This window comes from Propionibacterium sp. oral taxon 192 str. F0372 (genome assembly GCF_000413315.1).
In the GTDB taxonomy this organism is placed as follows: domain Bacteria; phylum Actinomycetota; class Actinomycetes; order Propionibacteriales; family Propionibacteriaceae; genus Brooklawnia.
The window spans coordinates 400267-507183 of record NZ_KE340297.1 but is presented as its reverse complement, the minus strand read 5'-3'; the positions used below and the strand labels follow the sequence as shown (position 1 = coordinate 507183).

At 62.2% G+C, this 106917-nt stretch carries 87 protein-coding genes and 1 riboswitch (1 of these 88 only partly in view); of the genes, 49 read left to right on the top strand and 38 right to left on the bottom strand.

What is annotated here, in order from left to right:
• Positions 1 to 1459, bottom strand: a 1459-nt coding sequence (locus tag HMPREF1531_RS02325) for a tetratricopeptide repeat protein (RefSeq protein ID WP_198010968.1), incomplete at its 3' end; no start/stop codon positions are given.
• Between the two features lie 127 nt (positions 1460 to 1586).
• Between HMPREF1531_RS02325 and HMPREF1531_RS13500 the strand changes: the two genes are divergently transcribed.
• A complete protein-coding gene (locus tag HMPREF1531_RS13500; RefSeq protein ID WP_156860142.1) occupies positions 1587 to 1730 on the top strand; it encodes a hypothetical protein in 144 nt (47 codons plus the stop codon).
• Between the two features lie 218 nt (positions 1731 to 1948).
• Here HMPREF1531_RS13500 and HMPREF1531_RS02320 read toward each other — a convergent pair whose 3' ends face one another.
• The 5 genes from HMPREF1531_RS02320 to HMPREF1531_RS12700 form a co-directional block, all read right to left on the bottom strand.
• Positions 1949 to 2284, bottom strand: a complete 336-nt coding sequence (locus HMPREF1531_RS02320) for a DsrE family protein (protein WP_016668281.1) — start codon at positions 2282 to 2284, stop codon at positions 1949 to 1951.
• Between the two features lie 148 nt (positions 2285 to 2432).
• Entirely contained in the window at positions 2433 to 3239 is an 807-nt protein-coding gene (locus HMPREF1531_RS02315) for an ECF transporter S component (protein WP_036898076.1), read from the bottom strand.
• Between the two features lie 35 nt (positions 3240 to 3274).
• Positions 3275 to 4867 carry an ABC transporter ATP-binding protein gene (locus tag HMPREF1531_RS02310; protein WP_016668279.1) on the bottom strand — a complete coding sequence of 531 codons (1593 nt, stop codon included), beginning with the start codon at positions 4865 to 4867 and terminating at the stop codon, positions 3275 to 3277.
• Entirely contained in the window at positions 4867 to 6057 is a 1191-nt protein-coding gene (locus HMPREF1531_RS02305; RefSeq protein WP_051123312.1) for a CbiQ family ECF transporter T component, read from the bottom strand. Before HMPREF1531_RS02305 ends, HMPREF1531_RS02310 begins: the two co-directional genes overlap by 1 nt.
• Positions 6058 to 6082: 25 nt before the next feature.
• The gene (locus HMPREF1531_RS12700) at positions 6083 to 6748 is read right to left on the bottom strand and encodes a hypothetical protein (protein ID WP_016668277.1); all 666 of its coding nucleotides are present in this window, start codon (positions 6746 to 6748) and stop codon (positions 6083 to 6085) included.
• A 62-nt stretch (positions 6749 to 6810) separates the two neighbouring features.
• A riboswitch (cobalamin riboswitch) is annotated at positions 6811 to 6940 on the bottom strand.
• 15 nt (positions 6941 to 6955) lie between these two features.
• Between HMPREF1531_RS12700 and HMPREF1531_RS14250 the strand changes: the two genes are divergently transcribed.
• The 4 genes from HMPREF1531_RS14250 (at position 6956) to HMPREF1531_RS02285 (ending at position 16850) form a co-directional block, all read left to right on the top strand.
• Complete coding sequence (locus HMPREF1531_RS14250) at positions 6956 to 7084, top strand: hypothetical protein (RefSeq protein WP_269593231.1); 129 nt, start codon at positions 6956 to 6958, stop codon at positions 7082 to 7084.
• 160 nt (positions 7085 to 7244) lie between these two features.
• Complete coding sequence (gene ppdK / locus HMPREF1531_RS02295) at positions 7245 to 9887, top strand: pyruvate, phosphate dikinase (RefSeq protein ID WP_016668276.1); 2643 nt, start codon at positions 7245 to 7247, stop codon at positions 9885 to 9887.
• 263 nt (positions 9888 to 10150) lie between these two features.
• Complete coding sequence (locus HMPREF1531_RS02290) at positions 10151 to 13408, top strand: S8 family serine peptidase (protein ID WP_016668275.1); 3258 nt, start codon at positions 10151 to 10153, stop codon at positions 13406 to 13408.
• Between the two features lie 313 nt (positions 13409 to 13721).
• Entirely contained in the window at positions 13722 to 16850 is a 3129-nt protein-coding gene (locus tag HMPREF1531_RS02285) for a S8 family serine peptidase (RefSeq protein ID WP_232210257.1), read from the top strand.
• Between the two features lie 68 nt (positions 16851 to 16918).
• Here HMPREF1531_RS02285 and HMPREF1531_RS13495 read toward each other — a convergent pair whose 3' ends face one another.
• Positions 16919 to 17434 carry a hypothetical protein gene (locus tag HMPREF1531_RS13495; RefSeq protein ID WP_156860141.1) on the bottom strand — a complete coding sequence of 172 codons (516 nt, stop codon included), beginning with the start codon at positions 17432 to 17434 and terminating at the stop codon, positions 16919 to 16921.
• 250 nt (positions 17435 to 17684) lie between these two features.
• On the opposite strand from HMPREF1531_RS13495, the gene HMPREF1531_RS02275 reads away from it, so the two are divergent.
• Complete coding sequence (locus HMPREF1531_RS02275; protein ID WP_016668272.1) at positions 17685 to 20966, top strand: S8 family peptidase; 3282 nt, start codon at positions 17685 to 17687, stop codon at positions 20964 to 20966.
• Between the two features lie 51 nt (positions 20967 to 21017).
• Here the strand turns inward: HMPREF1531_RS02275 and HMPREF1531_RS14245 are convergent, their stop codons facing one another.
• From HMPREF1531_RS14245 to HMPREF1531_RS02250, 6 genes are all read right to left on the bottom strand, one after another.
• Positions 21018 to 21140: a hypothetical protein gene (locus HMPREF1531_RS14245; protein ID WP_269593230.1), complete on the bottom strand. Its 123-nt coding sequence runs from the start codon at positions 21138 to 21140 to the stop codon at positions 21018 to 21020.
• Positions 21141 to 21175: 35 nt separating this feature from the next.
• Complete coding sequence (locus HMPREF1531_RS02270; RefSeq protein WP_016668270.1) at positions 21176 to 21943, bottom strand: ABC transporter ATP-binding protein; 768 nt, start codon at positions 21941 to 21943, stop codon at positions 21176 to 21178.
• Between the two features lie 11 nt (positions 21944 to 21954).
• Positions 21955 to 22992, bottom strand: coding sequence for a FecCD family ABC transporter permease (locus HMPREF1531_RS02265; RefSeq protein WP_442852410.1), 1038 nt, complete (start codon positions 22990 to 22992; stop codon positions 21955 to 21957).
• 205 nt (positions 22993 to 23197) lie between these two features.
• Positions 23198 to 23971: a class I SAM-dependent methyltransferase gene (locus HMPREF1531_RS02260; RefSeq protein ID WP_016668268.1), complete on the bottom strand. Its 774-nt coding sequence runs from the start codon at positions 23969 to 23971 to the stop codon at positions 23198 to 23200.
• On the bottom strand, positions 23964 to 24152 hold the full coding sequence (locus HMPREF1531_RS02255) for a hypothetical protein (protein ID WP_016668267.1): 189 nt from the start codon (positions 24150 to 24152) through the stop codon (positions 23964 to 23966). The genes HMPREF1531_RS02260 and HMPREF1531_RS02255 overlap by 8 nt, the downstream gene beginning before the upstream one ends.
• Complete coding sequence (locus HMPREF1531_RS02250) at positions 24149 to 25135, bottom strand: ABC transporter substrate-binding protein (protein ID WP_016668266.1); 987 nt, start codon at positions 25133 to 25135, stop codon at positions 24149 to 24151. Before HMPREF1531_RS02250 ends, HMPREF1531_RS02255 begins: the two co-directional genes overlap by 4 nt.
• A gap of 482 nt (positions 25136 to 25617) precedes the next feature.
• Here HMPREF1531_RS02250 and HMPREF1531_RS02245 point away from each other — a divergent pair, with 482 nt between their 5' ends.
• Genes HMPREF1531_RS02245 through HMPREF1531_RS02205 form a run of 9 tightly spaced genes read left to right on the top strand, consistent with a single transcriptional unit; the run spans position 25618 to position 36557 of the window.
• Entirely contained in the window at positions 25618 to 26805 is a 1188-nt protein-coding gene (locus HMPREF1531_RS02245) for a glycosyltransferase family protein (RefSeq protein WP_016668265.1), read from the top strand.
• Positions 26802 to 28013, top strand: coding sequence for a glycosyltransferase (locus HMPREF1531_RS02240; RefSeq protein WP_016668264.1), 1212 nt, complete (start codon positions 26802 to 26804; stop codon positions 28011 to 28013). The genes HMPREF1531_RS02245 and HMPREF1531_RS02240 overlap by 4 nt, the downstream gene beginning before the upstream one ends.
• Positions 28010 to 29143, top strand: coding sequence for a glycosyltransferase family 4 protein (locus tag HMPREF1531_RS02235; RefSeq protein WP_016668263.1), 1134 nt, complete (start codon positions 28010 to 28012; stop codon positions 29141 to 29143). Before HMPREF1531_RS02240 ends, HMPREF1531_RS02235 begins: the two co-directional genes overlap by 4 nt.
• Positions 29127 to 30932, top strand: coding sequence for an ABC transporter ATP-binding protein (locus HMPREF1531_RS02230; protein ID WP_016668262.1), 1806 nt, complete (start codon positions 29127 to 29129; stop codon positions 30930 to 30932). Before HMPREF1531_RS02235 ends, HMPREF1531_RS02230 begins: the two co-directional genes overlap by 17 nt.
• The gene (locus HMPREF1531_RS02225; RefSeq protein ID WP_016668261.1) at positions 30929 to 32059 is read left to right on the top strand and encodes an aminoglycoside phosphotransferase family protein; all 1131 of its coding nucleotides are present in this window, start codon (positions 30929 to 30931) and stop codon (positions 32057 to 32059) included. Before HMPREF1531_RS02230 ends, HMPREF1531_RS02225 begins: the two co-directional genes overlap by 4 nt.
• On the top strand, positions 32047 to 33069 hold the full coding sequence (locus HMPREF1531_RS02220) for a phosphotransferase family protein (protein ID WP_016668260.1): 1023 nt from the start codon (positions 32047 to 32049) through the stop codon (positions 33067 to 33069). The genes HMPREF1531_RS02225 and HMPREF1531_RS02220 overlap by 13 nt, the downstream gene beginning before the upstream one ends.
• A complete protein-coding gene (locus HMPREF1531_RS02215) occupies positions 33066 to 34445 on the top strand; it encodes a UDP-glucose dehydrogenase family protein (RefSeq protein WP_016668259.1) in 1380 nt (459 codons plus the stop codon). The genes HMPREF1531_RS02220 and HMPREF1531_RS02215 overlap by 4 nt, the downstream gene beginning before the upstream one ends.
• Before the next feature lie 34 nt (positions 34446 to 34479).
• The gene (locus tag HMPREF1531_RS02210; protein ID WP_198010967.1) at positions 34480 to 35901 is read left to right on the top strand and encodes a sensor histidine kinase; all 1422 of its coding nucleotides are present in this window, start codon (positions 34480 to 34482) and stop codon (positions 35899 to 35901) included.
• Positions 35898 to 36557, top strand: coding sequence for a response regulator transcription factor (locus tag HMPREF1531_RS02205; protein ID WP_016668257.1), 660 nt, complete (start codon positions 35898 to 35900; stop codon positions 36555 to 36557). The genes HMPREF1531_RS02210 and HMPREF1531_RS02205 overlap by 4 nt, the downstream gene beginning before the upstream one ends.
• A 78-nt stretch (positions 36558 to 36635) precedes the next feature.
• Here HMPREF1531_RS02205 and HMPREF1531_RS02200 read toward each other — a convergent pair whose 3' ends face one another.
• Positions 36636 to 36971, bottom strand: a complete 336-nt coding sequence (locus tag HMPREF1531_RS02200; RefSeq protein WP_016668256.1) for a hypothetical protein — start codon at positions 36969 to 36971, stop codon at positions 36636 to 36638.
• A gap of 139 nt (positions 36972 to 37110) precedes the next feature.
• Between HMPREF1531_RS02200 and HMPREF1531_RS02195 the strand changes: the two genes are divergently transcribed.
• Complete coding sequence (locus HMPREF1531_RS02195) at positions 37111 to 38076, top strand: 2-hydroxyacid dehydrogenase (protein WP_016668255.1); 966 nt, start codon at positions 37111 to 37113, stop codon at positions 38074 to 38076.
• Positions 38077 to 38180: 104 nt separating this feature from the next.
• On the opposite strand, the gene HMPREF1531_RS02190 is transcribed toward HMPREF1531_RS02195, so the two are convergent.
• From HMPREF1531_RS02190 to HMPREF1531_RS02160, 7 genes are read right to left on the bottom strand one after another with little or no spacing between them, the layout of a single operon-like run.
• Complete coding sequence (locus HMPREF1531_RS02190; RefSeq protein ID WP_016668254.1) at positions 38181 to 39161, bottom strand: ATP-binding protein; 981 nt, start codon at positions 39159 to 39161, stop codon at positions 38181 to 38183.
• Complete coding sequence (locus HMPREF1531_RS02185; protein ID WP_016668253.1) at positions 39158 to 41029, bottom strand: VWA domain-containing protein; 1872 nt, start codon at positions 41027 to 41029, stop codon at positions 39158 to 39160. Before HMPREF1531_RS02185 ends, HMPREF1531_RS02190 begins: the two co-directional genes overlap by 4 nt.
• Position 41030: 1 nt before the next feature.
• Complete coding sequence (locus HMPREF1531_RS02180; RefSeq protein WP_016668252.1) at positions 41031 to 41600, bottom strand: hypothetical protein; 570 nt, start codon at positions 41598 to 41600, stop codon at positions 41031 to 41033.
• 40 nt (positions 41601 to 41640) lie between these two features.
• Entirely contained in the window at positions 41641 to 45435 is a 3795-nt protein-coding gene (locus HMPREF1531_RS02175; RefSeq protein WP_016668251.1) for a cobaltochelatase subunit CobN, read from the bottom strand.
• Positions 45432 to 46238, bottom strand: coding sequence for an ABC transporter ATP-binding protein (locus tag HMPREF1531_RS02170; protein ID WP_016668250.1), 807 nt, complete (start codon positions 46236 to 46238; stop codon positions 45432 to 45434). Before HMPREF1531_RS02170 ends, HMPREF1531_RS02175 begins: the two co-directional genes overlap by 4 nt.
• Positions 46235 to 47317 (bottom strand): FecCD family ABC transporter permease, encoded by a 1083-nt coding sequence (locus HMPREF1531_RS02165; protein ID WP_442852409.1) that lies wholly within the window; start codon positions 47315 to 47317, stop codon positions 46235 to 46237. Before HMPREF1531_RS02165 ends, HMPREF1531_RS02170 begins: the two co-directional genes overlap by 4 nt.
• On the bottom strand, positions 47263 to 48264 hold the full coding sequence (locus HMPREF1531_RS02160; protein ID WP_198010966.1) for an ABC transporter substrate-binding protein: 1002 nt from the start codon (positions 48262 to 48264) through the stop codon (positions 47263 to 47265). The genes HMPREF1531_RS02165 and HMPREF1531_RS02160 overlap by 55 nt, the downstream gene beginning before the upstream one ends.
• Positions 48265 to 48661: 397 nt before the next feature.
• Between HMPREF1531_RS02160 and HMPREF1531_RS02155 the strand changes: the two genes are divergently transcribed.
• The 4 genes from HMPREF1531_RS02155 (at position 48662) to HMPREF1531_RS02135 (ending at position 52891) form a co-directional block, all read left to right on the top strand.
• Positions 48662 to 49486, top strand: a complete 825-nt coding sequence (locus HMPREF1531_RS02155; RefSeq protein ID WP_016668247.1) for a MetQ/NlpA family ABC transporter substrate-binding protein — start codon at positions 48662 to 48664, stop codon at positions 49484 to 49486.
• Positions 49487 to 49488: 2 nt separating this feature from the next.
• A complete protein-coding gene (locus tag HMPREF1531_RS02150) occupies positions 49489 to 50472 on the top strand; it encodes a methionine ABC transporter ATP-binding protein (protein ID WP_016668246.1) in 984 nt (327 codons plus the stop codon).
• A complete protein-coding gene (locus tag HMPREF1531_RS02145) occupies positions 50469 to 51143 on the top strand; it encodes a methionine ABC transporter permease (RefSeq protein ID WP_016668245.1) in 675 nt (224 codons plus the stop codon). Before HMPREF1531_RS02150 ends, HMPREF1531_RS02145 begins: the two co-directional genes overlap by 4 nt.
• Positions 51144 to 51934: 791 nt before the next feature.
• The gene (locus HMPREF1531_RS02135; RefSeq protein WP_016668243.1) at positions 51935 to 52891 is read left to right on the top strand and encodes an AAA family ATPase; all 957 of its coding nucleotides are present in this window, start codon (positions 51935 to 51937) and stop codon (positions 52889 to 52891) included.
• 86 nt (positions 52892 to 52977) lie between these two features.
• Here HMPREF1531_RS02135 and HMPREF1531_RS14045 read toward each other — a convergent pair whose 3' ends face one another.
• On the bottom strand, positions 52978 to 53202 hold the full coding sequence (locus HMPREF1531_RS14045; RefSeq protein WP_232210211.1) for a hypothetical protein: 225 nt from the start codon (positions 53200 to 53202) through the stop codon (positions 52978 to 52980).
• A gap of 24 nt (positions 53203 to 53226) precedes the next feature.
• Here HMPREF1531_RS14045 and HMPREF1531_RS02130 point away from each other — a divergent pair, with 24 nt between their 5' ends.
• The 10 genes from HMPREF1531_RS02130 to HMPREF1531_RS02080 all read left to right on the top strand — a co-directional run bounded on the left by HMPREF1531_RS02130 (position 53227) and on the right by HMPREF1531_RS02080 (position 71141).
• Entirely contained in the window at positions 53227 to 55521 is a 2295-nt protein-coding gene (locus HMPREF1531_RS02130) for a S8 family peptidase (protein WP_232210210.1), read from the top strand.
• 47 nt (positions 55522 to 55568) lie between these two features.
• Positions 55569 to 55961: a hypothetical protein gene (locus HMPREF1531_RS02125; protein WP_016668241.1), complete on the top strand. Its 393-nt coding sequence runs from the start codon at positions 55569 to 55571 to the stop codon at positions 55959 to 55961.
• Positions 55942 to 56184, top strand: coding sequence for a hypothetical protein (locus HMPREF1531_RS13490; protein ID WP_156860138.1), 243 nt, complete (start codon positions 55942 to 55944; stop codon positions 56182 to 56184). The genes HMPREF1531_RS02125 and HMPREF1531_RS13490 overlap by 20 nt, the downstream gene beginning before the upstream one ends.
• A gap of 286 nt (positions 56185 to 56470) precedes the next feature.
• On the top strand, positions 56471 to 58678 hold the full coding sequence (locus tag HMPREF1531_RS02120) for an FHA domain-containing protein (protein ID WP_016668240.1): 2208 nt from the start codon (positions 56471 to 56473) through the stop codon (positions 58676 to 58678).
• A 94-nt stretch (positions 58679 to 58772) separates the two neighbouring features.
• Positions 58773 to 60770, top strand: a complete 1998-nt coding sequence (locus HMPREF1531_RS02115; protein ID WP_156860137.1) for an Ig-like domain-containing protein — start codon at positions 58773 to 58775, stop codon at positions 60768 to 60770.
• A gap of 111 nt (positions 60771 to 60881) precedes the next feature.
• Positions 60882 to 64967 (top strand): Ig-like domain-containing protein, encoded by a 4086-nt coding sequence (locus HMPREF1531_RS02100; protein WP_016668238.1) that lies wholly within the window; start codon positions 60882 to 60884, stop codon positions 64965 to 64967.
• Between the two features lie 28 nt (positions 64968 to 64995).
• The gene (locus tag HMPREF1531_RS02095) at positions 64996 to 65967 is read left to right on the top strand and encodes an AAA family ATPase (RefSeq protein ID WP_016668237.1); all 972 of its coding nucleotides are present in this window, start codon (positions 64996 to 64998) and stop codon (positions 65965 to 65967) included.
• 2 nt (positions 65968 to 65969) lie between these two features.
• Positions 65970 to 67241 (top strand): DUF58 domain-containing protein, encoded by a 1272-nt coding sequence (locus tag HMPREF1531_RS02090; RefSeq protein WP_016668236.1) that lies wholly within the window; start codon positions 65970 to 65972, stop codon positions 67239 to 67241.
• Complete coding sequence (locus HMPREF1531_RS02085; protein ID WP_016668235.1) at positions 67238 to 69559, top strand: transglutaminase-like domain-containing protein; 2322 nt, start codon at positions 67238 to 67240, stop codon at positions 69557 to 69559. The genes HMPREF1531_RS02090 and HMPREF1531_RS02085 overlap by 4 nt, the downstream gene beginning before the upstream one ends.
• Positions 69560 to 69611: 52 nt before the next feature.
• Positions 69612 to 71141 carry an RDD family protein gene (locus tag HMPREF1531_RS02080; protein WP_016668234.1) on the top strand — a complete coding sequence of 510 codons (1530 nt, stop codon included), beginning with the start codon at positions 69612 to 69614 and terminating at the stop codon, positions 71139 to 71141.
• A gap of 100 nt (positions 71142 to 71241) precedes the next feature.
• On the opposite strand, the gene dcd is transcribed toward HMPREF1531_RS02080, so the two are convergent.
• The 9 genes from dcd to ahpC all read right to left on the bottom strand — a co-directional run bounded on the left by dcd (position 71242) and on the right by ahpC (position 80873).
• Positions 71242 to 71826 carry a dCTP deaminase gene (dcd, locus tag HMPREF1531_RS02075; protein WP_016668233.1) on the bottom strand — a complete coding sequence of 195 codons (585 nt, stop codon included), beginning with the start codon at positions 71824 to 71826 and terminating at the stop codon, positions 71242 to 71244.
• Positions 71827 to 72241: 415 nt separating this feature from the next.
• Positions 72242 to 73243 (bottom strand): LacI family DNA-binding transcriptional regulator, encoded by a 1002-nt coding sequence (locus HMPREF1531_RS02070; protein ID WP_036896996.1) that lies wholly within the window; start codon positions 73241 to 73243, stop codon positions 72242 to 72244.
• Positions 73244 to 73370: 127 nt separating this feature from the next.
• A complete protein-coding gene (locus HMPREF1531_RS02065) occupies positions 73371 to 73688 on the bottom strand; it encodes a hypothetical protein (protein ID WP_016668231.1) in 318 nt (105 codons plus the stop codon).
• A gap of 224 nt (positions 73689 to 73912) precedes the next feature.
• The gene (locus HMPREF1531_RS02060; protein WP_084669240.1) at positions 73913 to 75409 is read right to left on the bottom strand and encodes a sensor histidine kinase; all 1497 of its coding nucleotides are present in this window, start codon (positions 75407 to 75409) and stop codon (positions 73913 to 73915) included.
• Positions 75384 to 76109, bottom strand: a complete 726-nt coding sequence (locus tag HMPREF1531_RS02055) for a response regulator transcription factor (RefSeq protein ID WP_016668229.1) — start codon at positions 76107 to 76109, stop codon at positions 75384 to 75386. The genes HMPREF1531_RS02060 and HMPREF1531_RS02055 overlap by 26 nt, the downstream gene beginning before the upstream one ends.
• 68 nt (positions 76110 to 76177) lie before the next feature.
• Entirely contained in the window at positions 76178 to 76633 is a 456-nt protein-coding gene (locus HMPREF1531_RS12690) for a DoxX family protein (protein WP_016668228.1), read from the bottom strand.
• 92 nt (positions 76634 to 76725) lie between these two features.
• A complete protein-coding gene (locus HMPREF1531_RS12685; RefSeq protein ID WP_016668227.1) occupies positions 76726 to 78408 on the bottom strand; it encodes an alpha/beta hydrolase in 1683 nt (560 codons plus the stop codon).
• Positions 78409 to 78627: 219 nt separating this feature from the next.
• Complete coding sequence (gene ahpF, locus HMPREF1531_RS02030) at positions 78628 to 80196, bottom strand: alkyl hydroperoxide reductase subunit F (RefSeq protein WP_198011056.1); 1569 nt, start codon at positions 80194 to 80196, stop codon at positions 78628 to 78630.
• Between the two features lie 113 nt (positions 80197 to 80309).
• Positions 80310 to 80873, bottom strand: coding sequence for an alkyl hydroperoxide reductase subunit C (gene ahpC / locus HMPREF1531_RS02025; protein ID WP_016668225.1), 564 nt, complete (start codon positions 80871 to 80873; stop codon positions 80310 to 80312).
• 174 nt (positions 80874 to 81047) lie between these two features.
• On the opposite strand from ahpC, the gene HMPREF1531_RS02020 reads away from it, so the two are divergent.
• Positions 81048 to 81524 (top strand): methylated-DNA--[protein]-cysteine S-methyltransferase, encoded by a 477-nt coding sequence (locus HMPREF1531_RS02020; protein ID WP_016668224.1) that lies wholly within the window; start codon positions 81048 to 81050, stop codon positions 81522 to 81524.
• Between the two features lie 199 nt (positions 81525 to 81723).
• Here HMPREF1531_RS02020 and HMPREF1531_RS02015 read toward each other — a convergent pair whose 3' ends face one another.
• The 4 genes from HMPREF1531_RS02015 to HMPREF1531_RS02000 form a co-directional block, all read right to left on the bottom strand.
• Positions 81724 to 82755 carry a CPBP family intramembrane glutamic endopeptidase gene (locus tag HMPREF1531_RS02015; protein WP_016668223.1) on the bottom strand — a complete coding sequence of 344 codons (1032 nt, stop codon included), beginning with the start codon at positions 82753 to 82755 and terminating at the stop codon, positions 81724 to 81726.
• A gap of 90 nt (positions 82756 to 82845) precedes the next feature.
• The gene (locus tag HMPREF1531_RS02010; RefSeq protein WP_016668222.1) at positions 82846 to 84129 is read right to left on the bottom strand and encodes a hypothetical protein; all 1284 of its coding nucleotides are present in this window, start codon (positions 84127 to 84129) and stop codon (positions 82846 to 82848) included.
• Positions 84130 to 84135: 6 nt separating this feature from the next.
• The gene (locus tag HMPREF1531_RS02005) at positions 84136 to 84696 is read right to left on the bottom strand and encodes a hypothetical protein (protein ID WP_016668221.1); all 561 of its coding nucleotides are present in this window, start codon (positions 84694 to 84696) and stop codon (positions 84136 to 84138) included.
• Positions 84697 to 84781: 85 nt separating this feature from the next.
• A complete protein-coding gene (locus HMPREF1531_RS02000; RefSeq protein WP_156860135.1) occupies positions 84782 to 85651 on the bottom strand; it encodes a hypothetical protein in 870 nt (289 codons plus the stop codon).
• Positions 85652 to 85864: 213 nt separating this feature from the next.
• On the opposite strand from HMPREF1531_RS02000, the gene dnaK reads away from it, so the two are divergent.
• From dnaK to HMPREF1531_RS01960, 8 genes are all read left to right on the top strand, one after another.
• Positions 85865 to 87700 (top strand): molecular chaperone DnaK, encoded by a 1836-nt coding sequence (gene dnaK / locus HMPREF1531_RS01995; RefSeq protein ID WP_016668219.1) that lies wholly within the window; start codon positions 85865 to 85867, stop codon positions 87698 to 87700.
• A 14-nt stretch (positions 87701 to 87714) separates the two neighbouring features.
• Positions 87715 to 88302, top strand: coding sequence for a nucleotide exchange factor GrpE (locus HMPREF1531_RS01990; protein ID WP_016668218.1), 588 nt, complete (start codon positions 87715 to 87717; stop codon positions 88300 to 88302).
• Positions 88303 to 88341: 39 nt separating this feature from the next.
• The gene (dnaJ, locus tag HMPREF1531_RS01985; protein WP_016668217.1) at positions 88342 to 89472 is read left to right on the top strand and encodes a molecular chaperone DnaJ; all 1131 of its coding nucleotides are present in this window, start codon (positions 88342 to 88344) and stop codon (positions 89470 to 89472) included.
• Positions 89469 to 89888 (top strand): heat shock protein transcriptional repressor HspR, encoded by a 420-nt coding sequence (locus HMPREF1531_RS01980; protein ID WP_016668216.1) that lies wholly within the window; start codon positions 89469 to 89471, stop codon positions 89886 to 89888. The genes dnaJ and HMPREF1531_RS01980 overlap by 4 nt, the downstream gene beginning before the upstream one ends.
• 168 nt (positions 89889 to 90056) lie before the next feature.
• Positions 90057 to 91136 (top strand): inositol-3-phosphate synthase, encoded by a 1080-nt coding sequence (locus HMPREF1531_RS01975; RefSeq protein ID WP_016668215.1) that lies wholly within the window; start codon positions 90057 to 90059, stop codon positions 91134 to 91136.
• A 347-nt stretch (positions 91137 to 91483) separates the two neighbouring features.
• On the top strand, positions 91484 to 92872 hold the full coding sequence (locus HMPREF1531_RS01970) for an aldehyde dehydrogenase family protein (protein ID WP_016668214.1): 1389 nt from the start codon (positions 91484 to 91486) through the stop codon (positions 92870 to 92872).
• A 212-nt stretch (positions 92873 to 93084) separates the two neighbouring features.
• Entirely contained in the window at positions 93085 to 93723 is a 639-nt protein-coding gene (locus HMPREF1531_RS01965) for a DUF3995 domain-containing protein (RefSeq protein ID WP_016668213.1), read from the top strand.
• A complete protein-coding gene (locus tag HMPREF1531_RS01960) occupies positions 93713 to 94672 on the top strand; it encodes an NADP-dependent oxidoreductase (RefSeq protein ID WP_016668212.1) in 960 nt (319 codons plus the stop codon). The genes HMPREF1531_RS01965 and HMPREF1531_RS01960 overlap by 11 nt, the downstream gene beginning before the upstream one ends.
• A 366-nt stretch (positions 94673 to 95038) precedes the next feature.
• On the opposite strand, the gene HMPREF1531_RS01955 is transcribed toward HMPREF1531_RS01960, so the two are convergent.
• On the bottom strand, positions 95039 to 95644 hold the full coding sequence (locus tag HMPREF1531_RS01955; RefSeq protein ID WP_016668211.1) for a TetR/AcrR family transcriptional regulator: 606 nt from the start codon (positions 95642 to 95644) through the stop codon (positions 95039 to 95041).
• A 309-nt stretch (positions 95645 to 95953) separates the two neighbouring features.
• On the opposite strand from HMPREF1531_RS01955, the gene HMPREF1531_RS01950 reads away from it, so the two are divergent.
• The 7 genes from HMPREF1531_RS01950 (at position 95954) to HMPREF1531_RS01920 (ending at position 103556) form a co-directional block, all read left to right on the top strand.
• Complete coding sequence (locus HMPREF1531_RS01950) at positions 95954 to 96448, top strand: hypothetical protein (protein ID WP_016668210.1); 495 nt, start codon at positions 95954 to 95956, stop codon at positions 96446 to 96448.
• A gap of 114 nt (positions 96449 to 96562) precedes the next feature.
• A complete protein-coding gene (gene clpB / locus HMPREF1531_RS01945) occupies positions 96563 to 99142 on the top strand; it encodes an ATP-dependent chaperone ClpB (RefSeq protein ID WP_016668209.1) in 2580 nt (859 codons plus the stop codon).
• 169 nt (positions 99143 to 99311) lie between these two features.
• Complete coding sequence (locus HMPREF1531_RS01940; RefSeq protein WP_016668208.1) at positions 99312 to 100115, top strand: spermidine synthase; 804 nt, start codon at positions 99312 to 99314, stop codon at positions 100113 to 100115.
• A gap of 138 nt (positions 100116 to 100253) precedes the next feature.
• The gene (locus HMPREF1531_RS01935; protein WP_016668207.1) at positions 100254 to 100856 is read left to right on the top strand and encodes a sortase domain-containing protein; all 603 of its coding nucleotides are present in this window, start codon (positions 100254 to 100256) and stop codon (positions 100854 to 100856) included.
• A 49-nt stretch (positions 100857 to 100905) separates the two neighbouring features.
• Positions 100906 to 101445 carry an orotate phosphoribosyltransferase gene (gene pyrE / locus HMPREF1531_RS01930; RefSeq protein ID WP_016668206.1) on the top strand — a complete coding sequence of 180 codons (540 nt, stop codon included), beginning with the start codon at positions 100906 to 100908 and terminating at the stop codon, positions 101443 to 101445.
• Between the two features lie 52 nt (positions 101446 to 101497).
• Complete coding sequence (locus HMPREF1531_RS01925; protein WP_016668205.1) at positions 101498 to 102142, top strand: TrmH family RNA methyltransferase; 645 nt, start codon at positions 101498 to 101500, stop codon at positions 102140 to 102142.
• Between the two features lie 259 nt (positions 102143 to 102401).
• A complete protein-coding gene (locus HMPREF1531_RS01920; protein ID WP_198010965.1) occupies positions 102402 to 103556 on the top strand; it encodes a MalY/PatB family protein in 1155 nt (384 codons plus the stop codon).
• 119 nt (positions 103557 to 103675) lie between these two features.
• Here the strand turns inward: HMPREF1531_RS01920 and HMPREF1531_RS01915 are convergent, their stop codons facing one another.
• The gene (locus HMPREF1531_RS01915) at positions 103676 to 104410 is read right to left on the bottom strand and encodes an HAD family hydrolase (protein WP_016668203.1); all 735 of its coding nucleotides are present in this window, start codon (positions 104408 to 104410) and stop codon (positions 103676 to 103678) included.
• 153 nt (positions 104411 to 104563) lie between these two features.
• Here HMPREF1531_RS01915 and HMPREF1531_RS13485 point away from each other — a divergent pair, with 153 nt between their 5' ends.
• The 3 genes from HMPREF1531_RS13485 to fbaA all read left to right on the top strand — a co-directional run bounded on the left by HMPREF1531_RS13485 (position 104564) and on the right by fbaA (position 106535).
• A complete protein-coding gene (locus HMPREF1531_RS13485; RefSeq protein ID WP_156860134.1) occupies positions 104564 to 104701 on the top strand; it encodes a hypothetical protein in 138 nt (45 codons plus the stop codon).
• Between the two features lie 16 nt (positions 104702 to 104717).
• Positions 104718 to 105302 carry a hypothetical protein gene (locus HMPREF1531_RS01910; RefSeq protein WP_016668201.1) on the top strand — a complete coding sequence of 195 codons (585 nt, stop codon included), beginning with the start codon at positions 104718 to 104720 and terminating at the stop codon, positions 105300 to 105302.
• 210 nt (positions 105303 to 105512) lie between these two features.
• On the top strand, positions 105513 to 106535 hold the full coding sequence (gene fbaA / locus HMPREF1531_RS01905; protein ID WP_016668200.1) for a class II fructose-bisphosphate aldolase: 1023 nt from the start codon (positions 105513 to 105515) through the stop codon (positions 106533 to 106535).
• A gap of 74 nt (positions 106536 to 106609) precedes the next feature.
• Here fbaA and HMPREF1531_RS01900 read toward each other — a convergent pair whose 3' ends face one another.
• Positions 106610 to 106917: the end of a carbohydrate kinase family protein gene (locus tag HMPREF1531_RS01900; RefSeq protein WP_016668199.1), read on the bottom strand. It continues 649 nt past the right edge of the window; 308 of the gene's 957 nt are visible here — the last part of the coding sequence; its start codon lies off the right edge, out of view; its stop codon occupies positions 106610 to 106612.

Below are 106917 nucleotides of genomic sequence, written 5' to 3'. Positions count from 1 at the left end.
GTGTGAGGAAGGTGGCGTAGTTGCCGAGGTTTTTGGCATCTGTGGGGTCTGCTTTGATGGCTCGTTCGTACATTTCTTGGGCGCGGTCGTGGTTGCCTTGGGTATCGGCGAGGAAGACGGCGTAGTTGCCGAGATTTTCGGCGTTGGTGGGGTCTGCTTCGATAGCCCGTTCAAACATATCTTCGGCCCGATCATGATCAGGAAATATATGTGCGAGAAAGAAAGCGTAAAAACCGAATAAATTCGAGTCTGGAGTTGCTTTGTTTGTGAATTTTTGAAGGAATATATCTGCTTCTTGGAGGGTTCGCTTTGCGACGGGGTTGTCGTGGTCGAGAGCCCCATGCGTATACATTGCGAAGGATATGGCGAGGGCCTGGTGAGGAGTGTGTTCGGCGCTCGCCATTGCTTCTAGAGTTTTCTGGTTGAGGGGCCAGTCTGCCTCGTCGGCGACAAGATCTAACACCTCCCATTTGTCAGAGCCTGTTTGACGTATAAGGGAGACGGTGTCATTTACCTCCTTTGAAGCCCATTTCCAAGCCTTTTTCCAGTTCGGCTCATCCCAGGCGATGTCATCCTTGAAGGCCAATGCAACTTTCTGCAGCTGTGCCTTTGTCGCAGGCCCCAGGCCAACTCGTCTCCAGTCCGCCGCTGCTCTTACCAGGGCATACCCCCATAGATGCCGTTCCAGACCCTCTGCTAACCTTTGGCGGACTGCTGGGGCACCTCCGAGCAGCGGAGCGAGGCCAACATTCCTCACAGTGGCGGCTAGATCCGCATAACTGCTGTTTCGCAGGGCGATTTGTTCGTTCTCGGTCAGAAGAGAAGCCACTCGAATTATGGTGAAACGGTTGACGACATCCCATCCGGGCAGTTTGTCTTTAGCCCCGTCACGCCATGGCCTGTAACTCGACTGCATCATCGTGGCAATGACGATGCAGGAGTCTTGGATCCACGCCTCGAGTTGCCCTAGTGACAGTGTTTGATTGGACAGGAATCTATCGACATCATCGAGTATGACAATCCACCCGCGCTTCGGGCCCCGATCGGCATCGATGAGACGTTGTATGTCATTAATTTCTTTGGGGAACCATACTGGCGTGGAGGGATAATTTTTGCGTACGGTCTCCACCATGAGGCGTGTTTTACCAGACATGGAGGGGCCGACTAAAAGAGTGGGCGTGTGATTCTCGATCGCCTGGATAAGTTCCTTTTGTGCATCCCGGGGCAGGAATTCCGAAACGTCGTGATCGGAAGTGTGGACTCGCAGCGCTTCGAGGTCTTTACCGACGAGCGAGTCATGAATTCCGGAGGGTTCTGCTACACGTTGATCTTGTGATTTCTTGGATGTCCAGTCTCGCAATTCCTTTATGAGGGTAGGGCATAATATGCTTCCGGCAAGACTGCCAAGAACTGGCCATGGCATTCCCAGCTTGGCGACAAAGGGTGCTAAAGCCCCCAAGACCGCACCTATGAACAGAAGAACGAGCCACCACACGGACCGGCCCGGATCTGTCGAGCGGTTCGCCCGCTGAGATCGCCATCGCACCCCGAGCCCCTTTCATCAATCCACTGCCAAAAAGTTTACCGTGTCCTCGCTCCTCGCGCAGCCCTTCTATCGCGCGGGCGACGCCACCACCATCGTCGACCTGGCCCGTGCCACCGGACACTCACGCTTCTTCGTCATCGGAGTTGGCGTTGATATATCCTCGGCGTTTTCCCGGTCATACTGACCGGGCTCCATTGATGAGAGAACACTCGGTACAGGGCACGAGTGCTGATCGCGAGGTTATCCAAGAAGACGTGAGCGTGCCGCAGCACCGTCACGCTGGAAGGGTTCGCTTAGCTGTCAGCTGAGAAGCTACGTTGCGGTATCCACGAGGGGAGTTGTTTGTCGCTGCAGGTTTTGGTCCGGCTGGATGATGCGGCTGCAGCCGTCCTGGTTGCCGATTCACGGCTTGATGTACACGTATCCTTGCGCCATGTGCTCGGCGATGACAGGCACAGCCGCCCAGATCGGGGTGATCCACCCTGGGAGGGTGTCAGGGTGAATGCCGTGGTTACTCATCGAACGCTCACAGATCTCGAACCGCGCACCAGCTTGCGCGGCACGTTCCATGGCCGTCGTCCAGTCATTCGAGCCCTGGACCGCGTAGATCGCGGTTCCGTTGATCATGACGGTCACGTGTCCGGCGAGGCCCAACTCGGTGAGATTGCCAAGATTGCTGAGCACCGCGGGCCAGCGGTCCGCCTGCGTGATGTGAAGAAGGTACCGGGGTGCATCCATGAGGCCACGTTACGCGTCGACCCCACCGGTTGGTGAGTGATTCATCTCGTGAATGGATCGTTGCGGCCGAAGAAGACTCAATGCAATTCATGGGTGGCGTCACCCTGTGCATTTGTTTGCTGCGACAGCCCCAGGGTGGTGCACACCTCTACTGGCTCACGAAGAAAGCACGCCTGTTCGCCCGCCGCAGCACCCGCAGGATTCCGGGGCCCAGAAAGGCGATCGTGACGACATTGGTTACCGCCCGGCCAGTGTTCCACCCGGTGCCCGTGGCGAGTTCGTAGATCAAAAAGACATGCAGATTGTGCAGCTGCGATGCGCCGGGATTCCATGACAGCTCCCCGTAAGCTCCGGTGGTATAAGGCCAGAAGGCGAAATCCATGATCGTCCCGTAAGCGAAGGCGATCACCGCGCCGAAGACACACAGCATGACGATCTCCGCCCTCCCGCGCACGAGGCGATGTCGCCCATTGGGCAACAGCCCGGCCAGCAAACCGACATAACCTGTGGCAATCATCTGATAAGGCAACCACGGCCCCACCGCGGCCACCAGCAGAGCCGAGGTGAACATGGTCAGCACGCCCTGGATGAAACCGAAGGCCGGGCCGAATACCCGTCCACCCAACACCACAAGGAAGAACACCAACTCCACCCCCGCGGTTCCGGTACCCAACGGTCGCAGCACCGTGCCGACCGCGGTCAGTACCCCCAGCAGGGCGAGAGCCTTCACATCAATGTGGTCGCTGGACAGGTCGACCATCACCAGCACCGCGATGACAGGCAGAATCGCCCCGAAGATGAACGGCGCCTGGGCGGAGAACTGGGCGATCCCCGACGGCGGCACCAGCAGCGGCCAACCGAAGGCCAACAATCCTGCCCCGGCCGCGACGACCAGCATCACCACCGACCGGGCCCGCAACCGGATCGCCCGCGACGAACTGCCCCCGGTGATCATGATCCCAGGGCTGGTGCGGTCGGAGGTGTCGGTGGTCATGGCATGATCCCGTCGATGTCGGCGACGGTCAGCGCCTGCCTGGGAGCCAAGCAGCGCGCCACCTGGGGAGCGTAGGCGGCAGACGAAACGACGACCTGCCTGGTGGGGCCATCAGCGACAAACTCGGCATCGGCCATGATGAGGGTCCGATCGGTGGCGACTGCCGTGAACTCGACATCATGGGTGCTCACTAAAACGGCCCTTCCCTGCTCCGCGAAACGGCGCAGTATCGCCGCCAGTTGTCGTTTCACCTCATAGTCCAGCCCGCGAGTCGGTTCGTCGAGCAGCAATACTCGCGCATCAGCCACCAACTGGATCGCCAGCACCAATGCCAGCCGCTGCCCCTCAGACAAGTCGTGCGGATTCGCCGACCGGTCAATGTGGATCCCCAGCGAATCCAGCAGCCGATCTGCACTGCCCGGCGCGACCTTGGCATCGGCATCGGCCTGGGCCAATTCGGCGGAGACCGTCGGCAGATACAGCAGATCCGAGGCGGTCTGCGGCACCAGGGTGATCACGCTCCTGGCCTGCGACGGCGACAACCGGCGCGGATCGGTGCCACCCACCGTCAACTCGCCGGTGGAACCCAGCCCGCCTTGCAGCGCCCACAACAGTGACGACTTCCCGGCCCCGTTGCGTCCCATCAGGGCGGTCACCTCACCGGCATGCAGCTGCAGGCCGACCTCGTGCACGGCCACCACGGGCCCGTGATGCACCGACAGGTGATCGGCCGATAGCAGCACCTCGCCCGGGCAAGATGCCTGCACTGGCTTGAGAATTACCTTGTCTCGCTCAGATTCAATGCGCCTGCGTGTGTCCCGTACTGACAACGGAACCCGCTGCCAGCCCAGGACTGCGGCTAGATCCGCCAATGGCGGGCGCACGTCACAGCGTCCCAGCACATCACGGGGGTCGCCGGCGATCACCGAACCGTCGCCAGGAACCCACAGCACCCGGTCGGCATTCTTCATCACCCGCTCGATCCGGTGCTCGGCAAGCACGACGGTCAACCCGGCATCCAAAACCAGCCCGGTGATGGCCGCCAACACATCGGCGGCTGCCGTCGGGTCCAGCGCCGAGGTGGGCTCATCGAGCACCAGCAGCTGCGGTCCAGCCGCCAGCACCGAGGCGATGGCCACCCGCTGCTGCTGACCTCCGGAAAGGGCTCTTACCGAGCGTCGCCGCAAATCTCCTATGCCCATCAGGTCGAGGGTCTCCTCCACCCGTTTGCGCATCGTCGTGGAATCCACCCCGAGCTGTTCCATTCCGTAGGCGATCTCCTCCTCCACGACGTCGGTGACGAACCCGGCCAGTGGATCCTGGCCGACGTGACCCACCAGTTCTGCCAGATCACGCGGATCGTGGCTGGCGGTGTCACGTCCGGCGATCCTCACTCGCCCCGACAAAGTGCCCCCACAAAACCGTGGCACCAAGCCGTTCAGGGTGCCCAGCAAGGTGGATTTGCCCGATCCAGTGCGCCCCACCACCAAGGCGAGCTCTCCCTCCGGAATCTCCAGGTTCACATGGGACAACACCGGTGAAGAGGCTTCCGGATGGGTGATGATCAAGTCGTCGATGTCGATGAGCATTACATGTCCTGTCCACGCAGACACAGGGCCGGTCTCAGCGAGGTGACCAGTGGATCGGCGGGTGTTGCAGTACCAAGGAGCGGGGCAGCTGCCGGGGTGAACAACGCCGGTGATGCGGCCAGGCAGGCAACGGCAATCATCAATGGATCGAAGCCCGGCACCGGATGGTTGCTCGGATCGGTCGTCCACGCATCCAGTAGACGAGACAACACAGTGATAGAGGCCGCCACCCCCAGACCGACCGCGGTCAGACCCCACTCGACCCCCCGCCACGGATCGGGACGATAACGGCTCACAATGATTCCGCGCCCCGCCAGATGGATGCCGGTGAGTGCGAACACCAGACCTGCGGCGCCCAATCCAGCCCCGGTGCGCACAGAAGTATTGGTCAGCACCAGATACACCCCGACCGGGATACAGGCGCAGGCGCAGATCAGCAACACCGGGGTGAGTGGGGAACTCCTTCGCCCGCCGGTGCGCCCGAACCCCCGGGATTCCATCCCGGCGGCCAACGACAACGAACGATTCACCGCATCCTCCAGGGCAGGAACGCCGATGCGCACCAATTGCCGCATGCCGGTGGGCAGTTCCCCGCGAAGCCGTTGGGCACGGCGGATCCGGGCGATCGACTCGGCCAGCTGTGGCGCGACGGTCAGGGCGATCACCACCGCGACCGACAGTTCATGCAGGGCAGGGGGAACCGAGCGCAGGCTCCGGCGTGGACTGGCCAGCGAAACGGCCACCCCCAAACAGATGATCATCGATGCCAGCTGCAAGGCATCGAACAGGGCCAGAGCCAAGGTCTCGGCCGCCACCGGGCCCCCGATTCTGATGCCCGCCATCCAATTAGGCAGATGCACCTGCGGCAAGGTGAACAGGATATGACCCGTGCTTGTGGCCGAAAAGCACACCGCGAAAACCATCCGGATCGCGACGACGATTCCGCCGATCGCCACGTACAGGCCCAAGGCGCGGTTCCAGGGTTCCTCGCCACGCCGGGCCAAGGCGACGGCAATGGCCGCAGCATCAATGGCCAGCAACTGCCACGGGTTATCGGTCAGGTTCACGGCGACGGTCAAGCCGATCGCCCACAACCACCACCCCCAGGGGTGCACCGCCCGGCCGACCATCCGTTGATCGACCGGGTGAGGTGCTGAATCCCTGGTCAGCTCCGTGTCCTGGGTGGGCATCGGAGCTCTCATTGCCGGTTGGTCCTCAGCTCGCCTGCTGGGTGCCGCTGCGGGAACGCCGGAACCCGGCGAAGCCCAGAACAGCAACCACGACGACAGCTGCTGCGATGATCCAACCGATCATCCCGGAACTCTTGGCAGGCTCCTCGGTCTTGTCCGGCGCCTGGCTGGCCTCGTTGCTTGGTGCGGTGGCGGAGAACTCGGTGGGCAGGGCAGCCACCATGGTGTCGGTGCCCGGGTTGTTGTAGTACCAGCCCTCGACCGAACCCGCAGCTGGCTTGGAATCGTCGGCGCCAGTCACTGAGAAGGTCCATGGATTCACCTGGGTGGTTGAGCCCTCCACAGGGGTGGTGGTCCAGTAATTCCAGTAGTTGCCATCGAAGGTGGCGGGCACCTCGGTCGGCACTCCGTCGATCTGGCTGATCAACGAATTGGCTGTGGACAAATCGGCTCCGATTTGTTTCAGGGCATCGGTTCCCGAGGTGGGCGCGGTGGCGCAGCCCTGTTTGTCGAGGGCGGTGCCGTTGTTGAACTCGGCTGGTGCCTGGACGACGACCCATACATTGCCTGCGGAGGTGCATTCCGCCATGGTGGTGGGGTCGGCGTGGGCGGGGGTGACGGGGACAAGGGCGAGGGCGCCAAGGACTGCTGCGGCGCCGAGGGATGCGAGGTGGATGCGGGTGTTGGTCATCTGTTGTCCTTACACTCTGTGCGACGCGAGGCAGGACTGATGTCCGCACCCGCAGTCCGCGACGGGTTGTGCGTGACATGACGGGTTCTCCGACTCGACGACCAGGGTCGTCTCACGGTTGCGGGTCAGTTCTGGAATCGCACCAGATTCCCCCGAGATGTGAGCCCTTCAACCCTAACCTGTGACCGACTGGCTCGGCATCTGAACGTGAGTTTTGATGAGTACTCGACGCAATCGGTTCTGCATAAGGAGCGCCAGGCCGGGGAGAGCGACATCATTGACCGCCTTGATCAGACCTTTACGAGGCGGATGGCCTGCACCGGCATCGCCACGTGAAAGGGCATGGAAGGTACCGCAAAGTGATGGTTTCCGTGGAAAATCACCATGCCACCCTCCCGAATCGGGGCCATGACAGGCACAATGGGGAGGTGGCCAGAACCACGGACGGCTGTCGATGATGCAGACGGCCGCGAGGACGTGAATCAAAGGAGAGCGCGTGAGCGAGAAGTACATCTACGACATTTCCGAGGGCGATGCCTCGATGAAGGCAATCCTGGGAGGCAAGGGCGCTGGCGTGGCAGAGATGATGCGCCTAGGCGTCCCGGTTCCTGACGGTTTCACTGTCACCACCGCAGCCTGCGTCGAGACGATGAACAACGACGGGCAGTGGCCCGCAGACCTTAAATCGCAGATCGCTGATGGGCTCAAGAGGTTTGAGAAACGTACCGGCCGGGTGCTCGGTGGCAAGGACAAGCCGCTGCTGGTGTCGGTTCGCTCCGGTGCAGTCGTGTCGATGCCCGGCATGATGGACACCATCCTCAACCTCGGCATTTCCGATGACACCGTCGATGCGATCGCGGCCGAGGCAGGCAACGAGCGTTTCGCTTGGGACTGTTACCGCCGCTTCATTCAGATGTACGGCGAGGTCGTCGAGGGGGTGTCCTCACACCTCTACGAGGATGCGTTGACCGCGATGAAGGCGGCCAAGGGCGTGGAGCAGGACACCGATCTGAGCGCCGAGGATCTCAGGCAACTGGTGGCCGAGTTCAAGAAGATCTCCGACGAGGCCTTGGGTGGATCATGGACCACCGATCCGGTCGAGCAGTTGAATCGTGCCGTTGATGCGGTCTTCCGTTCCTGGGGCAATCCGCGCGCCGAGGTCTACCGAAAGGCGAATAACATCTCCCGTGACCTGGGTACTGCGGTGAACGTCATGCAGATGGTCTTCGGTAACCGGGGTGAGACGTCGGCCACCGGGGTCTGCTTTACCCGCAACCCATCCACTGGTGACAAGGGTCTTTACGGTGAGTTCTTGGTCAATGCCCAGGGTGAGGATGTCGTTGCCGGTATCCGCACCCCGCGCCACCTCTCAGAGATGGAGCAGGTGCTGCCGGAGGCCTACCATGAGTTGCTGGCCACCATGAAGCGCCTTGAGGATCACTACAAGGACATGCAGGATCTCGAGTTCACCATCGAGAATGGCAAGCTCTACATGCTGCAGACTCGCAACGGCAAGCGAACCGCTGCGGCGGCCCTAAAGATCGCCTCTGACCTGGTCGATGAGGGGGTCATCGACAAGACCGAGGCGCTGCGTCGTATTGAGCCTTCCCAGCTCGACCAACTGCTGCACCCGGCTATTGATCCGAACCACTCGGCATCACCGGTGGTTAAGGGGCTTCCGGCTTCCCCGGGCGCTGCCGTGGGCAGCATCGTTTTCGACGCCGACACCGCGGCCTCGCTGGGTGAGCGTGGCGAGGCCGTCGTGCTGGTCCGTTACGAGACCACCCCCGATGACATCCACGGTGTGCTGCAAGCCCAGGGCATCCTGACCGCTCACGGTGGCATGACCTCTCACGCAGCGGTCGTCGCCCGTGGCTTCGGCAAGCCCTGCGTCGCAGGTGCCACCACCATCAAGATTGATCCGGTGGCCAAGAACCTGGTCATTGGTGATCGCACCTACACCGAGGGTGAGGTCATCACCCTCAACGGTTCCACCGGTGAGGTCTTCGGTGAGGCCCTCGAATTGATCCCTCCGCGGATCAACGAGGACTTCCAGCGGGTCGTCACATGGGCCGACGAGGTGCGCACCATGGGAGTGCGGGCGAATGCCGACAACTTCGACGACGCGTCCAAGGCCCGCGAGTTGGGTGCCGAGGGTATCGGTTTGTGCCGCACCGAGCATATGTTCATGGCCGCCGACCGGCTGCCTGCGGTGCGTGAGATGATTCTCGCCGAGACCCCGGAGCAGCGGGCCGCGGCTCTGGAGAAGATCCTGCCGATGCAGCAGAACGACTTCGAGGGCATTTTCACTGCGATGAAGGGCCTGCCGGTCACCGTGCGTCTGCTTGATCCGCCGCTTCACGAGTTCCTGCCCAACCAACTCGATCAGGCGCTCAAGGTGCAGCAGATGGAACTCACCGGCGCTGATCCGCAGTCCTTGGCCGCCGAACGTCAGACCCTTGCCCAGGTGAAGAAACTGCATGAACTCAACCCGATGCTCGGTACCCGCGGTTGTCGTTTGGCGATGCTCTACCCGGAGATCCCGGATATGCAGGCACGGGCCATCATTCGTGCCGCCTTGGCCGTCCTGGAGCGCGAAGGCGAGACCGTTGGCGTGGAGATCATGATTCCTTTGGTGGGTCTGGAGACCGAGATCACCACCCAGCGTGGAATCGTCGAGCGGGCCGTCGAGGATGAACTCGCCAAGGCCGGAAAGCATCTCGACTACACCGTCGGCACGATGATCGAACTGCCACGCGCAGCCCTGGTAGCCAACGAGATTGCCAAGCATGCCGATTTCTTCTCCTTCGGCACCAACGACTTGACCCAGACCACCTTGGGTATCAGCCGTGATGACGCGGAGAACGGCTTCCTATCCCACTACGTGATGGACGGCGTGATGGAGCGCAATCCATTTGAATCGATCGATATCGATGGTGTTGGTCAGGTGGTTCGGATCGGCGTCGAGAAGGGCCGCTCTACCAATGAGGCGCTGAAGTGTGGCGTGTGCGGTGAGCACGGTGGCGATCCGGATTCGATCGAGTTCTTCCAGGCCGTCGGGCTGAACTACGTGTCCTGCTCACCATTCCGGGTGCCGATCGCTCGCTTCGCGGCTGCAAAGGCAGCCATGGGCGAGTGAACGGGGTATTTGCACATCGGTGATCCCCTTTGATGGGTGATCCGGGCACCAGGGTGATGGGCCGTCCCAGGGATCCGGGGCGGCCCACCGCCGTGGTTGCGCAGGGGTGAGCTGCTCGCGATCCGTTGCGTTGCGCAAATCCATGTTCTGGAAGACCCGTGGCCTATTCGGTGCACCTAGGTTAGGCTCCCCTTCATCCGAAGCGCGCCGACGCCCTGCGACGCTCTTCCTGCGCCTTCGGATGAACCAAGAAAGGTGCACAAGTGCGAAGAAGCAGATCACTGTTGATCGCCGGGATACTTACGGTGATGATGCCGGTGTCCATGGCGGTCGCGGACGACTCATCTATATCGGATCTGGTGCAGCCGGCTCCATCGGGCCCGGCGCCCACGTCCGTGGACGAACTGGTTGGCGCCGGAGGACCGGTGACCGTGATGGTCGAACTCTCCGGAGAGCCTGTCGCTTTGGTCAACGCCAATTCGGGCGGGACCCTGGACCAAGCCGGGCGTGAAAAGGTTCGTCAGGGGTTGGAGGCCGCCCAGAACGAATTGAGCGGATCCATTGAGGCTCTCGGGGGTGTTATCCAAACCCAGATGCAGTCTGCCTACAACGGAATGCGGGTGACCATCGATTCCGGACAGATCGGGCAATTGAGTCATCTTCCCGGTGTCCAGGCGGTTCACGCGATACCGCAGCATGAACGGTCAAATACCGTCGCGGTTCCCTATGTTGGTGCACCGGCAGTCTGGCAGGGCGGCCAAGCCGGTGGTTACACGGGCAAAGGAGTGAAGGTAGCCGTCATCGATTCGGGTGTGGACTACACCCATGCGACCTTCGGTGGTCCGGGTACAGAGGAGGCCTTCGACGAGGCCACTGCGGTGAATGATCAGTCGAAGATGGCGGGTACCCGGGTCAAGGGTGGATACGATTTCGCCGGTGATGCCTACGATGGGAGCAAAACCCCGGTTCCCGACAACAACCCGATCGACTGCGCAGTGGCAGGCCACGGCACCCACGTGGCGGCAACGGCTGCCGGGTCCGGGGTATTGCGTAACGGCTCCACCTACACCGGCCCCTATGACGAGAACACCCACGCGAACGAGTTCCGCGTCGGTCCGGGGGTGGCTCCCGAGGCAGACATCTACGCGTTGCGGGTGTTCGGGTGTGAAGGCAGCAGCGATCTCATCACTGAGGCCTTGGACTGGGCAGTGGCACACGATATGGATGTTGTGAACATGTCTTTGGGTTCGTCCTTCGGACGAACCACCGATCCCGACGCCGTCGCTGCGTCCAATGCTGTTGCTGACGGGGTGCTCGTGGTCGCATCGGCCGGTAACTCGGGTTCGGCTCCCTATCTTGTCGGCGCCCCAAGCGTCGGCGCAGGGGTTGTCTCGGTGGCGGCTAACGACCCGGCTGCCACCTATCCGGCTGCCACGCTCGACATCTCTGGGACACAGGTCACCGTAATCAACGCGAATGGTGCTTCGTTGCCGGCCAACGCTCAGGTGCTGGTGATGAAGGATGCTAACGGCAATCTCAGCGCTGGATGCGAACGTGATGAATGGCAGCAAATTCCATGGGGTCGCCTGGTGGTCACCAAGCGAGGTGACTGCGCCCGGGTGCAGAAGGCGATCTGGGGCCAGAAATACGGTGCCGCAGGTGTGGTGATGGTCAACAGCGACGAGTCCCTACCGCCCTATGAGGGTGAGATCACCCGCAACCCGGAGACCGGCGAGTCGTGGCGGGTACGGATTCCGTTCCTTGGTGCGTCCTCCAAGGACGGCGATGCCCTCATCGGCGCCGATGGACAGACCATCACTCTCGCCCCCACAACCGTGGAAAATCCCGGATATAGCGAATTCGGTGATTTCTCGTCCTCGGGCCCACGGTCGGGCGACTCTGCCCTACGACCCAGTGTCACCGCACCCGGAGTCTCGATCTCTTCGGCGATGGTGGGTTCGGGCACCGGTTCGACAATGATGTCCGGTACGTCGATGTCTTCCCCGATGGCTGCCGGCGTCGCGGCTCTGGCCGTCCAGGCCCATCCCCAGTGGACCAACCAGGAAATCGCATCGATCCTGGTAACCAGCGCGGACTCGGAGAAGGTCGATGACTACCGGACCAGTCGCGGTGGTGGGCTGGTGGACCCAGTGGATGCGGTGCACTCCGGCATCGTGGCCTATGGGGATTCCGCGAAAGTGGGCAATGTGGTCGTGCGGGAACCGGTAGTCAGCTTCGGGTACGCCGAGTTGACCGATTCCCACTCGGATACCCACACCATCACTTTGATTAACAAACAAGACACCGAAGTGACCCTGAGCGGGAATGTTCTGCCGTCGGCCAAATCCTTGCCTGCCGATGTCGGCCTGGGAACGAACCAAGTGACCATCCCGGCGGGTGGATCCGTCGAAATCCCGCTCAGCGTGACGGTGAAGGCGGCTGATATCCCATCCAGCATTGCCAAGAACAATGACCCCGGCTTCTATGAGGTCTCGGGCAATGTCCGGTTCACCGACCCCAACGGTCAGGCGCTGTCCATACCCTACCTGCTGGTGCCCAGGTCCATCTCCAAGCTCAGCACGACCCAGGTCTTCAACGACCAGTTGAACTCCGAGGTCACCTTCACCAACGATGGCGGTGCCTTGGGCGCCTACTCGGCGGTGTACACGTGGGGGTTGAGTGACCCCGATGACATTCCCGAGTCCGAAGATGTCGGGCAGGATCTGTCTTCGGTGAGCGTGGCTTCCTTCGGGGACGACACCTTCCGCATGCTGAACTTCGCGTTCAACTCGAGTTCGCGGTTCTCGAACCCTGCGAACATCATGTACAACGTCTGGATCGACAATGATCTCGATGGGAAGGATGACTACCGGGTTGTGAGTATCGACTCCGGCTTGGTGCGTGAGAGGCTGATCAATGGAATTCCCGAGGTCTTCGTCGCGGATCCCGCGGGGCGCAATGTCACTCCGAGCGGGTCGATGACCTTGGCTCCGAGTGATTCCAGCACCGTCATGCTGGAGGTCAACGCAGCGATGGTCGGGGTCAAGGGCAAGTTCTCTTACCACGTCTCGGCGGTGGACATCACCGACGGAACGGCTGTCGACGAGATTGCGGACAAGGCCTATTACGACCCGACGAACAAGCCCTTCAACGATGGTCAGTTCTTCAAGACCGATCCTGGGCAGAAGAGGAATTTCACCTTCACGGTGAACCGGGAGGCCTATGCCGACCAAGCCCCATTGGGATACATGGCCGTGGTATTCGACAATGCCCAGGGAACCTCGGAGGCAATCACCGGCCCGGTCATGGGCCCGGACTCGACTCCGTCTCCGAGCCCGACTCCGACCCCGACTCCGGTGCCGAGCCCGACTCCGGTGCCGAGTGCATCGTCGAGCGTGACACCCGGCCCGACAGAGCCTCCGGCTCCTTCGAGTGGTCCGGTAACGCCGTCGGCCCCCGAGCCATCGGCTTCGTCCCCAGACAAGCCCAGGCGACTGCCACGCACGGGAGTGGCTGCCTGAGATGAGTGCGGGAATCCCCGGGGCGGGCCGAAGTGGCCTGTCCCGGGGATTTTCTCTGATTGGGCGACATCGCTTGCGGTTGTCTGGTTGATTCCTTCGACGCGGGCTCCCGGTTGGTTCTGATTGCGGGTTGGCTGTCTCAATGGATGCTTTTGCGCAGGCCCGTGACCCCAGGCTCGCGTACAGTCACGGATGCGGGCTCGGGTATCCCGATACCGCATGGTTCTGTTCCATTCACCCCCGGGATTTCAAGACATGTCCCCCAACATGTTTCCCCGAGGTGCTCCAACCCCCCAGGAGGCAACCCGTGCGTATGCGCAGATGGTTGGTGATCGCCGGTCTCGTGTCGATCACTGCTCCCACGTCAATGGCCGTAGCCGACGATCCAGTCGGCAATGCGTCCGACCTATCCATCGCTTCGGCCAGTTCTGGTCCGTTGGACAGCGGGCAGGATGCAGGCATTGATCAACTTAAGCAGCTTGATGAGCGAGTGACCGTTATGGTTGAACTGCCGAAGGCCCCGGTCGCCGCGGCCGAGGCGAAGAATGGCGGTGACCTCGACCAATCGGGCGAGAAGAGCGTGCGCGACGATATCGCCTCTGAGCAGGACCGCATCGTTCCTGCCATTGAGGCCCTCGGGGGTTCCATCGAATTCCGGATGCAGTCTGCCTACAACGGGATGCGGGTCAGCATCGACTCGAACCGGCTGAGCGACCTCGAAAAACTTGAGGGAATCAAGCAAGTCCACGCCATCACCCAACACGATCGGTCTAGCGTCGTCAGCGTGCCCTACATCGGTGCCCCTGTGGCCTGGCAAGGCAATGGGTTTGCTGGTGGTTATACGGGCGAGAACGTGAAGGTGGCCATCGTCGATTCGGGCATCGACTACACCCACGCGACCTTCGGAGGACCAGGTACCGTAGCGGCCTTCGACGAGGCCACTGCGGTGAATGATCAGTCGAAGATGGCGGGTACTCGGGTCAAGGGTGGATACGATTTCGCCGGTGACGCTTACAATGGCGACAACACCCCAGTGCCAGATGAGAACCCGATCGACTGTGCGGCAGACCAGGGAGGTCCTGCGGGACACGGCACCCATGTTGCCAACATTGCGGCTGGTTCTGGGGTACGTGCCGACGGTTCTACCTACACCGGCCCCTATGACGAAAACACCCACACCGACAACGAATTCGCGGTCGGCCCAGGGGTGGCTCCCGAAGCAGACATCTATGCGGTGCGAGTCTTCGGCTGCAGCGGTACCACGAATTTGGTGACCGAGGCCATGGATTGGGCCGTCGCTCATGACATGGATGTGGTGAACCTGTCGCTGGGATCCTCCTTCGGGCGGGTCGATTCCCCCGATGCCGTCGCGGTCTCCAATGCCGTTGCGGCTGGGGTAGTCGTTGTGGCAGCGTCCGGCAATTCCGGCGCTGAACCTTACCTCACCGGTTCTCCCGGTACCGGCGCCGGAGTGGTCTCGGTGGCGGCCAATGACTCGGCGGCTACCTACCCCAGCGCTGATCTGAAGGTGGGCGCCTCGACGATCGAGGCGATCAACATCAATGGCGCAGAACTTCCTGCCAAAGGGAAAGTCAAGGTATTGCGCGAGGGTGACCAGATCGCCAATGGGTGCTATGCCCCCCAGTGGGACAGCGCCAAGGTCCGGGGCCAGATCGTCGTCGTCCGCCGTGATGCCAAATGCGCTTCTATACAGCGAGTGGTGCACGGCCAGAAATACGGTGCAGCGGCCGTCATCATGGTGAACTCCGCCGATGAACTGCCCCCATTCATCGGTGAGATCAGCCGGGACACAGGGACAGGAGACCCGTTCAAGGTGACGATTCCCTTCCTGGGCGTCAAATCCTCGGCCGCAGAGGCCCTGCTGGGTGCCGATGATAAGAAGATCAGCCTCACAAAGAACCAGGTGGCCAATCCCGGGTACACGGATCTGGCAGCCTTCACCTCCGCGGGCCCGCGTTCCGGTGATTCGGCGGTTCGTCCTACGGTAACCGCACCCGGGGTGCGCATTTCCTCGGCGGTGGCCGGGTCGGGCAACAAGGCGCAGGCCTTTTCCGGTACGTCTATGGCAACCCCGCACGCTTCCGGGGCCGCAGCGCTGGCGCGGCAGGCCCATCCCGACTGGACGAGCCAGGAGATCGCTGCCGCGATGGTTTCAACCTCGGACACAGATCGGGTTGCCAACCACAGTCCTAGCCTTGGCGGAGGATTGATCAATCCGATTGATGTGGTATACACCTCCGTGTTCGCCTATTCGGACAGCACCACCGTCGACGGGACCCAGATCACCGATGCGGGAATCAGCTTCGGCTATGCCGAATTCGTCGGATCGTGGACGGGGGACCGGGTGATCACTTTGGTGAACAAGGGCGACCAGCCGGTTACCCTGCACGGGGTCATTGAACCTTCCAGAAAATCGCTGCCAGCCTCGGTCACTCTTGGTTCGCCGGAGGTCACCGTGCCCGCTGGGGGAACCGCGAAGGTCCCGGTGACCATGACCGTGCAGGCATCGGATGTGCCGTCAAGCATGGTCGATCCGAAGGAGCAGAATTTCCACGAGGTGTCCGGCATCGTGCGGCTCACCACCGACGCGGGCCAGGAACTCACCTTGCCCTATCTGCTGGCCCCGCGGGTGATCTCCAAGGTGAGCGCCGATCAGACCTTCAAGACCGCGACTCAGTCCGAGGTGACTCTCGCCAACAAGGGAGGTGGCATTGAGGCAACGTCGGTGCTGTTCACCTTGGGGTTGCAGGACCCGGCCGATATTCCCGACGACGGCTCCGATGTGGGGCAGGACATCTCATCGGTGGGTGTGACCTCCTTCAAGAAGGGCGAGCAAACCTACCTGGATTTCGCGGTGAACTCCAGTTCCCGGTTCTCCAATCCTGCGAGCATCATCTTCTCCATCACTATCGACAAGGATCTCGACGGCGTCAATGACTACCTGGTGTACAGCGAGGACGCAGGTGTGGCCCGCGGTGTGCGCCCTGTCGGTTATCCGGAGATATTCATCCAGGATCTCAAGACGAACAAAGCGATTGCCGCCGGCTTCCTGCCCTTGGCACCCAGCGATTCAAGCTCGATCATTCTGGAGATCAAGGCCTCCGATGTCGGAGTAAACGGGAAATTTGCCTATGGTGCGAAGGCAGCGAGTACGGGGGATAGGGTCGCTACCGACGTAGTCAATGGGACGGCTTACTACGATCCGACGAACAAAGCCTTTGCCGATGGTCAGCTCTTCAGGCTTGCCCCCGACGCCCGACAGACCGTTGAGTTGGCGGTCAACGAGACCGTCGCCAAGGATCTCGGAGTGCTCGGGTACATGGTGCTGGCCCTGGACAATGCCCAAGGCGCCACGGAAGCGGTCACCGGTCCGTTGACCGACCCCAAGCAGGCAGCCGCCGTCACCTCTGCTGCGCCCTGACCGCATGGCATGAGGGGGAATGAACCGCTGTGGTGGTCAGATCCGTCCTGTCCTCGGCGCGGTCACACTTACCGTGCCGAGGCTGGGACACCCGATCCGTCGGTCACCTGGGGAAGCGGGCTCTCACACAGCAGCGGTGCTCCTGCGCTGGCGAAACGGTAATCGTAGGTCTGGTCGCCGACAGTGACGATCATCTGCCACCCCTGCACTAAGGCTTGGGTGTACTGCTGACCGGGTTGTGGGCAGCCCAGCGAACCGTCGTTCCATGTCATGGCCGTGGAACTGACCACGACCACTTCTCCGGTCACACCTCGCTCGGCAAGGTCGGCCTGCACGGCTTCCAGTCGTTGCGATGAATCTGATGTGGGGAAGTCCTGGCTGGTGGTGGGCATGGGCGTGTCTCCGGGAGTCGTTGTGGGCGAGGACTGATCGGTCGGTTGAGGCGCGGATGTGGTTGCGGGGGATTCGTCTGTGGGGCTCGTTGTGGTTGCGGGCGTTGTTGGGTTCGTGTTCTCGGATGCGGGACCGCAGGCGGCCAGCACCAGGGCCGCTGTTGCGAGGAGAACAATGGGGCGCAGGGACATGACTGGATCGTAGATCCGTCAAGAGGCTCACCGGAAGCCCCGACCCGGTGGCGTCGGGGAAGAATCAGCCTTTTGGTAACGCCTATCTAAAGACACGCCGAGAAAGTCCCCAAAATCTTTCAGATCTTTTACAGTTCAGGGGACGGGGCTCAGATGGTGAGCCCCGAATGTTGCGTTGTCACTGCTCCCGGGAGCGATGCCTTCTCCCTTGTCCGGGCGCCGGTGAGCGTGCAGAACGAGGAGGTATTCCGTGCGTTTGCGAAGGTTGCTGGTGATTGCCGGCCTGGTGTCCCTCACCGTGCCGACGTCGCTGGCCATGGCCGACGACCCGGTGGGTAGCTTGGCCGATCTGGCCGTACCCTCGTCGAATTCCGGGCCCGTCGATTCGGATCTTGCAGATCTCATCGGTACCGACCAGCGGGTGACTGTCATGGTCCAGCTGGCCGATGATCCGGTGGCCGTTGTCGAGGCGAAGAACGGGGGAGAGCTTGACCCGGGTACTGAGGAACGCCTCAAGTCCGAGTTGCGTTCTAACCAGGAGCGGTTGTCGAAGGCGATCCAAGGTCTCGGCGGAAGCACCGAATCCCAGATGCAATCGGCCTACAACGGTATGCGGGTCACCATCGATGCAAACCAACTGGAAGCGCTGGGCAAGCTTGACGGGGTAGAGGGTGTTCATTCCATTCCCCGTCATGAGAGGTCCAATGTCGTTGCCGTGCCCTACACCGGCACCCCGGCTGCTTGGGCATCCGGCACTCCGAATGGCTACACGGGCAAGGGCGTGAAGCTGGCCGTCGTCGACACGGGCATCGACTACACCCACGCGACCTTCGGAGGACCAGGAACCGCAGCGGCTTTCGCGGAGGCCACTGCGGTGAATGACCAGTCGAAGATGGCGGGTACCCGGGTCAAGGGTGGGCACGATTTCGCCGGCGATGCCTACACGGGCCATAACGCCCCGGTTCCCGACGACAATCCGATCGACTGCGCGACTGCGGGGCACGGCACCCACGTCGCTGGTACCGCTGCTGGTTCCGGGGTCTCGGCCAACGGGACTCAATACACCGGCCCTTACAACGCCGATACCTTCACCAACAACGACTTCAGCGTGGGCCCGGGTACCGCCCCGGAGGCAGACATCTATGCGTTGCGGGTGTTTGGCTGTGACGGCAGCACGGATCTGGTGACCGAGGCCATGGACTGGGCGGTTGACAACCACATGGACGTGGTGAATCTCTCCCTGGGATCCTCCTTCGGGCGGTCCGGCGAGCCAGATTCGGAGGCCGTGGCCAATGCCGTTGCCGCGGGTGTGGTGGTTGTCGCATCGGCCGGCAACTCCGGTCCCGCGCCCTACCTGACCGGTTCTCCGGGCGTCGCGCCCGGTGTCGTCTCCGTCGCTGCCAATGATCCCGCTGAGGTACATCCGGGTGCCACGCTGGACGTGTCGGGTGCCCAGCTCCAGGCCATTAATGCCAACAACGCCCAGCTGCCCGCCGACGGGCAGCTCGTCGTGCTGCGCTCAGGCAACAGCATCGCCACTGGGTGTGATGCAGCGATGTGGGGCCCGCAGGTTCAAGGCAAGATCGTCGTTACCAGGCGCGCCAGCTGCGCCCGGACCCGCCGGGCCGTGCTTGGGCAACAGTACGGCGCGAAGGGTGTGATCATGGTGAACTCCACCGATTCACTGCCTCCTTTTGAAGGTGAAATCAACCAGGATCCGGAAAGCGGCGACCCGGTGCAGGTCACTATTCCCTTCCTGGGCGTGAAGTCATCCGATGGGGCAGCACTGCTGGCCGCCGACGGGCAACAGATCTCCCTGACAGCTGGTCCGATGGCCAATCCGGGCTTCGCCGGGTTCGCATCCTTCACTTCGGCCGGTCCACGTTCTGGTGATTCTGCGGTTCGTCCGACGGTGACCGCACCCGGTGTATCCATCTCTTCGGCTCTGGTCGGTTCAGGCACCCAGGCCAAGGTTGAGTCCGGCACCTCGATGGCTTCCCCCTATGTCGCGGGCATCGCGGCCCTGGTACGCCAGGCGCACCCGGACTGGAACAATCAGGAAATCGCATCGGCGCTGGTGTCCACTGCGGATTCGCAAAAGGTTCCGGATTACGGCACCAGCCGCGGTGGCGGGCTCATTGATCCGCTCGAAGCCGTCAACACTTCTGTGCTGGCTTGGTCCGATTCGACCGCGGTTAACGGCACGGATGTGCGTGATCCGGCGATCAGTTTCGGCTATGCAGAGTTCTCTGACTCCTGGACTGGTAATCGTACGGTCACCCTGGTCAACAAGGGAACCAGCCCCGTCACCCTGCACGGTGTTGTGGAGGCCTCCAGCCGCTCGCTGCCTGCGTCGGTGAGCTTGGGAGTCACCGACGTCACGATCCCGGCCGGGGGAACCGCCACGGTGCCAGTCACCATGTCGGTCAAGGCCTCCGATGTTCCTTCGAGCATCGCCGACGCCACCAAGCCGAACTTTTACGAGGTATCCGGCAACGTCAGGTTCACTGATCAGGCAGGGAAGGTACTCAGCCTGCCTTATTTGCTGGCACCGAGGTCGACCTCGAATGTGGTGGGCAACCAGGTGTTCGACACCAGGACCGATTCGAAGGTGACCTTCGCCAACAATGGCGGCGGGGTCGATGCAAGGTCCATGCTGTTCACCTGGGGTCTGAAGGATTCGGAGGATGTCGACGAGAAGTTCGATGTCGGACAGGACTTGGCTGCCGCAGGTGTGGCATCCTACGACAAGGGTGGAAACCAGACCTTGGCATTCGCTCTGAACTCCAGTTCACGGTTCTCCAACCCGGCGAGCATCATGCACAGCGTGTACATCGACAGGGATCTCGATGGAATCGATGATTACCAGGTATTCAGCACTGATTCCGGTCTGGTCAACACCCAGACCGCCAATGGCGTGGCCGCGATCTTCATCCGTGACCTGCGCACCAGAAGGGTCACTGCCACCGGAACTGGCACCTTGGCACCCACCGACTCCAGCACGGTGATCATGGAGGTCAAGGCATCTGATATTGGGGTCACCGGTAAGTTCTCTTACCATGTCGCGGCCAGCAACGTGGCAAGCGTGTTGGGGCTTGACTCGATCGACGATAAGGCCTACTACGATCCAGCGAACAAGGCCTTCACCGACGGCCAGGTGTTCAGCGTCGACAAGAACGCATCCCACGAGATCACGATCAACACCAACGAGGCCGTGCACGATGATCTCGGCGTGCTCGGGTACATGCTGGTGGTCTTCGACAATGTTCAGGGAACCACTGAGGCGATCACCGGTCCGGTCATCGGTACTCCGACGCCATCCAGTAGCCCTGCGCCCAGCAGCTCAGCTTCGGGCCAGCCGAGTGCGAGTGCTTCTGCGACACCCGGACCCGGAACCCCTGAGCCCAGCAGCTCAGCTTCGGTTCAACCGAGTGCATCGGCTCAGGAACCGAGTGCGAGTGCTTCTGCGACACCCGGAGCTCCTGAGCCCAGCAAGAAGCGCAAGATGCCCAAGACAGGGACCATCGGCTGAGCCAGGTACCATCTGCTGAGGGCGGGGACCAGTTTGATCTGGTCCCCGCCCTCAGGTGTTTAGGGAGCCATCGCTGAGCGCCGTATCCCAGACCATCGCCCAGCTGCCGTCGGGGTTGACATCGGCTGCGGACGACCAACGCCCCAGGTGTTGCGGTCGCTTGGTGATTTTCATGGACCGTGTTCCCCATCCCCCGCGCAGGCAGGGGCTCATTGGGTGTTATCAGGCTTGTCAAAGATGAGGTAGGGGCGTCCGTTGTGGGTGATCGTCTCTACCTCTAGCTGGTAGATCGACGATAGGTTCTCGCTGGTCAGTACTTCCTCAGGAGTGCCTGCGCGGACCACCAGCCCCTGGTTCATTAACACGACCCGGTCGCAGCACCGGGAAGCCAGGTTCAGATCGTGTAATACCACCACAGTGGTGCATTTCAACTCGGCAATCAGGTCGAGCAAAGCGAATTGATGGTGCAGATCGAGATGGTTGGTCGGCTCGTCGAGCAGCAAGTGAGTGGCCTGCTGGGCGATAGCCCGGGCGATCATCACCCGTTGCCGCTCGCCACCCGACAGCTCGGTGACCAGCCGATCGGCCAACTCCACCAGGTCCACCCGCACCAAGGCCTCGTCGACTAGGTGCTGATCGGTCTCGTCTCCATAGGAGGTCATTGACCGGGAGGCCAGTCGGCCCAGAGCCACTGAATCCCGTACCGACAGGGCAAGGGCTGCCTCCCGCTCCTGGGCGACGACAGCGATCCGGGTGGCGATTTCGCGTCGTTTCAGCTGCTTGACATCGTCCCCGTCGACGATGACCTTGCCGCTTGCCAACTCCAGGCTGCGGTGCAGGGCCAGCATGAGGGTGGACTTGCCGCATCCGTTGGGGCCGACGATGCCGACCACTTCCCGCTCTTGGGCGGATATCTCTACCCCGTGCAGAATGGTGCGGCCACCTCGTTCTACAACGATGTCAGTTGCTTCGATCACGATGTGCTCCTTCAGCCGATCTGATGTCGCCGGGCGACCATGAAGGTGAGGAAAGGAGCCCCGATCAGCCCGGTCATTACGCCGATCGGCAATTCGGCCGGGGCGAAGATGATCCGGGCCACCGCATCGGTCCATACCAGGAACAACGCCGAGGCCAGGGCGGAACCGATCACCAGATAGCGGTGCGAATGGCCGACCAAATTGCGGATGATGTGTGGAATGATCAACCCGACGAAGCCGATACCGCCCGCCGCGGCAACGGCTAGGGCGATGGCTGCCGACACTGGGACCAGGAAGATGATGCGGGCCTTGGCCGGGTTGAGCCCGACAGACTGAGCCGTGCGGTCGCCGGATGCCAAGGCATCAAGGATGGGACCGCAGATAGCCATGGCGATAGTCAGCAGCACGGCGACGACGGTGACCAGCGGAACCTGGGCCCACAGTGCCCGGCCCAGGGAGCCGAGCATCCAGAACATGACGGATTGGGAGGTTTCTGGGGAGCCGGAGGAGAAGATCAGCAGATTGGTCAGGGCCTGGAAGCCGAAGCCGACAGCTAGACCAGCGAGGATGAGATGCAGTGGGGAGTTCCCGCGTCCGGCAATGGCCATCACCGCGGAGGTGGCCACTAAGGCACCGACGAAGGCGAAGGCTCCTGTGGTGGCCGAGGAAGCAGCACCGACGAGGATGATCGCCGTCGCTGCGCCGGTAGAGGCCCCCGAGGAGACGCCCAGTACATAAGGCTCGGCAAGCGGGTTGCGTACCAGTGCCTGGAGAACGACACCGGCCACTCCGAGGATCGCCCCGACTGCTAAGCCAGTGATGATGCGGGGAAGCCGGGTTTGCCACACGATTGCGTCTACGGCACGGCTCCAGGTGATATTCACGTCGAGGCCGGGGATATGACTCATGATCACCCCGATGACGTCGCAGACCGGCACCGCAGCTGGGCCGATGGTGACGGTGAGCAGCGGGGTCAGCACCATGGCGATGGCCAGGATGATCACTCGGACGCGCTTGCGACGCATGGTGCGGCGCCGGGTCCGTGCCAGGTAGATCACCGCATCGGTGGGTGTGCTGGCCGACTGGTGGCTGGCTTCGATGGGATTGGTCGTCATGGCTTCCTGACGCAGTCGTGATTTTGTCTGGGATGTGTTTGTGAGGGGAGTCTCCCCGGCTGGTTGATTCTGGTTTCAATTGAGAATCATCAGTGATGAGCGGTGGCCGGGTGCCGCGATTCCCGGCCACCGCGCTTGGTCAGGCAAGCCGACCGAAGATGATCCGGTCGTCGAACCACTGGTAGATCTGGTCGGTCTCGATGAACCCGGCCGCTTGCAGGGCTGCCAGGTGGAAACCGGTGCTGACCTTGACCGTCGGGTGGTCGTTGGCCCAGACCTGCTGGCGCCGCTGCGCATCCTTTTCCCAGCCGGGCATCGTGGTGGCGGCTTGCCACCAGTCATCCCAGCTCATCGCTCCCTGCTCCATGTGGTTCACCTGGAAACTGTCGCGCAGTGAGACCGCCAGGGCGTCCAGCCCAGCCTGGGTTCGCTGGTCGTAGTACAGGTGGTCGGCATTCAGGAATACGCCACCATCGACGAGCATCCGGGGCAGGTGTTGGTAGAGGCTGACCAATTCGCCGGGGTCCAGCCAGTGCAGTGCTGTGGCGCTGATCGCCGCGTCGAAGATCCGCCCGCCGAGCTGCTCGGGCAGGGTCGGGTCGGTAATGTCGGCGTCGACGATCTGCAGGCGCTCGCCGAACTGGTTGGTCTCCTTAGCCAGGCGCAACAGGATTGGGTCACGGTCTACCCCGACGGCGCTCGCTCCTGGGATGGCCGCCAGCACCTCCGTCGCCAGGGATGCGGGCCCGCAGGCCAGGTCGAGCACCCGGATGGGGTGGTCGAGCCCGGACTGCAGGTGGGCCAGCACCCGCACCATCGTGCGGGTGCGCATCTCACGGAACTCAATGAAAGCCGTCTGCTGGTCGTGCCAGGCCTCCAGCAGTTGATCGGGAGTCATGTGCGGATCACCCATGCGAGGTCAACTCATTTCCGAGAAGTGAGGCCCCGTCCACCCTGAATGTCGATGCGGGATTGGTCATGGGGTAGGGAAGGCACACGATCCGGCCGGATCGCAGGGGGTATAAGGCATTGCGCAGAGCTGGGACCTCATCGGCGACGACTCTGATGGTCTTGATCATTTCGCTGGCGTTCATTTGGTGATGAGTTCCCCCAGCCGGTTGGCGCCGTTCAATGACAGGGTCGTCGGCGGATCGGTGAGGGCAAAGGGGATGTAAACGACGTGGTTCTCGTGCACGGCCTTCAGATCACCGGAGCCCGGGAGGGATGCCAGGGTACGTTGGGCTTCCTCATTGGTCATCTCGGAAACCAGCACCACGATCCAGTCCGGGTTGCGGTCCAGCAGGGCCTCCATTGAGGCGTCAAAAACCCGTTCGGTGGTGTCGTCGTAGATATTCTTCAGACCATTCACCTCAAAGATGGGCTGGACCATCGACGAGGTCCCGTAGGCATAGAAATCCTGCTGGCCGTTCATCAGGTACAGGGCAACTGCGGTCTGGTTGCCGGTGAGCGCATTCTTCTTGATCTCGGCAACCTTGGCGTCCACCTCGGTCTTTAACGTCGTAGCTTTGTCCTCGACACCGAAGATGGTTGCCACCTTGTCGATCTCGGTGTTCACCAGGCTCCAGTCGGCGTGGGTCGTCGGGTTGGAGTCGCAAAAGGCATCGGGGGAGTAAAGAGGAATTCCGGCCTCGCGCAGGCCGTTGCGGTCGACTCCGCTGTCGTAGCCGAAGACAACATCGGGATTGACCGACAGGGCAGCCTCGGTAGTGATCTTCGCGCCACCGGTGCCGGTATTGCCGGCCTCAATCGTCGGGATCTTGTCGAGGGCCGCTCGAAGCTCGGGGTCATCATCCATGGAGACCTTGTCCACCCCGGCCCGGGCGATGATCTTGTCGTCCAGTCCAAGGTCGTGAAGGATTGGGAAGTCAGTTTCCGAGAGCATCAGGATGCGTTCCGGTGGCTTGGTGAAGGTGAGCTCTTCGGTGCAACTCATGACCTTCTTGGCGTCGCCCCCGTCGGAGGCTGGTCCGCTATTGGACGAGGCGGATGTTCCCCCGCAGCCGACGAGGCCGGCGAACAGGAGGGCGGCGGCAAGCGCCGTGTAGGTTCTTCTCATGGTTAGCTTTCATGGTCGTCAGGGGCAGGTAGCAGCCACAAAACGAGAATGATAATCAATCATTCGAAATCTGTGAAACTTTACCCGCTGTGAAGCTTTGCCTGGCGGAACCGTGATGCTGGACGGTTTGGACGACCGACGCGTGGGCAGAGCGAGTGGCCGATGCCACGATGACTCGGAGAACATGCACGCTTCTCTCGTTCCGGGCCGTTCAGCGCGGCCGCCTGCAAGGACATCGAGACGGTTTTCGGACTTGGCGTGATGCCTCACCGTTGCGCGACAGTCCCGGATTTCGACCGGATTCCCCGTGCTCGATGGGGCCACCCTAGTACCCGGTACCGGGCGCCAGGCACCGGGGGTGGGTTTGTATGAATCCATGCTGGTCAGCGTTTCATTGGAGATTTCTCATCCGCGGCTCATCCTCCTCTGACCGAGCCTGGCGAGGGTAGTTATCGAGGACAAACAACAGGGGAGGAGTGCTCATGTCAGGCCAGATTCACAAGATGGTTCTCTACAGCCACGATTCGCTCGGGTTGGGACATGTGCGTCGCAACCTGGCCATCGCACACCACATGGCTCAGCATCTGCCGGGGTATACGGGCCGCAAACTCACCGGGCTGATGCTGTCTGGTGTCGCGACGAATGACATGTTCCGGCTGCCGTCCGGCTTCGACCGGCTCGTCCTCCCGGGGGTGTGCAAGACGAACGACGGATATCGCGCTCGCCATATGTTCGGTGACACGCAGGCGCTGCTGGGGTTGCGTTCGAATCTGTTGGAAGCAGCGCTGATCAGCTTCGCTCCCGACCTGGTGGTTGTCGACCGCCATGTCTTCGGAGTGCAGGGCGAATTGCGAGTTCCGCTGCAGCGTCTACGCTCGGAGTATCCCGGTGCCAAGGTGGTGCTGGGGCTGCGGGAAGTGCTGGATGACCCCCGGGTGATGAGCGGGGAGTGGCAGGGCCTCGGCGACATCAAGGCGGTGCGCGAGTGCATTGATGAGATCTGGGTGTACGGGGACCGCACGGTGCACGACCCGGTCTTGACCGGGGAGGTGCCCCAGGAATTGTCCGATATGGTCCGGTTCACCGGATACCTGTCCTACGGAAGGGAACTGGCCGAGCATGGAATCGATGTTGAGACAACGCCATATGTCCTGACCACGGTCGGCGGTGGTGCCGACGGTGCCCGTCTGCTGGAAACAGCCGTGGGCGTGCAACCACCCGCTGGGCACCGCCACCTGGTTGTGACCGGACCACAGTTTGACCACGCCGCTCACACCGCGATCGCTGCGGCAGCCCCGCCAGATACCCGGGTGGCGGCAATTTGCCGGGGCATGAGCGCTCGAATCCGGAATGCCTCGGCGGTGATGTCCATGGGTGGCTACAACACCACCTGCGAAATCCTCGCCACCGGTACGCCGGCTCTCTTGGTACCCAGGGAACGTCCCCGTCGCGAGCAGTTAATCAGGGCACAGGCCCTGCACCGGGCCGGAATCGTCGATCTCACCAGATCCGATGAGCTGTCCACCGCCGGACTGGAACGGTGGTTGTCGGAGGCTGTGCGCCGCCGTGTCGACCGCAGTTCGGTGAACCGCGATGGGCTCGACGGGGTGGTCCGCCTGGCTGCCCGGTTGCTCGATACCCCATCCCGGAAGGCAGGTGCGGGACGATGACCAGGGTCGGCTACGTTCTCAAGGTTTATCCTCGCTTGTCAGAGACCTTTGTCGTGACCGAGATTCTCGCCCGTCAGCAATTGGGCGATGATCTGCGCATCTACGCCTTGCGTCCGACTACCGATGCCCGCTTCCACCCGGAAATCGCCAGGGTAGAAGCTGAGGTGAGTTGGTTGCCGCGCCCCCAGCAAGCCGATTTATTTTGGGAGCAGTTGGGCCGCGATTTGGTCGGTTCTGGGATGCAGGAACGCTTCGCCGGAATCCTTCCCGAACTCGCCCAGCTTCCCGCCGACGAGGTAGCCCAGGGCGTCGGGTTGGCCCGGGCCGTGATGCGTGATCAGATCACCCATTTGCATGCCCATTTCGCCTCGCTGGCCGGGCGGATGGCGTGGGTTGCCCACCGGCTAACCGGTGTCCCCTACACCCTCACCACCCACGCCAAGGATATCCACCACGAATCTGTGGACCCCGTCTGGCTACGGCGAATCTGTGGCGATGCAGACCGGGTGATTGCCATTAGCAGCTTCAACCTGGCCCACCTTGACAAGGTACTGGCCGGAACCGGGGCCCGAGTGGTCCTGTGCCGCAATGCCCTAGAACTGGATCGCTTCGAGTTCCGTCCGCCCCGGCAGGCACTCCGGGGCCGGTTGCGAGTGCTCGGAGTCGGGCGGCTCGTGCCGAAGAAGGGGTTCGCCGACATGATCACTGCCATTGGGGAACTCGTCCGGGCAGGAACCGAGGTCGAGGCCCGGATCGCCGGTGACGGGGAACTGCGCAATGAGCTGCAGGAACTCATCGATGCTCAAGGGTTGGGCTCACATATCGAACTTCTTGGATCTCGCTCCCAGCGGGAGGTGATCGACCTGCTGCACGATGCAGACGTCTTCGTCGCACCGTGTGTGGTGGCCGCCGACGGGAATATCGACGGACTGCCCACTGTCGTCCTTGAGGCGATGGCGGTGGGCACCCCGGTCATCGCTACCTCGGTCAGCGGTCTGCCGGAAGTCATCGTCAACGGCCAAACTGGGATCTTGATCCCACCGGGCGACGTCGCAGCCCTCACCGATTCCCTGCAGGAAATCGCCAACGGGCGGGTTGAACTGCGTGCCATGGCTGGACGCGCCCGGGAACTCATAGAGGCCGAGTACGACTCGCGAGTCCAGGCGGCCACCTTGTCGGCCTGGGAATCCTCGGGGAGGACCTCATGAGAGTTGCCTATGTATGTCTCGATCCCGGCATCCCGGTGTTCGGGACCAAGGGAGCCAGCGTCCACATCCAAGCGATGGTCCGGGAACTGCTCAAGCTGGGGCATCAGGTGGAGATCCATGCCTGTCGCATTGGTGATGCCGTCCCCGGTGATCTCACCGATGTGCCGGTGCAGGTGGTACCCGTTGTGGGCACCGACCCAGCACAGCGTGAGGCCGCCCAAGTGGAGGCAAGCCAGATCGTCGCTCATCGCCTGATGGAGAATCCACCAGATCTTGTCTATGAGCGCTACTCCCTGTTCTCCACGGTATTGGCTCAAGTCAACTCCGTCACCGGTTGCCCCGGGGTGCTGGAGGTGAACTCCCCGCTGATCACCGAACAACTCGACCATCGCACGCTGGTTGATGTGGCGGGCGCTCATGTGGCCCTGCGCACCCAGGTGGATGTGGCGGCATCGGTGGTGTGTGTATCCGACCAGGTCAGTGACTGGGTGCGTGGCGTTACCGGCTGCACCCGGGTACACACCATCTCCAACGGGGTTGACCCGGCCAGGTTCTTTCCTCACCCTGAGGATCCGTCAACCGCAGTGGTGACCTTCATCGGGACTCTCAAACCATGGCACGGGGTGCATGACCTGGTCCGGGCAGCAGCCTGCGCGCGCACCGACTGGCAACTGCGGATCATTGGCGACGGACCGTGCCGTGCTGAACTGCAGGAACTGGCTGACGGGCTGGGGATTGATGCCGACTTCCGGGGGGCCGTCGCACCCTGGGAGGTTCCCGGCCATCTCGCGGGATCAGCAGTGGCTGTCGCACCCTATCCCGACTTGGGTGGGGAACAGAACCAGTATTTCTCCCCGCTGAAGGTCTTCGAATACCTGGCGGCCGGGCTCCCGGTGGTCGGCACCCGGGTGGGGCAACTCCCCGAGCTGCTGGACGGGGTTGGGTTGCTGGTGAATCCCTCCGACCCATCCGGCCTCGCGGCTGCCATCGATGAACTTGTGCTCGATCCGGGCCGTCGCGCCCGGATGGGGGAGCAGGCCAGGTCCAGGGCGGTGCAGGAACACGGTTGGGATCGGGTGGCTGCTCGGATCCTTGGCACAGTGGGGGTGAGTGATGGCGCGCAGGAGTGAACCGCCCCGGGCTCACCGCAGTCCGCTGCGCCGCACACTGCGCCTGGTTGCCCCAGAACTGCGGCCGCAGCGAGCCATGATCTGTGGTGGGTTCCTGGCCCTTATGGCCGACGTTGTGTTCCGGGTGTTAGAGCCCTGGCCGATGAAATACCTGCTGGATTCGGTGCTATCCAGGCTGGGGGCTGCGGTGGACCACTCACCGGCCACTATCACGGTCATCATCGCCTGTGGTGTGGCGCATCTGCTGGTCGTCGCGGCCCGGGCTCTGGGCAATTATCTGGCGACGGTGTGTTTCGCGACGGTAGGTGCCCGGGTCGCGGCATCTCTGCGCGCCCGGCTGTTCCACCACGTGCAGGGGCTGCCCCAGCAATTCCATGCCCGCAACCACAGCGCGGACACCGTGCAGCGGCTGGTGGGGGACATCGCGCGCCTCCAGGAAGTCGCGACCACCGCGGGACTGCCGCTGCTCGCCAATGTTTTGACCTTGCTGGTCATGAGCGTGGTGATGATCGTGCTATCACCAGGGCTGGCCCTGGTCGTGGTGGCCTGCTTCGTGGCCTTCGCAGTTGTTAGTTCCTGTTCATCCGGGCGGATCAATATGGCCTCCCGGATGACTCGGCGTGGCGAGGCAGAACTCGCCAACACCGCCCAGGAGTCACTTTCCTCGATTCGCACCGTTCAGGCTTACGGGCTGGAATCCCTGGTGGAGCGCAGATTCGGGGATGCCAGTCAGAGCTCGGTAACCCAGGGGGTGCGTGCGGTCGGGCTTGCTGCCGGGCTCGAACGCGCCACCGATCTCATCGTCGGGGTGGCGACGGCAGGGGTGCTTGTCTGGGGAGGTCTGCGGGTCATGTCGGGGGCCCTCACCCCCGGGGAGCTTGTGCTGTTCACCAGTTACCTGCGCACCACGATGAAACCCATGCGTGATCTGGCCAAGTACACCGGGAGGATCTCCCGGGCCACCGCATCTGGAGAACGGGTCGCCGATCTGATGGCGATCACCTCGGAGATAACTGACCCATCCCATCCCGTGGTGCTCGACAAGGTACGTGGGCGTATCGAGTTCCGGGGCGTCACCGCCGCTTATGAGGGAGTCGTGGTTCTCGATGATATTGATCTGCGGATCGCTCCCGGGGAACACGTGGCGATCATTGGGCCCTCGGGATCGGGGAAATCCACCCTGGTCTCCCTGCTCGTGCGGGCCATCGACCCGGTTGACGGACAGGTGCTGTTGGATGGGCACCCGCTGGACGAATTGGGATTGGCCCAGTTGCGCTCCAGCGTGGCCCTGTTACACCAGGACACCGTGCTGTTTGCCGACACAGTGCGAGAGAACATCCGGCTGGGCAGGTTGGATGCCAGCGACGAGGAGGTGGAGGCCGTCGCCCGGGCGGCGAATGCCCATCAATTCATCGTCGGCTGGCCGAATGGCTACGACACTGTGGTCGGGGAGCGGGGAAGTACCGTTTCGGGCGGGCAGAAGCAGCGGTTGGCGATTGCCCGGGCGTTGCTGCGCGATTCCCGGGTTGTCGTTCTCGACGAGGTGACTACTGGTCTCGATCCGGCGGCATCCGAGCTCGTGCTGGATGCGATCCGTCCGTTGATCGTCGACCGGACGTTGCTGGCCGTTACCCATGACGTGGCGGTGGCGATGCGCTGTTCCCGGGTGGTGTGGATCGACCGAGGATGCATCCTGCTGGATGGCCCCCCCGCCCGGTTGCTCGCCGAGAGTCCTACCTTCCGCGCTTGGGTGCAGGCCTACGAGAACTCGGGAGGTGGGGGTCGATGATGGTACGGAATATTGAGGCAACCACTCGCGGAATCGTTGAGATGGTGTGCGATTCCGAGCACCTCACGGCGTGTCTCGGGCAGCCCGTCACCGCCACTCGGATACGGATCAAGCCAGGCTCCTCTGTTGCGGTGGCTGCGTCAGGAGCGTCCGATGCGGCTTGGCTGCGATTCCTGTGGCCGAGAGCTCACCGAAAGGGGCTGGGTGTCCTGGGTTGGGCCCGTACCCACGGTCTGCAGGTGCACCAGCAAGAGCTCGGCAACGGGATTCTCCTCCAATGGGGCGGCTTGGACACCGATCCAGCGCTGGCCCCGTACCTGTGGCAGGTCATCCGGGGAGCCGCTGGCGGCGGCACCGGCGAGATACTGCTCAAGCACAATCCGCTGCGCCGGGTGGTCCTTCGGTGTGGCGGCGTTGTGGTGCGCACCACGGTCGCCCCGCAAACCCCGGGGCCGGATTTCGATGCTTTCCTGGGCGCTCATCTCCCGGTGCCCTTGCGCCTGGACGACGGGAGCGATCCACACACCAGTATTCGTTGTTTCGTCGCGGGCTCCGATCTGCTGGCTGATCCCGATCCGAGCACCGCGGGCGCGGTGGGTGCCCTGCTGGCCGGGTTGCATGCCTGCGGCGATGCGCTGCCGCCGAGGATTGCCGAGGAATTACGTCGCCGTTGCGATGATCCGGCGGCAAGCATGCTGGCGAATGCGGGAATCATCCGGGAACTTGATGAGCGATTGGCCGAGCGTATCCGGCGGCTTGCCCCGCTCATCCCCGGTTCGCTTGGGCCCACGGTGTTGTGCCATGGCGATGCATCCCCCGACCAAGTGCTGCATGACCCCGGCAGCGGTGAGTTGTGGCTCACCGATTTCGACCGCGCGTGCTGGGGAGCTGCTGCTGACGACCTGGGCTCCTATCTCACCGCGGTCGATGAGGAGACCGGCGATCGGTTGGTCGAAGGTTATCGGTGCGCCGGGGGAATGGCCGGTCCCGACGCCCTGAGGGCGGGGATAGCCCGGCGCCTGGCCCGTCGGGTGGGCGAACCGCTGCGATCCGCCAACCCCGAATGGCGTCGGCAGATCGCTGAGCACCTCGACCGGCTGGAGGAGGTCCTGTCATGTCTGCCATGACCATGCTGCGAGAACTTCCTGGGGTCACTCGGGCGTGGCCTGACAAGGGGCACCGTCTGCTTTTTGAATGGATCGATGGGGCAGGACGGCTGCGCGCAGGGTGCATCAATGCCCAAGGGGCGGTGCAGTTGGCCGAGCCTAGTCGTGATCCGGAGCTTCCCACACTGGCCCCGTCCCCGGATGCGAGGCTTCTGGTGCATCGCCTGGGCAGGCGCGCGGTCACTGCCGAGGGACAACGGATCACCAAGCATCTCCCGGTGGGCAAGCCCGCCGGGGTGGCGGATGCTCTTCGTGACGCGGCTAGAGCCTGCGAACGGGCCGGGATCGCTCATCCACGATTGCTGGAGGAGAGTGGGTGCCGGTTGTCCATGACAGTCGTGCCTGGTCAGCCCTTGGCGCAGTGGGGGCTCCCGGGCATTGAGGGGTGGCAGCAACTGGTGGAATGCTGGCCCCGGGTCTGTGCCTATGATCCCGGCGGTCTGCGAGCCCACGGCCCCGAGGCGGAGGCGCAGACCCTGCGGCGCTGGTTCCTGCGAGCCAAGGAGTTCGGGGTCCGCGCTGATCTCGACCGGCTGGAGCCGGGAATCGAAGCTGCTTGCCGGGCGGTCACCGAGAGCTGTTCACCGCTGGTTGTTGCCCATCGGGACCTGCATCCTGGACAGATGTTGTGGGACGGGCAGCGGCTGGGTGTCGTCGACTGGGACACCATGTGCCTGGCCCCGGCCGCCCTTGATGTTGCCAATCTGTGGGCCCACGTGGAGCTGTCCCGGACCCAGAGGCAGTGGGAAGAAGACCTTGCCGAACTGGTACTGGGCCTGCTTGATGAGTTGTGTACCCGACTCGGGATCGGACCCGTCGACTTCGGGATATATGTCCGGGCTGCCCGCTGGCGGCTGGCCATGGTCCACGCCTTCCGGCCCGCCGCGCTGCCATGGCTGGACGACTGGCTGTCACTGTGCTCCGCGCCGATGCATTCCACCATGTCATTGAGTGAAAGGAATAGATCATGATGACGATATCAGTAATCGGATGTGGCTACTTGGGTGCGGTGCACGCCGCCGCGATGGCCTCGCTGGGCCACCGGGTCATAGCAGTCGACACCGACCCCCACCGGATACGGGAGCTGTCGGCTGGTCGCCCACCCTTCCACGAACCGGGTTTCGAGGAGATCCTGCATCAGGGCCTGCGCAGCGGTAGGCTTCGCTTCGCAGTCTCCGGAACCGAGCCGGAACTCGAACAGGCCAAGGTCCACTTTCTGGCCGTTGGCACCCCGCAGTCCCCGGTCAGCGGGGCAGCGGACCTCACCGCACTGGAGGCCGCGGTTGATGACCTGGCCCGGGTGCTGCGCCCGGAACTGCGCCCGATCGTCGTGGGGAAATCGACGGTTCCGGTGGGGACTGCGCAGCAGCTGGCTGATCGGCTGGAACCCCTGGGGGCCGAGGTCGTGTGGAACCCGGAATTCCTGCGGGAGGGGCACGCGGTGGCCGACACCTTGCACCCGGACCGGATTGTTTACGGCTTATCCGACGACCCGGAGCGCGCCGCATATGCGGCCGGGGTGCTGGACGAGATCCACGCAGAACTGCTGGCCGAGGCCATCCCGCGGATTCTCACCAACCGCCCCACCGCCGAGCTGGTGAAGATGGCTGCCAATGCCTTCCTGGCAACGAAGATCAGCTTCATCAATACGATGGCGACGATGTGTGATGTGACCGGCGGTGATGTGTCGGTGCTGGCCGAGGCCATCGGATACGATCCCCGCATTGGGCGGCGCTTCCTCAACGCGGGAATCGGTTTCGGGGGCGGCTGTTTGCCCAAGGACATCAGGTCCCTTCAGACGCAGGCGGAGGAACTCGGCGTGTCACAGGCGGTGGGTTTCCTCAGGGAGGTAGACCGGATCAACCTGGGATGCCGTTCCCGGGTGGTGAGATTGGCCGAGGCAGTCTGCCCCGGCGGGCTGGCGGGGACCAAGGTCACCGTGCTGGGCGCCACCTTCAAGCCAAACAGCGACGATATCCGGGATTCACCCGCCCTGGATGTCGCCCGTCGACTCGTGCGGGCCGGAGCCCTGGTGCGAGTCTGTGATCCATGTGGCCTGCCCAATGTGATGCGCACCCATCCGGATCTCGCCGTTGCCACCGATCTGGAGAAAGGCCTAGCCGAGGCCGAGTTGGTAGTGCTAGCCACCGAGTGGCGCCAGTACCTCGAATTGGACCCGCAGTGGGTGGGCGGTCTGGTTGCTCGCAAGATCATCGTGGACGGTCGCAATGCCTTGGACCGGGACCGGTGGCACCGGGCCGGGTGGGTGCACGTTGGGATGGGAAGGGGTGATTTCATGGAAGAAGCGATCGGTGCTGGCGTCATCGGTGTCGGCGTCAGACAATGAATGGCACGGAGGCGCACCGATGATGAGGACGACGATGACTCTTAGAACGAGGATCGTCGCTGCCATGGTCGTGGTCGCCTGCATAGCACTGGTGTTTTCAGGTGTGCTGATCACGGTGGTCCAACGCGTCGACCTTCAGGTAGAGGCCGACGCCGACTTGATCGCGGATAGGGATCGCTTCTTGGCGTTGGTCAGGAAAAATACCGATCCCTCGGACGGTTCGTCGTTCAGCGGGCCGATGGACCTGATCCAGACCTGGTTAGAACATCAGGGCAGTGGAACCGACGAGGGAGCCGTGGGTTTTTCCGGGACCGAATTGATGACGGTTACCACCGATCCCGGTCGGTTGCGTCCCGCCGACGACCCCGGACTGCTCAATGAACTCGCCGATCTCGTCGTCGGGGATGAGATCGTGATTACTACGATGCACACCGAGTTGCGCAAGTACCGCGTGCTCGTCGTCCCGGTACGCCAGGGGGATCAGCGGGCAACTTTGGTGCAGGTGATCGACCTGGACGCGCGAGCAGCCAGACTGCATTCGGTGACCTTGGTCTGCCTCGCCGCGGCGGGGATCGCCGTCATGGTCGCCACGGGTTTGGCCTGGATCGGGGTGGATCGCCTGCTGCGGCCGATCGAGGAATTGCAGGCTGCTGCCGAGGAGATCAACGAGAAAGATTTGACGAGTAGGGTTCCGGTTCATGGCCGTGACGATCTAGGCCGGTTGGCGAACGGATTCAACAGGATGCTTGACAGGGTGCAGCACGCGGTCCAGGGACAGCGCGACCTGATGGACGACGTCGGCCACGAACTGCGTACCCCGATGACCGTCGTGCGCGGGCACCTGGAACTCATGGACCCTACCGACCCCGAAGACACCATGATGGTCCGGGACATCGCAATCGACGAACTCGACCGGATGGAAGTCCTCATTGGTGACCTGCTGCTGCTGGCCAGATCGGTGGACAGCGATTTCGTGAAGATCGAGCCCTGCTCGGTCACCGACCTGACGGTCTCGGTGCTGGGCAAGGCCGAGGTGATCGGGGACCGGCGGTGGAGATTGGATCAGGTCGCGGATGGTGTCGCCTGCCTTGATGCGGTCCGGGTGACCCAAGCGTGGCTGCAACTGGCCTCGAATGCCGTGAAATATTCCGAGCCGGGTTCGGTGATCGCTATCGGTTCGGCGATCTGCGAGCAGACGGTGCGGATGTGGGTCACCGACGAGGGAACGGGGATCGGTGTGGAGGATCTCGCGAGAATCCGGGAGAGATCGGTGCGGGCGCGTCACGTGGTTGGTTATGTTCCCGGCTCCGGGCTGGGGCTGAGCATCGTAGAGTCGATCGTACGGGCACACGGCGGGGTGCTGGAGATCGAATCGGTGCTGGGGAAAGGGTCCACTTTCACGTTATGTCTTCCGGCCTGGGATGCTACCGGGGAAAGAAGGGAGGTCGGGGGATGAGCAGGATCCTGGTGGTGGAGGATGAACAACGCATCGCATCCTTCGTGGCCAAAGGACTGCGGGCAGCTGGTTTCGTGGTCGATGTCACCACCTCGGGCAACGAAGCCGTCGAATGGGTGTTGCAGGGCGGGATCGATCTCGTCGTGCTTGATGTCGGGCTGCCCGACATTGACGGCTTCGAAGTGCTCGACCGGCTTCGGGGGCAGGGAGTCGCCACTCCGGTGATCATGCTGACCGCCCGATCCTCGGTGGCCGACAGGGTGGCCGGGCTTGAAGGTGGCGCCGATGATTACATGCCCAAGCCCTTCTCCTTTGAGGAATTGCTGGCTCGCATCCGGTTGCGGCTGCGGGTCAGCGGCGAGGTCCACCAACTCATGCGTCTGGAACACCGGGGCCTGGTACTCGACCTGGCAAGTCGCAAGGCACAGGTGGATGGGCGATGGGTGGATCTTTCGGCCCGGGAGTTCGCGCTGGCTGAGACCTTCCTGCGTAACCCAGGCCAGGTGCTGAGCCGGGAACAACTCCTGGCCGCCGTGTGGGGCCTAGACTTCGACCCGGGCTCGAATGTCGTCGACGTGTACGTCTCCTATCTGCGTTCCAGGCTGGGGAAGGAAAGATTCGAGACCGTGCGTGGCATGGGCTATCGCCTGGCCTGAGGCCCGGTCCGATTCCTTCCGGACGACTGCCGCGTTGCGGAAGCTGATGAAACCGGACAACTGGCTGAGCCGCCGGTTTTAATCGTCGTCCTTGTCGTCTTTGACATCTTTGTCGTCGTCTTTGTCATCCGCATCATCGTCGACCGGAACTGTGGGCTGTTGACCCACACCGGTTGGCTGGCCTGCACCGGTCGCCACATCCCCGATGGGAGCCGGGTTCTCCGGGGCGGGGGAGGACGTTGCCCCGGCTGGCTCGGGGACGATGGAAGACGCCGGGGGTTCTTCGTTTAGAACGACGCCCGGATCCCGGTGGTCGGAGGGCTCTGGTTGGTTGAGGATCTGCGCGGTGGTCAGTCCCAGCCCGGCGGCGGCCAAGCTGGTGATGGCCACGGCTCTCCTAGCGGGTTGATTCATGGGTGCCTCCTAAATTCCGAGTGTACGGGAGGTCCAACCGGTGCTGAACGGGTAACCTAGCATCAGGTATCTGGTGTCGGCAGCGTACCGATCTACGCACTCCCCGGTGCATGCGAGCGGTGAGTCCTAGGCTAGGTCCATGGCCAGGATTCTCGTTACCGCACCCCAGCTTCCCGAAGCCCTCGACCTGCTTACCGTCACCCATGAGGTGATCGGTGGGCAGGAGTTCATGACTCGCGACGAAATCGCGTCGTACATCGGTGGGGTTGATGCTATCTTGTCTGCGCTATCCGATCCGCTTGATGCGGAGATGATCTCTCTCGCCGGGCCTGGGTTGAAGATCATTGCTCAGTGTGCGGCGGGGTTCAACAATATCGACGTGGCAGCGGCGAAACAACGAGGCATCCAGGTTTCCACCACCCCCGGTGTGCTACATGAAGCCACCGCCGACACCGCTTTCATGTTGATGCTCATGGTCACCCGTCGCGCAGGGGAGGCCGAACGTTGGGTGCGTGACCACAAGCCGTGGCGCTATTCGCATACCTTCATGCTCGGCACTGGGCTGCAGGGCGCGCAATTGGGCATCATTGGGCTGGGGCAGATCGGTGAGGCGATGGGCCGACGTGCTGCGGTGCTCGGCATGGATGTCGTCTATTCATCCCGCTCCGACAAGGACCTCTCGGCAATTGACGGGGTCAACCCAGACACCGCACCAACTCGCCGGGTGGAACTCGGCGAGTTGCTGGAGACCAGTGACGTCGTCTCCCTGCACTGCCCGCTGACTCCCGAGACCCGGCACATCATCGACGCCGCAGCCCTGGCCCAGATGAAGGACACCGCCTTCCTCGTCAACACCGCCCGCGGCGCCTGCGTCGACGAGGCCGCCTTGGTGGATGCACTGAATTCCGGCAGCATCGCAGGTGCTGGCCTTGACGTCTACGAGGACGAGCCGACAATCAATCCCGCCCTGTACGAGATGGACAACGTTGTGCTGCTGCCGCACATTGGCTCGGCTACCCGCCAGACCAGATGGATGATGAGCAAGCTGGCCATCGATAACATCACCGACGTGCTCGCGGGAAGGCCTGCGCGTACCGCGTTGTGACTCGCTTCTTTGGCTGTTGGCAGAGGAGAGCACCGTCTGGTCTGCGGACCACTCTGAAGAATTTGCCGACCGGGTCTTCCTGGGTTCCTCCCGTGCATGTGCTCTTAGCCGATGACATCCAGCGGGTTGCGGCGCATCCGGTGAGGTAGCACCAAGGCTGCGGCGTCAGCCAGGTCCTTGTCGGTGATGGTGGTTCGACCATCCCAGGCAGCTAGGCCGCGGGCTGCGCGCACCATCATCAGATCGCCGCGGTGCCCGTCTACCTCAGCGGCCACGCAGGTTTGTGCCACCTGCAACAACACATCCTGGTCGATCGTCACCGTGCCCAGCAATTCCATCGCCCGGGCAATCCGCGCCGCGAGCTCACCGGATGCACTGGCCCAGTCATCGACGAAACCCTGCGGATCCGCCTCGAAAGCCATCCGGCGGGTGATGATCTCTACTCTGGCCGACGGATCCTGCTCCCCGCGCACAGTCACGCACATCCCGAACCGGTCGAGCAGCTGGGGGCGCAACTCGCCCTCCTCCGGATTCATGGTGCCGACCAGGGAAAATCGGGCCGGGTGGGATAACGAGATCCCCTCCCGCTCGACGGTGTTGATCCCCATGGCCGCTGAATCCAGCAGGATGTCGACCACATGGTCATCAAGCAGGTTCACCTCGTCGACGTAGAGGATGCCACGGTGTGCCGCAGCCAGCAGACCGGGCTCGAAACTGCGCCGCCCCTGGGTCAGGGCCGTCTCCAGGTCGAGGGTCCCGGCGACGCGGTCCTCGGTTGCCCCCACCGGCAGCTCGACGACCGGGACCCGGCTGGTGGTGGTCCGGGACACTGCAGCAGGGTCGAGCCCCAGCGTCTCGGCGTATTCGAGGTACTCTGACTCGGTTAGATGGAAAGCCCCTTCTGAAACCTCGGTGCGTTCCGGAAGCAGCTCTGCCAGCCCACGGACCGCGGTCGATTTTGCGGTTCCTTTGTCGCCCCGGATGAGCACCCCCGACAGGTCGGGGCAGATCACCGTGAGGACCAAGGCGAGCTTCATCTCATCCTGGCCGACAATGGCTGCGAAGGGATAGTTCGGTCGTTTCATCGGTTCTCCTGACGGTTCTGTGAGGTGTTGACGATCTGCACCAAGTCGTCGGCTCGCAAATTCTCAATGGTGAATCTCTCGGCCCCCAGGGCCTTAGCCAAGTCTCCGGTGCGCCCGCGCGACATCACCCCAGTCGGCTCGGTGTCGACGATCACCCAGCTGATGCGCTGTTCGGCACGCAGCCTCGTGGCGATCCGGATCGCCTCGTCGGTGGCATTGCGAGATACAGTTCCATCGAGCCCGACATTCCCGCGCCCGTCGGTGACCACCACCACCATGGGCCGGATGGCAGGATCTTTCAGCAGCAGTGGCCGCACCACCTCGTGGGCAGCCATTAAGCCGGAGGCCAACGGGGTTCGCCCGCCGGTGGGCATCTCTCGGAGCCGCCGTTCGGCCATTTCCACCGAGGAGGTGGGTGGTACCAGCACCTCGGCTCCGGTGCGCCGGAAACTCACCAACGCCACCTGGTCACGTTTCACATAGGCGTCGAGTAGCAGCGACAGCACTGCGCCCTTCGATGCCACCATGCGATTGCGGGCCCCCATTGAGGCCGAGGCATCGACGACGAGCACCACCACCGATCCGGTGCGTCGCATCCTGATCCTGCGACGCCAGTCGCCACGTTCTACCAGGATCGCCAGATGTTCCCGCCCATCACCGGGTGCCAGACCGAGTCTTCTCCGGCGTTGGTGCACGGCGGCGGCCCGCAGAGTGGCATCCAAGGCGAGATCCTCGGGGTGGGCCGAGAACCTCGAACCGATCTGGTGGCCACGCTGGTCTGCGGAGATGGTGAGACGTCGTCGGCCCGAACTGGAGCGGGCGACCCGATCTTGGGTACTGATCAGCGGACGCACCTTGAACGACGCCCCGATCTCGGAGACCAGTTCCTCGCTCGGGTCGGGGCCGATCTCCGGTTCCTCCGGTGGGTCGGGTTGCTCGTTGTCGGTCTCGGGAGGCTCCTCGCGGGATGGGTCTTCTGCGGGTGGGGTGGGCGAGGGTGGGGGAGGAGGATCAGGCGGTTCCTGATCCCGGCGCCGGTGCACCAGAGCCAATTCCGCGACGAGTTCTACATCTTCCTCGGTCACCACCACACGCCCCTGCCAGGCGGCATGCGCCCGGGCAGCCAGGGTGAGGGCCAGATCAGCCCGGTGGCCCGCAGTGCCTGCCTCCCGACAGCGTCCGGCGATGCTGGAGACGATATGTGCCGGGACTTCGACCTCGCCCACGGCAGTCCGGGCAGCGGCCAAGCGCTGGGCGAGGCTGGCCTCTTGCTGCGCCCAGGAGTCGATGAATTCCGCAGGGTTCGCGTCATGGGCTAGCCGACGACGCAGGATCTCGATCCGTTCTTCCAGGCCATGTTCGGCCACCACGTCAACGCATAGCCCGAAGCGGTCCAGCAGTTGGGCGCCCAACTGGCCCTCCTCCGGGTTCATCGTGCCAACCAGCGCGAAACGGGACGGCATCGATACGGAGAAGCCTTCCCGTTCGGTGGTCACCACCCCGCTGGCAGCAGCGTCGAGCACCAGGTTGGCGAGGTGGTCGTCAAGCAGATTCACCTCGTCGACATAGACGATGCCACCGTCGGCGTCGCTCAGCAGGCCCGGCTGGAAGACCGGTGAACCGGTGGTCAGGGTCGCCTCAAGATCAAGCCCACCCACCAGCCGGTCCTCGGTGGCGGACAACGCCAAGGTGCGCATTCGCCCGGTGGGCAGCGCCCTGGCAAGAGCACGCACCACCGTGGACTTGGCTGTTCCCTTCTCGCCACGGATCAACACCCCACCGATACGGGGTTGTATCGCAACTAAGAGCAGGGCGAGCCGCATCGTCGGCTGGCCGACGATGGCCGAGAAGGGAAACAGCTTTGTCATCTCAGGATCCGATCACCTCGGCCACGGTCTTTCCGTAACGTTGCAGGAACCAGGCGTCCAAGGCGGTCTTGATCGCCATGGTCTCGGCTGCGGCCGTATCCCACCGGCCGCGCTGGCGCAGGGCTTCCCCGGCGTCCTCCCCTGCGTCATTGGTGACGCTCAGCAATTCGCCGGTGTTCGGTTCTGCGTTGTACAAGAAGGTAGCTCCCATCGCCGAGACAAAGTGCTTGCGCACGAAGGTACCCGCGGCGAAGTCGTAGGTGAGAGAGTCCTGGAAGGGATCGCCGGTGGCCGGGTCGATGGCTTGGAAGACGGCGGTCTTGGCAGTTTGGTCGATCTCCACAGATAGTCCGGCTCCCTCGATGACCGCGGCTTGAGGATCGGAGTCGGTCAGTTTGCCGTCGGTCTCGGTGAGCTTCCCGGTGGCCGTATCGGCGGATCCAGAGGCCTCCGGTGTCATCGCGGAGCTCCCCGGAGCGGATTCGCTGGGTTCACTCGACGCCTGTCCGCAGCCCGTCGTAGCGATGGCGAATAGGGCGGCGAGGGCGAGGGCTGGCACAATTTTGTTCATCGTCTCTCCTTGTCATTGTTGGGTAGTTGTGCTGAGGTGATCAGTTGTCGACCCCTTCCAGGTCGGCATCGATATCGAACTGGACCTCGTCGAGCAGCTGTCTGCGTTCCGGGCTCGCCTGCCACAGACCACGACGGTCCGCCTCGCCGAGCCTGGCGGCAAGATCGGCGGTGGCATGCGGATTGGCCTCGGTGAGCCGTTGCCGCATCTGCTCGTCGGCGATGTAGGTGTCGAAGACTGCGTCGAACATCCAGTCACCGATGCCGGATGTGGTGGCGGCCATGCCGACGAGGTTCGTTGTGCGTTCGTTGATCTCCGCGACGCCCCGGTGCCCGTGGGCCATGATCGCCTCGATCCATTCGGGATTCAGCAACCGGGTGTACAGGCCTGCGCGGGAGGCCTCGGCGGAGGTCTGTACATGAACCCTGCGTGCGGTGGTGTCGCAGACCAGGGTCGGTACGGTGCGCCCCGAGAAGCGTTCGGCCGCCGAGGTCATCCCGCCCAGGAACTCGAAGTAGTGGTCCAAATCGGTGATCTGGTACTCGTTGTTCGACCTCACTTGGGAGACCACCTCCACATCGGCCAACTGTTCCTGGTAGAGCCCCTCGATGCGGTCGCCGTGGTGGTTGCGTCCGTAGAGGTGCTGGGCGCCGTCGACGAAATGGTCGGTCAAATCGTCGGTGGAGTTCCAGGCTCCGGATTCGATGATCGCCGTCAGATCTGTGGCGTACAGACCAGGGGCTGGGCCGAAAATCCTGCTTGTGGCAAGCTGTGATGCCTGGTCTTCGGGTATGCCCCGGGCTGCGAGGGCCTCCTCCAGCACCGCGGCGCGAGCCCGGATGGGGTTGATCTGTTCAGGTTCGTCCATGGCCGCCACCGCGGCGAAGATGTCGTCGAGTTCCTCAATGAGATTGCCGAACAGGTCACGGAAGAAACCAGAAATGGTCACCACCACATCGGTGCGCGGGCCGGTGAGTTCCTCCGTGGGGATCACCTCCCAACGGGGATGGCCTGGGGTGGGATGGTCCACCAACCGCACCCCGAGCAGGGCCAGGACCTGGGCATAGCCTTCTCCTTGGGTCCGGGATGTCTCGATCCCCCACAGGATCAACCCGACGCAACTGGGGTTAGTACCGTTTTCCGCACGGTAGGCATCCTTGAGTCCCCGGGCGATCTCGGCGCCCCTGCGCATTGCGATGGAGCTTGGCACGGCCCGCGGATCGAATTGGTAGATCGAGGAACCCGAGGGCATCACCGATGGGGTGCGGATGACGTCGCCACCCAGGCGTGCCGGGACGTGCAGCCCGCACAGTCCGCGGTGCAGTCCCTCCCATTCCTCGTTGTGATCGAAGAATGCGGCGACTTCGCGCCCACGACGCACCAGATCTTGCAATCCGAGGACGTCGGTGATTTGTTCCGGGGGGAGATCGCAGGAAAGACCGCGGTGCACCGGTTCCAGCGCCATGGCCTCGAGCTCAGCGCGCTCGGGCGGAGGCAATTCCTCCACCGCGCCATCGGGCAGACCTTTCAGCCCGGCCATGATTTCCACAGCCGGCATCTGGTCGTCCAGGCCGCCCGACAGCACTCCGTCGACCATGCGAATTACTTCATCGGTGTTCCATTCCTCGCCGAAAACGTGCAGTCCCATTGGAACCAGTCCGCTCGACAGCCTCTCCAACTCGGCTTCCAACTCCCCGGGATCGGTGGGCAGGTGGGCTTCCTCGGCCGCGCGGGCGATATCCGCCAGAAGATCCTGGGCGGTCTGCGGGGATAACTCCACGGCTTGACGGTGTTCGGCGAGAAGTTTCTCCAGATCGGCGAGTTGGTCGTGCAGGCCTCCGGGCAGCATCACCGGCGGCTGGTAGGAGACCAAGGTCGCATGGGAACGGCGCCGGGCGATGATCCCCTCGGTGGGATTGGCGCAGTAATACAGATAGACGTGCGGGGTTTCCTCGATCATCAGGTCGGGGAAACAGTCGGTGGACACCGCATTCTGCTTGGCCTTCAGGAACTCGAAAGTGCCGTGGGTACCGACATGCACGATGACATCTGCTTTCCAAACCTTGCGCACCCAGGTGTAGAAGGCAAGGTATTGCGGCGGCGGGGGAATCGTGTTGTCGTGGGTTGAGTCGCCGCCGTTGCTCAGTGGAGCACGGCCAGGCTGGATGCCCACCAAAACATTGCCGAGTTCGATGGCGGGAATGAGGAAATCACCGGTGGGGGTGACCATCGGAAGATCAGGGTTATTCCCCCACACCGATTCGACCTCCGCCCAGGCCTTGGGATTCGCCAACTCGGCGATCGCCTGCTCGCGGGGATAGACGATGGTCCGGTCGCTATTCGAATAGCGGGGGGAGTTGACCGCTCGGTCGAGTAATTCGCTGAGAAGGGTCCCTGGTTCGGGGACGGTGAGCTGGTAGCCCTCCTGGGCCAAGTCAGCGAGGATCGCCTCGATGGATGCGGCACAGTCCAAGAAGGCCGCCCCGAGCATATTTCCCTCCCCGTCGGGGTAGTCATAGCCGATGATCGCGACCCGCTTTTCGTGGTTGGCCAACTGGCGAAGCCGGATCAGCCCTTGAATCCGCTGTACCAGGCGGTGAGCCTGGTCGTCGATCACTTGCAGGTTGTCGACGACGGGTGCGCCGGGGGAGTCGTCGATCGGGGTGGGAGTCATCGCGGCCACCAGGATCTCGTTGACTGCGCCGTCGATCTCCGGGAGCACAAGGGAAACCATCGTCTCCGCAGGGCCGAGGCCTTGGAATGATTCGCGCCATTCCTGTTCGGTTCTGCGGGTCAGCATGATCGGTTTGACATAGGGAGCACCGAGCTCGGAAAGCAGCGCGGCCCCGGCCTCCGGGTCCCCACCCATCGGCCCGGCTGCGAAGCGGAACGACAACAAGGACACGATCACGTCGGGTTTCAACCCTTCGCTGGTGAGCAACTCCCTTAGTGGATCAACCATCTCGGTGCCCGTGGCATCAATGGCCACCGGCAGTACCCAACCCGCCTGCGACAGGTGCTCGACCAGCTTCGCGGCGACGGTTTCCCCGTCAATCGGGTAGGACCTGGCGTAGTGCAGCAGGGCGATCACCGGACGCCCGTCGCTGGGGCCGTGCTCGGCGACGAAATCCTGCCAGGTCGCGTAGCGTTTGCGGGTGGGCGGCCAGGAACACTGCACCGGGGCAATCTCACCCGAGGGATCGGGGACCTCCAGATCGGGCAGCCCGCCGCGTTCTCGCACCAGGGTGCGCAACACGAAGTCGGCGTCGTCCCCCCGCATCGACAAGAAAGCGGAGGTAACCTGCGCATAGATCCGGGCATCCCGGGCCGCGAGGTCGGAGGCCTCGGGTGCGGCCTGCTCCGCAGTTGATGCGGATGCTCCGGGTGTCATCCCGAGCCGGGCTGCGATGTGGGTGGGCATGCCGGTGGGGGGCTGCGCAGTGCCTTCTTTCCTGCCGAGCTGGGCCGCGATGTGTGGTGGCATCCCTTTCGGCATCCCCATTGCGGGCTTGCGGGCTCCAGCGATATCGAAGGCACCGAACCTGGCCCGGGATGCGAAGGCGGGCCCGCACGAGATGATGTCGCCGGTGAAGGTATCCAGGGTTGTGCCCAAGGCCGCGGGCCACTGGGAGTCGGCGCCCATCATGTCGCACATCACGAGATCGGCTGTGGCGACGTCGGTGCACATCGCATCTATCGCCTCGTCCGAGGGAGCTGGAGATGCATAGTGCCAGGTCAGTTCGCCCCAGCCCGGATATTCCTCATCGAGCCGGGCGGCTGCTCCCAATAACCCGCGAAGGACCTCAGGGGAAATGGTAACGACAGTGATCTTCATTGATCCTCCTCGTGGAGAGCTGTTCGGTGACGAGCTTGGATAACAGGAGCGTGGGTCTGTGGGTCGGTGGTGACCCAGGCATCCACGTGGAAATCGGAGGCAATGGCTGCAGCGTCGAGGGCTTGGACCGGCGGTCCGGCGCGCAGCAGCCGTCCATTACCCATGACCACCACCCGGTCACAGCGGCGGGCGGCCTGGGTCAGGTCGTGCAGCACGGCGACCACGGTCAGCCCGTCGGCGTTCAGCTCCCCGATCAGTTCCAGCACGTCGATCTGATGGGCGATGTCCAAGTAGGTGGTGGGCTCGTCGAGCAGCAGGATCCTCGGACGCTGGGCCAAGGCTGTGGCGATCCACACCCGCTGGCGTTCACCGCCCGATAGGCTGGCTACTCGTCGATCGGCGAGTGAGGTGATGTGGGTGCGCTCCATCGCTTCGACAACAGCCTCGTCCCGGTCCGGCGGGTTGACCTTCCACCACGGGGTATGAGCGTAGCGTCCGTAGCTGACGAGCCGGGCGACGGTTATATCTGAACTGATGACCCCGCCTTGCCACACAACGGCCATCCTGCGGGCCAATGCGGTCGGGGATAGGGCACCGATCGCCGTGCCGTCGAGAAGCACTTGGCCGCTGTCCGGTTTCACGGCCCCGCACATCGACCGGATCAGGGTGGTCTTCCCACAGCCGTTCGGTCCCAGGATGCCGTGCACGGCCCCGGCTTCCAGGTCGAGATTGATGCCGTGCAGGATCTGTCGGCCACCCAGTGACACCCACAGATCTTTCACCTCAAGCCCGGCGCCACTCACAGTGCCCTCCGCAGCAGGAAGAGGAAGAAGGGTACGCCCAGGGCGGCCATGATGATGCCCACCGGAAGGTCGGCGGGGGAGAACAAGGTGCGAGCCATGGTGTCGGAGACGATGACCAGCCCTGCGCCGAACAGGAGGCAGGCTGGCATCAGCACTCGGTGCGAACTGCCAACGGTCAACCTCATCATGTGCGGGACGATGAGCCCGACGAAACCCAGTAGCCCCACGGCCGATACCGCACCAGCTGCCAGGAGTGCGGCGATACCGGTGAGTAGTAACCGGTTTGCACGGACATCCATTCCCATCGACCGAGAGATATCGTCGCCCAGCACGATGAGATCCAGGCGTCGTGGCAGCAAGACCGCAGCGATGACGGCCACCAATGCATAGGGCCACAACAACCGGACATGGTTCCAGGACTTCAGGGACATCGACCCATTCATGAACAATAGGGCGCCCTGCACCCGGTCGGAGTACAGCACCATGACTGCGGAGATCCCGGCCGAACACAAGGCAGAGACCGCCACCCCCGCCAGGATCACCCGCACAGGTTGAATGCCACCGCGCCAGGCCAAGGCGTGGATGGTGACCGCAGCAACCATCGCTCCGATGAAGGCGAACAAAGGGGTGGCCATGAACATCGTCGGAAAGACGATGAGAATGACGATGCCGAATAACCCTGCCCCTGCCGATATGCCGATGATTCCCGGGTCTGCCAGCGGATTGCCCATCACCGCCTGCAGGATCACTCCGGATGTCGCCAAGCAGATACCGACCATCCCAGCCAGGAGCACTCTCGGCAGGCGCACGTCCCACACCACCCGGTGCCACTGGAAATCGGCATGCCCGAAGATTCCGCGGAACACGTCGGCAGGGGACAACTGAATGGTGCCCACTCCAACTCCGGCGACCAGGGCGCCGATGAGTAATAACCCCAGAGCGGCCAGGACGAAGGGCACGAAACTTGGATGAGCTCGAAACCGGGTGCGGGTCTCGGGTATAGCAGGTGCGGGATCGGTGCTGCTCACGGTTCGACCGGGTTCCCGAAAACATCGGGCCGCAAGCTCGCGGCCAGATATGTCATGGCGTCGGGATAGTAGGGGCCTGCGTTGTATAGGAAGTACTGCTGGGGCAGGAACACCACCCGGTTCTCGCGGACCGCATCAATCGCCTGCCAAGCGGAGTTCTTGGCGAATTCGGCCTCGATGCGCGCCCTGGCTTCTTGGTTCGAGGAGATCATCGATGTGACCAGGACTGTGTCGGGTTGGTGGGCGACGATGTATTCCACATCGAGCGGTGTGTTTTCCGAGTTTGGATTCTCTGGGGTGGCCCCGGATGCGATATTCCTCACCCCCAGGGTGCTCAGCATATGGCCGGTGATGGACTCGTCGAGTTTCACCGACAACGACTGGGCGGTGACGAACAAAACGACCACGGAGCGCTCTTCCCCGGGCCATTTGCTAACGACCTGTTGGGTGCTGGCGGTGATCTGCTCGGCCTGGGAGGTCGCGTGGTCGCTGGTGCCCGACAGTGCGCCGAAGATCGAGTAGGCCATGGTGAGATCGGCCAGGGAGGAGACCTTGACGGCCATGGTGTTGATGCCCATCGATTTCAAGGAAGCGGCCAATTCTTTTTGGGCTCCCATGGTGATTACCAGGTCGGGATTCTGCGCCAATACCGCCTCCTGGTCGATGGAATGCATTGCGCCTAGTTTGGGAAGGGCTTGCATCTCGGCGGCGTGCTCGGTGGACAGGCGGATACTGTCGGTCAGATCGGCCGAGGCGACGGCCTTGCCCCCGGCGTCGTACCAAATGTTGAGGGCGGTTCCGGAGCAGATGACGACCCGGGTGGGTGCCTGCTCAATGACCACCTCATCGCCGTTGAAATCGGTGACAGTGATCGGGAACTCGGTGCCCGAGAGGGAGGCCTTGGTGGTCCCCTGCGAGGAGCCCGACGGGCTAGGTGAAGAGGGTGATGTATCGGTGGATGTGGTCGTGCATCCGGTCAAAAGCGCGAAGGCTGTCATGCTAGCAAGAAGGACGGACCGCCGAGGCCATCGGGTCATTAGGGCGAACTCCTGTGTCTAGTGCGATCCTTGGTTCCATAAGCTTAGCCTTACCTCATCCTTGAGGGGAAGCGGGTGTGCCCGTGGTTATCGGATCATGATCCGCCCACGGCGGAACTTGGTGGAACCAAGTGGAAGCCTCAGGCATGGGCGCGGTAGTGTCGCCCGCATGGGTTTCATGTCGATCAGCCGCGCTATGCGTGGTCTCGTCATGCCCATGTGCTGCCGGTGCATGTGCTCCTGACAGCACGGCCCGATCGCTCCTCACCACGAGTTGCAGCGATCACGCCACAACGCAGATCGCTGCGGACCGTGCTGCTGGACGAGAAACCGACCACACACGACCTTAAGGATTTCCATGAAGATCAAGAAGCTTCTTGCCGGTGCTCTCGGCGTCGTCCTCGCATCAAGCCTCGCGGCCTGCGGCTCAGACGGCTCCCTGACCGTGATCGCCGATGTGACCCCTCACGCCGAGTTGATCAGGAAGGCCGAAGAACTCGGCCTGCTCGGCGACACCAAGGTCGAGGTTACCGAGATCTCCGGTGATGTGGACGTGAATCAGTTGGTCAACGAGGGCGATCTTGATGCCAATTTCTTCCAACACCTGCCCTACCTTAAGGACTGGAATGCCAACCATGAGGGCTCCGACCTTGTACCGGTGGCCACAGTCCACGTTGAGCCCCTCGGGTTGTACTCCAAGAAGATCACGACCGTCGAGGAGACCCCCGACGGCGCGGTTATCGCTATCCCGGCCGATCCCACAAACCAGGCTCGTGCCCTGTTCTTGCTTGAGGATGCCAAGCTCATCGGCCTCAATGTTGACCGCAACGACGCCGATCTGGATTACTCCCAGGTGAGCGATGCGAACATCGACGAGAATCCGAAGAATCTCTCTTTCATCAAGATCGACCGTCCGCAGCTGGCCGCCAGCCTTGATGATCCGCAGGTCAACCTGTCGGTGATCAATGGCAACTACGCGCTGGAGGCCGGTCTGGTGCCTGCCAACGATGCGCTGGTCCTGGAGCAGGCCGAGGGTAATCCCTACGCAAATGTGCTGGTGGTCAAGGAGACCAAGAAGGACGACCCGAAGGTGAAGGCCCTTGCGAAGGCGCTGACCTCTCCCGAACTCGCCACTTACATCGAGGAGAACTACCAGGGTTCCGTCCTCCCGGCGAACGGCTGATCATGATCACCGTCTCGAACCTGACAAAGGTCTATCCCACGGCTCGTGGCCCGGTGACGGCCGTCAACAATGTGTCCTTGAAGGTCGCCGATGGAGAGATCTTCGGCATCCTGGGGCGTAGCGGTGCTGGGAAGACGACGCTAATGCGGTGTCTTACCGCGTTGGAGAGACCGACGTCGGGTTCGGTGATGGTGGCCGGCCACGAGCTGACCACTCTCAATTCGTTGACCCTGCGGCAGGTACGTCACCGCATGGGAATGATTTTCCAGCACTTCAATCTGATGGCTGGGCGCACCGCCGCTGGCAATGTCTCCTTCCCGTTGGAGATTCAGGGCGTGCCCGCTGAGAAGCGACATGCCCGCGTCGCCGAGTTGCTTGAGATGGTGGGTCTGTCCGATCGGTGGGACAACCATCCGGCACAGCTGTCGGGTGGCCAGAAACAGCGGGTGGGCATCGCCCGGGCGCTGGCTGCTCATCCCGACGTATTGTTCTGTGATGAGGCCACCTCGGCCCTCGACCCGTCGACGACCGAGCAGATTCTCGACCTGGTCAAGTCGATCAATGAGGCCACCGGTGTCACCGTGGTGTTGATCACCCACGAATCCGAGGTGGTACGGCGGATCTGTGATTCAGCGGCGCTGATGGCCGACGGCACCGTCGTCGAATCCGGGCCGCTGGCCGAACGGATGACCGATCCCGGTTCGCAACTTGCCGATATCCTGCTGCCTGCGGGGGATCCCTCGCTGGATCCGGCAGGGCGTTCGATCGTGCTCACCTTTACAGAGTCGGGTACATCGGAGCCGGTTATCTCCGGGTTGACCCGCGATCTTGACCTCGACGTGTCGATCCTCGGCGGTGCGATCGAATCCATCGCAGGGCGGCAGATCGGCAGGCTACGAGTGAGCCTCTCGCATCCCACTGGGATGGTCGACGAGGGGGCCGTACGGCGCTACCTGGCCCAGCGCGGAGTAGGGGTACACCTGTGAAGCAGCAGAAGAACTGGGTGGATGTCCTGCCCGAATTGTTCCAGTCGCTGGGGCAGACGGCCTGGATGGTGGGGCTGTCGTTCCTGATCACAGTCATCCTCGGCGTGCTGGTCGGGGTGGTGCTGCGCCTGGTGGCCCCCGACGGTTTGCGGCCCAACCAGGCGATTCACTGGGTGGTGGGTGTGGTGGTGAACCTTGCACGTTCCCTACCCTTCCTCATCCTGATGATCGCTCTGCTGGGGTTCACCCGGCTCATCGTCGGCACGGCCTACGGCCCGACGGCAGCCGTCGTGCCGCTGTCGGTGGGGGCGATCCCGTTTTACGCCCGCGTCGTGGAGGCCGCCCTGCGCGAGGTTGACAGCGGGAAGATCGAGGCGGCCCGCGTGATGGGCGCCACCATATGGCAGATTGTGTGGAAGGTATTGTTACCCGAGTCGCTGCCGGGGCTGGTGGCTGGCGGCACGCTTACCTTGGTCACCCTCATCGGCTATTCGACGATGGCTGGCGCCATCGGCGGCGGTGGCATCGGCGACCTGGCGATCCGCTATGGGTACCAGCGATTCAATGCCCCCGTTCTGTTGATGACGGTGACCTTGTTGATCTTCGTCGTCCAGATCGTGCAGTCGATCGGCGACGGCATCGTTCGCTCCATGATGCGTCGCCGGGGGTGACAGCTGGGGTGTCCGGCGCGAGGAGCTCAGTTCCTACCTCCAAGAGGATCTGCAGACGATTCTTCCGCCGGTTCGCGGCATCCGAGGGGGATGAAGCAATTCGTCGTGGGTCTGTCACTGAGCGAGCCGACCGAGGAGATGCGGATCGAACACGAGGTCTTCCTGAGCTGAGCTTGACACGTCAGAGGTAAGAAAAGCCACATTTATGTGAGCAAACGCACACAGCCTCAATCATATATCGGGTTCTTTCATGAGCCCATTGAGGTCGTGGATCTCGTGAGCCTGGACTGACAGAACATCAGCCGGATCATTCAAGCTCCGGCGAAATTGACCATCAAATATCCTGATAAGAGTGTCATGGTTGTGTAAGGTTATGCTGGATGGTGTAAATTCCACCATCTCTAGGTTCATCTCGCCTCCGATGGGTCCCTAGAAAGAATCCGATTGACCATTGACTATCGCGCGTCAATATCGAGTAGAGGTGTCGCAAAAAAATGCTAGTCTGAACTAATTTCATCCACTGTCCGAGAACCCTATATTACTTCACATCGATCGAGTTTGCGTCACGGCTGTTCTTCAAATACTGACCGGCGACGATGGTCAGAAGCGATCGGTCCGACTCGTGCAACAGACCACTAGACAGTGGGTGTTTTAATTGGTAAAATAAATGTAAACAAGCCAATGCGCCCAAGCGTGGACCGAGGAGATGAAGGCGGCGAGGCTGTCTCGGTTCAATGGCCCTACCGCTAAGGTAGGAAGAGGGCGGCAGCTAGCAGTTCAAGGAGGCGAAGATGGCACGTGCTGACCTGCTACTTGACCTCGTTGAAGCCGAGAGACGTGGTGATCGGGACCGCTTCCGCGTTCTCGTCGAAGCGGTGATCGCTGAGGAGCGAGCTAACCAACATCACCTCGTCGCTGACCGCTTGTCTGAGTTGATCACCGCCACCGGGCAGAGCGTTCCACGTGATGACCGCGCTGCAGCTATGCGTGACCTCGTCCAGGAGATCGTTCCTCATCGACGCTTGGAGGAGTTGGAGCTTGCTCCTGTCCCGCATCGGGTTGTTACCGAGCTGATCGAGGAGCAAAAGCGCGCCGAGCTGCTGCGCAGCTACGGGATCGAACCTCGCAATCGACTCCTGTTGTCCGGACCGCCGGGCAATGGCAAGACCAGCGTTGCCGAAGCCATCGCTTCGGAGCTGATGCTGCCCTTCTACGTCGTTCGCTATGAAGGGGTTGTATCAAGCTTCTTGGGTGAAACTGCCGCACGGCTCGACAATGTCTTCGAGTTCGCACGTACTCGTCGTTGCGTGCTGTTTTTTGATGAACTCGACACCATCGCGAAGGAGCGATCCGATGAGCACGAGACTGGCGAGATCAAACGAGTGGTCTCGACACTTCTACTCCAGATCGACCAGTTGCCTCCGCACGTGTTGCTGGTAGGTGCGACCAATCACAGCGAGCTTCTCGACCGTGCAGCATGGCGACGATTCCAGATCCGCGCTGAACTCGAACCGCCTAGTTGTGCTCAGGCGATTCGCTTCCTGGAACGCCTCGCTGCACGCTTGGGTGGTGACCTCGGATTTACCCCCCGCACGTTGGCGGATAAGCTCGCGGGAGCAAGCTTCTCCGAACTGGAGGAATTTGCGTTGGACGTGCGCCGCAGGGCAGTACTCGAACTCCCAGACAGCAACCTCAAGCGGATCGTCCGGGAACGTCTTGAGCACAGGCGGGATCAGGCAGCGAGATGACCGCCGAGCGTCGGCCGCTCCTGGCGTTCGGTTCACCAACGGTGGTAGATCGGCCCACACAACGGTCTCGGGACATGCCGCGCTTATCAAAACCCAACGCCGGGCGCCAGGGGAAACGGCTGACGCCGCAATTTCGCGAACTGAGCGCAGCTTTCGACACAGAGCGAGCGCGTCTTTCCGCTGACACTCCCGACGAAGTCGACCCAGCTTTGGTGGTCGTTTTCGACCTCGCTGGCAGCATCAAAGATTTCCGCAACGCGATCGACAAAATCGATGGACTGGAGTTCCTTTCTGAGCTGATCGGGGATCAATCAGAGCCAGACGACGACTTTCACATGACCGAGTCCAAGAGCGGTCGCATGGAGACACCAGTCCAGCATTCCCTATATCTGATGATGTCGAACGCCAAAGCAATCGACGAACTCTTAAGCCTGTTCAATGCCTGGCAAAAAGACCCGTCAGCGAAGTTCGCCCATGGTTTAGGCAAATTCAAGACCGCGTTCCAACAACTCACCGTGATACGACGTTGGGGACCAGAGGATCGCATCCGAGAGACCGGCCTGCGCAAGCAGTGGCAAGAGACCCTTGACCTCGTAGGACAGTCTGTCAGCACCGTGATGGTCGAGGTCGAGTTGTGGTATCGCTCTGACGCTAGGCGGCGCGTCACCGCGCAGACACACGTCGAGCAGGTCATCGTAGACAGCGGAGGCCGCGTGCTCGACCGCTCCCAGATCGGCGACATCAGCTACCACGCATTGCTTGCGGAATTGCCGAGACAACAGGTTCACTCGCTGCTGGCCTACGGTGTTGAATCCATCCGGCTGCTGACCACCGACGAAGTGATGTTCGTTAACCCGTTCACTCCCATGAGCGTCGCACCGCCAACCATGGAACCGACTTTTGAGGTCAACCTAGCACGCGGGGGATGCACCACTTCTGGTCTGCCCAGTTCTGGTCTGCCCAGGGTCGCCCTGCTGGACGGATTGCCGTTTCCCAACCATGACGCCCTCGTCGGCCGAGTAGTAGTTGATGATCCCGATGGGCTCAGCGAGAACTATCCGCTGGCCTCACGCCATCACGGCACCGCGATGGCCTCCCTGATCATTCACGGCGACCTTTCCGCCGACGGCGAACCGCTCAACCGGCCTCTGTACGTGCGCCCAATCATGCGACCCCACGAGTTCGCGGCAGGACACGAACAGATCCTCCCTGATCGGCTGCTCACTGATCTGTTGCACTGTGCGGTTAAACGAATCATCGAAGGGGAGGCAGGCCGCGACCCTGTCGCACCGAGTGTGCGCGTCATAAACCTCTCCATCGGCGCGCAAGCACGAGCGCTCGTGCGCAGAATGAGCCCTGTCGGTCGGCTACTCGACTGGCTGGCCTACTCCTACAACCTGTTGTTCATCGTCAGTGCTGGCAACCACTTCGGCCCGATCACGATCCCCATTGATGCCGCCAGCGACCCCGAATCCGCGCGATCTGCTGTAATCCGATCCGTCTATGACGCCGCATTGCTTCGAGGTATCCTCCCGCCAGGAGATGCTCTCAACGCCCTGACCATCGGGGCCACCCACAGCGACGGACTCGGTGATATCGACGTCCCAGACACCGTTTGGGACGTTACCCACCCGAACGGACCTGCCCACTACGGCGCAACGGGGCCCGGCGTCGATCGATCGGTCAAGCCTGACCTATACCACATCGGCGGCAGGGCGCTCTACACTCGGCCTGTTGCCCCGTCCTGCGGGCAGGGATCCGTCACCGTGGAACTTGCTAATACCACAAAGACCGGTCCCGGGCTGCAGGTAGCTGCGCCCGGGCAAGCAGGCGCAACCGATAGCACCGTCTTCACCGTTGGCACGAGCAACGCAACCGCGTTGGTGACCCGCGAAGCTAGCCGTTTGTTCGATGTCCTCGAAGCTGGCTCAGACAATCCCGAAGACGCACCGCTACCGGATCCGCAGTACCACCCGCTGCTCGTGAGAGCCCTCCTCGCCCACGCCAGCAGCTGGGATGAATGGGATGCGCAACTGCGCCACGAGCTTGATCTGACCAACCAGCAGGCCCGCCGCCGCCTCACCGCACTCCTGGGCTACGGACGTCTCAACACAGATCGGCTCGGCGCAGCAGCCACGAACAGGGCAGTCCTAGTCAGTGGGGGACTAATTGCACGTAATCAACGTCACACCTATGAGTTGCCCCTCCCGCCCTCGCTTCGCGCACGCGCAGAATGGCACCGCTTCACCATCACTCTTGCCTACATGGCCCCCACGGTCGGCCAGCTCAACCGTTACCGAGGCGTCAAGGTGTACTTCGTTACGCCAGACAATCAGTTTGCTGGCGGAGAGCGTATCAATGCTGAGTACAACTCGGCTAGGCGGGGAAGCCTGCAACACGAGATCGTCCAGGGCACTCGTGCGATGGTGTTCGGTGACGATGATATGTTCCCGATCCACGTCGAGTGTATGGACGATGCTCAACGTCTTGGCGCAGGCAAGAGCGTGCGATACGCACTCGTGGTGTCCATAGAGACAGCGGAACAAACATCGACCACCATCCATGATGAGGTGCGGGCGAGACTGCGCCAGCAGGTTCGTGATCGCGAACGTGGGAGGGTGCAGAGCTGACGCGCACGACGACAGGCCGTGCAGCATCTGCACGCAGAGCCGGACGCATGAGTGCCTACAAAGAGAAGAACCGCTGCCATACCTCACTCGGGCGTCAGCGGCGAACTGGCCGCAGCCGAACTCTTCACTACCTGGAACTGAAGGCAGCACCCGACCCCGTAACTGAAGTGAACAAGAGCAAGGTGGCGAAGTTCATCTTTGGTGTCGCGAACTGGCTGCCCGATCGTGCCACTGAAGCCTTCGAGGGCTACGGCGTCATGATCGTTGATATCGCCAAGGAGGGTATCGAAGGCATCCCGCTGATTGAGCTGTTCGCGCTGACCCAGGTGATTCCTGACCCAGGCAATCCAGCCGTTCTTTGGTGCGCCCGACCCCCACTGGGACGTCGTGCGGGTTCCGGCGGAAGGCTTGCTGAATCTGGTGTTGGTCATCCTCGTTGATCCACCGCAAGTAGGTCAGCCACCGTTCATTTGCCGATGCAACGGTGATAAGAAATTGCCCAATGATTTCCCCTTCGACGCCATGGACGACGCTATTGGCTGGTCGAATTTGGCCGGTTCAGAAGTAACGGGCATCAATGAGCTGCCGCCTTTTCCGGGTAGCGGGATGCCTGCCCTGCTGAATGCGCTCGGATTGTCGAGTGGAGATACTGCGCTGACGTGAGGTTTTGTTCCTTGTTGCTCATCGCTGCTCAATGCGGCCCACCGTTAACCGAGATGATGGCGTACCCATCAACCGTATGGTGGGCCATGATCGTTGCAACAACTTCCAACCAGGTGGCAAGGGCGTTTTGACACGGAGCGGCACCTAGCATCCTTGCGGTCGGACGGTAACATCCTCAACACCTGGTCTTGCGGCAGCATTTCGCTGGGCAACATGGACGTGCGGAGACCCCTGGGGTGAAACACTGGGTTGGGTGCGGGTCATTCCGCGATTGGAAGGAGTTGAGATGGCGAACTACGGCGCATGGCGAGTCACCTACACCGAAGGACGCTGGGCAGTGCTCAGCGGCCCGAGTTCGATGGTCGTGCTGCAACCGGCGCCTGCCGGGGCCAGTCAACTAATCGACGAGGTGTGGGAGGTCGTTCTGGAGGCCGAGTCCATCGCATCTCTCGCAGCGGCGCTAGCTCGCTTCGGCCTCGACCGGATGCCGAACATGGCCGTGCTCTTCCACGCCGATGGAATCCTCAAAGCCCTGCTGCGTGGCGAGGTCGAACTTCGCGATGGCACCACTGGCAAGGTTCTAGCCAGCGGTGAGGGTGCCGACACCTGGTTCGAGGTCACCTCACCCAGCCCGCGCGTCTTCTTGCACCTCGACGATGTCGAACCCAATGACATGCTCCAGTTGCCTCTCGTGGTCGGCGTGGCCCAGGCCTCCGCAGTGCTGGTCGATGTGGCGAACCCCATCCCGGTGAGCACCTCGGCCCCAAGTGCGGGACAGGATGCTCAGGTAGCTCCAACCCCACCGCCGGTTACCGGCGTCAATGAATCCTCGGCCGATGAGCCCGATGGCCTCGCACGTGGTGTTGAGGATTCCGTTTCCCTGTACGACGCCTCCAGCCCGGGCTCGACTTCCCCGGCTACCGCCGGTGGGATGGGTGCCGGGCCTGAGGCGAAAGAACCGCAGGCTGTCGGACCGCTTTCTGCTGTGGATGCCGGAGCACCGCAGCTGGGAAGTGAGGAGGATCTCCCGATCGTCGAGGAGGATGTCACCGAGGCCTTCGCTTTTGCGCCGGAGGATATCCAGAACCTCACGGGTAACGCGTTGCAGGCTGCAGCTTCCGGCGAAGCAGCGAAGGATGAAGCGCACATAGATGCCGCGGAAAGCCCCATCGAGGCCGCCGGAGAACCCGTGGAGCAGCCAGCCGAGTGGGACGAGATGCCCGGTCAGGCCCCTGCCGATCCGGAACTTGTTGCCGCTGCTGAGCACCATTCCGACGATGAGCGGGCCCACGATGCGGAGCTATCCCAGCCGGTCATCCCGGAAGGTTCCGGCATGGAGGTCACCGAGGTATTGGACGATGTCCCGCCCTACGCCCCAGGCCAGGAACCCATTGCTCAAGCCGAGTCGCAGAGCTTCGGGACCCAGTTCGGCAATTCAGCAACAGGAACCACCGGTCCCTTCGGAGCGGAGGGCTTTGGTCACCTCATCCCCGCTTCGGCATCCGATGGCCCCGTCCAGTTCTATGACCAGGAGATATCCGCCCCGATTCCCCAGCCAGAACCGTCGACTCCAGCGGCGCAGCCCGAGCCATCAGTCCCGGACGAATCAGTGCCCTTGGATGAACAGCCCGAGCCATCAATTCCACTCGGACAAATGGAATCACTGTCCGGGATTGAGCAACCAGAGCCTCCGGCACCGGTCCCACAGCCTGAACCTCCGGCCCCGGTAGCACAACCGGAGCCACCAGCCCCAGAACCACAACCGGAACCACCGGCCCCTTCGCCTGCTCCCCAGATGGTCGCAGCGGATGCGACCACTCAGCAGCAGGCGACGTCGCAGTATTCCCCGATGCCCACGCCCGCTCCTTTCGCGGACCCGGCCGCACTTCAGGGTCACCCCGTCGACCCGAGCTTTGGCCCGCGACCAACGATGCCCGCACCCGGTCCCCGGGTCGTTTCCCCGGTCACCGACCACGATGGCGCGACGGTCTTCACCACCGGCATCGCGGCCACCCACAAACCGGCCATGACCCGCACCGAGGAATCCGCGGTTCTGGCCTCGGTGTGTTCCCTCGGCCACCCGAATCGCCCAGGCACCCATACCTGCCGGATCTGCGGGGGAATTGTCGATGCCAACAATCCACAGCTGGTGAACCGTCCAGTCCTCGCCACGGTCGTCACCACTCTGGGCGACCAGGTGCGTCTCACAGCTCCCGTCATCATCGGGCGTGCCCCATCCAACCAGGGCACCGATCTTGATGCGGAATTGTTGCGTGTGCCATCGCCGAACCATGACATCTCGCGTAACCATGTGCGGATCGCCCCTCGTGAATGGGCCATTGAGGTGACCGATCTGCACTCCACCAACGGAACCGTCGTCCAACAGGTCGGTGGTGAGGCATATCGGCTGAACCCAGGACAGACGGTTATCCTAGAGATCGGTGATGTCATTGATCTCGGGGATGGTCAGGTCCTGACGCTGGTTGTTCCCTGATCCGTCGCGATGCGCGGTGCTCAGGTGGTTGCCGGGGTAACTTCTTGGCGGTCACCCGTGCTACCGTCCGATGAGTCGCGTGAAGTGAGGTGTCATGAGGGGACGAACTCACTCCGGTCGACGCGCTGGTGAGCGGGTGACCGGAGGTAGGAAGCGCACCGTGGGCGGCCAGATCCGCGGTGCGCGACATGAAGCTGCCCGCGTTTGGGGACGTTTCTCCCAGTCGCGCAATTATCGCCGTACGCTCGGTTGGCTCCGGCGTTCCTGGCTGACGTGTCTGATGGCGGTTATCGCTTTCGCCATCGGTCTTGCGGCCTGGCTCAATCCGGGGGTGGACGCAGCGCAGGTGGAGCTCAATGAGGGCTCCGTCTATGTGCAAAACAGGTCACGCTCCCTCGTCGGGCAGCTGAATTACCAGATCGACGAGATAGCCGCGGCCACCTCCGTCGGCGATACCGCATCAACCCTCCTGCAGGAGGGCTCCACCGTTCTGGTGAATAATGCCGGGTCCTCCACACTGCAGGCCTATGACCCGGCAACCAATACCCTCTCCTCTCCGGTTTCGCCGCCCGCGAATGCCCAGATGAGTCTCCATGTCGGCAAGATGTCAGTGACCAATCCCGACAACGGCAAGGTCTGGTATGGGCCGGTCGAAGAAATCTCCCGCTCCGATTTCTCTGGTACGGCCTCCCTGGACCTGGGTGATTTCGGCGAGGCCGTGGTCTCCACGGATGGCGAACTGATCGGCCTGGATGTGGTCAACGACGAGATCGTCCACAGTGATGGCCGACGGGTGAAGATCCCCTTTGACGTCGAGCACAGCAATGCCTCGGCCCAGCTGTCCGCCATCGGCAACCGAGCCGTCGTTCTGGATGTCCAACTCAAGCTCGTGTGGGTCGAGGGCGAGCGCCGCCCGGTCGAGATCTCCACAGACGAGACCGTTTACTTGGCTCCGCCCATCCCCGAGTCGAATGCCGCCGGGCGCGGTGGATCGGCGATCATCGCCACCCGCGCCGGCCTGATCACCATTGATGGTGACTCCCCACGTTCCATGTCGGGCCAGATGAATGCGGCTCCAATAGCTCCGGTGGTCGCCGGTGACTGCGTCTACGGGGCCTTCGGAAGCCAGTTCGTCAAGACCTGCAACGGTGGGAACCCGCAGGTGACCGACATCCCGGAGCTTCCCGAGGGCGCCCGGCTCGCCTTCCACACCAACCGCTCCAATGTGGTTCTGCAGGACTTGGAATCCGGACGCGTGTGGCTCGTCGACAAGGGAATGAAGATCGTCGACGACTGGGAGAGATTCAAGGAACCCGATCAGGAGCAGACCCAGACCGCCGACGAGACCGATGAGCGCACAACCCTGCCCGATCGCAATCAACCAAACCGCCCACCGATTGCCAAGGATGACCCGAATCTGGGTGCTCGTTCTGGGCGATCCACTGTGCTGCACGTCATGGACAATGATTCCGATGACGATGGCGATTTGCTGACCATCACCGATGTCGCCGAGGTGGAGGGGGCCTCCCTGCAGGTGACCGGTTTCGGCTCTGGGCTACAGATCACCCTGCCCGCCGACGCCACGGGCACCAAGACCTTCGGCTACACGATCTCCGATGGACGCGGGGGATCGGCCTCGGCGGTCGCGACGGTCAAGGTACTTCCTCCCGATCAGCGGGCGGTGAACGATGCCCCGGTCAATATCCGCCCCTCGGACACCTTGGTGATGTCATCGGGAACCACCAGTTCCAAACGGGTGCTGACCGGCTGGCGCGACCCAGATGGTGACGACTTGGTGCTGGTCAATGCGCAGACCGAGACTGCAGAGTCCGAGGACGAGGTCTCCTTCACTCCCGATGGTGCGGTGACCTTCCGCGACGTGGGCAAGGCCTCAGGCCTCAAGAAGGTACGTGTGTGGGTGTCTGATGGCGTGAGCACCGTCGAGGGGCAATTGCTCGTCGATGTCCGTGAGGGGGAGGCAGCGCCCCCGCTGGCGAACGGTGATTTCGTGGCTAGCGTGGTGAACCGCGAGGTGACGATCTCTCCACTGGCCAACGACGAAGGAAACAACCTTACTTTGACCGAGGTGTAGGCGTCTACCGACGCCTACACGGTCGTCCCGAACTATCCCGAGGGCACCCTCAGTTTCCGGGCCTCGGCACCGGGTACTTACTACCTGGTATACAAGGTGTCAAACGGTCCGGTGTCCAGTGGTTTGATCCGAGTTGACGTCAGTGATGCACAGACCGAGAACAACCCCCCGGTCGCGGTGCGCGACACAGCGCTGGTGCCCTTCGGCGGTTCGGTGGTCGTCGACCCGCTGATCAACGACACCGATGGCGACAACGATGTCTTGGTGATCCAGTCAATCTCCGAGGATCCAGCGGTCAAGGTAGTCATGCAAGAACGCCATCTGCTGACCGTCTCCTTGGTGCGGCAGACCGATGTGCCCGTGCCATTGACCTACTGGGTTTCCGATGGGCGTAACTCCACCCAGGGCACGATCATGGTCTTCCCGGCGCCTGCTGCCGCGAATCCGCTGCCTAGGGCGGTCAATGACACGGTGAAGGTGCGAGCCGGGGCTGCCGTCTCGGTGCCAGTTCTGGACAACGATGTATCGCCGGCGGGCCTGCAGCTGAAGATCGACTCCCTGCCCGGGAATACGCTCGGCAACAATGCGTGGATCGATGGCGAGAACGTCCGGGTGCAGATCGCCGGGGACACCCCAGCCACCACGATGAATCTCACCTACCAGATCAGCGATTCCTCGGGACGTACCGATTCGGCGATCATCAATATCACGGTGGTCTCCGCCGATGCGCAAAACGAGGCGCCGATCCCACCCCTTGTCGAATCCAGAGTGCTCTCCCGGGCCGAGACCAGGCTCAACCTCGATCTGAAGAACATCGACCCCAACGGCGACGCGGTGCGTCTGATGGGCTTGGGGGCCGGGCCCAGCCTGGGACGCATCACCGAGACCGGTGACGGCTGGATGATGTATGAGGCCTATCCCGATTCCCGGGGTACCGATACCTTCAGCTACCAGGTGGTCGATTCCCAGGGCGCCATCAGCGCGGGTGAGATCCGGGTGGGCGTCGCCCCGCCATCGGTCGAGAATTCTGATCCGATCGGCGTCGTCGACGAGGTGGTCGTCGCCCCAGGGCGCACCGTGAATGTGCCCGTGTTGCTCAACGACTACGACGTGGATGGTGATCCTTTCACCCTGCGCGAGGAGAACCCGGTGGAGGCTGATTTCGAGGCCTCGGCGGAGAACGGGTTCGTCGTGGTGAAGGCCCCGGCCGAATCCGGCGAGTACATCGTCAAGTACTATCTGACCGATAACCGGGGTGGTGCGGGCAGTGGATCGATCTACGTGAAGGTTGATCCGAATGCCCCCAATGTGGCTCCCACGGCCGTCGACGACCAGGTCTCGGTGAACGATGTCATTGACCAGTCCTCGGTGGAGGTCGATGTGTTGGGCAATGACTACGACATCGACGGCAAGGTGGGCGATCTGCAGGTGTCGGTTGACCCGGCCAGTGCCGGATCGGGCGCCCGGGTCAACGACAAGAAGCTGGTCGTGCCGGTGAACGAGATGATGCAGCAGATCCGCTACACGGTCACCGATCCCGACGGGCTCACCTCCCAGGCCATCGTGCTGGTGCCCGGGAAGAATGACACCAACCCCGTGCTCGCCGAACCGGACAAGGAGTGGGAGGTCATCGCGGGGGAGCCTTTCACCGTCAACCTCGACACCATGGTGAAGGGGACCCGGGGTCGTCGCGCGCGATTGACCTCGGCCGACACCGTGCGCGCTACTAAGGGGACAGTGAGTATCCGCCCTGAAGGCATCGATTTCCAAGCCGATGTGAATTACGTCGGCCCGGCATCGGTGGTCTTCGAGGTCGCGGACCAGGCCGATCCCTCGGATACCACCGCCCGTAAGTCCTATCTCACGGTGCTGATTAATGTGCGTCCGCCCCAGGACCGCCCCCAGAACAACCGACCTGACCAGATGGCAAACACTGCTCCTCAGGGGCCGGAGAACGTGACCTTGGAGGTGGGGGCCGGTGAATCCGACCAATCCTTCCCGCTACAAGGCCGCTACACCGATCCGGAGGGCGACAATTTCTCTTTCCGGGATTGGAAGGCGGCATCCAGCGGCGATGGCATCAAATGGTCTTCGTCGGTCAACGGCGATGTGATCACCGCTTCTGCGGCGGTCTCGGCGAAGGGCTCCCAGCTCACCTTGTCTGGCAAGGTGGTGGATGCCTACAACGCCTCGCGCGATATCACCGTGACCATCCTGGTGATCGGTTCCACCAGGCCCCTGCCCGACGCTCAACCCGATGTCGTCGAGGATGCCAACGCTGGTCAGAGTCGTTCGGTCCAGGTACTGGCCAATGACCGTTCCTTCCTTGACACCGACCCGAGCCTGAGCGTGGTGGGCGCTGGAGTGGCATCTGGCAACGGCACTGCCAAGGCCGAAGGCGATGCTGTCGTGGTGACTCCCGCCGAAGATTTCGTCGGCACGATGACGGTGCGTTACACGATCGTCGACGCCACCAAGGATGAAAACCGCCAGGTCGATGGGATGATCACCCTCACGGTCCGCTCCAAGCCCTCGACGCCTGGAGTCCCGACCATTGAGGATGAGGGCGACCACTATGTGACCATCAAGTGGACCTCCAACGACTCCAACGGCATGCCGGTCGTCTCCCGGACGGTCTACGCCCGGGCGGAGGATGGGTCGACGACTGCCTTCGACGAGTGCCAGACCAATACCTGCCAGGTGACCGGGTTGCGCAACAACGTGAAATACACCTTCACTGTGACCGAGGCCAATGCGCTGGGTGCTTCCCGGGAATCGGCTCCCTCGGCTGTCGGCATCCCCGATGTGCGCCCGCCGGTGATGGCCGCCCCGGCCCTGTTCTTCCCCGGGGCGGGCAATTCGGGTTCCCTGGTGCTGAACTGGACTCCGCCGTATTTCGACGGTTCGCCGATCACCAGCTACACGCTGACCCCGGTGGTGGGCGGGGGAGCCCCGATCCAGGTGGACGGTTCAACCACCAGCCACACCATCAGGTCGCTGGTAGATAACACCAACTACGCCTTCACGATTCAGGCGACCAATGCCAAGGGTTCCTCGGAGCCTTCCGCCTGGTCTGCGATCGAGCATCCCTCCGGCAATCCGCCGGCCGCGACGAGCGTCACTGGTTCCGATACCAGCAGTGAGAGGGGTGGTGAGATGCAGGTCAAGTGGTCCGGCCCGGGGCAAACCGGTGGGCAGGCCCCCGATCCGGTCGACTACGAGATCTTCGTCGATGGCCAGTCGGCCAACGTGAAGGGCGGTTGGTACTACGACGGAGCCAATGGGTCCGCAGTTGTTGATGCCCCTGGCTGGGGATCGAAGCAGCACACCTTGTCGATTCGCTCCAAGTCACGGGGCGGCACCGCCGACACGCCTACCCAGAACGTCGAAATCACCGCCGCGCCTAGGGACCAAGCAACCGGAACCTTGACCCAGATTGGTGCCGGGAAACTGCGGTTCACCTTGGGCTCGAACTCCGGCAAAGACTGGGATCGTGCCGACGTGCAGCTCAGAATCAACGGTAGTGGCATTGTCCAGTTCGTCCCGGATCTCTCACCGGGGACCTCTAGGGATTTCACCGTCGATGCCTTTGGCGGGTCCTACGACGTAGTGATGCAGACGAAGAAATACTCACCATCAACGGGAAATTCCAAGCTCGGACCGGTGTCGGAAAGCAACCAGGTCTGGGGCGTCTACGGAACTCCAGGGCTGAGCGTGGGAAATCCGTCGGCAGCTGACGACAACTACCGCCAAATCTCGTGGACCGTCTATGGCAACGGGACCGGTGGGTCGGTGGTCAAATACTGGGTCAACGGTCAGTTCTCCCAGGCCAACCCTTGGGATAGCCCGGTGAGCGTCTCCACTGGCGGGTCATCCAAGGATGTCAAGATTCAGGTCTGCGACACCGATGGAAGCCACAAGGATGCCTCCGGGTCGGGGGAGAATTGCTCCACGGTGCAATCGCTCGTCGTGGAACCCGTCCTCTCGGCCACCCACAAATCAGGCCACACTTATACGGTGACCATGAAGGACAACAGGGGAGTGGGCGGTTTCTGGTGCAGTGCCGACGGCGTCCAGGGCTTCGGCATCGGCGACAACGAAAGCACGGACAGGGAATTCCCGGCGGGAAGGCACGAGTTGCTCTGCGCCACCGGTGGGAATGCGCACAAGCACAAGATCACCTTGGAAGTCCAGTGATCAACACATCCAATCCAGGAGAATTCACATGGCAATGACTCCCGACCAGGCGCAATGGTTCGCCGACACTTTTTCGTCGGTGGTGCGCAATGTCGAACGGGCCGTCATGGGCAAGACCGAGGCCGTGCGTCTGGCGGTCACCTGCCTGCTGGCCGAGGGCCACCTGCTGCTCGAGGACTACCCGGGCACCGGCAAGACGACCTTGGCCCGCGCCATGGCCCAGTCTGTGCAGGGGCAGTCCTCACGCATCCAGTTCACCCCGGATCTGCTGCCCTCCGACGTCACCGGTGTGACCATCTACGACCAGAAGTCCAAGGAGTTCGAATTCCATGCTGGGCCGGTGTTTGCCAACATCGTCCTCGCCGACGAGATCAACCGCGCCTCACCCAAGACCCAGTCCGCGCTGCTTGAGGTGATGGAGGAATCCCGGGTCACCGTCGACGGTAACCCCTACCCGGTGGGCACCCCTTTCATGGTCATTGCCACCCAGAACCCAATCGAGCAGGCCGGCACCTACCGGTTGCCCGAGGCTCAGCTGGACCGTTTCCTCATGAAGACCACTTTGGGCTACCCGGACCGTGAGTCGAGTATCCGGATTCTGTCCACCGGTGGCACTCGCCCCCGCTCGGCCGCTCTGGCCGCGGTGATCACCACCCAAGCCGTCACCGAGATGAGCCAGCTTGCATCCTCGGTGCATATTGAGCCAGCAGTCTTCGACTACATTGCCCGGATCGTCGAGGCCACCCGCACGGCTACCGACGTGCAACTTGGTGCTTCCATCCGTGGTGGCCTGGCGCTGACCCGCTGCTCAAGGGTGTGGGCCGCATCCCAAGGACGGCATTTCGTGGTGCCTGACGACATCAAGATGCTCGCCGTGCCATGCCTGGCTCATCGTCTGATCATCGATCCCGAAGCGGAGTTCAACAACGTCACCGGCGAACAGATCATGGTCGAGGTCATCGGGGCCGTCCAGCCGCCCACCGAACGGGTCGACGACTGACGATGACCACCAGTATCGCTCCCGCCCCGCCCGAAACTGGTGACGAAGTCGTCGGACGCTGGGTGGTCCCCGAACCCGTCGCCGTACCGGACACCACCAAATGGTTGGAGACGGGTCGGCGGATCAACGGGATCATCGGCATGCGTGCCCCCGGCTGGCTGCTGCTGGCTGGGGTGCTATTCGCCATGGTGCTCGGTATCACACTGCGGTGGCAGGAATTGCGGCTGTTCGCGATCTGTGGCGGAATCATCTGGCTGATCGCTTTGGGGTTCACCATCGGTCGTCCCACCTTCGAGGTGGGTCTTGACGTGGACGACACCCGCGTGGTGGTCGGAGAGCCCGCGAATGGTGGGCTGGCGGTGCGCAACGTCGGCAATCGCCGCAACCTACCAGCACGCCTCGACCTACCGATCGGCGAGGAGATCGCCTCGTTCCACATGCCCTCGATGGCTCCCGGTGGCGAGCGCCACGAGCAGTTCGCCATTCCTACCCGCCGCCGCGGCGTGGTACCCGTCGGCCCGGCCCTGTCGGTGCAGGGTGATCCTTTTGGTTTGAGCGGGCGGGAGACCACCTGGGGGGAACAGATCGAGGTCTTCGTCCACCCACGCACCGTGCCGTTGGCCGGAAGGATGACCGGTTTCGTGCATGACCTCGAAGGTCACTCTTCGAATCGAACCTCGGCCTCCGATATGAGCTTCCAGGCGCTGCGCGAATATGCCCCCGGCGACGATCGTCGCCATGTGCATTGGAAGTCGTCGGCGCATATCGGCAAGTTGATGGTTCGTCAGTTTGAGGAGACCTTGCAATCCCGAGTTGCCCTGGGGATCGACCTGGCGACAACCTCCTATATCGGTGAGGAAGATTTCGAACTTGCTGTATCGGTCGCAGGTTCGGTGGCCCTGGCCGCCTTGCGGGAACAGAACCCGTTCACCATGTTCGACAACCGCAAGGCCCTTCCAGCAGTGAGCGGACCGCGGGCCTTGGACGAGTTGTCCCGGGTGGAGATGGCGCCTCGCACCAATCTGCTAGAACTCGCCAACACCGTCCTCCAGCTCGATCCGCGGGCCTCGGTGGTCTTCCTGGTCACTGGTGGCGGTATCACCATGGAGGGCCTGCGCCGGGTCTGCGCGATCTTCGACCTCGACACCAGAGTGGTGGGAGTCGCCGCCGACCCGGATACCGCGATGAGCGTGCGCAACGTGGCAAATCTGTCACTGGTCCGGGTGCCTGGCCTTGATGTGCTGGGACGCTGTTTGCGAAGGGCGATGGCATGAGTACGGCAGTCGTGGAACAAGAGACCCTCGCTTCTGATACCCAGGCTGAACGGACTCACCAGTCATCCAGCGCAGCCGCTTCGCTGCGTCGCCTGCCTTGGGCACTCGATGCTGTTGCCCTCGGGCTGCTCGCCCTCGCCCAGGTCGCTGCTTTTCTGCCCGCCTATGGTCAGGGATGGATCTGGGTGTGCGTTCTGGGCGGTACTGCGCTGGGGGTGTTGCTCGCGGCAGTGTCCATGATGCGTCGTTGGGGCCCGGCCCCAACGGTGGGTGTTGGGCTCATTGCATGGTTCGTTCTCGGTGGGCTGCTGGCCATGCCCGATGCGAACGTGGGCTACGTCGTACCGACCCTGCGCACGCTGCGTGGCTTGGCCGTCGGTCCGGTCACGGCGTGGCGGGATGTCCTGACCATCGCACCACCGTTGGGTACCACCTGGAATCTGATGGTCGTCCCGCTGCTCGTCACCTTCGTGGGCGGGATTGTTTCCTGGACCTTGGCGCGGCGCTCGGTTCGCCCGACCGTCGCTTGGATGCCCTCGGTGCTCGGCGTGCTCATTGGTTTCGCGGTGGGTACCCATGTCTCGGTGCTGCCCTTGGTCGTCGCGGTCGGGGTGCTCGTCATCGTGGTGGTGTGGACTGCCCTGCAACGCAACCGGGCGCGCACCACCTTGGTGCGCACGGTGTCGTCGCGACGGGTTCCACAGCTGGTGTCCGGAATCATCGTGCTGGCCATCGCGATTTCGGCCACGTGGGCACTGTCCGGGCTGGTTAACCCCGGTCAGCATCGCAAGGTACTGCGCGACGAGGTGGTGGAACCGCTGAACACCAAGGTATGGCCCTCCCCGCTGCAGGGCTTCCGGGCCAACATCAGCCAACAGGCCGATACAGAGTTGTTCACCGTTGAAGGGGTCGAGGCGGGCACCTTCGTCAGGATCGCCACCCTTGAGGATTACGACGGGATGACCTACAACGTTGCCAACTTCGATGCCAGTCAGCAGGCCCTGTTCACCAGGGTAGGCGCCCGGATCGCCGACCCTACCTCCGGCGAGCACCACAATGTGCTGGTGAAGATCGATCACTACCAAGGAGTCTGGCTGCCCAACGTCGGGGCCACCACCGACGTGACCTTCGATGGGAACCGGCGGATCGCGATGAGTGACTCCTTCTACCATTCGATCTCCTCGCAGACCTCCGTGGTGGCGACAGGGATCGGGCAGGGCGACAGCTACGAGCTGGAGGCCGTCATCCCCGAGAATCCCTCGGTCAACGAGATCGAGAACGCGAATATCGGCAACTACCAGATGTCGCAGCTTCCCGTGCTGCCCGAACGGGTGCGGGAGCTCGCCTCGGTGTGGAGTACCGGCGCCTCGAATGCCGGCGATTCTGCGAAGATGATCGCTGACCGATTGTCGTCGACGGGCTGGTACTCCCATGGCGTTGACGAGGAGGAAACCGTCTCGCTCCCTGGTCACTCGGTGTCGCGGATCACCAAACTGCTCGAAGACGAGAACGCCATGATCGGCGACGACGAACAGTACTCGGTGACAATGGCGCTGATGTGCCGGGAACTCGGCATACCTGCCCGGGTCGTCTACGGTTATGTGGTCGGCGAGACTGGGCGGGCCATCACCGGTAGGGACGTGCGCGCCTTCACGGAGGTGAACCTGGAGGATCTCGGTTGGGTACGCTTCGATCCGACGCCCTCCCCAGACCGGATTCTCAAGGAATACAACCCGACCACCTCCACCCAGACTCGTCCGCACGTCGATAATCCACCGCCGGCTCCGGATCGTCCCGATCTCAACACCCCCGACGACAAGTCTCGCGCCGATCAGCCCGACAACAATGACAAGAAGTTCCGGATCAATTTCGGTGCGATCCTGCGATATTTCGCCACTGTTGGCCTGCCGCTGATCATCATCTTCGGCCCCGTCGTATTGATCCTCGTCGTCAAGGCCAGGCGTCGCAGGGCCCGCATGTATGCCCTACGGATGAGTGACCGGGTGTCAGGGGGATGGGCCGAATTGCTGGACACTGCCCGTGACCTCGGCGAGAGTGTGTCGCCTGCCGCGACTCGCTCAGAACAGGCAGCCCGACTGGTGGTGACCTACCCGGGCTTGGGCACCGATGCTAATGCCGAGCGGTTGGCCCGTCAGGCCGATACCTCGACTTTTGCTCCTGAACCGGTCACCGAGGAACAAGCAAACCGCTACTGGCAAGGGGTTGATTCCGCAGTTCAAACGCTGAGAGGCACCGTGACACGACGCAAGGCATGGCTGTCGCGGCTGTCCACCCGGTCTTTCCGTCGCTTCCGGTGAACAGAAACGGCACAATGGTCTGCATGGTCACCAGCGCCCACAGGAGACAACAGTGAGCACCACCACGGAACGGTCGATCGCCGTCGCGCCCTTGGGGCGCCGTTTGCTTGCCTCACTCATCGATCGCATTGTCCCCAGCCTCGTCATGATCCTGATGGTGCTGATCAACCAGGTGTGGACCCTGGATGGCTGGCTGATCTACGACGTCATCCTGGTCGCCGCGTTGTGGGGATGGGTGATGGTGCAGTGGTGGTTGTATGCGACGCGCAAGGCCGGGCTCGGCTACCGGGTAATGGGCCTACAACTGGTGCATATCTCCAGCGGCAAACCCATCGGCTGGGGCCGGATGTGTTTGCGCACCCTGGTTCTCCAGGCGTGCTGGACCCTTTTCATCCCCGGGATCATCATGGTCATCGCGCTGGTGGTACACGAACGACGTCTAGGCTGGATGGACATGGCTGCCCGGTCAATCGCGGTGCGCCGCAAGCAGCGCCGGGTGGCGCCTGAGGCCATCACGCCCACACCCGCCAAGATTTCCTCTCCCGCCAATTCGGTGGTGGGTTTGCCTGCCCACCTCACCTCCGGGGGATTTGACGGTACCCCCGCCATGCCGACCGCGCCCACGGCACCTCCGCCGCCCATTGACCGAGTGCCCGACCCATCCCAGCCCACATGGGATGATCGCTCCGGGTTCGCTCCCACCACGCCCAGCCAAGATATCGGCTCGGCGCCTGGCAGCGGTTTCGATGCACCACCCAGCAGGGCGATCCCTGGTCAGCAGCCCGGCTTCTCTGCTCCGGTTTCCCAGACGCCGATCTCCCAACAGGCCCCTGCCGATCCCTGGACCCAACAGGTGCCGCAGAGGTCTATGTCGGCGGGAGCACACCCGACACCCGGAAAACCCTTCCAGCATGCGCCTGCACCCGTCTCCCAGCCATCCCAGCCGGTCACCTCGGCCCCGATCTCTCAGGTCCCTGGATTCCCCGCTACCCACCAGGAGCCGACGCACGGGGGGCAGGCTCCGCTATTCGGGCAGCGCACCTTGGTTCCTGGTGAGCCCTCGCCGATGGTAGGCCAACCCAACCCGTCGGGGACCGGGTGGCCCGTTCCCACCCAGCCGGAAGCGGTGGCTGTCCAACCGGAGACCCCAATCAGGATGAAGCCGCGCCAGGTTGCTGATGAGGGGGATGAGGGCACCCGGCTGGTCCAGAAACCGAACACACGCCCAGCCGACGAGGGCTGGATACTGCGACTGGACGACGGGCGCACCATCAAGATCGACGGCAAGGTGCTCCTTGGGCGCGCCCCGGTGCCCCGCGAGGGGGAATCGGCCGTCGCCGCGGTGGCCGCAGGTGAACCGAGTCGCACCGTCTCCAAGACTCACCTTGCCATCGATGTCGATGCCCGCGGTCCCTTCCTGGTAGACCGCGGCTCCACCAACGGAACCGCAGTCTACGATCAGCAAGGCGATTTGCACCCCTGCCCCGCCGACCAGGTGATCCGGTTGGTCGAGGGACAAATCGTTAGTTTCGGCGAACGCCAACTACAGCTGATGCGGGAACGCACCTCGCAACCGAAGTGAGCTGTCGGCGTGACCTTCTGGACCGCAGCGTCCGGGGCTAGCCAAGGCTTCGGTGGTGTCGTTGCAGCGCCGATAACCCGGTGTCTGGGTCATGGTCGATTCAGGTTTCTGGGATGCTTACCCTGGTGAACCGCAGGTGCGAGCGTGAGGGGGTTGGACCGCGCTGGCCCTGGTAGTGGGAGCCGAGGCTTGCCGAGCCGTAGGGCACCTCCGATGCGGAGGACATCTGGAAGAAACACAGCTGGCCGATTTTCATGCCCGGGTAGAGCTTGATCGGCAGGGTCGCCATATTGGACAACTCCAAAGTGATGTGCCCAGAGAAACCAGGATCGATGAAACCGGCCGTCGAATGAGTGATCAGCCCTAGGCGCCCCAGCGACGATTTGCCCTCCAGCCGGGCGGCGATGTCATCAGGCAGAGTGACATACTCATAGGTTGCGCCCAGAACGAATTCGCCGGGATGTAACACGAAGGGCGTGTCGGCGTGCGGGGAGACCTCGCGGGTCAATTCCGACTGGTCTATGGAAGGGTCGATGGCGTCATAGCGGTGGTTCTCAAAGACCCGGAAATAGCGGTCGAGGCGCACATCGACCGAAGCGGGCTGCACCATGGTCTGGTCCCACGGATTGAGGATGACGCGTCCGGCATCGATCTGGGCACGAATGTCACGATCCGACAACAGCATGGGGCCAGTCTATGTGAACAGCAGCGCGGGCGGACTATGCGGATGATCAACTTGGCCGATCCGGATCACGGCGTAGCTCGTGTATTTTTGTCTCCCGCATCGTCGGTGATGGGCAAGTAGAGCGTGGAATTGCTCATCATCGCCGTTATAGGGATGCTGGTCATCAAGGCCTGCAACCAGCTGGCCCAGTGCGCGGATTATGCCTGGCCCATCATCTTGCTGGGCCTTGGGTTGGGCTCGGTTTCCTGCCCTGGGTCTGGAGTATTGAGGTCAACCAGGAAGTGATTCCCGGAAGTATTCTTCCGCCTTTTCTTTTCACAACCGCGGTGTCCATGCCTGTCATAGAGTTTCGGCGTGAACCGGGCAGCGTGGCTGGGTTTGCTATCGGGCTCGTGCCGGTTTGTGTGGTCCTGGCTCAGTTCCGGGTTGACTCCCGCATCCGCACCTCGTGGGGAACCACCGGCTCCGGGGCAACGTTTTCATCCCCGAGGACCAGTCGCGTGGCCAGTTCCCCAGCCAGGGATGCGTCCACCGACACCGAGGTGATCCCCGGGACGGCGTCGCTCAGGGCACCCGAATCACCGAAGGCGGCCAGCCCGACATCGTGGGGGACATTGAGATTGGCCGTGCGTAGGGCACGTAATGCGCCGAGCGCCTGGAGATCGTTGGTTGCAAAGATCACATCAGGCAGCCGACCCACCCCTAGCAGATCATGCACCGACTTCTCGGCCGATGCCCGGTCAAAACCGCCGGTCATCGTCGTGACAATACGTCCGCCTCCCGCCTCGACGGTCTCGGTGAAGGCCTTGGTACGCTGCACCGCAGAGGCTCGGTCGACGGGTCCCGCGAGAATGACGAAGGACCGGTGCCCAGCGCCCAACAGCTTCTCGGCAAGATGTTTCGTGCCAATTTGGTCGGGCAGCTGCACCGACGCAACCCCCACTTCCCCGGCCCCGATGCTCACCACGGTGGTGTCGTTGGCCCGCAGAGTTTCCAGGCAGGTACTCAACTCGGCCCGATCCGGATTACCGCCATGGGCGTCACCGGCGATGATTACCCCACGCACCTGTTGCGCGGCGAGCACCTGCAGGGCCGCCGTGCGATTGGCAGCGGATGAGCCGGTGGAAGTGACCGCCATCAACAACCGGTTCTCGGTGGCGACTCGTCCTATCCCGGCTGCGACGGCTGCAGAATAGGGATCGGCAATGTCATTGACCAGCAGGCAAACGATATTCGACACGCCACGTGCCATGGCCTGGGCCCCGGCATGGGGAACATATTTGAGTTCGTCAGCGGCTGTCTGCACCCGCTCTGCCAGATCGGGGCGCACGGTCCGGCCCGCGGCTCCGTTGAGGACACGGGACGCCGTCGCCAAGGAGACCCCGGCTCGTTCAGCAACCTCGCTCAGAGTGCTCATGGAAAGCAGTTTACTCATGCCGCCAGTGAGTGTGGAGAATATGGAAAACTGCTGATAACGCTTTCCGGATCAGCTGTTGGCCTAGGAATCTGCGGATGGACAAGGGCTGTGCCAGGCGGACTGTTTCTCAGGCGGCGACAACCAATTCCTGCCGCAGATAAGCCGCACCGCCGGTGACCTCCAGAGAACCGACGAACAGCCGCCAGCCCTCGGGTTGCTCGTCGTCGAGAACCTCGCAGGCTTCGGAAATTGCCATCGCCTTGGCAAGGGGATCTGGGAGAACCTCTTCCGGGCCACCGGATCCTGTCTGCCAGCGGACGAAGATGTCGGTCACCTTGCGACGGGCGGTGTCGGTCAGGTCGTCGGTGGAGGTGATGGTGGCTACCGTACCCATCGTGGTGAATGTGTAGCGACGGGCGGTGTCGAGGATTTTCATGGTCTGCATAGTTCCTGTTCCTTTTGTCGTTCCGAGAGACGAGGCGCCGGCGGGGAGAAGCGGCGTCGCTGTCGGCTGCCTCGGCTCTGTAATGAGCATGACGCTCGAAGCTGTGTGAGTGCTGTGTTCGTACTGTGATCTGGGCGTGGGTGCGATTCTTGGCCAAACACTGGTCAGCACCATCCCACAAGCAGTCCGCAATGAGCGACCGAGCTCTTGTCACAGCTCAGAGCTCATCGCTCGGAGTCGTCCTTCGCGAGTGGCAGAGTGATGGTGAATCGTGTCCCATGGGGGGAAAGATTTGTTGCTGTGATGGTTCCTCCGTGCTCCTTGACCACCGCAGCAGCGATCGCCAGTCCCAGACCCGTCGATCCCTCGGCGTCATGGCCCCGGGATGTATCGCCTCTGGTGAATCGCTCGAAAAGCTTGTCGATGAGCTCCGGTTCTACGCCCGGGCCGTCGTCGGACACCCGTACCGCCGCTATGTCGCCCTCGACGGCCAGGGAAACCATCACCGTGGTGCCCGCCGGGGTGTGCTTGCGGGCATTGCCCATGACGTTGACCAATACCTGCTGCAAACGGGCAGCATCGGCCTCCACGATGACCGGGGTGGAGGGAACCTCCAACCGCCAATGATGGTCCGCAGAAGCTGCCCGGGTATCAGAGATCGCTGTCAATACCGATTCGGCAAGGTCAATCGGGTGACGTTCCAGGCCCACCCCGTTGTCCAGGCGGGCCAGCAGAAGCAACTCCTCGACCAATTTACTCATCCGCTGCGATTCGGAATCGATGCGTCCCAGGGCGAAAATGATATCGGTAGGCAGTTTGTCGCGGCCCCGGCGGGTGAGTTCCGCATAACCGCGGATGGAGGCCAACGGATTGCGCAGCTCGTGGGATGCGTCGGCGACGAACTGGCGCACCCGCTGCTCGGATGCCTCCCGGGCCCGCAGCGAGTCTTCCACATGGTCCAGCATTGAGTTGAGAGCCGTTCCCACCCGGCCTACCTCGGAGCCGGGGGAGAGTCCTGTCATGTCCACGCGAGCGTCGATGGAGACCTCACCTGATTCCAGTGGAAGATTTGATACCGTCACCGCGGTGCATGCTAGCTGGTTGAGACGCTTCAGTGAATTGCGTACCACAAGGGTGGATACCAGTGCGGCGAGAGCTGCGGCCAGGATGATGAGGCCTGCTTCGGCCCACATGAGGTCCTTCAGTACTGCTTGGGTGGCGGCCATCGGCACGGCGACGGCAAGCAAGGTGTCCCCACGGCTGATGGCGGCGGCGCGGTAGGTGCCCAGACCCTCGACAGTAATGGTGCGCACTATTCCGTCATCAGGCAGATGAGTCAGGGTCGCGATCTGCTCGGCGGAGGCAACCGAGGGCCCGGTGGACAATACGATGGATCCGAAGGCGGATCCGGAGGGGTTAGAGACCACGGTGATCGACCCGGTGGGTAAGCCGCCAGTTCGTAGTTCCACCGGGCCCTCGGTCGGCAGGGCGTCGGGTTCTTTGGTGTTGGGTCCGCGGGGCCGCGAATCGGTGGCCCGTACCGCGTAGGTGATCTGCTGGTCGACGGCGTCGGTGAGGATCCGGGCGACCAGGAAGGTTGACAGGCCAGCCATCAGCACCGCAGCCACCGTTACGATGAGGGTGATGCGGACGACCAGTTGTCGGCGCAGGGTTGGCGTGGTGCGCAGCGTCATCTCACTGGCCAGCCGGTTTGATGACATATCCGGCCCGGCGCATGGTATGGATCATCGGTTCGCGGCCGACGTCGATCTTCTTGCGCAGATAGGAAATGTACAGTTCCACCACGTTGTCCTCCCCGCCGAAGTCGTAGTTCCACACTCGGTCCAGGATCTGCGCCTTGGACAGTACCCGGCGCGGATTGCGCATCAGATAGCGCAGTAGCTCGAACTCGGTGGCGGTGAGATTGATCTGTTCGCCGCCGCGGGTGACTTCGCGGGCATCCTCGTCCATGACCAAGTCGCCGACTACCAAAAGTGCATCTTCGTTGTGCACCGCAGCCCCCGAACGACGCAGCAGGGCTCGCAATCGGGCGATGAGCTCTTCCAAGGAGAAGGGTTTGGTGACGTAGTCGTCGCCGCCAGCAGTCAACCCGGCGATGCGGTCGGCGACGTCATCTTTGGCGGTGAGGAAGATCACTGGCATATTCGGTTCCTCGGTGCGCACCCGGCGCATCACCTCAAGGCCGTCGAAATCAGGCAGCATCATGTCCAGGATGATTGCATTCGGGCGCACTTCACGAGCCAGCTTGACCGCTTCGGTTCCGGTGCAGGCAGTATGTGGTTCCCAGCCCTCGTAGCGCAGTGCCATACGCAGCAGCTCGGTCAGCGAAGGCTCGTCGTCGACGGCGAGGATGCGTAGTGGAGACCCGTCGGGGCGGGTCATCGGTTGTTCGGTGCCCATGGCACCGATTCTGACAGGAGAAGCTGTGCGTTTGCTGTGTGGGCTCACAGCTGGGTGGTGTCCGGCGTCTACTGGTAGGGATCAATGCCAGAGTCACCACCGCGGCGACGGAATAGGAGCCGATCGGCTCCTGTGAGCCCGGCTCCACAACCCAGGAGGAGAACACCTAGCAAGGCCATCGCTACGTTGTACTCGAAACCGTCATTGGCCAGATACGGGCCTGCAGACCACTTGAACAGCACGGTGATCAGGATGTGCTCGGTGGCCAGCAGCAATCCGAGCACGCGGGTGAACAATCCAATGGCGAGTAGTATCCCGCCGATTCCCTCGAAGGCGATGGTTCCCGAAGCCACCAGGCTGGCAGCCGGAACGTGGAACTCCTGAAGTCGCGCGACTTGGCCATTAATGCCCTCTATCTGCCAGCGATACCAGGCATGGCTGAACATCAGCGCCGCGATACCGAGCCGCACGAGCAGCAGCATGGTTTCCCGGAAGATGTTGTGGGCGGTGGTGCGTGCGGACATGGGTGGCCTCTTTCTTACCTGCAATTGATGTCAAGTTACCCCACAACCCGCTTCAGCGGCGACGAGTGATGTTGGTCGAGTGCTGCCTTCGCTCAGGGTGAGACCGGGGGAACGTCGCTCATCAGGGCCTCGGTGATCGCCGAGCGGTCCTCATCGGGATCCAAGCCGAGGACCGCCACCCACGCAGGGATGCATTGTTCGGCATGGTACTTGTGGCCGAAACCCGCCCGGACGTCGCGGCACACCGGCATATCGGATGTGATTTGCCAGAAGGTGATGAACGGCCACCAGCGCATCCGGCCCATCGGAGTGTTGGTGCCCGTCATGTCGGTGAGCCACTGCGGGCGACGCCACAGCAGACGCGGATTCCAAAACGTTACCGGGTCGGTTTCGTTGCGTAGGAAAACATAACGGGGAAACTCCCATGGCCCCAAGTGCCCGCCATGGGTGGGGACGACAAGTTGTTCCGGGGTCATCGCGAAACGGACGTGGCGCCCGCCGTCGACGACGGGGAAAATAGTGTCCGACCCTGGGTCGCGGGCCTCGATCAGGGCTTCCTGGAGAGGAGAGAAATCCGGGCACCCGGTCCACACCGCCCCGGCGGCCGAGGTTGGCAGATCCTCAATACCGTCAATAATTCCGGTGGAGCCGAAGGCCCCGAGCGACTCCCCGCCCAGGTAAATCAGGGGACGACGCTCGGCGGGAAGGGCTGCGATTCGTTCGGTGACGGCTTGATACAGCAGTCGAGAGGCACGCACGGGGTCTTGCTTGTCTGCGATCATTGTGACGGCCGAGGGCAGCCCGGAGTACTGCATAGCGACCGTTGCGCAGTCTCCGCGGGTGAGGTATTCGAAGGTGGAGGCCGACCATTCGTTGACATTGCCGCGACCGGTGGTGGTGACCAATAGGATCCGGGACCTCGACCAGGCATCGGTGCGGTCCATCTCGGCAAGTACCGCATCGACCACTTGCGGGATGGTACGACGATTCATTGAGGCATAGGCGCGGATGGGTTGCATGGCCTGGCCTCCGCATACCTCTTCGATGCGTTCCCGCGATGGTCCGGCGCAGGTGAAGCGCTTTCCTTGCAGGCCCAGCCGGTCCCACGATTCGTTGGAGGCCGGAGAGCCAGAGTGCAACTCGGTGGTGGGCTGGACGACATTGGGTGGGGTGCGCAGGTCGACCCTCGCCGATGCGGAGGTGACCACCAGCATCAGCCCGCGCATCAGAACCCGGTCGAAGACCAGTCCTGTGGTGGCCAGCACGGTGAGTGTGGAGATGATGCGAGCCAAGATCGCATTGGTCATCTTGGATGCGACGCGGATGTGCAGGTGGGAACTGGCCCACACCATGAAACGCCACTGAGCGGCAAGTAGGGAGAAGACCGCTGCCGCGGTGGCTGCAGACCCCACCGCCCACAGGGGGGAGTGGGCTGGATTCTCGACGTGGTCGGCGTTTGCTCGCTGCCAGCGGGTGGCCAGTGCGGGGATTGCGATGGTTGCGCCCAGCCCGGCCAGCGCTCCGGCGATCCTTCCCGTGGTGGTCATTGCCCGCAGTGAGATCGTGCGCGGCGGGAATTTGCGGGTGGCCAGGCTGATGGTGGAACGTACCAGCAACCCGGATTGGAATGCGGCCATTGCACCGAGCCCTGCGACCAGCCCCTGGAAATACCAGGGACGCGGCAGCAGTGAGGGAGTGTAGGCAGCGGCATAGCCGGCCAGGGCAGCCGCCCGATGCGGGGCGAGCAGGCCGGTCAGGGCGTCGGGACGAAGCACGTCCCAACTCTAGGGGGTGCTCGCAGGTAGCCTCATGAAGACCACCAAGCGGGCCGGGAATCGGACATTATCCCTGCCCGAGAAGAGATCTGGCCTATTCCCGGGAGCACCGGGGACCGAATGATTGCCCCCGGTCAGGCACCGTGTGAGTGTGGAGACCGACGAGCTACTCACTGTGGCCGGACACCATCTTGATGGCGCCCGGCCACAGTATCGTTCTCAGGATTGGGCGCGGGAGCGGATGAGGTGATCCCATGCCCCGAGGGCGGCTGCTGCTCCCGATCCTTGGGCGATGACGATCTGCTTGTAAGGTGTCGACGAGCAGTCGCCCGCGGCGAAGATGCCTTCCACCGAGGTGGCGCCGTGAGCATCGGTGGCGATCTCGCCGAGCTCGTTGATGGTCAGGACGTCGGCCACCCATTCGGTGTTGGGCAGCAATCCGATCTGGACGAAGATGCCCGATACCTCAAGGGATTTCGTGGTGTCGTCGGTGCGGTCCACATAGGTAAGCCCGGTCACCTGGGTACCGTCACCGAGCACCTCGGTGGTGCGGGCAGAGGTGATCACCGAGGTATTCGGCAGGGATGCGAGTTTGTCCATGAGTACGTCGTCGGCCCGGCAGGAATCGGCGAACTCCAGCACGATGACCTCCGATGCATGCACGGCGATGTCGATTGCCGCCTCAATGCCCGAATTGCCACCGCCGATGACCGCCACCTTCTTGCCCTTGAACAGCGGGGCATCGCAGTGGGGACAGAAGGTCACTCCCTTGTTGCGGTACTCCTGCTCACCGGGAACCCCCATCAGCCGCCAGCGTGCGCCGGTGGCGATGACGATCTCCTTGGCCTGCAGCCGGGCATCGTCGCCGAACTCGACGGTGTGCAGCTGTCCGGTTCCCGTTGCCGGGACCAGCCGGGTGGCCACCTGGGAGTTGATTACATCGATGTCGTAGGCGCGGACGTGTTCTTCCAATTGCCCGGCGTAGCGGGGACCTTCGGTGTAGGGCTGGGAGATGAAGTTCTCGATGGCCATGGTGTCCAGCACCTGCCCGCCGAACCGCTCACCGGCCAGACCGGTGCGAAGTCCCTTGCGGGCCAGGTAGATGGCGGCTGATACCCCGGCTGGACCCTGACCCACGACCAGGGCATCGTAGGGATCCTTCTCGTTGAGCCGGGCAGCTTCGCGGGCCACCGCACCGGTGTCGAGACGTTTGATGAAATCCTCGATAGTGGTGCGGCCCTGGCCCCATTCTTTGCCGTTGAGCCAAATGGTTGGAACCGCCAGCACGTTGTGTTCGGCAATCTCCTCACCGAACAGCGAGCCCTCGACCGCGGTGTGGCGGATACGCGGGTTGATCACCGACATGGTATTCAGCGCCTGGACAACGGTGGGGCAGTTCTGGCAGGTCAACGACATGTAGGTGATGAATTCGAAATCGCCGTCCAATTCTTCGACGGCCTTGATCACCTCTGGGGATTCTTTGATCGGATTTCCGCCTACCTGGAGCAGGGCCAGCACCAGGGAGGAGAACTCGTGACCCATCGGGATACCGGCGAAGCTGACACCGATGCTGGTGCCGACCCGGTTGATTGAGAAGGATGGGCGACGGGGATGAGCCTCGTCGTCGCGACGATGGGTGATCTTGGGGGAGAGAATGGCGATGTCGTCGAGCAGCAATTCGAGATCGGCCGAGGCATCACGTTCGTCGAGTGAGGAGACGATTTCCACGTCATGGATGATGCGCGGCATCAATGCTACTAGCTGGTTCTTCAGATTGTCGTCGAGCAGACGCTTGGGCATGGTGACCTCCGGAATTGTTGACGGGGCCTGTCGCCCCTGGGATGTGGGCCAAATAAGGTCCCGGCGAAAGTGCTCGCCGGGACCGGTATGCATGGTTCAGATCAGATCTTGCCAATCAAGTCGATGCCCGGGGTCAGGGTCTCGGCGCCCTCTTCCCACTTGGCGGGGCAGACCTCGCCGGGATGAGCGGCGATGTACTGGGCGGCCTTCACCTTGCGCAGCAGTTCGTCTGCGGAGCGCCCGATGCCCTCGGCGGTCAGTTCGACATACTGGATGACGCCCTGCGGGTCGACCAGGAAGGTGGCCCGGTCGGCCTGGCCCAGGCCGGGACGCATATTGTCGAAGTTATTGGTCAGCTGGCCGTTGGAATCGCCGACCATGAAGTACTGGACCTTGCCGACCTCGGCGGAATCGTCGTGCCAGGCCTTGTGCACGAAGTGAGAGTCCGTTGACACCGAGAAGACCTCGACGCCGAGGGCTTGGAGTTCTGCGTAGTGGTCGGCCAGGTCACCGAGCTCGGTGGGGCAGACGAAGGTGAAGTCACCGGGGTAGAAGAAGAAGATCGCCCACTTGCCGAGGACGTCCTTCTCGCTCAGCTCGACGAACTCTCCATTGCGGTAGGCGGTGGCCTGGAAGGGAAGGATCTCGGTGTTGATCAGGGACACGGCTGTTTCTCCTTGGATCGAATGACGCTGGCCGATCGGTCGTCGGCAGCGGTACAACGTGCCCTGCCCGCCAGCTATTCCGTCGAGGGCAGAATGGTTCTACTCGCTCAGCCCTGAGATGTGAACTCGAATCGGTTAGCGTACTGATCACGTCGGCCCACGTCAGGAGTTCCCATGTCCTATCGCATCATCGATTCGCCGATCGGGCCATTGACGCTTGTCGTAGACGGGAACGAGGTGATCGCCCTGCACACCGCGGCACAGGTGTGTCCCGTTAGCCCACAGCTGCTTGGGGAGCGCGATGACTCAGTTGCCCAGGATGCCGTCGACCAGTTGGCAGAGTATTTCGCTGGAACCAGGACCAGCTTCGATCTGCGGCTCTCCCCGAGGGGAACCGATTTTCAGCACAGAGTATGGCAGGCCATTGCCCGGGTAGCTTACGGGCATACCGCCAGCTACGCCGAGATCGCCCGCGTGCTCGGGATCGACGGGTCGGCCCGGGCCGTCGGTGCGGCCATTGGTCGCAATCCGCTGCTGATTATCGTGCCGTGCCATCGCATCATTGGCTCCGACGGGTCTCTCACCGGATATGCAGGTGGTCTCGACCGTAAGCGGTGGCTGCTCGCCCACGAGCGGCAGGAGAAGCCCTGAGCGGAAGGTGAGATGATGCGCTCCATCGCTTTCTTCCCCTCACCGTGAGCGCTGAGAAACCGAAGACGGGCTTCCGGTGGTCATGGTGGCGGGGAGTTCACACGACGCCGCCAAGGAAGTGGTCGATCACACCGTTGATTTCGTGTTCTAAATCGGGTGCTCCCACGCGCTAGGGGAGAAGTCGCTGGGGATCCCGGCTTCATTCTTCGCAGATGTGCGGTTCGTCATCAGTCGGCTGATCGGTGGTTCGTTGCCGCAATGTCCTGTGCCGGATCCATGACGGTTGAACCACCTGATGGCTGCGGGCCAATACCACCATGGTGGCGATGCCGAGCAGTGTAGCGAGGGTAATGGTGATCCAACTCGCCTCAATGCCGAAAACGCCTCCGGTCATCCAGGTGGGTCCGGTCACGGTCGAATCCAACCAGCCATGTCCCCGGGAGGAGGTGCCGGAGACTACCAACCCGAATACCGGGCCGAGCATCATATTCCAGGCGAAGTGGAGACCCATCACCGTCCACAGGCTCCGGGTGAGGGCATACAGTGCGCCTAGCAGCAGTCCGGCTTCCATGGCGATGCCGATCGCTCCCGTCCAGGTGCCGAGTGGATTGCCTGTATGGATCAGCCCAAAGCTGATTGCGCTGCCGATGATCGCGCCCCACGTCCCGACCCATTCCTCGAGAAGACGGAAGAGCACTCCGCGGAAGGTGATCTCCTCGACGATTGCTGCCGTGAATCCCAGCGTCATGAGATCGCCCCACATCCAGTAATCGTGGTTGATGCCTGTGACGTGGTAACCGTGTGACACGGCGAGCACCGCCACGGCTGCGGAGATTGTCGCAGCTCCCAGGATCAGACCGACACCGAGCCCTTGTGCCATGCGTCGGGGGGTCAGTTCGACCAGTCGGCGTTGCTCCCAGATCACAGCTAGGGCAGCATAGGCGCCCACCGCGGCAAGGATCACCGGGAGTTGGGCGAAGGCTGTGGCGATGTCGTAGAAGCGTGGGTGACTGGAGAACAGCCCGCCGACAACCATCCCGACGACGGGTGCGATGGCGATGGTCAGGGCAAGGAAGAGGACAGCGAAGACGATCCCACGCACCACGGGGTTGAGTCGGATCTGGTCGTGGGGCGGCCATAGCCGGACCGGGTGGTCGACGGCAAGCAGGTCTTCTGGACGAATCCGCGGAAAGAACGTTCCGCGCTGAGGTGCGACGGCGGTGTGAGCCATGCAGCAAACCTAGCGGTGCAGCCGCTGCGTCTGTCGGCGTACCGTGGTGTGGTGCCCGGATTTCTTCAGGCACCACACCACAGACACGGGTCAGGGCATCTCGGTTCCGTAGATTTCCTTATAGACCTGCCGCGCGGTATCGGTGTTCTCGGCCTCCGCTTTCAGATAATCGGTGATTGTCGAATCGAGCAGGTCGGCTAGGTCTGAGGTTGCCGTGGCCCCCTTACCCAAAGCATCTGCCGAGATTCTATCGCACAGTGAATTGAGTGCCGTCGACTGGTCGGCCGAGAACTGGGGAAGCCGGGCGAACATGGTCGGAATCTCTACTACTGAATCCGAACTGGTCTTCAACGTTGACAGATCGGCCGACACCTGCCGCCAGAATTTTGAATGATCATGGAAATATTGTGTGTTAAATCGTAATTCACTTGCGGCCGGGGTTTCTGAGCTCTCGCTCACGCTCATTTTTGCCGGTTTGGGCCAACCATTGTCGCCCTGACTTTCTCCCATTTCTGTGATCTGACGATCAAGTTTCTCGATTGCCAACAACTGGGCAATCGTGTTGTTCAGCATGGTCGCCATGTTTGTACTTTTTTCGGTTTCGTCGGAACGAGTCTTGTTGATCGTCGAGACTCCCGCATCAATAAGATCCATGATCTGGCTGAAACTAATCTGTTTTGGGATACACTTGGTGATGAGGTTGCTGTAAAATTCATCCTGGCTATTGGTTAGCTTGGCGAAATCTGCCAGTGATGTTGTCAGTGATTCCAAAAATTTTGCACAATTGTCCATCAGGTCTGACATCACCGAGGATGTTGTTCCTGCCGCGTTGTCCTGCGAGCTTACTGAGGCGGCGTAAGCGCCGGATGCTCCCGGACTCAGCCATCCATCCATGTTCCCTGTTGTGGGGATGTACACAACATTTGAAGGAATGACTTGGGCGATCTTCTTACTGAATTCATTGGATATTTTCAGCCAATCCGTGATAAGTTTACCGACTTTCTCTGGCGTTTCGGCGATGGAATTGGTATCCAGCTTGAAATTTTCATCATTTGTTTTTGCTGTACCAAACATTGCGTCGGCTTTTTTCTGGGCTTCCTCGCGCTTGGGGTGAGGGACCTCGGTCACCGAGGTGATCGGTGTAACCAAGCGTTCCCACCAGCGAGGTTTTGAGTCGCGGTACTCCGTGAAGGGTGTTCCTGGTATGCCTGGTCCGTTGTTGATGACGCCTTCTACCTTATACTGGGTCAGGGCCCCAATGGCCGAAGTCATCTGTTGGAGAGAGGGCTCAGCACGATCGGCCAGATCCTTGAACGCCTTTTTCATATCAGTACATGCGGTGTTGATCTTATTGACTGTTTGCTCGACGGTCATCGCTCATCATTTCCCTGCTTGAATTGCCTGCATGTTGGCCTTGTGAGCCTGAATCTTGTCCCATTCGGGATCTTTTACTGGTTTGGGGATCAACGGATGCCTTGAAAGTACGTCAGTCAGCGTCTCCGAGAAGCGTTGTGCGGTGGTGTTCTGCGCCCACTCGGGGTCGAAGCCCATTGACTCGAATTTTCCGTACACCCAAGCGGCGCCCACGTGTCGTTGGGAGTCGCTCTCCTCCACATCGGCTTCGGGGTGGGGAGGTAACTCACCCGCAAGTGCTTTCTTGAATCGTTTGTCCAGCAACTCTTGGTAGGCGTTGAACTCGGCCCAGAACTGGGTGAAACGTTCCAAGGTCATGGGCTCTTGGCTTGCGGGGGGTTCCTCTTCAGATGGTATCTGCTCGGGGGTCGGTGCGTTCGCTGCTTCGTGCAGTAGTGAGTTCAGTTGCTTGGTGAGAGCGAGGGCATCATAGTGCGTGGCCCAGTGCGGGTAAACCGTAACTGACGTGACCCAGTTCGCTTCCACGTCGATTTTGACCACCTCGTGGGGGTCCTCGTAAAGAGTCATTGCCTTTCCTTCATGGTTGTGTTTTTGGATCAGATGTGGGAAGGTTTAGTTGTTGATTCAGTTTCGGCTCAAAGCGTTGACGTTGTTATGGTTCGATGGTCGTGATGGTGGAAGCGCTTCTGTGGGCATCTTGCATCACTACGAGGACGGTATTCTCCCCATCGGCAGAGAAGGTCACTGAGGTTTCTTCGCCGAGGGAGAATCCCTCTTGAGAAGCCAGCACCTGGGTCCATGACCAGGCTTTGTTGGCGTCAAAGGTGTTCAGGTCCAGCGTTCGTGCGGTTCTTGATGTCTGGGGCAGGCACTGGGAAGTCACGTCGGGATCGCTCAAGGTGCGGGTGATGAGGGGCGCGCAATGCTCATCCTCGTTATTTGAGGCCGGGGTTGCGGTCACCGAGTCGGCTCGGTAGGTGAGGCTCAGGATCCCGGTGCTTGATGAGGTGGTGATCATCTGTTCCCACACGGTGCGGAAGGCTCTTGGCTCCCATGGGGCTGTGATTGGGGTCAGCGGGGATTTTTCTAGGAACACATCGCGGCTGTCGCCGCAGGTTCGGATGGTCTTCGTCGCGGTTGATGAAACGGCTTCGGCGGTTATTGCCCATTCCTGGCCCCTGCAGTTGTCCGAGGTCTCGGAGAGTAGTGAGAGGTATGACTCGGAGTCGAAATCTTCGATGGGGCGGGTGATCAGATTGATATCGATCTGATCTGTCGTCGGGGACTCCGGCTTCGTTGAGGGGGCGTAGCGCAGCCGGGTGATTGGCGGGCGTCCTGAGTTGTCGGTGATGAGCAGAGTCATTGATGACGCAGTGGTTTCCACCCGACCCACTCGCGCGTCGCGACCCTCCAGGGCAGAGCGCAGCAGCATCGGTGCCTCGTTCGCCATCTTTGGCGAGGTACCCGAGCAGGCAACGATGAGAAAAGACGTAACGAGGGGTACGACCACCACTTTCCTCATGGGAGGAAGCGTAGGTGGGCTTGGGGCCAAGGAAGCGGGCAGTGCTCGGCGGAACCCCGCCGGGCTACCCCGGAATAACCCGGAGATGCTCGGCGTTGAGTCAGGTGGACTCAAGTTCGGGATTGAGTGCGCTAGACTCAACTGCGTCAGGTCTTGAACCTGAGTCTCTAGGACTCAAGAAGCAATCGCCTCGTGCGACAGGAGGAAACAAACATGGCTCGTGCAGTGGGCATCGACCTCGGCACCACCAACTCGGTGATCGCGGTTCTCGAAGGTGGCGAACCCACCGTCATCCCCAACGCTGAAGGAGCTCGCACCACCCCATCGGTGGTCGCGTTCACCAAGAACGGGGAGATTCTCGTCGGTGAGGTGGCCAAGCGTCAGGCCGTCACCAACCCGGACCGCACCATCCGCTCGGTCAAGCGCCACATGGGCACCAGCTGGACCACCGAGATTGACGGCAAGACCTACCGTCCCCAGCAGATCAGCGCATCGGTGCTGCAGAAGCTGAAGCGTGACGCCGAGGCCTACCTTGGTGAGCCCGTCACCAACGCCGTCATCACCGTCCCAGCCTATTTCGGCGACGCCGAGCGTCAGGCCACCAAGGAGGCCGGTGAGGTCGCTGGCTTGACTGTTGACCGGATCATCAATGAGCCGACGGCAGCCGCCTTGGCATACGGCCTCGACAAGGCCGACCAGGAGCAGACTGTGCTCGTCTTTGACCTCGGTGGCGGCACCTTCGACGTCTCCTTGCTGGATATCTCCGAGGGAGTCTTCGAGGTCAAGGCCACCAAGGGTGATGCTCGATTGGGTGGTGATGACTGGGATCAGCGCATCATCGACTGGCTAGTCGAGCAGTTCAAGAACAAGACCGGTGTTGACCTGTCCAAGGACAAGATGGCTGGTCAGCGCCTCAAGGAAGCCGCTGAGCGGGCCAAGATTGAGCTCTCCTCGCGGATGGAGACCGAGATCAACCTGCCCTACATCACCGCAGGGGCCGAGGGGCCGATGCACATGGAGGAGAAGCTCACCCGCGGTGAATTCCAGCGCATCACCCAGGATCTACTGGATCGCTGCAAGCAGCCGTTCAACGCGGTGCTGTCCGATGCCAAGGTCTCGGTCGGCGACATCAACCAGATCATCCTGGTTGGTGGCTCGACCCGCATGCCTGCGGTGCAGGATCTGGTCAAGGAACTGGCCGGTGGCAAGGAGCCGAATAAGTCGGTGAATCCTGACGAGGTCGTCGCCCTGGGCGCATCCCTGCAGGCCGGTGTACTGAAGGGCGAGGTCAAGGACGTGCTGTTGCTCGACGTCACCCCGTTGAGCCTCGGCATTGAGACCAAGGGTGGTGTGATGACGCGCATCATTGAGCGCAATACCACCATCCCGACCAAGCGTTCGGAGATCTTCACCACAGCCGAAGACTCCCAGCCCTCGGTGATGATCCAGGTCTATCAAGGTGAGCGCCAGTTCGCCCGTGACAACAAGTCGCTGGGTAATTTCGAGCTGACCGGCCTGATGCCTGCTCCACGCGGGGTGCCGCAGATCGAGGTCACCTTCGACATCGACGCCAACGGCATCGTGCACGTCTACGCCAAGGACATGGCCACCGGCAAGGAACAGTCCATGACCGTCACCGGCGGTTCTGCCCTGGGTAAGGACGAGATCGACCGCATGATGGCCGAGGCTGAGGCGAATGAGGAGGCTGACCGTAAGCGTCGCGAATCCGTCGAGATGCGCAACGAGGCCGACAACCTGGCCTTCCGCACCGAGAAGCTGGTCACCGAGAACGCTGACAAGATTCCCGACGACGTCAAGACGCAGGTAACCGAATCCCTCGAAGCGTTGAAGGAGGCCCTGAAGGGAACCGACAACGATGACGCAGTGAAGGCCGCCATGGACGACCTGAACACCAAAGCGATGGCGATGGGTCAGGCCGTCACCCAGGCCGCCCAGGCTGAGCAGGCCGCTGCCTCCCAGGCCCCGGCCGACTCCCATTCGGCCGATGATGACATCGTCGACGGTGAAATCGTCGACGAGGACAAGTGAAGGGCTGATCCACGATGACTGAACCTGAGGGCAACGAGGACTTCCTCGAGACCCCGGGCTCCGCCGCAGAGGATGCCGCTACTGCGGCTCCGCAAGCCCCGGCCGATGAGGCCGGGGCTGCGCCGGAGGAGGAACTGCTTGATCCGCTCACCGAGATGGAGAAGCTGGTCACCGAGCGCACCGAGGACCTCCAGCGGCTGCAGGCCGAGTACGCCAACTACAAGAAGCGGGTTGATCGCGATCGATCGCTGGCCCGGCAGAGCGGCATCGACATGGTGATGCGCGAACTCATGCCGGTCTTCGACTCCATCGTCGAGGCACGCAAGCATGATGAGCTGACCGGTGGTTTCAAGTTGACTGCCGACGAGTTAACCAGGGTGCTGGCCCGTTTCGGCTTCGAATCCTTCGGTGAGGTGGGCGACAACTTCGATCCCCGGCTGCACGAGGCCTTGATGCAAGTACCCTCCCCCCAGGCCGAGGAGATGTCTATTCACGAGGTCATGCAGGTGGGCTACCGGATCGGTGACCAGGTGTTGCGCCCGGCACGGGTCGTCGTCGCAGTACCGGCCACCGAACCGGTCGATGACGAAGCGGCCGAGTGATCTCCTGGTGCCAGGGGAAAGGGAAAGGAGGTTCGCACGATGAGTGCCAAGGACTGGCTTGAGAAGGACTACTACAAGATTCTGGGCGTCTCCAAGGACGCGAAGCCAGAGCAGATCAAGAAAGCGTTCCGTAAGGTCGCACGTGAGAACCACCCCGACCAGCACCCCGGGGACAAGAAGGCGGAGCAACGCTTCAAGGAGGCCTCCGAGGCCAACGATGTGCTGTCCGATCCGCAGAAGCGCCGCGAATACGATGAGCAGCGCTCGCTGTTCAGCGGCGGGTTCCGCTTCCCGCGTGGCGGTGGTTCTGGGGCCTCGGATGTATTCAGTGGCATGGGCGGGGGCGATCTGTCCGATCTGCTGGGCAATTTCTTCGGTGGTGGCGGATCTGGGCGGCGTTCCGGACGTGGACAACGCGCGGGTGCAGATATCGAGGGTGAGGTGTCGATCAGCTTTCAGCAGGCGATGGACGGCACCACCGTCGGGGTGCACACCATCAGTGAAGAGGCCTGCCCGACCTGCCATGGAACCGGTGCCAAGACCGGAACCGCGCCGCGGGTGTGCCCGGCTTGCCAGGGATCGGGAACCGAACAGACTACCGCCGGGGGAGTCTTCCAGGTCTCCCAGCCCTGCCATGAGTGTGGTGGGCGCGGGCTGGTGATCGACGACCCCTGCACCACCTGCCACGGATCGGGCCGGGCCGCGAGCAGCCGTACCATCCAGGTGCGGATTCCTGCCGGAGTTGCCGATGGGCAACGAATCCGGATCAAGGGAAAGGGTTCTCCCGGTAGCAATGGTGGGCCTGACGGTGACCTCTATGTGCTGGTGCGAGTGCGTCCCGACAAGGTATTTGGTCGCAGTGGCGACGATCTCACCGTCCAAGTGCCGGTGAGCTTTGCCGAAGCGGCCCTGGGGGCGGAGATTGATGTCCCGACCATGGGTGGCGGCAGCGTGAAGCTACGGATACCGGCGGGTACCCCCAATGGGCGCACCTTCCGGGTGCGGGGCCGGGGGGTGACCAAGGGATCGAAGACCGGTGACCTGCTGGTGAGTGTCGAGGTCCAAGTGCCGTCGACGATGAGCCCGGCCGCAGCCGAGGCTCTACGTGCCTATGCCGACACTATCGCCGAACCCAATCCCCGAGCCGAGATGCTGGGACGCAAGCGATGAGCGAGCAGCTGCCACAGTTGATGGATCCGGACGCCGCGGTGTTCACCATCTCGGTGGCGGCAACGCTTGCCGAGATGCACCCCCAGACTCTGCGTACCTACGACAGGCAGGGTCTGGTGGTGCCTCGTCGCACCAAGGGCGGTGGACGTCGCTACTCTCCGCGCGATGTGCAGCGCCTCAGGCTGGTGCAGCACCTGTCCCAGAACGAGGGCATCAACCTGGTTGGCATCCGCCGCATCCTTGCCCTGCAGAATGAGCTTGACGCGGCGCAGCGCAGATTAGAACAGCTGGCTGGAATCGTGACCCGGATGAGCGAGGAGCAGGAGGCCCGGCGCGTTTTCCTGGCGGGCCCCGACGGTGAGGTTGGGTACAGCCGTCATCGCCGTATGCCCCGGCCGCGGGCTATCGAAATGTGATGCTGGCGGGTCAGCTGCCGGTTGTGCCGCACATGCGGCGCCGCTGCGGGGCCGGGACAAATGGGGGAGGTTGAGTCCTGAATGGCGTGCCCCCGCCGCAACTGGCTATTAGAGTCTGGGTGGGTGGCCGACCCAGGTGGGGCCACCGACAATCGACTAGGAGAACAGATGAGCAAGATTCGCGTCGCCATCGTCGGCGTCGGCAACTGTGCATCGTCGTTGGTCCAAGGTGTGACCCATTACGCGGATGCTGACCCCTCGGACAGGGTGGGCGGCTTGATGCACGTCCAGTTCGGGGACTACCACGTCTCGGACATCGAATTCGTGGCGGCCTTCGACATTGATGCCGCGAAGGTGGGGCTCGACCTGTCGGAGGCGATCGGTGCATCGGAGAACAACACCATCAAGATCGCCGACGTGGCCCCTGCCGGGGTGATCGTCCAACGCGGCGAAACCCTTGATGGTTTCGGTAAATACTACCGTGAGACGGTTACTGAATCCGCTGAGCCCCCGGTGGACGTTGTGGCAGCCCTCAAGGCGGCCGAAGTGGATGTCGTCGTCTCCTACCTACCGGTCGGCTCTGAGGAAGCGGACAAATTTTATGCCCAGTGCGCCATCGACGCCGGATGCGCATTCGTCAACTGCCTTCCGGTGTTCATCGCATCGGATCCGCAGTGGGCGCAGAAATTCACCGACGCAGGACTGCCGATCGTTGGCGACGACATCAAGTCGCAGATCGGCGCCACCATCACCCACCGGGTGCTGGCCCGCCTGTTCGAGGAACGCGGCATCACCATTGATCACACCTACCAGCTCAATGTTGGTGGCAACATGGACTTCAAGAACATGCTGGAACGCGAGCGCCTGGTGTCCAAGAAGATCTCCAAGACCCAGGCGGTCACCTCGAACGTTGAGAAGCAGTTCGAGGACAGAGACATCCACGTCGGTCCTTCCGACTACGTGGGGTGGCTCGACGACCGCAAGTTCGCTTTCGTACGTTTGGAAGGCCGCAACTTTGGCGGGGCGCCGGTTTCCTTGGAGTACAAGCTGGAGGTCTGGGATTCCCCGAACTCCGCAGGCGTGGTGATCGATGCCATCCGAGCCGCCAAGATCGGTCTGGACCGCGGTATTGGGGGCCCGCTGCTGTCCCCGTCATCGTTCTTCATGAAGTCCCCGCCCGAGCAGCGTCCGGACGAGTACGCCATGGATTCGACCGAGGCGTTCATCAACGGTGAGGTGGAGCGCTGAGTATGGGATGGGTGCGTGGGTCCCGAGCGGGATCCCACGCACCCATCCCATATGCGCGTCGATGCGAAGGCTGTGGCGATCAGGCTCTGTCACCAAGGCCACTACGTCATCGACGTCCAGCACTCGGCGCACAACCAGTAGGTGAGCCTGGCATTGGTTGTGGGTGCGTGTCGAATACCTTCGATGGCTAGAGCGTCTCGGTAATCATCGGTTGCGATGATCTACCGGAAGTTCCAGCGTGAGTGTGGTTGACCCGGCCCCGGGATGCACATGTACTGGAAAAGACGGGGAATCTGCCTCAACCAGGATTCCTGAATACTGAATTGGGCCATGTGAGTGGAGTCGTGATGGACACGTCGCAACTTGTTTCGAATCAAAGATCCTACTTCTCTCGCGGAGACACCTTGAACGTTGACTTCCGCAGGCAGCAGCTGGAGCAGTTGTACTCCGTCGTGGACAGACGCTCTGATGACATTGCTGTTGCCCTCAGGAAGGATCTCGGAAAGGGGACCTTTGAGGCCTACTCGACGGAGATCGGGTTTTCCTTGCGAAGTATTCGCAAGGCTGCTCGTAGTGTTGCTCGATGGAGCAGGCCCAGGCGCGTTGGGCAGTCACTTTTCGTTTTTCCTTCTGTGAACAGGATCTATCGGGAACCCTACGGTGTCACTTTGGTGATTGGCCCGTTCAACTATCCCTTCCAGCTGGTTATCGAGCCGCTCATTGGGGCGATCGCGGGAGGAAATACGTGCGTCGTCAAGCCTTCTGAGCAAGCGCCGCACACCGCATCTGTCCTCTCCCAGTTGCTGAGCGAGACTTTTCCTTCGGAGTATGTCGTCGCTGTGGAGGGTGGGAAGGAGGTGACAGCTGACCTGCTGGAGAACCAATTCGACTACATCTTTTTCACCGGCAGTGCCCGGGTCGGGAAGGTGATTGCCGAGGCCGCAGGGCGTAACCTGACTCCTTTGACGCTCGAGCTCGGTGGCAAGGCCCCAGCCATCGTTGATCGCACCGCAAATCTGCCCGCCGCTGCCCGCAAGATCGTCTGGGGGAAATTCTTGAACGCCGGCCAGAACTGCGGGGCACCGGACTACGTCCTGGTCGAGGACACGGTTCATGACGAGTTCGTTGAGCAACTGTGTCGAGCGACAACGCAGTTTTATGGCGAAGATCCCTCAAGCTGCCCCGATTACGGCCGCATCGCGACCTCGGTTCACTGGGATCGGCTTGATGATCTGCTGACGTCTGCAAGGAACAGGATCGTGCACGGGGGTGCGTCCAACAGGGATGAGCTGTATATCGCTCCGACCATCCTTGACCACGTGGAGTGGGGGGATCAGGTGATGGAAGGCGAAATCTTCGGTCCGATCCTGCCAGTCCTCCGCTACCGTCGATCCGAATTCCAGCGTGACGTGGTCGACGCCGTCAATGCGGGCGAGAAACCGTTGGCGCTGTACATCTTCGCCGCCGATCGTTCGCTGATTCGTCAGGTTCTTCGCCAGATCTCTTTTGGTGGAGGATGCATCAACGACACCATCATGCAGTTCTCGCACCCCGGTCTGCCGTTCGGTGGCGTGGGAAACTCCGGCATGGGGGCGTACCACGGGCGTCACAGCTTCGACACATTCACGCATGCGAAGTCGGTGTTGTCTCACCTGCCCGGACAAGAAATGCCATTGGTCTACCCACCCCAGGGCGATGGCTACAAGACACGCATCATCAGGCGACTGCTGAGGTGATCTTCTAGATAGTCGAGCCATGGCGGATGGTTTCATGTGGGGCTGGCCTGCATCCTGGTGACGGCCAAGGTCGCCGATCAATATACGTACGAAACGTAGCGTAGTATTATAGGTGGAGCCGATACGCTCTCTGGTGGGCAGACCCCGGGAGGTGACCTCATGTGCTGCCGCAACCTCGCCGAATCCCTCAGCACGACAGGGAGAAGTCCCTGATGGCACTATCTCTAGGCCGGACTCGTTGTTCATCCTGGCTGTGGTTGGCTGTGGTGTGTGGTGGGATCCACACGGGCTTCTCGGCCGCTTGGGCTCTGGGCAGTGATGCTCTCCTCGGCACGGTTGGAAGCATCGCCGACAAGGTGGCAAGTTTCGGGGTGGGGGGACGAATGGGGCTGCTTGGGGCGATAGCCGGTGCGAAACTGACGGTCGTTGTGCTGCTGGTGGCTGAGACGTGGGGAGTGCCGCGATCCCCGCGGCTTCGGGCTCTGATCCGGTTAGCCGATCTGGTGCTCGGTGGGGGTCTGCTGCTGTACGGCGCGGTGTCCATGACGGGCAGCGGTGTTGGTCTGTGGATGGAGTTGAATCAACCGGATCCTGATCCCGCAGCACTCGTCGTGCTGTGGGGTCACCTGGCCATCTGGGATCTGCTCTTCGCGTTGTGGGGATTGGGTACGGTCATGCACGCCATGCGATGTCAACGAACTGACGGCGGCCGCCGGGACATCTCGGTGTACGACAGAACCAATTCGCCGCTGCAAGAGGGTCCGCATGAGCCTCCGGACGACAACAACCCAGCGTCGTCCATCAGTTTGACAAGTGCACCAACAATGGAGAGGAATCAAGATGAATGCTGACAATGCTGGCACCATGCAAGCCGTTCGATTCGATGATTATGGTTCCACCTGCGTCTTGGAGGTCAGGAATGTCCCGATCCCATCGTGTGGTCCCAGCCAAGTACGGGTGGCGGTTGCCTATGCGGGGATCAATCCAGGGGAGATAATCATCCGGGAGGGGCATCCAATGGCGCGCAAGATGTTTCCTGCGCGATTCCCGGATGAGGGCCAAGGCAGTGACTTCACCGGCGTGGTCACCGAACTGGGGCAGAGCGTGACCCAGTGGTCCGTCGGGCAGCTGGTCATCGGGATGAGCGACGAGCGCAGCTCCCAGGCGGAGTTCGTCACCATTGATGAGTCACGCCTGGTGGCTTTGCCGGAGGGGCTGGATCCGAAGGTAGCTGGTTGTCTGTACGTCTCTGGCACGACAGCCTACGCGATCGTGAATGCGGTCGGCGTATCCGAGAAGGATACTGTGGTTATATCCGCAGCCGCGGGAGGCGTAGGGATCCTCGCCTCACAGCTGGCACGACGGGCTGGTGCCCGGGTCATCGGCATCGCCAGCCCATCAAGCGCCGAGGTCTTGAGTGGGCTTGGTGTGGAGCCGTTGGCCTATGGCGACGATCTCGTTGAGCGGATCAGGGCTGTCGCCCCTGATGGAGTGGATGCGTTCCTCGACTGTTTCGGCAATGGGTACGTGGATGCCGCCGTCTCGTTGGGCGTGCCGCAGCACCGAATCAACACCATCATCGATTACGAGGCTGCTCAGCGTCACGGAACTCTGATGGTGGGTATGGCAGCCATCAAGGATCCAGCCGCAGTGGTCGCCAAACTGGCCGAGTTGATCGCCCGGCAAGAACTTATCTTTCCGATCCGTGCGGTCTACCCAATGACCGAGGTGCGAGCCGCCTATGACGATCTCGCCGGACGTCACGGTGTGGGCAAGATCGTCTTGGCAGTCAACCCCTGACACCAACCATCCTCGTCCTCACGAATTCCTCGATGATCGCGGGTGGGGCATGTGGTTCAGCCTGATCCCGCTCCCTGAGGCTGAGATCGTCGCGGCCCAAATCGGCCCACGTGAGGGCTGCGGTGGCGAAACCGGTGGTCGGCAGAGCACCGCTGTCTCACCGATATCATTGCTTTCCTACTGATCGTGACGTGCCGGGAAGTCTGTGAGTTGTGGTTTTCTCTGTTGGGTCATAACTCGAATTCTTCCTACTCGCGATATAGGGTTTTTCCGGAGATAGATATGGGCATTAAACAGGTGGATCGATGCGTAAGTGGTATAGCAATCTCCTCGGAATGTCGGGTAATTCTGGCGATGCCCGGTACATTATTTTTCGCTACTGTGTGGGGAGTGTTCGCTGCTTCGTGCGAGTACGAGGAGGTGATCTGCGAGGTCATGGCTGATCACATCAAGATCAGTTTCCCCCAACAGGTGCACCCGCGTGTACGGCACTCCGAGCAAGGTGGCGTGCAATTCGCTGAAGTCGATTCCCAGATCTGTGGTTCCGATGATCTGCTTGAGGACTTCTCGTGCGGGAGTTACCCACGTCGTGCGGATCCGCTCCGCAAGATCCGGATCGGTCGCTGCGTCGGCAAGTAGTCCCGGGAGGATGTCTCGTCCGGGGTAGGAGGCCACCAAGGTGACCGCGCGCCTTGCGAGGTTCAAGACATCGTCCTTGAGATTCTCGGCGGGCACGAGGGGATCTTCCTGGGTTATTCGGTGAATCATCAGGTCGAAGAGCATCTCAGTCTTGGAACGCCACCGCCGATAGATTGTCGTCTTCGCCACGCCGGAGGCATCCGACACGCGCTCTATCGTCACTCCGGCGTATCCGTGGTTGCGGAGTTGCTCATCAACGATCCTCGCCAAAAGGGCGTCGGTTCTCGCTTTGCGGGAATCGATGGCGCTTGAGGGAGTGTGGTGCTGGGTCATCGGCGTGCCTTGATAGTTATTGACGGTGGTACTCAACCAGGGGCATTGGTTCGGGAGATGTTACGTTGTATCAAACATGGGTTGTGAGCTGACTTTCTTCCGGTGATCAATTTAGCAGTCAGTTCTAGAGCGGGCAATGCATTCGAGCCCCCTAGATTGTGGTGATATTTTTCGTGGTTCGTGGCTTCGAGGAGATCACCCTGTTCATGAGTATCGCTTTGCGGGCGGTGTTTGCTCCCTATGCCACTTACGCCGCCCAGATCCTGCCCTGGTTCATCTGTTCGGCTTCGCTATTCCTATGCTGGGCCCATGACTGTGCGCCTCGGACCAACCGGGATCCAGCTGTTCTCCGCCTTCATCTGGGCTGGGATTGGGTTGACGATCGGCATCGGATTGGTGGTGGCGGCGTGGGTTGGCGGAGGGATCGCATCGGTCCAGGTGCTGGGTGCGTTGATCATCGCGTTGTCGGTGATCTCTGCGGTCTTGGAGTGGCGGGTGCTGCCTGGGGTGCGCATCGACTTCGCCGAGGGTGAGGTAACGGTCACTCCCGTTGCGGGTGATCCGGTGACAATCGCTCAGCATTCCCTGCAAGCGCTGCGCGTCGAGACCCTTGAGCCGGTCCGTACCCGGGGACGCATCCGGGCGACGGTGGACGGGCGACGCCCGGGGGAGTGGGTGTTCTTCGACGAAAGCCCCGAGCCTGCGCTGCCGAAAGCGTTCCGGGTCGGGCTTTCGCTGTCCTCGCTGGAGGCCTTGAAGGCGGCCTGCCAGGCCCATGGCATCGTCGTGAAATCAGGGTTCTGACCGGGAATAATGAGCGGTCTCGTAGAGTTGAGTGAGGTAGACTCAACTCCGAAGGTTGAGCCGGTGGTACTCAAGATACCGGGAGACCTTCGGACTCAATCGCGGAGGTAATCTATGGACAACGAGAAGTTGACCACCATGAGCCGCGACGCGGTGTCCACCGCGTTACGGCTCGCACTCACCAACGGGAACCCCAGTGCCGAGCCCGCACACCTGCTGCACGCGCTGTTGATGGTCCCCGACAACTCCGTCGCGCCACTGCTCGCCAAGATCGGGGTGGATGCGAACCAGATCGACGCCCAGGCACAGGCTGCCATCAAATCCCTGCCTTCTAGCTCGGGTTCCTCCGTCGCCCAGCCAACCCTGTCCGGCGCATTCGCCCGGGTGATGGCCGACGCGCAGACCCGGGCCGAGCAACTCGGTGACCAGTACGTTGCCACCGAGCACCTGCTTATCTCTTTGGCCACGGTTGCCTCGGCAGCCGCCGACATCCTCACCAAGGCTGGTGCCACTCCCGACAAGCTCTCCGAAGTCTTCAACGAGGCCCGTGGCACCAAACGCGTGACCAATGCCGAATCCGAGGGCGGGGAATCCGCCTTGGACAAGTACTCTGTTGACCTCACCGAACGTGCTCGCGAGGGCAAACTCGATCCGGTCATCGGGCGCGACCAGGAAATCCGGCGTGTTGTGCAGGTGCTGAGCCGCCGCACTAAGAACAACCCGGTACTCATCGGCGAACCTGGCGTCGGCAAGACCGCCGTCGTGGAAGGGCTTGCCCAGCGCGTCGTCGCCGGCGATGTGCCCGATTCCTTGCACAACCGCCGGGTGGTCTCCCTGGACCTGGCCTCAATGGTGGCCGGAGCCAAGTACCGCGGTGAATTCGAGGAACGACTCAAGGCCGTGCTCAACGAGATTAAGGAAGCCGAGGGGCAGATCGTCACCTTCATTGACGAATTGCACACCGTGGTGGGGGCCGGTGCATCCGAGGGCGCGATGGATGCCTCGAATATGCTCAAGCCGATGCTCGCCCGCGGTGAGCTGCGGCTCATCGGCGCCACCACCCTCGACGAATACCGGGAACGCATCGAAAAAGATCCTGCACTGGAAAGGCGTTTCCAGCAGGTCTACGTCGGTGAGCCCGGGGTCGATGACACCGTCGCCATCCTGCGTGGCATCCGGGAACGCTACGAGGCTCATCACAAGGTACGCATCACGGATTCCGCTCTGGTTGCCGCGGCTACCCTGTCGAACCGCTACATCACCAACCGGCAGCTTCCCGACAAGGCGATCGACCTGATCGACGAGGCCGCCTCGCGGCTGCGCATGGAGATCGACTCCTCCCCCGAGGAAATCGACGCGCTGCGGCGCCAAGTCGACCGGCTGACCATGGAACAGTTTGCCCTGGGTGCCGAGCAGGATGCGGGCTCCAAGGTACGTCTCGACCATCTCAACGCGGAACTTGCCGATGCCAAAGAGCAGTTGCGTTCCCTCGAAGCTCAGTGGGAGGCGGAGAAGGGTGGCCTGAACCGGGTAGGCGAGCTCAAGGAACAGATCGACGCCCTGCGCACCGATGCCGAGCGCTACCAGCGCGAGGGGAATCTGGAGAAATCGGCCCAGATCCTGTACGGGGAGATTCCTGCCCTGGAGAAGGAGATGGAGCATGCTCAGGAAACCGTTGGTGAGAAGAAGTCGATGGTTTCCGAGGAGGTCACCAGCACCGATGTCGCCGAGGTCATCTCGGCCTGGACGGGTATTCCCGTCGGCAAGATGTTGGAGGGGGAATCCACCAAGCTGCTGGAGATGGAATCGCGGCTGGGGACCCGGCTCATCGGCCAGTCCAAGGCCGTCAAGGCCGTCGCTGATGCGGTGCGTCGCGCCCGAGCAGGGATTGCTGACCCGAACCGTCCGACCGGGTCCTTCCTATTCCTCGGACCCACTGGCGTCGGCAAGACCGAGCTGGCCAAGGCACTGGCTGAGTTCCTCTTCGACGATGAGACCGCCATGGTGCGCATCGACATGTCCGAGTACATGGAAAAGCACTCGGTCTCCCGGCTCGTGGGAGCTCCTCCCGGGTATATCGGCTATGAGGAGGGTGGACAGCTGACCGAAGCGGTGCGCCGTCGTCCTTACTCGGTGGTGCTGCTCGACGAGGTGGAGAAGGCCCATCCCGACGTCTTCAACATCTTGCTCCAGGTGCTTGACGACGGCCGCCTGACTGACGGCCAGGGCCGCACGGTCGATTTCCGCAACGTGATCCTCATCATGACCTCGAACCTCGGCTCGAATTTCTTGTCCGACGCGAACCTGGATGCCCAGGCCAAGCGCAATGCCGTGATGGATGTGGTACGCAAGTCGTTCCGCCCCGAGTTCCTCAATCGGCTCGACGAGATCGTGATGTTCGATGCGCTGAGCCGGGAGGATCTCGCCAAGATCGTGGAAATCAATCTGCAGCGGATCAACAGGCGGCTTGGTGACCGGCGTATCCGCGTCGATGTCAGCTCCCGCGGGCTGGAGTGGCTGGCCGATCGTGGCTACGACCCGGTCTACGGGGCGCGCCCGCTGCGTCGCCTGCTGCAGTCCACCGTCGAGGACCAGCTTGCCCGCAGGTTGCTCGCAGGCCAGGTGACCGATGATCAGACGGTACTGTTCGACGTTACCGACGCCGGGGAACTGGAGATCGCCAGCATCTCGTGAACATGCCTGTGCCAGTACACGAGGTGAACGGGTCCCTGCCGCAGAAGGAAGCGGTGGGGACCCATTGGCATGTGGACGATCATCGCCCGCTTCCTATCCGGCCTGCCCCATTGCCTGATCGGCCGGTTGTCTCGGATACCAACCTGCGACGTGCCGCTACGATGCGACCATGACCGGCGACATGCAGATCATCCGCTCGGGGACTGGCTGGGTCGTGGTCATGGACGGGGTGGCACATTCTTGGGTTGACCCGGATGATCCGACCCGCCTGGAGTTCGGCTACATGCTGCGAATGGCCGACTACCTCAACACCATTGCCCCGCCCAGGCAACGAATGCGGGTGATCCACGTCGGGGGAGCGGCCATGACCATGGCTCGCTATGTCGCGGCCAAACGCCCGACTTCCCCACAGATCGTGCTGGAGCCCAACGCTGAGCTCACCCGGCTTGTCCGGGCCGAGTTGCCATTGGCCCAGCGATCCGGGATCAAGGTACGTCCCATCGACGGGCGAACCGGCATCTCCCGGATGCCTGATGACTATGCCAAAGTCATCATCGTCGATGCCTTCGCCGATGCCACTGTGCCCGCCGACCTGGTCAGTCGGGAGTTTCTCGCCGATGTGGACAGGGTGCTCACCGGCGACGGGCTGGTGCTGTTCAACGCGATCGATATCGCCCCGCTTGACTGGACCAAACGCCTGCTGGCCACCTTTGCCACCCGCTACGCCCACCTCACCCTCACCGCAGAATCGGCTACCCTCAAAGGGCGTCGCCATGGGAACCTGCTCATCGCAGCTTCCCATAACCCGTTACCGTTGGATGTCGTCATCCGCCGGGCCGCCGGATCGTTCTTCCCCCACCGGGTGGTTCACTCGGATGCTCTTGATGCCTTCATCGGAGGGGCCGAACCTTTCTGCGATGCTGATGCCGTCGGCTCCCCGCAGGTGGAACGCGGGCTGATGCATTTCGAATGAGCTGCCTCATGCATGACGATGGATTGCATGCCTGAGCGGTCGATCCAGCCTGAGTGACAGTTTCCCTATCTCGTGACGGTATGAACTGCAATAGGCAACGTCGCACGTCCCCGGCAGATTCCTTCTAACATCAGGGGCATGAGCCGAACCACGGGGCCCCGTACGCGAGGACTGCGTACCGCCTGGATCATTCTCGGGGTCATCGTGCTGGCCTTGGCCTGCTGGGTCGCTTGGCTGTACGTCGGCACCACTCGGGTCGCCGAACGGGAAGCTGCCCGGATGCGCGACGATTTCCGCAACAGTTGTCCGGCGGGGGAGCAGTCATCGGTGGTTGGCCTGCTCGATCTGGGGCAAGGAACCCAGTGGCCCATCGTGGCAGGAGTCGGCGACGACGACATCACCCATGCCGTCGGCTGGTACCCGGGCACCGCTGCCCCTGGTAAGCCAGGGAACACCGCGCTCACCGCCCATCTAGCCACCCATGGGGCGCCTTTCGCTCACCTCACCGACCTCAATGTGGGGAACAAGGTGACGATCATCACCTGCAATGCCGAACTCACCTATGAGATTGTTGTTGCGCCCAGGGACCTCACTGTCGCCGAGACCGACGACTGGGTCCTCGACGCAGTCCCCGGTTCTCCGGGCGAGATGCCGACCGCATCCATGCTCACCCTCATCACATCCCAAGACTTGGTGCCCAGCGCCGACCGCTCGGTGGGATTTGCGAAACTCTTGTCCTGAGAAGTACCCGCACCCCGGCGGACCAACGGCTGCCCCTAGACTTGGGCGCATGACGACCCGCCAGCAGCTGAACGACCTGATCAACGAGCTCGCCATCGTGCGCGGCAAGGTCACCCTCGCCTCCGGGCGGGAGGCCGACTACTACGTCGACATGCGTCGGGTGACCTTGGATGGCAAGGCGGCGCCGATGGTCGGCGAGATCATGCGTGAACTCGTTGCCGACTGGGATTTCGACGCAGTCGGCGGGCTGACAATGGGGGCCGATCCGGTGGCCGCCGCGATGCTGCACTCGGCAGCCGCGGAGGGCAAGGAATTCGATTGCTTCGTGGTGCGCAAGGAGGCCAAGGCCCACGGCCTGCACAAGCGCATCGAAGGACCCTCTATCAAAGGTCGCAAGGTGCTCGTCGTTGAGGACACTTCCACCACCGGTGGTTCTGCACTGCAGGCAGTCGCTGCGGTGCGTGATGAGGGCGCCGAGGTGGTCGGCGTCGCGGTGATCGTCGACCGCAACACTGGGGCAGCCGAGACCGTCGAGGCCGAAGGGCTGCCCTACCGCTATGCCTACGGCATTGATGACCTCGACGTGTGATCATTGCGTCGATGATTTTCTTCGTCGTGCTGTTAACCGGGGTGGTGCCGTGATGTCGGACGACACAGATCCCACGAATACCGATGTCGGAGTTGGCCCGCACTCGCTGCCTTGGCCCGACGACCCGCGCCTCGACCCGGAGTTGCTTGCGGTAGGAGACCGTCGCAATGTCGTCGACCGCTACCGGTACTGGCGGATGAGCGAGATCATCGCCGATCTCGATGCGCGACGAGAGCGGTGGCGCCCGGCCCGGCTGCAGGTGGCCATCCAGAACTGGCAGCACGACTTCAATATCGGCTCCATGGTGCGTACCGCCAATGCCTTCAATGTGGAGATGGTGCACATCGTCGGCAACCGGCGATGGAACCGGCGTGGGGCGATGGTCACTGACCGCTATCTGCACGTTGAGCACCGGCCGACCGTTGCCGAACTTGCCGAATACTGCCGCCGAGAACAGTTGACGCTGGTCGGGGTGGACAACTTGCCCGGATCGGTGCCCTTAGAAACCACCGCCCTGCCTGCCAAATGCTGTCTGGTTTTTGGCTCGGAAGGTCCCGGACTCACCGAGGAGATGGTTGACGCCTGCGCGCTGCTGGTGGGGATCACCCAGTACGGATCGACCCGCTCGATCAATGCAGGGGCGGCCGCTGCGATCGCTTTCTATCAGTGGGGTCTCACTCATCTGGGTGGACGTTGACCAGCACAAATACCTCTGTGACTCGATTTACCGAAAGGTTCATCCGATCTGTCAATCGGGGATGACCCCTATGCATGTGAGAATGACCCTGTCGGGAACGACATGCCGCCCCCAGTGAAATGGGTGCCCGGGGTCTGCGAATGGTTGGCTGCGGGGCCTGGCCGGGAGGTGGGTCGCCAGCGCAGAGCTCGAGCGGCTCACCCTCGGTGATATGGATAGGAAACGACTCCCCCCGCTTCGAGGTGACTACACTCGTGGGGTGACTGATTTCGCAGGCCGCATCGACGCGCTAACCATCGACGATCTCCGAGCCGCAGGATCACTCAAGTGGACCGCCTATCCCGGTGCCATCGGCGCGTGGGTTGCGGAGATGGATTTCGGAATGGCCGAACCGATCTTTGATGCGATCAACGCCGAAGTTGGGGCGCTGCGTACCGGATACGCACCGATGGACCGTCGCGCAGAACTCAGGGCAGCCACCGCGGAGCACCTGCTTGCCCGGCAGGATTGGCAGGTGGACCGGGACAACATTCACTGGTTGCCGGATGTTCTCACCGGATTGGTCGTTACCATGACCTTCTGGAGCGAACCTGGCTCCAAAATCATTGTGCCCACCCCCTGCTACATGCCTTTCATGGATATGCCACGCACCTTTGGCCACGAGTTGGTGCAACTCCCGATGCTGGGTGGGCAGGATTCCTGGGAGTTCGACTTCGACGGACTCGACCGGGTGTTCGCTGCCGGTGCGCGGTTGCTGGTGCTGTGTAATCCGCACAACCCGATCGGCAAAGTATACACCCGCGAGGAGCTGGAGCGGATCTGCGAGATCGTCGACCGGCATGACGGGCTGGTCTTTTCCGACGAGATCCACGCACCGCTGGTCTTCCCGGGCGCACAACACATCTCCTACGCATCTCTCAACGACGTGACTGCCCATCACACCGTCACCGCCTTGGCGGCGTCGAAAGCCTACAACCTTGCTGGCCTGAAATGCGCCCAATTGGTGCTGACAAACCCCGGACACAACGCCTTTTATAGCTCTCAGGGGCACGGGATCCCCTTTGAATCCACCCCGGTCGGGATGGCTGCCACCATCGCGGCCTGGCGCAGTGGTCAACCCTGGCTCGATGAGGTGATCGACTACCTTTTTGCCAATCGACAGCTAGTGGCCGAGCGGATCGCGGCAATCGGGGGGATGCACATGATCGTCCCCGACGCAACCTATTTGGCCCTCATCGACTGCCGGGGGCTGGGGCTGGAGGATCCGCGTGCTCACTTCCTGGACCACGGGGTGGCCCTCACTGACGGCATCGAATGCGGTGACGCAGCCCGCGGCTTTGTTCGGTTGAATTTCGCGATGCCTCGTCCGGTACTGGCGGAGGCGCTGGACCGAATGGAGAATTCGCTGCGCTGAGCGTGAGTGGTCGCGAGGAATACTGCGTTCGGGTGCTGGAGCGGGCGAGGCGATCATGAATGCCGTCTGGCGAACGTTTTCCTGAATGATCGGTGAGGCCGCACTGCTCCGGAATCCCCTCAATGCAAAAGGGCCAGCATCTTTGGGGTGATCATCTCTAGTGAATCAACCACCAGATCGCAGCGGGCCAGGAGTTCGCCGGAGGGAGGATTGAAACGCGGGAGTACCTCAACGACTTTCATTCCTGCGGCAAGGGCCGATGTTACGCCGTTTGCGGAATCCTCGATAACCACGCATCCGGCAGGATCAACCTCCAATAACTCGGCGACGCGCAGGTAGCCATCGGGCGCGGGCTTGCCAGCGGCTACCAGCTCGGTGGATACGATCGCGCCCAGCAACTCGATCCAGCCCGTCTCCGAAGCCACCGATTCAATGAGGGCCTGCGGTGAGGAGGAACAAATCCCGGTCTTCCACCGTCCGGCGGCCATCCGGACCGCAGCGTCGGCTCCCGGCAGTAGGGGAACCCCGGCACGATATTTGGCTAGCATCCCGGCGATGGTGTGCTCGGCGACCTGCTCGGGGGTGCCGCTCACCCCGACGACGGTGGTCATATAGGCCGACCATTCCCGGGTGGACATACCCATCATCGCGTCGGTGGCGCCGATTGGCCAAGCGATGCCCTCCTCTGCGGCCAGCCCGCGACGCAGTTCATCCCACCACTCCTCGGAATCGGTGAGAGTACCGTCCATGTCGAAGATCACAGCACGCAGGGTCATAGCGCCATTGTCGCTGATTATCACGGTTGGTGGGTGCCCGTTGTCACGGAAGAGCAGGAAGGGGCTGGCCTTACTCACGGGTGGAACCGGAGGGAACCGGTCTGCCAGTGAGCGGTCGGTGCGGCTGGCCGGTTATGCTTCCCGGGCTGGTGGCCGAGCGCACCATTGGCGGAACCTGCGACAATTGGTGGCAGGTAAAACCAGGAGGTCCAGATGTGGTAACTGCCCAACGTGCTGATCTCGCCACACCGCCCGGCCAGTACCGGTACCCAAGACGGTGGGATCATGGAACTGTTCATCGTTTCCCTCAAGAAATTCCTGGGTGGTGAGCAGCCGAACGATGCCGTCAATATCGAACTCTTCTACTGAACAGGATCTCGACGAGATGCCCCAGCCCATGGCCACAGTCCCCGCCGAGGAGCTCCCGGTACCACCGGCCCCGACGGGAATGCTCGTCTCCTACTCCCCGGTGGCTACGGCCAAACGTGCGGGCAGGCTGCGTGCCAAGCTGTTGCCCAATTGGTTGCGGGTTGCTGCGTCGGTGATCATCTCGACGGGATGGTATCTGTGGCAGCGCCCCACCCCGAAGGATGTCCTGTTCTGGTTGTTGGTCATCTCGATCCTGGCGTCGGTGGCGCGCGTGGTGACGAATATCGTCATGCTGCGCCGGGCCCGGATTGCCACCAGCCGCATCATGCTGGGTCCCGCATTCAAGATCGAACCTGACGCCGTCGTACTCGGGATGGCTCCCGCCCCTGAGCGCATCGCTTGGGAACGAATCACCTCAATAGCCGGGGTGGACAAATTCTTCAGCCCTGGCCCGCGTATCGAGTTTCGCTGGGACCAGGGTAAATGGTCAGTTCCGGTCATCGAACTCGACGCTGCCCCCTCGACCGTGGATTCGGCCATTCGTGCCTACTCGCGTGGCAGGTTCAGCTTCGATCTGTCGAAGGTTGCCGGTTTGTGGTGAGTGTCTCCGGCCCGTGGTGACGCCCGGGTTCTGGGAAGCGGTTGCCCGTAGCGAAAGCCGCGGGTTTCGTATGGATGCCGTCATCTTGCGCAGTCGGTTCGCCCCACCCCTGCCATTGTGGGCCAAGGTTTGACACAATGATGGTGATGGTCACCAACTGGTGGCCGTGCCGTGGCGGTACGCCGCACACCGAAAACGAAGGAAGTGCACATGCCCATCGCAAGTCCCGAGGTCTACCAGGAGATGTTCGCCAAGGCCAAGGCGAACAAATTCGCCTACCCGGCCATCAATGTCACCTCGTCGCAGACCGTGATCGCCGCTATCCGGGGGTTTGCTGAGGCAGGCTCCGACGGCATCATCCAAGTGTCCACCGGTGGCGCCGAATATGCTTCCGGCTCAACCGTGAAGGACATGGTCGCCGGTGCCGTCGCCTTGGCCGAGTTCGCCCGCGTCGTCGCGAAGAACTACCCGATTAACATCGGCCTGCACACCGATCACTGCCAGAAGGAGAAACTGGACACCTATGTCAACCCGCTGATCGCCCTCTCCCAGGAGCGTGTCGACCGGGGTGAGGATCCGCTGTTCAACTCACACATGTGGGATGGTTCGGCCGTTGCGGTGGAGGAGAACCTGCAGATCGCCGAAGAACTGCTGTCGCGCACCTCGAAGGCCAAGCAGATCCTCGAGATCGAGGTAGGTGCGGTCGGCGGCGAGGAGGACGGCGTCGTCGGGGAGATCAATGAAAAGCTGTATTCCACCGTCGCCGACGGCATCCGCACCCTTGAGGTGCTGGGCCTGGGCGAGAAAGGAAAGTACATCACCGCCCTCACCTTCGGCAATGTCCATGGGGTCTACAAGCCGGGCAATGTGAAGCTGCGCCCGGAGATCCTGCGCGATATCCAGGAGCAGTGTGGCAAGAAATTTGGTGTCGAATCGCCCTTCGATCTCGTATTCCACGGTGGTTCAGGTTCGACTGCCCAGGAAATTGCCGATGCGGTGAGCTTCGGTGTGATCAAGATGAATGTCGACACCGACACCCAGTACGCCTTCACCCGTCCCGTCGTGGACCACATGCTCCGCAACTATGACGGAGTGCTGAAAATCGACGGCGAGGTCGGCAACAAGAAGCTCTATGACCCACGTTCGTGGGGCAAGTCGGCAGAAGCCGGCATGGCTGCTCGTGTTGTCGAGGCATGCCAGCAGCTGGGCTCGGCCGGAACTCATTCCAACTGATTTCTTTGAAAAAGCGCGCACCGGGTGCCTGCTGATGGCACCCGGTGCGCTTAACTGTTGGGCTTGAGGCGGCCTCAGGCCAGGGTCGGGTTGGCGGTGATGACCCGGGTGACCTCCTCCTGGTTCGGGGCATAGGCTCCGATGCGGCTCACGGTGAGCCCCGAGGTGACCACGGCGCGGTGCAGGGCTGTGCGTACATTCTCCCAGTGGGCTCGGCGCAGATTCTGCTTGGCCTGGGGAGAACCCACCAGCCCGGCGTCGAGCAGGCCCGACAACAACCCGGCCATGAAGGAGTCACCGGCACCCACGGTGTCGCCCACCTCGACATTGAGCGGGTCAATCACCAGAGCGTCGCGGTCACCGGCCAGCTTGGCGTAAGCGC

Coding starts and splice junctions, on each gene's coding strand:
- HMPREF1531_RS02320 (WP_016668281.1), bottom strand. CDS start 2,284: ATGGATGCACCCCGGTACCTTCTTCACATCACGCAGGCGGACCGCTGG.
- HMPREF1531_RS02315 (WP_036898076.1), bottom strand. CDS start 3,239: ATGATCACCGGGGGCAGTTCGTCGCGGGCGATCCGGTTGCGGGCCCGG.
- HMPREF1531_RS02310 (WP_016668279.1), bottom strand. CDS start 4,867: ATGCTCATCGACATCGACGACTTGATCATCACCCATCCGGAAGCCTCT.
- HMPREF1531_RS02305 (WP_051123312.1), bottom strand. CDS start 6,057: ATGCCCACCCAGGACACGGAGCTGACCAGGGATTCAGCACCTCACCCG.
- HMPREF1531_RS12700 (WP_016668277.1), bottom strand. CDS start 6,748: ATGACCAACACCCGCATCCACCTCGCATCCCTCGGCGCCGCAGCAGTC.
- HMPREF1531_RS02285 (WP_232210257.1), top strand. CDS start 13,722: ATGCGCAGATGGTTGGTGATCGCCGGTCTCGTGTCGATCACTGCTCCC.
- HMPREF1531_RS13495 (WP_156860141.1), bottom strand. CDS start 17,434: ATGTCCCTGCGCCCCATTGTTCTCCTCGCAACAGCGGCCCTGGTGCTG.
- HMPREF1531_RS14245 (WP_269593230.1), bottom strand. CDS start 21,140: ATGAAAATCACCAAGCGACCGCAACACCTGGGGCGTTGGTCGTCCGCA.
- HMPREF1531_RS02260 (WP_016668268.1), bottom strand. CDS start 23,971: ATGGGTGATCCGCACATGACTCCCGATCAACTGCTGGAGGCCTGGCAC.
- HMPREF1531_RS02255 (WP_016668267.1), bottom strand. CDS start 24,152: ATGAACGCCAGCGAAATGATCAAGACCATCAGAGTCGTCGCCGATGAG.
- HMPREF1531_RS02250 (WP_016668266.1), bottom strand. CDS start 25,135: ATGAGAAGAACCTACACGGCGCTTGCCGCCGCCCTCCTGTTCGCCGGC.
- HMPREF1531_RS02245 (WP_016668265.1), top strand. CDS start 25,618: ATGTCAGGCCAGATTCACAAGATGGTTCTCTACAGCCACGATTCGCTC.
- HMPREF1531_RS02240 (WP_016668264.1), top strand. CDS start 26,802: ATGACCAGGGTCGGCTACGTTCTCAAGGTTTATCCTCGCTTGTCAGAG.
- HMPREF1531_RS02235 (WP_016668263.1), top strand. CDS start 28,010: ATGAGAGTTGCCTATGTATGTCTCGATCCCGGCATCCCGGTGTTCGGG.
- HMPREF1531_RS02230 (WP_016668262.1), top strand. CDS start 29,127: ATGGCGCGCAGGAGTGAACCGCCCCGGGCTCACCGCAGTCCGCTGCGC.
- HMPREF1531_RS02225 (WP_016668261.1), top strand. CDS start 30,929: ATGATGGTACGGAATATTGAGGCAACCACTCGCGGAATCGTTGAGATG.
- HMPREF1531_RS02220 (WP_016668260.1), top strand. CDS start 32,047: ATGTCTGCCATGACCATGCTGCGAGAACTTCCTGGGGTCACTCGGGCG.
- HMPREF1531_RS02215 (WP_016668259.1), top strand. CDS start 33,066: ATGATGACGATATCAGTAATCGGATGTGGCTACTTGGGTGCGGTGCAC.
- HMPREF1531_RS02210 (WP_198010967.1), top strand. CDS start 34,480: ATGACTCTTAGAACGAGGATCGTCGCTGCCATGGTCGTGGTCGCCTGC.
- HMPREF1531_RS02205 (WP_016668257.1), top strand. CDS start 35,898: ATGAGCAGGATCCTGGTGGTGGAGGATGAACAACGCATCGCATCCTTC.
- HMPREF1531_RS02200 (WP_016668256.1), bottom strand. CDS start 36,971: ATGAATCAACCCGCTAGGAGAGCCGTGGCCATCACCAGCTTGGCCGCC.
- HMPREF1531_RS02195 (WP_016668255.1), top strand. CDS start 37,111: ATGGCCAGGATTCTCGTTACCGCACCCCAGCTTCCCGAAGCCCTCGAC.
- HMPREF1531_RS02190 (WP_016668254.1), bottom strand. CDS start 39,161: ATGAAACGACCGAACTATCCCTTCGCAGCCATTGTCGGCCAGGATGAG.
- HMPREF1531_RS02185 (WP_016668253.1), bottom strand. CDS start 41,029: ATGACAAAGCTGTTTCCCTTCTCGGCCATCGTCGGCCAGCCGACGATG.
- HMPREF1531_RS02180 (WP_016668252.1), bottom strand. CDS start 41,600: ATGAACAAAATTGTGCCAGCCCTCGCCCTCGCCGCCCTATTCGCCATC.
- HMPREF1531_RS02175 (WP_016668251.1), bottom strand. CDS start 45,435: ATGAAGATCACTGTCGTTACCATTTCCCCTGAGGTCCTTCGCGGGTTA.
- HMPREF1531_RS02160 (WP_198010966.1), bottom strand. CDS start 48,264: ATGACAGCCTTCGCGCTTTTGACCGGATGCACGACCACATCCACCGAT.
- HMPREF1531_RS02155 (WP_016668247.1), top strand. CDS start 48,662: ATGAAGATCAAGAAGCTTCTTGCCGGTGCTCTCGGCGTCGTCCTCGCA.
- HMPREF1531_RS02150 (WP_016668246.1), top strand. CDS start 49,489: ATGATCACCGTCTCGAACCTGACAAAGGTCTATCCCACGGCTCGTGGC.
- HMPREF1531_RS02135 (WP_016668243.1), top strand. CDS start 51,935: ATGGCACGTGCTGACCTGCTACTTGACCTCGTTGAAGCCGAGAGACGT.
- HMPREF1531_RS02130 (WP_232210210.1), top strand. CDS start 53,227: ATGACCGAGTCCAAGAGCGGTCGCATGGAGACACCAGTCCAGCATTCC.
- HMPREF1531_RS02125 (WP_016668241.1), top strand. CDS start 55,569: ATGAGTGCCTACAAAGAGAAGAACCGCTGCCATACCTCACTCGGGCGT.
- HMPREF1531_RS02120 (WP_016668240.1), top strand. CDS start 56,471: ATGGCGAACTACGGCGCATGGCGAGTCACCTACACCGAAGGACGCTGG.
- HMPREF1531_RS02115 (WP_156860137.1), top strand. CDS start 58,773: ATGAGGGGACGAACTCACTCCGGTCGACGCGCTGGTGAGCGGGTGACC.
- HMPREF1531_RS02095 (WP_016668237.1), top strand. CDS start 64,996: ATGGCAATGACTCCCGACCAGGCGCAATGGTTCGCCGACACTTTTTCG.
- HMPREF1531_RS02090 (WP_016668236.1), top strand. CDS start 65,970: ATGACCACCAGTATCGCTCCCGCCCCGCCCGAAACTGGTGACGAAGTC.
- HMPREF1531_RS02085 (WP_016668235.1), top strand. CDS start 67,238: ATGAGTACGGCAGTCGTGGAACAAGAGACCCTCGCTTCTGATACCCAG.
- dcd (WP_016668233.1), bottom strand. CDS start 71,826: ATGCTGTTGTCGGATCGTGACATTCGTGCCCAGATCGATGCCGGACGC.
- HMPREF1531_RS02070 (WP_036896996.1), bottom strand. CDS start 73,243: ATGAGCACTCTGAGCGAGGTTGCTGAACGAGCCGGGGTCTCCTTGGCG.
- HMPREF1531_RS02065 (WP_016668231.1), bottom strand. CDS start 73,688: ATGCAGACCATGAAAATCCTCGACACCGCCCGTCGCTACACATTCACC.
- HMPREF1531_RS02060 (WP_084669240.1), bottom strand. CDS start 75,409: ATGTCATCAAACCGGCTGGCCAGTGAGATGACGCTGCGCACCACGCCA.
- HMPREF1531_RS02055 (WP_016668229.1), bottom strand. CDS start 76,109: ATGGGCACCGAACAACCGATGACCCGCCCCGACGGGTCTCCACTACGC.
- HMPREF1531_RS12690 (WP_016668228.1), bottom strand. CDS start 76,633: ATGTCCGCACGCACCACCGCCCACAACATCTTCCGGGAAACCATGCTG.
- HMPREF1531_RS02020 (WP_016668224.1), top strand. CDS start 81,048: ATGTCCTATCGCATCATCGATTCGCCGATCGGGCCATTGACGCTTGTC.
- HMPREF1531_RS02015 (WP_016668223.1), bottom strand. CDS start 82,755: ATGGCTCACACCGCCGTCGCACCTCAGCGCGGAACGTTCTTTCCGCGG.
- HMPREF1531_RS02010 (WP_016668222.1), bottom strand. CDS start 84,129: ATGACCGTCGAGCAAACAGTCAATAAGATCAACACCGCATGTACTGAT.
- HMPREF1531_RS02005 (WP_016668221.1), bottom strand. CDS start 84,696: ATGACTCTTTACGAGGACCCCCACGAGGTGGTCAAAATCGACGTGGAA.
- HMPREF1531_RS02000 (WP_156860135.1), bottom strand. CDS start 85,651: ATGAGGAAAGTGGTGGTCGTACCCCTCGTTACGTCTTTTCTCATCGTT.
- dnaK (WP_016668219.1), top strand. CDS start 85,865: ATGGCTCGTGCAGTGGGCATCGACCTCGGCACCACCAACTCGGTGATC.
- HMPREF1531_RS01990 (WP_016668218.1), top strand. CDS start 87,715: ATGACTGAACCTGAGGGCAACGAGGACTTCCTCGAGACCCCGGGCTCC.
- dnaJ (WP_016668217.1), top strand. CDS start 88,342: ATGAGTGCCAAGGACTGGCTTGAGAAGGACTACTACAAGATTCTGGGC.
- HMPREF1531_RS01980 (WP_016668216.1), top strand. CDS start 89,469: ATGAGCGAGCAGCTGCCACAGTTGATGGATCCGGACGCCGCGGTGTTC.
- HMPREF1531_RS01975 (WP_016668215.1), top strand. CDS start 90,057: ATGAGCAAGATTCGCGTCGCCATCGTCGGCGTCGGCAACTGTGCATCG.
- HMPREF1531_RS01970 (WP_016668214.1), top strand. CDS start 91,484: ATGGACACGTCGCAACTTGTTTCGAATCAAAGATCCTACTTCTCTCGC.
- HMPREF1531_RS01965 (WP_016668213.1), top strand. CDS start 93,085: ATGGCACTATCTCTAGGCCGGACTCGTTGTTCATCCTGGCTGTGGTTG.
- HMPREF1531_RS01960 (WP_016668212.1), top strand. CDS start 93,713: ATGAATGCTGACAATGCTGGCACCATGCAAGCCGTTCGATTCGATGAT.
- HMPREF1531_RS01955 (WP_016668211.1), bottom strand. CDS start 95,644: ATGACCCAGCACCACACTCCCTCAAGCGCCATCGATTCCCGCAAAGCG.
- HMPREF1531_RS01950 (WP_016668210.1), top strand. CDS start 95,954: ATGACTGTGCGCCTCGGACCAACCGGGATCCAGCTGTTCTCCGCCTTC.
- clpB (WP_016668209.1), top strand. CDS start 96,563: ATGGACAACGAGAAGTTGACCACCATGAGCCGCGACGCGGTGTCCACC.
- HMPREF1531_RS01940 (WP_016668208.1), top strand. CDS start 99,312: ATGACCGGCGACATGCAGATCATCCGCTCGGGGACTGGCTGGGTCGTG.
- HMPREF1531_RS01935 (WP_016668207.1), top strand. CDS start 100,254: ATGAGCCGAACCACGGGGCCCCGTACGCGAGGACTGCGTACCGCCTGG.
- pyrE (WP_016668206.1), top strand. CDS start 100,906: ATGACGACCCGCCAGCAGCTGAACGACCTGATCAACGAGCTCGCCATC.
- HMPREF1531_RS01925 (WP_016668205.1), top strand. CDS start 101,498: ATGTCGGACGACACAGATCCCACGAATACCGATGTCGGAGTTGGCCCG.
- HMPREF1531_RS01910 (WP_016668201.1), top strand. CDS start 104,718: ATGCCCCAGCCCATGGCCACAGTCCCCGCCGAGGAGCTCCCGGTACCA.
- fbaA (WP_016668200.1), top strand. CDS start 105,513: ATGCCCATCGCAAGTCCCGAGGTCTACCAGGAGATGTTCGCCAAGGCC.